Origin of the sequence: Micromonospora sp. NPDC049366 (genome assembly GCF_044466625.1) — a bacterium.
Taxonomy (GTDB): domain Bacteria; phylum Actinomycetota; class Actinomycetes; order Mycobacteriales; family Micromonosporaceae; genus Micromonospora.
This window is the reverse complement of record NZ_JBITMV010000002.1, coordinates 461,414-571,297: the sequence shown is the minus strand read 5'-3', so window position 1 is coordinate 571,297 and position 109,884 is coordinate 461,414. Positions and strand designations below refer to the sequence as shown.

Annotated in this window: 86 protein-coding genes and 1 pseudogene; 43 read left to right on the top strand and 44 right to left on the bottom strand. The window is 72.5% G+C overall.

What is annotated here, in order from left to right:
• The first annotated feature begins 125 nt into the window (after positions 1 to 125).
• Positions 126 to 5,843 (top strand): hypothetical protein, encoded by a 5,718-nt coding sequence (locus tag ACIBTV_RS05975; RefSeq protein ID WP_396702858.1) that lies wholly within the window; start codon positions 126 to 128, stop codon positions 5,841 to 5,843.
• A gap of 779 nt (positions 5,844 to 6,622) precedes the next feature.
• Here ACIBTV_RS05975 and ACIBTV_RS05970 read toward each other — a convergent pair.
• From ACIBTV_RS05970 to ACIBTV_RS05935, 8 genes and pseudogenes are all read right to left on the bottom strand, one after another.
• The gene (locus tag ACIBTV_RS05970) at positions 6,623 to 7,273 is read right to left on the bottom strand and encodes a phosphatase PAP2 family protein (RefSeq protein WP_396702856.1); all 651 of its coding nucleotides are present in this window, start codon (positions 7,271 to 7,273) and stop codon (positions 6,623 to 6,625) included.
• An 82-nt stretch (positions 7,274 to 7,355) separates the two neighbouring features.
• Positions 7,356 to 7,805, bottom strand: a complete 450-nt coding sequence (locus ACIBTV_RS05965; RefSeq protein WP_396702854.1) for a VOC family protein — start codon at positions 7,803 to 7,805, stop codon at positions 7,356 to 7,358.
• A 57-nt stretch (positions 7,806 to 7,862) separates the two neighbouring features.
• Positions 7,863 to 8,666 (bottom strand): SAM-dependent methyltransferase, encoded by an 804-nt coding sequence (locus tag ACIBTV_RS05960; RefSeq protein WP_396702887.1) that lies wholly within the window; start codon positions 8,664 to 8,666, stop codon positions 7,863 to 7,865.
• A 67-nt stretch (positions 8,667 to 8,733) separates the two neighbouring features.
• Positions 8,734 to 9,300 carry a flavin reductase family protein gene (locus ACIBTV_RS05955; RefSeq protein ID WP_396702852.1) on the bottom strand — a complete coding sequence of 189 codons (567 nt, stop codon included), beginning with the start codon at positions 9,298 to 9,300 and terminating at the stop codon, positions 8,734 to 8,736.
• A gap of 406 nt (positions 9,301 to 9,706) precedes the next feature.
• Positions 9,707 to 11,188, bottom strand: a complete 1,482-nt coding sequence (locus tag ACIBTV_RS05950; protein ID WP_396702850.1) for a hypothetical protein — start codon at positions 11,186 to 11,188, stop codon at positions 9,707 to 9,709.
• Positions 11,189 to 11,392: 204 nt separating this feature from the next.
• Positions 11,393 to 11,734 (bottom strand): MmcQ/YjbR family DNA-binding protein, encoded by a 342-nt coding sequence (locus ACIBTV_RS05945; protein WP_396702848.1) that lies wholly within the window; start codon positions 11,732 to 11,734, stop codon positions 11,393 to 11,395.
• Positions 11,735 to 11,784: 50 nt separating this feature from the next.
• Complete coding sequence (locus tag ACIBTV_RS05940) at positions 11,785 to 12,435, bottom strand: MFS transporter (protein ID WP_396702885.1); 651 nt, start codon at positions 12,433 to 12,435, stop codon at positions 11,785 to 11,787.
• A gap of 77 nt (positions 12,436 to 12,512) precedes the next feature.
• Positions 12,513 to 13,076, bottom strand: a pseudogene (locus tag ACIBTV_RS05935) (MFS transporter); the annotation flags it as partial.
• A gap of 83 nt (positions 13,077 to 13,159) precedes the next feature.
• Here ACIBTV_RS05935 and ACIBTV_RS05930 point away from each other — a divergent pair.
• Positions 13,160 to 13,750, top strand: coding sequence for a CGNR zinc finger domain-containing protein (locus ACIBTV_RS05930; protein WP_396702846.1), 591 nt, complete (start codon positions 13,160 to 13,162; stop codon positions 13,748 to 13,750).
• Between the two features lie 15 nt (positions 13,751 to 13,765).
• Here ACIBTV_RS05930 and ACIBTV_RS05925 read toward each other — a convergent pair whose 3' ends face one another.
• Genes ACIBTV_RS05925 through ACIBTV_RS05900 form a run of 6 tightly spaced genes read right to left on the bottom strand, consistent with a single transcriptional unit; the run spans position 13,766 to position 19,877 of the window.
• Positions 13,766 to 14,368, bottom strand: coding sequence for a gluconokinase (locus ACIBTV_RS05925; protein ID WP_396702844.1), 603 nt, complete (start codon positions 14,366 to 14,368; stop codon positions 13,766 to 13,768).
• On the bottom strand, positions 14,358 to 15,587 hold the full coding sequence (gene manD / locus ACIBTV_RS05920; RefSeq protein ID WP_396702842.1) for a D-mannonate dehydratase ManD: 1,230 nt from the start codon (positions 15,585 to 15,587) through the stop codon (positions 14,358 to 14,360). Before manD ends, ACIBTV_RS05925 begins: the two co-directional genes overlap by 11 nt.
• Positions 15,588 to 15,624: 37 nt before the next feature.
• A complete protein-coding gene (gene dgoD, locus ACIBTV_RS05915) occupies positions 15,625 to 16,773 on the bottom strand; it encodes a galactonate dehydratase (RefSeq protein WP_396702840.1) in 1,149 nt (382 codons plus the stop codon).
• Positions 16,774 to 16,782: 9 nt separating this feature from the next.
• Positions 16,783 to 17,598: a carbohydrate ABC transporter permease gene (locus ACIBTV_RS05910; RefSeq protein WP_396702838.1), complete on the bottom strand. Its 816-nt coding sequence runs from the start codon at positions 17,596 to 17,598 to the stop codon at positions 16,783 to 16,785.
• The gene (locus tag ACIBTV_RS05905) at positions 17,595 to 18,542 is read right to left on the bottom strand and encodes a carbohydrate ABC transporter permease (protein ID WP_396702836.1); all 948 of its coding nucleotides are present in this window, start codon (positions 18,540 to 18,542) and stop codon (positions 17,595 to 17,597) included. Before ACIBTV_RS05905 ends, ACIBTV_RS05910 begins: the two co-directional genes overlap by 4 nt.
• Positions 18,543 to 18,602: 60 nt before the next feature.
• Positions 18,603 to 19,877, bottom strand: a complete 1,275-nt coding sequence (locus ACIBTV_RS05900; protein ID WP_396702834.1) for an ABC transporter substrate-binding protein — start codon at positions 19,875 to 19,877, stop codon at positions 18,603 to 18,605.
• Positions 19,878 to 20,029: 152 nt separating this feature from the next.
• Between ACIBTV_RS05900 and ACIBTV_RS05895 the strand changes: the two genes are divergently transcribed.
• Positions 20,030 to 20,791 carry a FadR/GntR family transcriptional regulator gene (locus tag ACIBTV_RS05895; protein WP_396702832.1) on the top strand — a complete coding sequence of 254 codons (762 nt, stop codon included), beginning with the start codon at positions 20,030 to 20,032 and terminating at the stop codon, positions 20,789 to 20,791.
• Positions 20,792 to 20,801: 10 nt separating this feature from the next.
• Here ACIBTV_RS05895 and ACIBTV_RS05890 read toward each other — a convergent pair whose 3' ends face one another.
• Both ACIBTV_RS05890 and ACIBTV_RS05885 read right to left on the bottom strand, forming a co-directional pair.
• Positions 20,802 to 21,968, bottom strand: a complete 1,167-nt coding sequence (locus tag ACIBTV_RS05890; protein WP_396702830.1) for a CapA family protein — start codon at positions 21,966 to 21,968, stop codon at positions 20,802 to 20,804.
• Between the two features lie 67 nt (positions 21,969 to 22,035).
• Positions 22,036 to 24,219: a glycogen debranching N-terminal domain-containing protein gene (locus tag ACIBTV_RS05885; RefSeq protein ID WP_396702828.1), complete on the bottom strand. Its 2,184-nt coding sequence runs from the start codon at positions 24,217 to 24,219 to the stop codon at positions 22,036 to 22,038.
• A gap of 253 nt (positions 24,220 to 24,472) precedes the next feature.
• Here ACIBTV_RS05885 and ACIBTV_RS05880 point away from each other — a divergent pair, with 253 nt between their 5' ends.
• From ACIBTV_RS05880 to ACIBTV_RS05870, 3 genes are all read left to right on the top strand, one after another.
• Positions 24,473 to 26,425 (top strand): amino acid transporter, encoded by a 1,953-nt coding sequence (locus tag ACIBTV_RS05880; RefSeq protein ID WP_396702826.1) that lies wholly within the window; start codon positions 24,473 to 24,475, stop codon positions 26,423 to 26,425.
• 88 nt (positions 26,426 to 26,513) lie between these two features.
• Positions 26,514 to 28,106, top strand: a complete 1,593-nt coding sequence (locus tag ACIBTV_RS05875) for a GMC family oxidoreductase (protein WP_396702824.1) — start codon at positions 26,514 to 26,516, stop codon at positions 28,104 to 28,106.
• Positions 28,107 to 28,245: 139 nt separating this feature from the next.
• The gene (locus ACIBTV_RS05870) at positions 28,246 to 29,241 is read left to right on the top strand and encodes a hypothetical protein (RefSeq protein ID WP_396702822.1); all 996 of its coding nucleotides are present in this window, start codon (positions 28,246 to 28,248) and stop codon (positions 29,239 to 29,241) included.
• 89 nt (positions 29,242 to 29,330) lie between these two features.
• Here ACIBTV_RS05870 and ACIBTV_RS05865 read toward each other — a convergent pair whose 3' ends face one another.
• From ACIBTV_RS05865 to ACIBTV_RS05855, 3 genes are read right to left on the bottom strand one after another with little or no spacing between them, the layout of a single operon-like run.
• Positions 29,331 to 29,963 carry a lactate utilization protein C gene (locus tag ACIBTV_RS05865; protein ID WP_396702820.1) on the bottom strand — a complete coding sequence of 211 codons (633 nt, stop codon included), beginning with the start codon at positions 29,961 to 29,963 and terminating at the stop codon, positions 29,331 to 29,333.
• On the bottom strand, positions 29,948 to 31,378 hold the full coding sequence (locus ACIBTV_RS05860; protein WP_396702818.1) for a lactate utilization protein B: 1,431 nt from the start codon (positions 31,376 to 31,378) through the stop codon (positions 29,948 to 29,950). Before ACIBTV_RS05860 ends, ACIBTV_RS05865 begins: the two co-directional genes overlap by 16 nt.
• On the bottom strand, positions 31,375 to 32,148 hold the full coding sequence (locus ACIBTV_RS05855) for a (Fe-S)-binding protein (protein WP_396702883.1): 774 nt from the start codon (positions 32,146 to 32,148) through the stop codon (positions 31,375 to 31,377). Before ACIBTV_RS05855 ends, ACIBTV_RS05860 begins: the two co-directional genes overlap by 4 nt.
• Before the next feature lie 269 nt (positions 32,149 to 32,417).
• Between ACIBTV_RS05855 and ACIBTV_RS05850 the strand changes: the two genes are divergently transcribed.
• The 10 genes from ACIBTV_RS05850 (at position 32,418) to ACIBTV_RS05805 (ending at position 42,105) form a co-directional block, all read left to right on the top strand.
• Positions 32,418 to 33,266: a fumarylacetoacetate hydrolase family protein gene (locus tag ACIBTV_RS05850; protein WP_396702816.1), complete on the top strand. Its 849-nt coding sequence runs from the start codon at positions 32,418 to 32,420 to the stop codon at positions 33,264 to 33,266.
• A complete protein-coding gene (locus ACIBTV_RS05845) occupies positions 33,263 to 34,624 on the top strand; it encodes an L-fuconate dehydratase (protein WP_396702814.1) in 1,362 nt (453 codons plus the stop codon). The genes ACIBTV_RS05850 and ACIBTV_RS05845 overlap by 4 nt, the downstream gene beginning before the upstream one ends.
• Complete coding sequence (locus ACIBTV_RS05840; RefSeq protein WP_396702812.1) at positions 34,617 to 35,378, top strand: SDR family NAD(P)-dependent oxidoreductase; 762 nt, start codon at positions 34,617 to 34,619, stop codon at positions 35,376 to 35,378. Before ACIBTV_RS05845 ends, ACIBTV_RS05840 begins: the two co-directional genes overlap by 8 nt.
• 166 nt (positions 35,379 to 35,544) lie before the next feature.
• Entirely contained in the window at positions 35,545 to 36,591 is a 1,047-nt protein-coding gene (locus ACIBTV_RS05835) for a sugar ABC transporter substrate-binding protein (protein ID WP_396702810.1), read from the top strand.
• Entirely contained in the window at positions 36,591 to 38,123 is a 1,533-nt protein-coding gene (locus ACIBTV_RS05830) for a sugar ABC transporter ATP-binding protein (RefSeq protein WP_396702808.1), read from the top strand. The genes ACIBTV_RS05835 and ACIBTV_RS05830 overlap by 1 nt, the downstream gene beginning before the upstream one ends.
• On the top strand, positions 38,120 to 39,145 hold the full coding sequence (locus ACIBTV_RS05825) for an ABC transporter permease (RefSeq protein WP_396702806.1): 1,026 nt from the start codon (positions 38,120 to 38,122) through the stop codon (positions 39,143 to 39,145). Before ACIBTV_RS05830 ends, ACIBTV_RS05825 begins: the two co-directional genes overlap by 4 nt.
• A 64-nt stretch (positions 39,146 to 39,209) precedes the next feature.
• Positions 39,210 to 39,545 carry an L-rhamnose mutarotase gene (locus tag ACIBTV_RS05820; RefSeq protein ID WP_396702804.1) on the top strand — a complete coding sequence of 112 codons (336 nt, stop codon included), beginning with the start codon at positions 39,210 to 39,212 and terminating at the stop codon, positions 39,543 to 39,545.
• On the top strand, positions 39,542 to 40,543 hold the full coding sequence (locus ACIBTV_RS05815; protein WP_396702802.1) for an aldo/keto reductase: 1,002 nt from the start codon (positions 39,542 to 39,544) through the stop codon (positions 40,541 to 40,543). The genes ACIBTV_RS05820 and ACIBTV_RS05815 overlap by 4 nt, the downstream gene beginning before the upstream one ends.
• Entirely contained in the window at positions 40,540 to 41,391 is an 852-nt protein-coding gene (locus ACIBTV_RS05810; protein ID WP_396702800.1) for an amidohydrolase family protein, read from the top strand. Before ACIBTV_RS05815 ends, ACIBTV_RS05810 begins: the two co-directional genes overlap by 4 nt.
• A 42-nt stretch (positions 41,392 to 41,433) precedes the next feature.
• On the top strand, positions 41,434 to 42,105 hold the full coding sequence (locus tag ACIBTV_RS05805; RefSeq protein WP_396702799.1) for a FadR/GntR family transcriptional regulator: 672 nt from the start codon (positions 41,434 to 41,436) through the stop codon (positions 42,103 to 42,105).
• A 129-nt stretch (positions 42,106 to 42,234) separates the two neighbouring features.
• Here ACIBTV_RS05805 and ACIBTV_RS05800 read toward each other — a convergent pair whose 3' ends face one another.
• Complete coding sequence (locus tag ACIBTV_RS05800) at positions 42,235 to 43,734, bottom strand: phosphoesterase (RefSeq protein ID WP_396702797.1); 1,500 nt, start codon at positions 43,732 to 43,734, stop codon at positions 42,235 to 42,237.
• Positions 43,735 to 43,996: 262 nt separating this feature from the next.
• Here ACIBTV_RS05800 and ACIBTV_RS05795 point away from each other — a divergent pair, with 262 nt between their 5' ends.
• Both ACIBTV_RS05795 and ACIBTV_RS05790 read left to right on the top strand, forming a co-directional pair.
• Positions 43,997 to 44,458: a DUF5709 domain-containing protein gene (locus tag ACIBTV_RS05795; RefSeq protein WP_396702795.1), complete on the top strand. Its 462-nt coding sequence runs from the start codon at positions 43,997 to 43,999 to the stop codon at positions 44,456 to 44,458.
• Between the two features lie 105 nt (positions 44,459 to 44,563).
• Positions 44,564 to 45,184, top strand: coding sequence for a TetR/AcrR family transcriptional regulator (locus ACIBTV_RS05790; protein WP_396702793.1), 621 nt, complete (start codon positions 44,564 to 44,566; stop codon positions 45,182 to 45,184).
• 82 nt (positions 45,185 to 45,266) lie between these two features.
• Here the strand turns inward: ACIBTV_RS05790 and ACIBTV_RS05785 are convergent, their stop codons facing one another.
• From ACIBTV_RS05785 to ACIBTV_RS05775, 3 genes are all read right to left on the bottom strand, one after another.
• On the bottom strand, positions 45,267 to 46,868 hold the full coding sequence (locus ACIBTV_RS05785; protein ID WP_396702791.1) for a DHA2 family efflux MFS transporter permease subunit: 1,602 nt from the start codon (positions 46,866 to 46,868) through the stop codon (positions 45,267 to 45,269).
• 204 nt (positions 46,869 to 47,072) lie between these two features.
• Positions 47,073 to 47,225, bottom strand: coding sequence for a hypothetical protein (locus ACIBTV_RS05780; protein ID WP_396702789.1), 153 nt, complete (start codon positions 47,223 to 47,225; stop codon positions 47,073 to 47,075).
• A gap of 149 nt (positions 47,226 to 47,374) precedes the next feature.
• On the bottom strand, positions 47,375 to 47,749 hold the full coding sequence (locus ACIBTV_RS05775) for a VOC family protein (RefSeq protein WP_396702787.1): 375 nt from the start codon (positions 47,747 to 47,749) through the stop codon (positions 47,375 to 47,377).
• Positions 47,750 to 47,887: 138 nt separating this feature from the next.
• Here ACIBTV_RS05775 and ACIBTV_RS05770 point away from each other — a divergent pair, with 138 nt between their 5' ends.
• Positions 47,888 to 48,925 carry a glycosyltransferase family 2 protein gene (locus ACIBTV_RS05770; RefSeq protein ID WP_396702786.1) on the top strand — a complete coding sequence of 346 codons (1,038 nt, stop codon included), beginning with the start codon at positions 47,888 to 47,890 and terminating at the stop codon, positions 48,923 to 48,925.
• The gene (locus tag ACIBTV_RS05765; RefSeq protein WP_396702784.1) at positions 48,912 to 50,069 is read left to right on the top strand and encodes a glycosyltransferase; all 1,158 of its coding nucleotides are present in this window, start codon (positions 48,912 to 48,914) and stop codon (positions 50,067 to 50,069) included. The genes ACIBTV_RS05770 and ACIBTV_RS05765 overlap by 14 nt, the downstream gene beginning before the upstream one ends.
• A gap of 131 nt (positions 50,070 to 50,200) precedes the next feature.
• Here ACIBTV_RS05765 and ACIBTV_RS05760 read toward each other — a convergent pair whose 3' ends face one another.
• The gene (locus ACIBTV_RS05760; RefSeq protein ID WP_396702782.1) at positions 50,201 to 51,799 is read right to left on the bottom strand and encodes a hypothetical protein; all 1,599 of its coding nucleotides are present in this window, start codon (positions 51,797 to 51,799) and stop codon (positions 50,201 to 50,203) included.
• Positions 51,796 to 52,731, bottom strand: coding sequence for a hypothetical protein (locus tag ACIBTV_RS05755; protein WP_396702780.1), 936 nt, complete (start codon positions 52,729 to 52,731; stop codon positions 51,796 to 51,798). Before ACIBTV_RS05755 ends, ACIBTV_RS05760 begins: the two co-directional genes overlap by 4 nt.
• Positions 52,732 to 52,902: 171 nt before the next feature.
• Between ACIBTV_RS05755 and ACIBTV_RS05750 the strand changes: the two genes are divergently transcribed.
• The gene (locus ACIBTV_RS05750; protein ID WP_396702778.1) at positions 52,903 to 55,323 is read left to right on the top strand and encodes a DUF4132 domain-containing protein; all 2,421 of its coding nucleotides are present in this window, start codon (positions 52,903 to 52,905) and stop codon (positions 55,321 to 55,323) included.
• Positions 55,324 to 55,359: 36 nt separating this feature from the next.
• Here ACIBTV_RS05750 and ACIBTV_RS05745 read toward each other — a convergent pair whose 3' ends face one another.
• A complete protein-coding gene (locus tag ACIBTV_RS05745) occupies positions 55,360 to 56,181 on the bottom strand; it encodes a DUF3152 domain-containing protein (protein WP_396702776.1) in 822 nt (273 codons plus the stop codon).
• Between the two features lie 143 nt (positions 56,182 to 56,324).
• Here ACIBTV_RS05745 and ACIBTV_RS05740 point away from each other — a divergent pair, with 143 nt between their 5' ends.
• The 4 genes from ACIBTV_RS05740 (at position 56,325) to ACIBTV_RS05725 (ending at position 60,102) form a co-directional block, all read left to right on the top strand.
• Positions 56,325 to 56,819, top strand: a complete 495-nt coding sequence (locus ACIBTV_RS05740) for a SigE family RNA polymerase sigma factor (RefSeq protein ID WP_396702774.1) — start codon at positions 56,325 to 56,327, stop codon at positions 56,817 to 56,819.
• Positions 56,816 to 57,559 (top strand): hypothetical protein, encoded by a 744-nt coding sequence (locus ACIBTV_RS05735; protein ID WP_396702772.1) that lies wholly within the window; start codon positions 56,816 to 56,818, stop codon positions 57,557 to 57,559. Before ACIBTV_RS05740 ends, ACIBTV_RS05735 begins: the two co-directional genes overlap by 4 nt.
• Before the next feature lie 82 nt (positions 57,560 to 57,641).
• On the top strand, positions 57,642 to 59,066 hold the full coding sequence (locus ACIBTV_RS05730; protein WP_396702770.1) for an aldehyde dehydrogenase family protein: 1,425 nt from the start codon (positions 57,642 to 57,644) through the stop codon (positions 59,064 to 59,066).
• Between the two features lie 202 nt (positions 59,067 to 59,268).
• On the top strand, positions 59,269 to 60,102 hold the full coding sequence (locus ACIBTV_RS05725) for a helix-turn-helix transcriptional regulator (RefSeq protein WP_396702768.1): 834 nt from the start codon (positions 59,269 to 59,271) through the stop codon (positions 60,100 to 60,102).
• Between the two features lie 51 nt (positions 60,103 to 60,153).
• On the opposite strand, the gene ACIBTV_RS05720 is transcribed toward ACIBTV_RS05725, so the two are convergent.
• Positions 60,154 to 60,975, bottom strand: coding sequence for an alpha/beta fold hydrolase (locus ACIBTV_RS05720; RefSeq protein WP_396702766.1), 822 nt, complete (start codon positions 60,973 to 60,975; stop codon positions 60,154 to 60,156).
• A 9-nt stretch (positions 60,976 to 60,984) separates the two neighbouring features.
• Positions 60,985 to 61,842, bottom strand: a complete 858-nt coding sequence (locus ACIBTV_RS05715) for an AraC family transcriptional regulator (protein WP_396702764.1) — start codon at positions 61,840 to 61,842, stop codon at positions 60,985 to 60,987.
• A gap of 50 nt (positions 61,843 to 61,892) precedes the next feature.
• On the opposite strand from ACIBTV_RS05715, the gene ACIBTV_RS05710 reads away from it, so the two are divergent.
• From ACIBTV_RS05710 to ACIBTV_RS05690, 5 genes are all read left to right on the top strand, one after another.
• Entirely contained in the window at positions 61,893 to 62,315 is a 423-nt protein-coding gene (locus tag ACIBTV_RS05710; protein ID WP_396702762.1) for a DUF2000 family protein, read from the top strand.
• Positions 62,316 to 62,442: 127 nt separating this feature from the next.
• A complete protein-coding gene (locus ACIBTV_RS05705; protein ID WP_396702760.1) occupies positions 62,443 to 64,698 on the top strand; it encodes an esterase-like activity of phytase family protein in 2,256 nt (751 codons plus the stop codon).
• A 306-nt stretch (positions 64,699 to 65,004) separates the two neighbouring features.
• Positions 65,005 to 66,177, top strand: coding sequence for an alanine--tRNA ligase-related protein (locus ACIBTV_RS05700; protein WP_396702758.1), 1,173 nt, complete (start codon positions 65,005 to 65,007; stop codon positions 66,175 to 66,177).
• Between the two features lie 253 nt (positions 66,178 to 66,430).
• Complete coding sequence (locus tag ACIBTV_RS05695) at positions 66,431 to 68,041, top strand: ricin-type beta-trefoil lectin domain protein (protein WP_396702756.1); 1,611 nt, start codon at positions 66,431 to 66,433, stop codon at positions 68,039 to 68,041.
• A gap of 338 nt (positions 68,042 to 68,379) precedes the next feature.
• Positions 68,380 to 69,009 (top strand): class I SAM-dependent methyltransferase, encoded by a 630-nt coding sequence (locus ACIBTV_RS05690; protein WP_396702754.1) that lies wholly within the window; start codon positions 68,380 to 68,382, stop codon positions 69,007 to 69,009.
• A 99-nt stretch (positions 69,010 to 69,108) separates the two neighbouring features.
• On the opposite strand, the gene ACIBTV_RS05685 is transcribed toward ACIBTV_RS05690, so the two are convergent.
• A complete protein-coding gene (locus tag ACIBTV_RS05685) occupies positions 69,109 to 69,753 on the bottom strand; it encodes a M23 family metallopeptidase (protein ID WP_396702752.1) in 645 nt (214 codons plus the stop codon).
• 258 nt (positions 69,754 to 70,011) lie between these two features.
• Here ACIBTV_RS05685 and mmsA point away from each other — a divergent pair, with 258 nt between their 5' ends.
• The 5 genes from mmsA (at position 70,012) to ACIBTV_RS05660 (ending at position 76,601) form a co-directional block, all read left to right on the top strand.
• Complete coding sequence (gene mmsA / locus ACIBTV_RS05680) at positions 70,012 to 71,559, top strand: multiple monosaccharide ABC transporter ATP-binding protein (RefSeq protein WP_396702751.1); 1,548 nt, start codon at positions 70,012 to 70,014, stop codon at positions 71,557 to 71,559.
• Positions 71,556 to 72,857 carry a multiple monosaccharide ABC transporter permease gene (mmsB, locus tag ACIBTV_RS05675; RefSeq protein ID WP_396702749.1) on the top strand — a complete coding sequence of 434 codons (1,302 nt, stop codon included), beginning with the start codon at positions 71,556 to 71,558 and terminating at the stop codon, positions 72,855 to 72,857. The genes mmsA and mmsB overlap by 4 nt, the downstream gene beginning before the upstream one ends.
• A gap of 47 nt (positions 72,858 to 72,904) precedes the next feature.
• A complete protein-coding gene (locus ACIBTV_RS05670) occupies positions 72,905 to 74,005 on the top strand; it encodes a substrate-binding domain-containing protein (RefSeq protein WP_396702747.1) in 1,101 nt (366 codons plus the stop codon).
• Positions 74,006 to 74,181: 176 nt separating this feature from the next.
• Complete coding sequence (locus tag ACIBTV_RS05665) at positions 74,182 to 75,360, top strand: ROK family protein (RefSeq protein ID WP_396702882.1); 1,179 nt, start codon at positions 74,182 to 74,184, stop codon at positions 75,358 to 75,360.
• Positions 75,361 to 75,623: 263 nt separating this feature from the next.
• Positions 75,624 to 76,601 (top strand): LacI family DNA-binding transcriptional regulator, encoded by a 978-nt coding sequence (locus ACIBTV_RS05660; protein WP_396702880.1) that lies wholly within the window; start codon positions 75,624 to 75,626, stop codon positions 76,599 to 76,601.
• A gap of 7 nt (positions 76,602 to 76,608) precedes the next feature.
• On the opposite strand, the gene ACIBTV_RS05655 is transcribed toward ACIBTV_RS05660, so the two are convergent.
• The 3 genes from ACIBTV_RS05655 to ACIBTV_RS05645 form a co-directional block, all read right to left on the bottom strand.
• Positions 76,609 to 77,748: a YeiH family protein gene (locus ACIBTV_RS05655; protein WP_396702745.1), complete on the bottom strand. Its 1,140-nt coding sequence runs from the start codon at positions 77,746 to 77,748 to the stop codon at positions 76,609 to 76,611.
• Positions 77,745 to 78,311, bottom strand: a complete 567-nt coding sequence (locus ACIBTV_RS05650; protein ID WP_396702743.1) for a hypothetical protein — start codon at positions 78,309 to 78,311, stop codon at positions 77,745 to 77,747. The genes ACIBTV_RS05655 and ACIBTV_RS05650 overlap by 4 nt, the downstream gene beginning before the upstream one ends.
• Positions 78,312 to 78,411: 100 nt before the next feature.
• A complete protein-coding gene (locus ACIBTV_RS05645) occupies positions 78,412 to 79,326 on the bottom strand; it encodes a LysR family transcriptional regulator (protein ID WP_396702742.1) in 915 nt (304 codons plus the stop codon).
• Positions 79,327 to 79,498: 172 nt separating this feature from the next.
• On the opposite strand from ACIBTV_RS05645, the gene ACIBTV_RS05640 reads away from it, so the two are divergent.
• Together ACIBTV_RS05640 and ACIBTV_RS05635 are read left to right on the top strand one after the other, a co-directional pair.
• Positions 79,499 to 80,134 (top strand): hypothetical protein, encoded by a 636-nt coding sequence (locus ACIBTV_RS05640; RefSeq protein ID WP_396702740.1) that lies wholly within the window; start codon positions 79,499 to 79,501, stop codon positions 80,132 to 80,134.
• Positions 80,135 to 80,381: 247 nt separating this feature from the next.
• Positions 80,382 to 85,832, top strand: a complete 5,451-nt coding sequence (locus tag ACIBTV_RS05635) for a carboxyl transferase domain-containing protein (RefSeq protein ID WP_396702738.1) — start codon at positions 80,382 to 80,384, stop codon at positions 85,830 to 85,832.
• A gap of 100 nt (positions 85,833 to 85,932) precedes the next feature.
• Here the strand turns inward: ACIBTV_RS05635 and ACIBTV_RS05630 are convergent, their stop codons facing one another.
• The 6 genes from ACIBTV_RS05630 to ACIBTV_RS05605 all read right to left on the bottom strand — a co-directional run bounded on the left by ACIBTV_RS05630 (position 85,933) and on the right by ACIBTV_RS05605 (position 95,811).
• Entirely contained in the window at positions 85,933 to 86,529 is a 597-nt protein-coding gene (locus tag ACIBTV_RS05630; RefSeq protein ID WP_396702736.1) for a TlpA family protein disulfide reductase, read from the bottom strand.
• Positions 86,526 to 86,966: a hypothetical protein gene (locus ACIBTV_RS05625; RefSeq protein ID WP_396702734.1), complete on the bottom strand. Its 441-nt coding sequence runs from the start codon at positions 86,964 to 86,966 to the stop codon at positions 86,526 to 86,528. The genes ACIBTV_RS05630 and ACIBTV_RS05625 overlap by 4 nt, the downstream gene beginning before the upstream one ends.
• 69 nt (positions 86,967 to 87,035) lie before the next feature.
• A complete protein-coding gene (locus ACIBTV_RS05620) occupies positions 87,036 to 89,099 on the bottom strand; it encodes a M6 family metalloprotease domain-containing protein (RefSeq protein ID WP_396702732.1) in 2,064 nt (687 codons plus the stop codon).
• A 291-nt stretch (positions 89,100 to 89,390) separates the two neighbouring features.
• Positions 89,391 to 90,560 carry a glycoside hydrolase family 3 N-terminal domain-containing protein gene (locus ACIBTV_RS05615; RefSeq protein ID WP_396702730.1) on the bottom strand — a complete coding sequence of 390 codons (1,170 nt, stop codon included), beginning with the start codon at positions 90,558 to 90,560 and terminating at the stop codon, positions 89,391 to 89,393.
• Between the two features lie 167 nt (positions 90,561 to 90,727).
• Positions 90,728 to 94,078 (bottom strand): GH92 family glycosyl hydrolase, encoded by a 3,351-nt coding sequence (locus tag ACIBTV_RS05610; protein WP_396702728.1) that lies wholly within the window; start codon positions 94,076 to 94,078, stop codon positions 90,728 to 90,730.
• Positions 94,079 to 94,257: 179 nt separating this feature from the next.
• Positions 94,258 to 95,811: a flavin-containing monooxygenase gene (locus ACIBTV_RS05605; protein WP_396702726.1), complete on the bottom strand. Its 1,554-nt coding sequence runs from the start codon at positions 95,809 to 95,811 to the stop codon at positions 94,258 to 94,260.
• Positions 95,812 to 96,035: 224 nt separating this feature from the next.
• On the opposite strand from ACIBTV_RS05605, the gene ACIBTV_RS05600 reads away from it, so the two are divergent.
• On the top strand, positions 96,036 to 96,989 hold the full coding sequence (locus tag ACIBTV_RS05600; protein WP_396702724.1) for an AraC family transcriptional regulator: 954 nt from the start codon (positions 96,036 to 96,038) through the stop codon (positions 96,987 to 96,989).
• A 154-nt stretch (positions 96,990 to 97,143) separates the two neighbouring features.
• The gene (locus ACIBTV_RS05595; protein WP_396702722.1) at positions 97,144 to 98,346 is read left to right on the top strand and encodes a low temperature requirement protein A; all 1,203 of its coding nucleotides are present in this window, start codon (positions 97,144 to 97,146) and stop codon (positions 98,344 to 98,346) included.
• Between the two features lie 57 nt (positions 98,347 to 98,403).
• On the opposite strand, the gene ACIBTV_RS05590 is transcribed toward ACIBTV_RS05595, so the two are convergent.
• Positions 98,404 to 102,351 (bottom strand): ThuA domain-containing protein, encoded by a 3,948-nt coding sequence (locus tag ACIBTV_RS05590; RefSeq protein ID WP_396702720.1) that lies wholly within the window; start codon positions 102,349 to 102,351, stop codon positions 98,404 to 98,406.
• A 412-nt stretch (positions 102,352 to 102,763) separates the two neighbouring features.
• Here ACIBTV_RS05590 and ACIBTV_RS05585 point away from each other — a divergent pair, with 412 nt between their 5' ends.
• Positions 102,764 to 103,513, top strand: a complete 750-nt coding sequence (locus tag ACIBTV_RS05585; RefSeq protein WP_396702718.1) for a zf-HC2 domain-containing protein — start codon at positions 102,764 to 102,766, stop codon at positions 103,511 to 103,513.
• Between the two features lie 42 nt (positions 103,514 to 103,555).
• On the opposite strand, the gene ACIBTV_RS05580 is transcribed toward ACIBTV_RS05585, so the two are convergent.
• The 5 genes from ACIBTV_RS05580 to ACIBTV_RS05560 all read right to left on the bottom strand — a co-directional run bounded on the left by ACIBTV_RS05580 (position 103,556) and on the right by ACIBTV_RS05560 (position 107,298).
• Positions 103,556 to 105,553, bottom strand: a complete 1,998-nt coding sequence (locus tag ACIBTV_RS05580) for a copper resistance protein CopC (RefSeq protein ID WP_396702716.1) — start codon at positions 105,551 to 105,553, stop codon at positions 103,556 to 103,558.
• A 177-nt stretch (positions 105,554 to 105,730) separates the two neighbouring features.
• Positions 105,731 to 105,892, bottom strand: a complete 162-nt coding sequence (locus ACIBTV_RS05575; RefSeq protein WP_396702714.1) for a hypothetical protein — start codon at positions 105,890 to 105,892, stop codon at positions 105,731 to 105,733.
• Between the two features lie 71 nt (positions 105,893 to 105,963).
• Positions 105,964 to 106,170, bottom strand: a complete 207-nt coding sequence (locus tag ACIBTV_RS05570; protein WP_396702712.1) for a helix-turn-helix domain-containing protein — start codon at positions 106,168 to 106,170, stop codon at positions 105,964 to 105,966.
• Positions 106,170 to 106,649, bottom strand: coding sequence for a DUF2975 domain-containing protein (locus ACIBTV_RS05565; protein ID WP_396702710.1), 480 nt, complete (start codon positions 106,647 to 106,649; stop codon positions 106,170 to 106,172). The genes ACIBTV_RS05570 and ACIBTV_RS05565 overlap by 1 nt, the downstream gene beginning before the upstream one ends.
• Before the next feature lie 52 nt (positions 106,650 to 106,701).
• Entirely contained in the window at positions 106,702 to 107,298 is a 597-nt protein-coding gene (locus ACIBTV_RS05560) for a class I SAM-dependent methyltransferase (RefSeq protein WP_396702708.1), read from the bottom strand.
• A 315-nt stretch (positions 107,299 to 107,613) separates the two neighbouring features.
• Between ACIBTV_RS05560 and ACIBTV_RS05555 the strand changes: the two genes are divergently transcribed.
• From ACIBTV_RS05555 to ACIBTV_RS05545, 3 genes are all read left to right on the top strand, one after another.
• On the top strand, positions 107,614 to 108,234 hold the full coding sequence (locus ACIBTV_RS05555) for an RNA polymerase sigma factor (RefSeq protein WP_396702706.1): 621 nt from the start codon (positions 107,614 to 107,616) through the stop codon (positions 108,232 to 108,234).
• Positions 108,231 to 109,019, top strand: a complete 789-nt coding sequence (locus ACIBTV_RS05550; RefSeq protein ID WP_396702704.1) for a hypothetical protein — start codon at positions 108,231 to 108,233, stop codon at positions 109,017 to 109,019. Before ACIBTV_RS05555 ends, ACIBTV_RS05550 begins: the two co-directional genes overlap by 4 nt.
• A 113-nt stretch (positions 109,020 to 109,132) precedes the next feature.
• The gene (locus ACIBTV_RS05545) at positions 109,133 to 109,747 is read left to right on the top strand and encodes a hypothetical protein (RefSeq protein ID WP_396702702.1); all 615 of its coding nucleotides are present in this window, start codon (positions 109,133 to 109,135) and stop codon (positions 109,745 to 109,747) included.
• The last annotated feature ends 137 nt before the right edge of the window (positions 109,748 to 109,884 follow it).

Sequence of the window (109,884 nt, the reverse complement as noted above, 5' to 3'; positions counted from 1 at the left end):
CCCCGGGTGCGGTGGCGGACATGGTACGGACGCCGGGGTCGGTGCAGTCCTCCTCCCCGGGGTTGACGGTGCCGGCACGGGTGAACGCGCCACGGCGGTCGTCGGGGTTGTTGGACGCGTCAACGGTGCGGAAGGACGACGGCCGGATCTATCTGATTGATGGGGATGCTCCCGCAGATTCTCCGGGCCGGTTCGTCGATATCACGGATGCGGTCGATGACGCGCAGTCGCCGCCAGCGGTGCTGGCTGGTGGGCTGGCGCTGAATGGTGATGACGGTGGTCGGCTGAGGCAGTTCGAGATCCTCGATCGAATGGTGCGGTCACGGGTCGTTCAGGAAGGGCTCGACCGTGACGTTTTCGTGAGCGATTTGCGGCAGGTACAGGAGAATGCTGTCGATCCGCCGGTGGCAAAGGTCATCCGGTCCGGCGAGCGCATCCTCTCGATCGAGCGTCCCACCGGTCTGCGGAGCACTCCGTCCATCCGCGACGATCGTCCGCCGTTCTCGCAGCCCGGCGCGCCGGTCGTGTCTCCCGCTACCGCCGCCGGCTCCCAGCAAGCTCCGCGGAGCGGTGCTGGCGAGCAGACACGACGGGCGCAGGAACGGGCGCGGCTGCGGCCACTGCCGTATCCGTTGCCGAGCATGTCGCGGCAGGGTCCGGCAGTTGAGCATGGGGTGACTGAGCCACCACCGGGTGACATGGGCGTCGACGCTGCTGTCGGGTTCGCCGGCCCTGACAGCCGAACCCAGGTCAGCCCGGATACACCGTCGGCGAGCCGGGTCCGTGCGCTCGAACAGGATGCTGATGGCCGGTGGCGTGCGGACGGTCTGCCGTTGCGGGTAGAGGTGTTGGAAGGCAGCCGGTCGGGGTTGAGCCTGTTGTCGGCGGAGGAGCTGTCGTCGGTTCGCGATCGGCAGTTGATGCCGCCGGGGCGGGCGCCGGCGGTGTTGGTCCATGGTGCCGGGAACGTGGTGCACGCGTCGGTGGAGTTGCCGGATGGTGCGACCCGGACGGTGGCGTTGTCGGCGGCGCAGCTCGCTCAGGTGGTGCGGGGCAGTGTCGCGGACGACGGTCTGGTGGCGTTGGTGTCGTGTCGCGCCGGCGCGGTGAGAGGCAGTTTCGCGTCGAAGTTCTCGCGGGCGTATGGCGGCGACGTGTGTGCGCCGGCCACGGACGTGTGGGTCGGGACGAGCGGTGGGCTGGCCACCTCTGGTGGGCAGTCGTGGTTGCTCTTCGAACCAGACGGGAGCGACAGCGACGGCTGGGATCTGATCAACGACGAACACGACTTCGACGGCATCCGGTCGAACACGGTTCCTGCGTCCCCCGACGGGGTGCGGCTCAGCGGTGAGGGCTCCGCGCAGCAGTCAACCCGGACTACCGCCGGGAGCCCCTCCCAAACTGATGCGCTGACTGACAGCTCGGATGACGTCGCCTTGGAGTCCGGGTTGGATGCGAGGGAACCGATCGTGGTGCGGGGCGAGTCCCTCGCTGACGGGGACCATGAGCCTTCGAGCCAATTACCTCGTGAAACCACCGCCGCCCTCGCTGGCCCGGTGCGTCTTATCGCCGATGAGGCATGGGCGCGCTACCGGTCAGGGATGTCGCAGCGAGCGCTGACCGTCTTGCATCACGGGCAAGCCCGTCTCTCCCCCGGCGGGGTCTACGGTACGGATCTCGCTGTGGTGCTCCTGACGTGGATCGAGGAACACGTTCAGGGGCGAATTCGAGAGCTAGCGACTTCTTCTGGGGTCGCCAACGACGAAGACGCGCTTCGGTTGGCCGAGGACATAACGCACAGCCTATTGGCGCACACCACTGAGGTTGAACGCCAGGACCTGGCGGTCGGTTGGGTGGGATTGGGTTTCACTGATGCTGCCCGATCGAACGTTCTGGCCGGACCCGTCCCACAGCAGTCGAGTGGTCCTTTCGTTCCGATCGTCGTCCAGGTCGAAGCTGACTCTTCTGAGGGTCGTGAGCCTGCGATGAGGTTGTCCCGTGCCTCTGCGGATGACCTAGCCTCGCCGGTGCATTCACTCGCCCGCGAGGCATGGGCCCGGCACCAGGCCGAGGAGGAGCAGCCGACTCTGCGTCTTTCCTACCACTACTCCGCAGTCAGTAACGGACGCATCGATGGCGAAGAGATCGTTGAACCGCACCTGGCCGATTTCATTTATGCCTGGATTCGTGGGCAGGTCGAGGAGCAGCTCCGACAGCTATTGTCGTCCGACCAACCCGGCGTTGATGCAGCGCCTGCGTTGGCTGCTGCGGTGGCGAACGACTTGTTCGAGTTCTCCATGGTTCGTCCTGATTCCAGCGTGCCGGCAGGATCGGTGCGAGTTGAATTCGCCGAAGCGCTCATCGATGATGACGACCTAGGCTCGGTATCGTCCCACGGCGCGGATCTGCCGGTCGAGGCTGACGGACGGTCTGATGCGTCGGATGACGCCGGAGTGGCACAACCGGAACGTCCGACCGGTTCGGATATGGACCTTCTGTCGTATGCGACCACCGGAGTCTGGGTGGATACCGACGACCTCCTTGAGAGCGACGCGGGCGATGAGTGGACGTTGACGGGGCCTTCCGCGGATGACCTGTCCAGGTATGTGCCTTCAATTGCCCAGACAGCATGGGAGCGTCACCAGGCGGCCTTGCCGCAGCAGGTGTTGATTATCGTCTATGACGGGTCCGACGACGACTCAGTGGCTAGCAGTGAGTTTCAGGAGATCGAGTTCGCCGAGGCTCTTCGGCACTGGATCCGAGGCGCGGTACGCGATCAACTCTTGAAGCTGTTCTCGGCCAGCATGGAGCGAACCGAAGCCGAAAGTTTAGCTGATAAGATTTCCCGCAATTTGGCCAAGTCGGTCGGTATTGTTGACGATCATCGCGTTCCTAACGGGTTGCTCCGGCTGGCTTTCACGACACAATTTGTGGCCACCGAGGCCCTCGTGTGGTGGCCCAGATGGGGTTCGATGGCAGGCGCGACCGAGTTCGGTGACCCCGGCGAAGTGGTGCGCCATGAGGGTTATGGGGACAGCCCGACGCCTGTGGTGAGCGGGAAGACCCGGGTGGCTCATTCTGTGCGGCGAGTGGGAAGCCGGGTCTGGGTGGTACCGCCGCAGCGCGGGGGCGAACGGCAGCGGCGGTTCGTGGCTCCCGGCGACGTGCCCGACAACGTGGTGCTGGTCGGAGCTGTCGTGAACAACGATGCTTCGTTGTCGGTTTCTGACGAGGCCGGTCGATCATTGACTGTCAACGACCTCCTCGACCAGTTGGCGTCCGGTGACGGGTTCGAGATGGCAGGCGCAGGAGAGGGCGCGGACGGGACTAATCGACGGGTCCTCGTGCTGGTCTTGCAGGGCCTGGAAGGGATGGTAGATGCCTTCGCCGAAGCTCTGTTCACACAGATTCTCGAACGGCACGCTTGGGGAGAGCCGGGGCCGAGCGGGCTGGTCATCGGGTCGTACGAGGGCGCGGGTCTGCTCTGGTACGCCCAGTCTGAGGCTGGCCTTGGGGAGCCGTATTCGTCGCCGATCGAAGCAGTGAATGCGGCCACGCCGCTGCCACCTTTCGATCTTCCGGGACAGGTGCACCGGCGTCTGGCCGGCGAGAGCGTGAGAGTCGGAGATTCGACACTGGCCAGCCTGGTGCTGGCACGGTTGCCATGGGACTCGGTCCTGGACCCGGATGCCGTGCCGCAGTACGCACAGGTCGATTCCGGTGAAGTCGCGCCGACCGCGCTGGCTGAGATGACGCTGCGGGTGCCTCCAAATGTGCCGAGTGTGCTCGATGAGGTGCGGCGTACGTTGCGGGGCGGCCGAGTGCTGCCGGTGCTGCCGGCCGGTGCGGACAGGGTGGCGGTTCGGGTTGGCTCGGGCCTTGTCGCCCCGATCTATCGGCTCCCCGCTTCTGGTACCTATCCGTCCCGGGATGTGTTCGTCCTCCATCAGACGGGGGATGAGGCGCGGATCGGGGGACAACTCACCGCGGTTCCGATCTGGGTGAACCGGTTCGCCGACGGATTCGTCGCGGTGCGGATCCCGGACGCCCGGGCGCATGTGCGTGATCTGTCGTTCGCGCCGTCGCTCGCCGACCGGATCGTTCTCGAGCCGGGTGAGCTGAGCGCGGACGGCACACGAGTGCGGAACACGGCAATACGCGATCAGTGGGACGATAGTTGGCTCACCGCCGACGAGTACCGTCAGCGTTTGGTGACTGATCCAGCCGGGGCGCCGCCGATCGTGATCTTACTTGGGACGCTCGGTTCCTCGGAGTTTGCACGCGACGCCCTCTTCTCCGCTGAACTGGCCCAATATGCCATCGTGCTGGTGTGGAATGGGGATAAATGGCATTCGCTCCGAGGGCCTGGCGCCGGGGCGGACGAAGATACTTCCCTGCTTGATTTGGCCGGTTTGATCCGTCGGGCCGACTCTCAGGAACAGCGTCGGGTGCGGGCCGCGCTGCTGCGCCTCCTGACCGATGATGCGGTCAGTGATTCTGACGTGGCCATGGCTCGCCACATGTTCCGTGAAGGATCGTCGCCGGCATCAAGTTCGGTGACGGTGAGGTTGCCAGCCGAGGCGAGCGAGGTTGAGGAGTGGATTCGTCATCCCTCCGGAGTGAGGGTGGTCTCGAACCCTGCCGCGCCCGACCAAATTCTCCCAGTCGAGCGACTCACGGGCCCCTTCCTCGACATTCCCGCGACCTATGTCCGCATGGACGACCGCACGGGGCTATTCGTGGTTGCCACGGCGGCGTGGGCGGAGCAACGGCGCATGCCGCCGTCATACTCGGTCCTACCGCCGTCCAGCGCAGCCGATTCCGGGCACTCGCCGCTGCCGACGGCCGACGACGGGCTGGCTGCTCCTGAGACGCAGGAGGTGCCGTCGTTGTCGGAGGACGTCCGGCGGGTCCGGGGGACCCTGACGGCGCTGGGAGCGTCAGCCGCCGACGGTGGAGCTGCTGGCGCCAGCCTGTCGGAGACAGCACCGTCCGTGTCGGCCGATCTTGCTGGTTTGGCAGCCGGACTGGGCGGTTCCTGGCGACCGGCCGCTCTGGCGGATCTTGAATTCTTGAGTACCGGGGCCGTCACTGCGGTTCGGGTGGAATCATCGAACGGTGCGGAACGACTGTTCCTGGTGAATCGGCAGGACGACGGTCAGCTTTCCCTGATCAACGTGTACGTCCCCGCAGATTCGCCGGACCGACTCGTCGATATCACGGATGCGGTGGATAACGGTGCGGCGCTGCGGGCAGTACGGCGGGTAGAACTGATTGTCGATGAGCAGGGGCGCCTCGGCCAACTTGACGTCTCGGTCCCCGGTCGGGCGTGGGTTACTCGCTCCGGTCAAATTCCCACCGGATTCGTCCGGAACGAGTTCGCAAGGCAGTTGCCGGCCCGGTTGGCGACCCCTGCGGGTGTGGTTGCGTCCCAGGACCGGTTGGCGCATCTGGCGCAACTCGACAGAGCCATTGCCTGGTGGGAGGCCAGGCAGCCGCGGGATCGGCTTGACGGGCTGTTCACCGCGGTCGGTCATGTCGAGGCGCTGCTTGGCTTGGGTGCTCACGCTGGCGCGCCCACGCTCCTGGACGCGGACAGGATCGCCGACGTGCTGATCGGCGTCCACGAGGCGTCGGTTGCGGACGATTCGATCTGGACGGGACGGAGTCGGCTCCGCGTCGAGACGGCACTCCGGACGCTCGAAGGGTTGTGGCGGCGCCTGCACAACCTTCGACAGCCGGCACCGGAAATCGCGGAGCACATCCGCCGAGCGCAGCATTTCGCCCAGGGTCTGTCGTCCCAGTTGCGCTCCGTTCTTGCGCACAGGGGTAACCGGGAGTAGTTCACCGGGCGAGGGAACCCGGCGCCGGAGGGATCGTCGAACCCGCGGGAGATTACGCCGGCGGCGTCCTCGTCACCAACGTCTCCGATGACCTACCGGTCGGCCTCGCCGGTGTCGCTGGAGCACGCGCCAGCCTCATCGCCGGTCCCCGGCTGGGCTCAGGTGAGCGACCCACGGGCGCTGTGGGACACCCTGCGGCGACTCGGCCCCGGCGCGAGCGTGCTCCTCCTGGAAAGCCGCGGCGACGACACCGACGGTCACGCACGGGTATGGCACCACACCACAGAGGGCATACGCGGTGTCGACCCCCACCCGGACGGTCACCGCACTCATGAACTCGACAAGCCCGACCGTCACATCGGGGTGGTACAGACCTGGGCGATCGTCCTCGACCAGGAAGGCCAGGTGGTAGACCCCACCGACGAGCCCTGGGCAAAACCGACGGCGGCCACCGTCTCCGTGCAGCGGGCCGACCGGATTTCCCCATTCGCGTCGATGCTCCCGGCGACACCCGCAGGTAAGGAGATCGTCGACGCTGTGATGGCGACGGCGACGATGCATCCGCAATCGCGAAAGCCAGGGATCTACCGTATCCGTAAGGTTGTCGCCAACTATCTACGCCACAACCCGATACACCGAACCCAACTCGCGGAATCGCTCGCACGTGCGGAGCACCGTTCCGGATGTGGCTGCAGCAGCAGGCGCATCGGTTACGTCCTGGCCATGCCCCGTACCCAGCGGTCCCGAAGACTCCAACTCCACCAGGTACGGCTGGAGTACTACGCGACGGGCCGGCGGCCACGGTCCAGCAGTCGGGGCAGGGGCAGCGTCCGCCACGGCACCCGCATCAGCAGGCGCACGATCAGCAGACCGAGCAGGTATCCCCCGACGCTGTCGGTGATCCAGTGCCACCCGAGGTAGGTGGTTCCGATGAACACGAGCACGCCGGGCAGCCACATCAGGACGCGACGCGCGACCACGCCGAGGTACGGCGAGAGCAGCATCGCGAGCACGCCGTAGTAGACGATGCCGTTGCTCACGTGCCCGGAGGGGTAATACTCCTCCCACCCGTCACTGAACATCTCGACCGAGCCGTGGTGCGGGGCGCCCCGCGAGGTCCATCCCTTCAACCCGACGATCAGGATGGTGCTGATGATCGGCGCCAGCCCGGCCGGGATGATCGGACGGATCGTGCGGTGTCGCCAGGCCAGCCAGAACGACAGCGCCACGGTCACGGTCGTCAGGATGCCGCCCTGGCCGACATGGTCGAAGATCCACATCAGGATGTAGACCGGCCGGGGCCGGTGCTGGTCGCACCAGTCCCGCACCGCGATGTCCAGATCCAGCAGGGGCCGCCACCACACGAGCCCCGCGGTCAGCGCGACGAGCGCGGCCAGCAGCAGCCCGTCGAACCACCAGGACCCCGGCACCGGCCTGAGCGCGGGCACGCCGAGCGGGCGGGGCGGACGGTCGCGCAGATGCCGAGGCGACCTTCTCCCCGTTGCCATCGCCTCAACCGGCGGCGGTGCCGGAGGGGTCGGACAGGATCCCCGTGCCCTGACCGAGCTCGACCAGGTAACCGTCCGGGTCGCGCAGGTAGCACCGAATCTCGACGCCGTGGTCCTTCGGCTCGGTCAGGAACTCACCGCCCCGGGAGCGCCACAGCTCGTACACCGCCCGCACGTCGTTGACCCGGATGTTCATCGCCCCGCTGAGCGTGTCCGGGTCCGCCGGCGCCTGGGCGCGTACGGTCGGCTTGTCGTCGGTCGGGCCGCCCTCGTCGTTGATCACGATGTAGCTGTTGTGGAACCGCAGGATGGCGGGGTTGCGCTCCCGGATCACCGTCGCGTCCAGGACCCGCCGGTAGTACTCCCGGGAGCGGTCCACGTCGCGCACGATCAACAGATGGGTGAGCACCGCCCCGTTCTCGGGGCGGAAGTAGTCCGGCGCCTCGTCCGCCATACGCGCCTCCCGGGTCTCGTCCGGGCGGCGCGTACCCGTTCTCGGCGCCGGCACACCTCAGGGTTTACGCGCGAGACCGGCCCAGTAGTAGGCGGCGTGCGGGTCCTCCGGGGCGCCGTGCTCGGGCCGCCAGGCCATCACCGGGACGACACCCGGGTCGACCAGGTCCCAGCCCGCGAAGAACCGCTCCACCTCGGCGCGGGTGCGCGGCACCAGCGTCATCCGACCCTGGGTGGCCGCGGCCACGGCGGCGTTCATCTCGGCCGGGTTGAAGTCCGCCGTCGGGTGGGTGATCGCCAGGTAGCTGCCGGAGGGCAGGGCGTCCATCAGCGTACGCAGTTTGCCAGCCGGGTCGTCGGCGTCGCGCAGCAGCATGAGCACCGCGATGAGGGTGAGCGCCACCGGCCGGGTCAGGTCGAGCGTGTCGGTGAGGCGGGCGTCGACCAGGATCTTCTCCGGCTGACGGAGGTCGGCGTGGATGTACTCGCTGCGCCCCTCCGGCGTGCTGATCATCAGCGCCCGGGCGTGCGCGAGCACGATCGGGTCGTTGTCGACGTAGACCACCCGGGTCTCGGGGGCCACCGACTGGGCGACCTCGTGCAGGTTGGGGCGGGTGGGGATGCCGGTGCCGACGTCGATGAACTGCCGGATGCCCGCCTCGCCCACCAGATAGCGGGCGACCCGGTGGACGAACCGCCGGTTCTCCTTCGCCATCGTGCGGAGGGTGGGGATCGCCTCAATGAGCGCGCTGCCCATCGCGCGGTCGACGGCGAAGTTGTCCTTCCCGCCGAGCCACCAGTCGTAGACCCGCGCCGAGTGTGGGACGCTGGCGTCCACCCCGGACGGTGGCTTCTCCTCGATCTGCCTGTCGGTCTCACCCTGCGACACGATCGTCTCCCCTCGATCGGCGGCTGTCGACGTGCGCAGCCTAGAGGACGCGCCGCGATCCGGCCGCCCTCGGGGCCGCGGACGCGCGACGGGGGTCGAGGTCGGTCGTCGCGGCGAGGCCGGTGAAGGCGCCGCGGTGGTAGAGCAGCGGCGAGCCGACGTCGGCGTGCCGCAGCAGCTCCGGCTCCGCCAGGACGATGGCGTGGTCGCCCACCACCACCCGGTCGACCACCCGGCAGAGCATCCACGCCAGGGTGTCGTCGAGGATCGGCACGCCCTCGGGCCCCGGACGCCAGCGGGTGGGCGCGGCGAAGCGGTCGACGCCGCGGGTCGCGAACCTCCGGGCCAACTCCTCCTGATGGCCGGCGAGCAGGTGGACGCCCACGTGCCGGGCCCGGGACACCCCGGACCAACTCGACGAGGTGAGGTCCGAGCAGAACGAGACGATCGGCGGGGCGAGCGACACGCAGGTGAAGGAGGTCGCGGTGAAGCCCACCAGGGACGGTGCGGTGACGATGGTGACGGTGCTGGCCTGCTGCCGCAGCAACGTGCGCAGCGCGTCGCCGTCGGCGTCCACCAGGGGTGTGGGCGGGGTGGGAACGGACATCGGCGGGGACTCCTCCGTCTGACGCGGGGTCGGGTGCGCTGAGCGGCGTGGCCGGACGCCGACGGCGGGCCGCCGCCGAGGGGTCTGGCCGCCGGTGCCGACCCCGACGGGCCGCCGGGTCTCCGGCGGCGACGGTGCGGGTGGCGAGGCCCGTGTGCGCGGGGCCGATCGGGACGCGGCCGGATCAACAGGCGCAGCTGCACACCCGGAGGAAGTCCACGAAGCGGCGCCGGGTGAGAGGCACGCTTCGATTCACGCCCGTAGGGTAGCCGGCCACGGAACCCATGGTCACCCGCACCATGGCCGGCATCACATAGTTTTCCCACCTACTAAGAGGGGAATCCGTCCGGCGCCGCGAGGCGGGCCGTCCGACGCGACGGCGGAGGGCGCGCCTCGGAGTCGTCCGTCAGTCGGCGGAACCCTGCGGAGTGCCGCAGAGCTTGGTGCCCGGAGGGTCGATCTCCTCCTTGCCCCAGATCTTGTACGGCGGCGGCCCGAGGCGGTTCTCGGCGTTGATGGGTTTGACCTTGATCAGGCTCAGGAACTTGTTGATCACGTTGACCACCGGCTGGAGGATGCTGTAGCCCAGCCCGTAGCGTGCCCACACGCCGAGCCCGACACCCCGGCACTCCACGAAGTGCGACCCCAGCGTGCCGACCGCGCCCAGGGCGGACCCCATGGTGGTGCCGTACGCGGTCGACAGCTCGAAGTAGACGCCGGCCTTGAACACGAAGGCGTTGAACCCGACGTCGAACTTGACGCGGTGCTCGACGAGCAGACCCATCACGCCGACCGGCGCACCGTGCAGGGACTCGGTGATGCTCGACTTGCGCTTCACGTCCGTGCTCATGGTGGGGCCCCACACGCTGTTGCGGTAGCCGTAGCCGAGTTTCCCGGCGAGGGAGAACTCGCCGGACCCCTTCATGGACCCGAGCTTCGCGCCGAACGCGGTCGTCACCTTCAGCGTCTGGCCGATGGTGAGGGTGAGCGGCACGCCGAGCACGGTGCCGATCGGGAAGGCCGCCTCGACCGGGATCGGTAGGACGGCCCGGATGTTCTGCCCGTTCTGGATCGCGGTCTCGAAGGACATCCGGATGCCGAAGCCGCCGGTGATCTCCAGCTCGGCCCGCCGCAGCGTGCCGCCGCGGATGTCGAGGTGGAAGTCCGCTCTCGGGCTCTTGAAGGTGAGCGCCACCCGCCCGATCAGCCGGGTGCCGTCGCGGTCGTAGCGGTAGCTGACCTCGGCGCCGTCGCTGAAGCTGACCGCGGTGGAAAAGTTCGCGGCGACCGTCTGGACCTCCTGCGCCCGCGTCGGCGGCGGCTGCACCGGGCGGACGGGGGGCGCGGCCGGCGCCAGGCGTACGGGCGCACTCTTGCCGAACCGGCCCGTCGGCGACGGCGTGGCGGCCTCGGCCTCCTCGGTTTCGGCCCAGAGAGGTTCGCCGGCCTGATAGACGACCGGGTTGTCGAGCGTGATCCCCTTCTTCTCGAACGTGCCGTCGCGGATCACCTCGGTCAACGTGACCGGCCCGACCGTGACGAGCAGGTCGCCGCCGTCCCGGTCGAGGTGCAACACCCGGCCGACGCCGCGGCCCGTGACGAACATGACCTTGCCGACGGCCAGGTCGTCGGCGTGCTTGGCCTTGCCGTCGAGGCGCCAGGTGAGCCCGTCGGCGGTGACCGACCGGATCGAGCGGCCTCCCCCGCCCACCAGCACGACGTCGGGCTGGAACGTCACGTCCGGATGGGGCACCGGGGCCAAGCCGTACCGTAGCGCCGCCTCGCTGTAGGGGTCCTCGCTTCCGGTGTCGGCGGGTGACCCGCCCCGGCAGGCGCCCGTGGCGAGCAGCATCGCCACGATGAGGACGATCGACAGACACTTCCGCACCGGGGCTCCTCGTCAGGTCCGCGTGGTCACCAGTCGGGCCGGACGCGGGCGCGGCCCTCGCTCCTCGACCGGGACCTCGCGCCGGCCGGGTCGACGGCCGCGCCACGGCGGGTGACCGACGACAGGTCATGAAGTGACGCTACGGCGCGACCGTCGGCGGGTAATCGGGGGTTTCCCTACGTATTGGCGGCGAGGGGCGCCCGGTCAGCCGCCGAGCCGCTGTCGGGCGAGGAACTTCGGCACGACCATCCGCCACGCCTCGGTCACCAACTCGACCATGTGATCGTGGTCCAGCCGTGCCGTGTGGCAGCACACCCAGTGAAAGCGCAGGTCGGAGGGGCGGGGCAGGAAGAACAGGTCCGGCTCGGCGGCGATCAGCCCGTCGCGCTCCTCCTTCGGGTAGCCGAAGCCCATCGTCGCCTTGTCGCGGCTGAACGCCACGTAGACGATCGCCCCGACGCGGAACTTCACCCGGTCGCGGATCAGGTGCTCGCTGCTGCGGGGCAGCGTGCGGGCCAGGGTGCGGACGTCGGCGACGGTCACCATGCCCGGACGGTACCGGGCGGGGCCGACATCGACGTGCGCCCCGCCGTCGGTCATGGCGCGGTGAGAGCGCTCGACCTCGCTGCGGGGTCATGGGTGGTCTCGGCGTCCCGGAGGGCCTGGGTGGTGACGCGGGAGGCGAGCAGGAGCGCGGCGAGGACGAGCCCGACGGCCGCGGCGATGAAGGGGGCGCGGATCCCCAGGCCGCGTCCGAGCAACCCGCCCGCGAGGGCGCCGAGGGGGATGACACCCAGCACGACCAGGCGGTAGGCGGCGGTGACACGCCCGAGGAGTTCGTCGGGTACCGCCGCCTGACGCAGCGTGCTGACCACGATCTGGTTCAGCGAACTGGCGACGGCGGCGCAGAACATGCCGGCGAGGGCGAGGGGCGTGTGCTGCCCCAGGCCGAGGATGGCGTAGCTGGCGGCCGGGACGAGGGCGGCGAGCCAGGTGGTGGGGCCGCCGCCGATGCGGGGTACGACGTGTTCGGCGAGCAGTGAGCCGACGATCGCACCGGCGGCGGGTACGGCGACGAACAGGCCGTAGCGGGACATGGGCACCTGATAGGGGCCGGTGGCCAGCAGGACGAGCACCCCGCCGGTGACCGAGCCGAAGAAGTTGATGGCCGCCGAGATGAACGCCACTCGGCGCAGCAGGTGGTGACGCCAGAAGTGGACCCACCCGGAGCGGATGTCCTGGGTGATGGTCGTCGGGGTCGAGCGACGACGATGTGCTTCCTCGCCGGCGGGCGCAGCGCGGGCAGCAGCAGGGCTGCCAGGCCGGCGAGGGCGAACGCGGCGGCGCCCGTGTAGAAGGCCGCCGACGCCGCCAACGCGAACAGCGCCGCCCCGGCGGGCGGACCGACGAAGGTGTTGATGACGGACTGGGTCGCGAACAACCGGCCGTTGGCGCGCTCGAGCTGCTCGCGGGGCAGGAGACGGGGTGGGATGGCCAGGGCCGCGTTGTCGACCATCGTCTCGGCACAACCGGCCAGGAACACCGCGGCGTAGAGCAGGGCGACATGGCGCCACCCGTTGGTCAGGGCCAGGGCGAGCAGCGTGAACCCGGCCGCGCGCAGCCCGTTGCCGGCGGTGAGTATCCGACGTCGGTCGACTCGGTCGGCCAACACGCCGGCGGGGAGGGTGGCGAGCAGCCAGGGCAGAAACTGCACCACCGTCATGCCCGCCACCAGGAGCGGGTCACGGGTCAGCGTGGCGACGAGCAGCGGCGCCGCGGCCTGCAGCAGCCCGTCGGCCAGGTTCGAGAACGCCTGAGATGCCCACAGTGCGGTGAACGAACGGCGTGGGGCGACGGCAGGCACGATTGGACTCCTGTGGTTCCTCATGGGCGATTGGCCGATTGGGCATGAGCATGCCAGGATGATCACCTCACATGCAAGAATGCTTTCAACCATGAGAGGAGTCGTCGGTGCGGTTCGGTCACATCGCGGGTGATCGCATGCTCGACCTGGTGAACACCGTCGACTGGCGCCTCGGCGGCCACGAACGCACGGAGAACCTGAAGTCCTTCACCGACGTCGTCGACTGGTGCGTCGAGTCCGACCTGATCAGCGGGGACGAGGCCGCGCTCTTGCGGGACCTCGCCGGCCGGGACGTGGCCCGGGCCGAACGGGAGCGGCACCGGGTTGTTGAGGCGCGCGAGAGGGTCTACGCGACCCTGTTCGAGGACGACCCCGGGGCCGCCGCCGCCCTCGCGGGCATGTACCGCTCGGCGATCGCGGCGGCCGACCTGGTCCACACGGGCGACCGCTGGCACTGGCGAGACCGGGAAACCGACCTACGCATGCCCCGCGACCGCATCGTCCGCGGGCTCGTGGCGCTCACCCAGCGCCCTGACCTCGACCGCCTCCACCAGTGCGAGGACGCCAGGTGCGGCTGGGTCTATCTCGACACGTCGCCGCGGCGGAACCGCCGCTGGTGCGACACCAAGGACTGCGGCGATCGCAACCGCGCCCGCGCCTACTACGCCCGACAGAAGGCGAAGATCCACCAACCCTGATCCACGTCGCGGGGCCTACGACACGGGGACCGGACCAGCATTTCGCGGGCGGCGGCGCCAGCGCTTCCCCACCGGGCTGGCGGTCGGCAGGCCGAGACCGGCGACGGCGGCCGCGACGAGCTCCTCCGCCGTCGACGCGACGTCGAGCACCAGCACCGGCTCGTCCGGCTCCCCCGGCTCGAGCGTCGCCAGCTGTGATTCGAGCAGGCTCGCCGGCATGTAGTGCCCGACGCGACGGGCGAGCCGGTCCCGGATCACCTCCACCGACCCGTCGAGGTGCACGAAATCCACCCTCGGGGTCCCCTGGCGCAGCACGTCCCGGTAGGACCGTCGCAGGGCCGAGCACGCCAGCACCGTGCAGCGGCCCTCCCGGCCACGCGCGGCCATCCAGGTGGCGAGATCACGCAGCCACGGCCAGCGGGCGTCGTCGTCCAGGGGTACGCCGGAGCGCATCCGCGCCACGTTCTCGACCGGGTGGAAGTCGTCGGCCTCGGCGAACAGCAGCCCGGTCAGCTCGCCGATGCCACGGGCCACCGTGGTCTTGCCGGCCCCGGACACTCCCATCACCACGACGTGCCGGGTGCGGCCCACCCCGTCGGGGCGCCGCTCACCAGTCATGGACGGTGCCGTCCTTGAGGCGGTTGAACGGCAGGTACGCCGGCACGTACGGGAAACGGGCGGCCGCGTCGGCGTCGAGTTCCACGCCGAGGCCGGGCCGGTCCCCGGGGTGCAGGTAACCGTCGGTGAAGGTGAACGACTGCCGGAAGACCTCGTTGGTGAGCGCGCCGTGCGGCATGTACTCCTGGATGCCGAAGTTGTGGATGGCCAGGTCGAGGTGGAGGGCGGCGGCCATGCCGACCGGTGAGATGTCGGTGGGGCCGTGGATGCCGGACTTGATCTGGTACTGGGCGGCGAAGTCGAGCAGCTTGCGCATCGCGGTGATCCCGCCGGCGTGGGTGACGGCGGAGCGGACGTAGTCGATGAGCTGCTCGCGGATGAGGGTCTGATAGTCCCACACCGTGTTGAAGACCTCGCCGATGGCCAGCGGCGTGACGGTGTGCTGGCGTACCAGCCGCAGCGCCTCCTGGTTCTCCGCGGGCGTGCAGTCCTCCAGCCAGAACAGGTCGTACGGTTCGAGGTCCCTGCCGAGACGGGCGGCCTGGATCGGCGTCATCCGGTGGTGTCCGTCGTGCAGCAGCGGCAGCTCCGGGCCGAACTCGTTGCGGACGGCCTCGAACACCCCGGGCAGGTGGCGCAGGTAGGCGCGGGTGTCCCAGTCCTCCTCGGCGGGCAGCGGGATGCGCTGGGCGGGCTCGTAGTCGTAGCGCCGGCCGTCGACGCTGGGCTGGGCGGCGACCCCGTACACCGCGTTGATCCCGGGCACGGCGGTCTGCACGCGGATGGACCGGTAGCCGAGGTCGAGGTGTCGGCGGATCGAGTCGAACAGCTCCGGCAGGTCCCGGCCGGACGCGTGGCCGTACGCCATGACGCCGGTGCGGGACGCGCCGCCCAGCAGTTGGTACAGCGGCATCCCGGCGGCCTTGGCCTTGATGTCCCAGAGGGCCACGTCGACGGCGGCGATGGCGGCCATCGTCACCGGGCCGCGCCGCCAGTACGCCGAGCGGTACAGGAACTGCCAGGTGTCCTCGATGCGGTGCGGGTCGCGGCCGATGAGCAGGGGCGCGACGTGGTCGCGCAGGTACGACGCCACGGACAGTTCGCGTCCGTTGAGGGTGCCGTCACCGAGCCCGGTGAGGCCCTCGTCGGTGGTGATCTTCAGGGTGACGAAGTTGCGGTCCGGGCTGGTGACGACGACGTCCGCTGCGACGATCTTCATGGGGTGCCTTTCTCGATGGTGCGGGGGCGGTCGGGGGTCACCACTCGGCGTAGGAGCCGTCGGGGTGCCGCCACGTGGGGCTGCGCCAGGCATGGCCGCGGCGGTCGGCCGCGCGGACCGCCCGCTCGTCGATCTCGATGCCGAGACCCGGCGCGGTGAGGCGCGCGACATGCCCGTCGACGAAGGTCAGTGGCGTGCGGTCGAGGCAGTAGTCCAGCACCTCGGCACCGAGGTTGTAGTGGATGCCGATGCTCTGCTCCTGAATCAGGTGGTTCGGGGTGGCGAAGCCGACCTGGAGGCAGGCCGCGAGGGCCAGCGGGCCCAGCGGGCAGTGCGGGGCGAGCTGCACGTCGTAGACCTCGGCCAGCGTGGCGATCTTGCGTACCTCGGTGATGCCACCGGCGTGGGAGAGGTCCGGCTGGGCCACCGCGATGCCGGCCTGCAGGACGGGCAGGAACTCCTGCCGGCTGTAGAGCCGCTCCCCCGTGGCCACCGGCGTGGTGGTGGACCGGACGAACTCGCCGACGAGGTGGGAGTTCTCCGGCACCACCGGCTCCTCCAGGAACAGCGGCCGGTACGGTTCGAGCAGCGGCGCCACCCGGCGGGCGTTGGCGAGGCTGAACCGGCCGTGGAAGTCGACCGCGACGTCCCGGTGTTCGCCGAGCACGTCGCGGGCGGCGGCGACCCGGCGCACCACCGCGTCCAGCTCGGCGACCGAGGCGATCGGGCCCATCCTCCCGGACGCGTTCATCTTCACCGCGGTCAGCCCGGCGGCCACCTGCGCGGCGATGTGGTCGCGGACCTCGTCCGGCTCGTCGCCGCCGACCCAGCCGTAGACCCGGATCCGGTCCCGGACCGGCCCGCCCAGCAGTTGGTGCACCGGTGCCCCGTAGTGCTTGCCGGCGATGTCCCAGAGCGCCTGGTCCAGCCCGGACACCGCGCTGGCCAGGATCGGGCCGCCCCGGTAGAAGGCGCCCTTGGTCAGCACCTGCCAGTGGTCCTCGATGCGCAGCGCGTCCCGGCCGACGAGCAGTTCGGCGAGCTGCTCGACGGCGGTGCGGACGGTCTCCGAGCGCCCCTCGCAGGTGGCCTCGCCCCAGCCGACGACGCCGTCGGCGGTCTCGACCCGGACGAAGAGCCAGCGGGGGGCGACGAGGAAGGTCTCCACGCGGGTGATCGTCGTCATGCCGTCCCGTCAGCCCTTGGTCGCGCCGGCGGTGAGCCCGGAGACGACGTACTTCTGCACGAACAGCGCGATCAGCATGATCGGCAGGGTCACCACGGTGGCCGCCGCCATGAGGCCGCCCCAGTCGATGCTCGCGTAGCCGACGAAGTCGAAGATCGCCACGGGCAGGGTCTTGGTGTCGGCGCCGGAGAGCACGAGGGCGAACATGAAGTTGTTCCAGGAGAAGATGAAGGAGAGGATGCAGGCCGTCGCGACGCCCGGCACGGCCATGGGCAGGGTGATCCGGCGGAACGCGCCGATGTGGGTCAGGCCGTCGACCAGCGCGGCCTCCTCGAGTTCGAGGGGCATCCCGTCGAAGTAGCCCATCATGATGTAGACGACCAGCGGCAGCGACACGAACATGTGGCTGAGGATCAGCACGGTGAATCCGCCGACCATCCGCACGTTGGAGAACACGTAGTACCAGGGCACGAGCAGGGAGACGCCGGGGATGACCCGGGCCATGAGGACGACGAGCGCCGACTTGCGCATGTTGAACCGGCTCATCGAGTACGCGGCCGGCACCCCGAGGATCAGCGACAGCACGGTGGCCGCGAACGCGACCCAGAGGCTGTTGCCGATGAACTGCACGTAGTTGGCCTGCCGCAGGACGGTCACGTAGTTGTCCAGGGTGGGCGAGAACAGCAGCGCCTTGCCGGTGTCGTAGATGTCGACGTTGGTCTTGAACGACGCGGCGATCATCCACAGCAGCGGGGCGAGCAGCGCGACCACCACGACGGCGAGCGCCACCACCCGGAACACCCGGTACGGCGTACGGGGCCTCATCGCCGCGCCTCCTTCCGGCGGTACGTCAGGGCCCACATGGACCCGATGATGATGAGGAAGAAGAGGATGAGGACGGTCGACGAGACGCCGTATTCGTTGTAGTCGAAGCTCAGGCCGTACGCGTACACGTTGAGCGTCTCCACCTCGTGGAACGACCCGCCGCCGCGGCCCTTCGTCGCGTACAGGATGTCGAAGGTCTTCAGCGCGTCGATGCCGCGCAGCAGGATCGCGACGACCACGGTGGGCATCAGCAGCGGCAGGGTGACGTGCCAGAACCGCTGCCAGCTGCTGGCGCCGTCGATCCGCGCCGCCTCCTGCGGCTCGTCGGAGAGCGAGGTCAGGCCGGCGAGCAGGATCAGCACCACCATCGGGGTCCACTGCCAGATATCGATGAAGATCGTCGTCGGTAGCGCCGAGTGTTGACCGGCCAGCCACGGCTGCGGCCCGATGCCGATCCAGGCGAGGACCTGGTTGGCCAGGCCGATGTTCGGGTCGAAGATCAGCCGCCACATCATGCCGACGGCGACCGGGGTGGCGACCAGCGGCAGGAGGATGGCGACGCGGACCCATCGTTGGCCGCGGAACGGTCGCCACAGCAGCAGCGCGACGGCCATCCCCAGGACGACCTCGAACAGCAGGGCGACCCCGGTGAAGGCGACCGTCCGGCCGACCGCCGGCCAGAAGCGGTCGGTGTCGGAGAGCACGTCGAGGTAGTTGCGGGCGCCCACGAACTCCGACTCGGCTCGGACCGAGCCCTCGGCGTCGGTGAGGCTGAGGTACAGCGTCCAGGCCAGGGGCACGACGATCAGGGCGGCGACGAACACCATGGCGGGCGCGGCGAAGAGCCACTTGCGGTGGTGGTTGGCCCAGCGCGCCCAGGCGGGTGTCTCGGGCGTGGGGGCGACGCTCCGGGGCGCCGCCGTGGGGGTGGTGACGGTGGCCATCGGGTCTCCGGGGGTGGGCGGACGCCGGGTGGCGGGGAGCACCCGCCACCCGGACACGGCTTACCTGGTCTCGGCGTCCAGGAACTTCTGGAACGCCGCGTTGGCGGTCTCCGCCGCGGCGGCCGCGTCCTTGCCGGTGATCGCGTCGACGATCGGCTGGCCGACGATCTCCCGCGCCTCGGCCACCTTCACGACCAGCGGCCGGTCGTGGCCGACGCCGCTCTGGGTGCTGGCGGCGATCGCCTCGGCCAGGTCCTTCGGGTAGGTCGAGGTGCCGGCCGGGTCGGCCCAGACCGACGTCCGTGCGCCCGGCACGCCGGACTTCTGCTGCGCCAGGGTCTGCTGCTTGCCGGTCGCCCACTCGACGAACGTCCAGGCGTTGCTCTGGTTCTCGGAGTTGGCGTTGATGCCCAGCGCCCACGACGGGATGTTGTAGGGCTTGGAGCCGGCGGGTCCGGCCGGGAAGGGCGCGAACCCGACGGTCTCGGAGACCTTGGACTTGGTCGGGTCGGTGGCGTTCTTGTAGAGCGAGTTGGCCTCGGTGTAGAAGGCCGCCTTGCCCTGGGTGAAGATGGCCATCGCCTCGGGCCAGCTCATGTCGGTGCTGACGTTGGCCGGGCCGTGGTCCTTGATCAGGCCGCCGTAGAAGGCGTACGCCTGCTTGGCGGCGGCGCTGTTGACGGCGGCCTTGCCGCTCGCGTCGACGAAGTCGCCGCCGAAGCTGTAGAGGAAGCTGGAGAACTGGGTCACCGCCGGCGACTTGCCGGTGCGGGCCACGAAGCCGGCGACGCCGGGGGTGCTGGCCTGCACCGCGGCGGCCGCCGTCCGGAGCTCGTCGAGGGTCTTGGGCGGCGCGGTCAGCCCGGCCTTGGCCAGCAGGTCCTTGCGGTAGTACAGGACCTCCTGCTCGGTGATGATCGGCACGCCCATCGGCTTGCCCTCGTAGGTGGTGGCCTCCACCGGCCCGGCCTGGAAGTCGGCGAAGTCCCAGTCCGCGGCGGACTTCACCTTCTCCGACAGGTCGGCGAGGTACTTGTTGCGGGCGAAGAGCTTCCCCTCCTGGAGGGGGCGGTACATCATCACGTCGAGGTCGCTGGAGCCGGCGTTGAGCTTGACGTTGTACTGGTCGGAGAGCTGGTCCTCGCCGAGCTGGGTGATCTCGACCTTGAGGCCGCTCTGCTTCTCGAACTCCGGCAGGGCCGCCTTGATGTTCTCCGTCCAGACGTGGTTGGCCAGGGTGACCCGGACCGTGGTCGAGGCGCCGCTGTCCTCGCCGCCCCCGCCGCAGGCCGCGAGACCCATGGCGGCGACCACGGCCAGGGAAGTACCGATCATCGATCGACGTCGCACGTCGTCCCTCCTTCTGTCGTGGTCGCCGCCCACGGGGGAAGGGCGCCACCGGTGTTTACATCCGCTTAACGTCGGGATGTTAAGTACATAGATCTGCTTTATTCAAGACTTCGACGCCAACTGATACGATCCGTACCGTGGACCGGTCCTCCTCGGTGGTCGTTCCCGGCCAGGCCACTGTGGTCGAGACCGGGCTGCACGCACGCGTCCTCGACCACCTGGGCACCGCCATCTGCGGCGGGGAGTTCCCGGCGGGCACGGTGCTCAACATCGACGATCTCGTCGACCGCTACGCGGTGTCCCGATCGGTCGTCCGCGAGGTGCTGCGGGTCCTCGCCGCCATGGGGCTCATCGAGACCCGCCGCCGGGTCGGCGTCCTCATCCGGCAGGCGAACGTTTGGAACGTGTTCGACCCGCGGGTGATCCGGTGGCGGCTCGCCTCGTCCGCCCGGATGGCGCAGCTGCGGTCGATCACCGAGCTACGGACCGCCGTCGAGCCGCACGCGGCGTGGCTGGCCGCCGAGCGCGTCGGCCACGACGACGCGAGCGACCTCGTCGGTCTGGCCGCGAAGATGTGGGCGGCCGGCAAGGCCGGCGACGAGGCGCGCTTCCTGCACCTCGACATCGAGTTCCACCGGCGGGTGCTCCTCGCCTCCGGTAACGAGATGTTCGTCAAGCTGCAGGAGCTGGTGGCCGAGGTGCTGACCGGCCGCCACCACTACCACCTGATGCCGCACCACCCGCACGAGCAGGCCCTCCGGCTGCACGCCGACGTCGCCCAGGCGATCCAACGCCGCGACGGCGAGCGCGCCCGGGCCGCCATGGTACAGATCATGGAGCAGGCGTTCGACGAGATGAAGCAGCTCTGGGAGCGCTCCGGGGAGCCGGAGCGCCCGTGACGCTCTGGGCTCAGTGCGGCATGCGCAGCCCGGCGGCGAAGGCACCCCGCTGGTCGAGGTGACCGGCGATGCGCCGGATGATCGCGGCATACTGGGCCCGCCGCCAGGTGGGCAGCGCGGGGTCGACCGAGGCGGTGGTGAGGTCGACCACCCGGGCCAGCGGCCGATACTCCATCCAGGTCGGCAGCACCGTGACGTCGGTGACCCGCCAGCGGCCGTCGTCGGCGCGGGTGAAGGTGAACTGCGGGACGACCGCGTCCTGGGTCTTCTCCGGCGAGCCGTCGGCGAACCGGGTCGTGAGGTTGCCCATGCCGTACGCGACCCACTTGCCCGCCACCTTGTCGAACGGCTGCACCACGTGCACGTGGTGCCCGACGATCAGGTCGACGTCCGGTGAGGAGAGCAGCCGCTCGGCGACGTCGACCTGGTCGGCGTCCGGCTCGTGCTGGTACTCCGTGCCCCAGTGCAGCGACACGACGACGATCTCCGCGCCGGCCGCGCGGGCGCGCCGGGCCTCGGCCAGGATGGCGTCCGTGTCGATCATGTTTGCCGCCCACGGCCGCCCCGCCGGCAACGGGATGCCGTTGAAGCTCGACGTGTACGACAGGTGGCCGACCTTCACCCCCTTGACGTCCAGCACGCTGGGGCGGCGCGCCTCCGCGGCGTTGCGGGCCGTGCCGGTGTGCCGCAGGCCCACCCGGTCCAGGTTGTCCAGCGTCCGGGCGATGCCCTCGACCCCGGTGTCCAACGAGTGGTTGGACGCGGTGGAGCAGGTGTCGAAGCCCGCCCAGGCCGCGGCGTCGGCCAGTTCCGGCGGCACGCTGAAGTTCGGCCAGCCGGTGAAGGGGCCGTTCCGCTCGGCCAGCGGCGTCTCCATGTGACAGATCGCCAGGTCGGCGGCGCTCACCCGTGGGCGGACCGCCGCGAGGACCTGGGTGAAGTCGTGACCGGAGCGTCCCGCCCGGCGGGCGTCGGCGGCGGCCTGCTCGCTCAGCGCCGGGTGGACGAGCAGGTCACCGGCCGCCACCACGGTGAGCGTCTTCGGTGTCGCGGGGCTGCTCGCCGGGGCCGACGGCGTGGACGACGGCCGGATCGACTCCGGCTCGGGCTCCGACCCCTGACAGCCCGCCGTCAGTACGACGACTGCCAGCGCCACGGCAGCGGACAATCTCCTCATAACGGGACATGATGCCCGGACATCGGGCCGGCACGGCCGGAATGCCGAAAGTCCCCGACGCGACCCGTCAGGGCCCTCGGTGGCGTCGACCGGTGGCCGCGGCCCGGCGCGTGGGGCGACGGACAACGGCGATCCGGTCACCGGTCGCCCGAACCGTCGTCCGGCCGTCGCGACGGCGACGGACCGTCAGGTCGACGGTGCGATCACCGACCCGCACGCCCTCCAGCACCAGGTCGGGCAGCCAGTCGGGCAGGTGCGGGTCGACGAGGATCGTCCGCAGCGACGCGACGGGACGCAGCGCCAGCATCGCGTGGACCAGGGCGATCACCGCACTGGCCGACCACGCCTGCGGCGAGCACGAGTTCGGGTAGACGCCGGGGTGCGGGTGGTCGGCGTCGCGGGGCAGACCGCCGAGCGCCTCCGGGAGCCGGTGCTCCGCGAAGAGCGCCGCCGCCGCGAACATCCCCTCGGCCAGCCGGTGCAGGTGCTCCCAACAGCCGTAGCGGGCCAGGCCGAGGCCGATCGTGCCCGCCTCCACCGGCCAGACGCTGCCCCGGTGGTAGCTGAAGGGGTTGTACGCCGGATGCGCGGCGGACAACGTCCGCACCCCCCACCCGCTGAACATGTCGGGGGCCAGGAGCCGGTCGGCGACCGTCCGGGCGTGCCGCGGCGGCACGATCCCGGTGGCCAGCAGGTGGCCGTCGTTCGAGTTGACCGACCGCACCGGTCGCCCGTCCGGGCCCAGCGCCATCGCATAGCAGCCCAGCTCCGGCAGCCAGTACGCGTCGTGGAACCGCCGGGCCAGCCGGGCCGCGCGGGTGTGGAGCCGGGCGGCCACGCCCGGGTGACCGGTCGCGGCGAAGACCCCGGCCGCGTGCCGCAGGGCCGCGTACCAGTAACCCTGCAACTCGCTGGAGGCGATCGGGTTCGCCACCACCTGCCCGTGCTCGTCGACGATTGCGGTGTCCGAGTCCTTCCACCCCTGGTTCTTCAGGCCCACCCGGGAGCGCCGGTGATACTCCAGGAAGCCGTCGCCGTCGCGGTCGGCGTACCGGTCGAGCCAGGCGAGCACTCGACGGGCGGTCGGCAACAGGTCGCGCAGCAGGTCCCGGTCGCCGGTCCAGGCGTAGTACTGGCCGAGGAACACCAGGAAGTCCGGGCCGGTGGACCAGTCACCGTAGTAGGCGCGGAACGGGTCGACCCCGAGGATCGACAGCGGGCCCTGGCGGGCCTCGTGCAGCGGTTTACCCGGCTCCTCGTCGTGCCAGTCGTCGACGCGCCGGCCGACGTGTTCGGCGTTGAGCCGCAGGCTGTCGGCGAGCAGCGTCGGGCCGGCGAGCAACGCCTGCCAGGACGCGGTCATCGTGTCGCGGCCGAAGATCTCCTGGTAGAGAGGCAGGCCCGCCATCGGCGCCGCCGGGCCCGCCGGCTCGCCGAGCGGCAGCACGGCCAGGTCGTCCACGGCGCACCGCCACGCCGCCGTCACGTCGGCGTTGCTGCTGCGCAGCCGGGCGAACTCGTCGGCCAGCCCGACCCGGGCCGCCGCCGTACGGCCGTCGGCCCCCTCGGCCAGGGCGGCGGTGTCCCGGTCGGTGAAGGTGGGCGGTGGGGCCGGCAGCCGTTCCCCGTCGAAGACCGGTTCGACGAGAAGCTCCACCCGACCGCACCCGCCGGGTGTCAGGTGGAGGTCACACTCGAGCGCGCCGGCCGCGTACCGCACCGGCGCGTCGGTCACCACCCGGACGGCGACGGCGCGGTCCAGGTCGTCGCGCAGGTACGTGAAGCACAGCTCCCGCCGGTCGGCGTCCCAGTCGGTACCGACCTCGCCGCGCTGCACCCGGTGCCCCGTCTCCGCCTCGGTGGTGTCGGCGAAGTCCGCGGTGAGGCCGACCCTCAGGCGCAGGGTCAGCGGCGCGTCGGCGTAGCTGGTGACGGTGAACCGGGTGCGCAGCCCCGCGCCGACGAAGCGTTCAACGGTCAGGTACGCCGCGCGGGAGGGCAGCGACTCGCCGTCGCCGAGTTCGGCGTACGAGACCTGCGCGTGCCCCTGGACGGTCGCGGTGCTGAAGGGGACCGGCTCCCGCCCGTCGACGGTGAGCCGCTCGGCGCGCAGCACCCGCGTGTTGCGGGCGTAGAAGCCCTGCGGGTCGGCGCCGGCGATCCGGCCCCTGACGTCGGTGACCAGCGCGCTCCAGCCGCTGGCGAGGTAGAGCAGGTCGGGGCGGACCCGCACGCCGCGGACCGCAGGCATCAGCGGCGACACCGACGCGCCGGGACTACCGGGTGCCCGCCCGCTGCTGCGTACGCCCGCATCCGGCCCCCTCGACGCGGCCCGCTCCCTCGCCCGCCGCGCTGACACCCGGCGGACCTGACGGCCGCAGTTACCCGGCGGCCCGGCCGATACACGTCGGGGACGGGCACCGACGGCGCCGGTCGCGGGGCGCGGGCCGCCGGTTTCCGGAAATTCCAGGCGGCGACCGGTGGCCCGGACGCAGAGTGAGGAGGTGACCAGACGGCCCGCGGACCCTCGGGCGGCGCGGGGCCGGGGCCTACGGTCGTGGCTGCTGGAGGACCTGAACCCGGAGAACCAGGCCGGACCGGGAGCGAGCCCGAAGCTGCCGCACCGGCGGCCCTGGTGGCGGGTGATGTGCCTGACCGGCCTGGACTACTTCTCCACGCTCGGCTACCAACCCGGGATCGCCGCCCTCGCCGCCGGCGTGGTCGCGCCCGTGGCCACCGTCGTGCTGGTGGCCCTCACTCTCTTCGGCGCGCTGCCGGTCTACCGGCGGGTGGCCCGGGAGAGCCCGCACGGCCAGGGTTCGATCGCGATGTTGGAGCGGATCCTGCCGCGCTGGAGCGGGAAGCTGCTCGTCCTGGCGTTGCTCGGGTTCGCGGCCACCGACTTCATCATCACGATCACCCTGTCGGCCGCCGACGCGGCCGCGCACATGCTGGAGAACCCGTACCTGTCCGCGCCGCTGCACGGCCACCAGATCACCGTGACCCTGGTCCTGATCGGCACCCTCGGCGCGGTGTTCCTCAAGGGTTTCCGGGAGGCCATCGGGATCGCGGTGATCCTCGTCGGGGTCTACCTCACGCTCAACCTGGTCGTGATCCTGGTGGCCCTGGAGCGACTCCTGTCCCATCCGCACGTGGTCGCCGACTGGCGCACCCAGCTGTTCACCCAGCATCCCGACCCCATCGCCATCGCCGTGATCGCGTTGCTCGTCTTTCCCCGCCTCGCCCTGGGCCTGTCCGGCTTCGAGACCGGCGTCGCGGTGATGCCGTTGATCAAGGGGCGGCCCACCGACAGCGAGGACCGCCCCCTGGGGCGCATCCAGGGCGCCCGGCGGCTGCTGACCACGGCCGCGGTCATCATGAGCCTGTTCCTGATCACCAGCAGCATCACCACGACCCTGCTCATCCCCGCCGAGGAGTTCCGGCCCGGTGGCTCCGCGAACGGGCGGGCCCTGGCCTTCCTCGCCCACGCCCACCTGGGCGAGGTGTTCGGCAGCGTCTACGACATCAGCACGGTGCTGATCCTCTGGTTCGCCGGCGCGTCCGCCATGGCCGGGCTGCTCAACCTGATCCCCCGCTACCTGCCCCGCTACGGCATGGCGCCGGACTGGACCCGTGCCGTACGCCCGCTGGTGCTCGTCCTCACCGGCGTCTCGTTCCTCGTCACCATCGTCTTCCGGGCCAGCGTCGACGCGCAGGGCGGCGCGTACGCCACCGGCGTGCTGGTGCTGATCACCTCGGCCGCGCTCGCGGTCACCCTGGCCGCCCACCGGCAACGGCAACGGCTGCCCCGACTGATGTTCGGCGTGATCACCGTCGTGCTCGTCTACACCACGATCGACAACATCATCGAGCGGCCGGACGGCGTCAAGATCGCCTCCCTGTTCATCGTGGCGATCATCGGGACGTCCCTGCTGTCCCGGATCCTGCGCAGCACCGAGCTGCGGGTGACCGGCGTCCGTACCGACGAGGTCGCCGACCGGTTCCTGACGGAGGCCGCCGCCCGGGGCGACATCAACATCATCGCCAATGAGCCGCACGAACGCGACGACAAGGAATACCGGATCAAGGAGACCGAGGAGCGCGCGCACAACCGGATCCCGCGCACCGAGCCGGTGCTGTTCCTGGAGGTGACCGTGGCCGACCCGTCCGAGTTCGAGTCCCCCCTCACCGTCAGCGGCGAGGAGCGGTACGGCCACCGGATCCTGCGCGTACAGGGCACCAGCATCCCCAACGCCATCGCGGCGACCCTCCTGCACATCCGCGACGTCACCGGGCGACGGCCGCACGTCTACTTCGACTGGACCGAGAGCAGCCCCGTCGTCGCCCTGCTGCGCTACTTCCTCCTCGGCGAGGGCGAGGTGGCCCCGGTGACCCGGGAGGTGCTGCGCCACGCCGAGCCGGACCCGGGGCGGCGCCCCCGCGTGCACGTCGCCTGAGCCACCACACAGGACACCCCTTCCCGTACGGTGATCACGGGACTACCGTGGGCGTGGCGCTCGTGGCCAGCGGACGGGGGGTGTCCCGGTGGAGGAGTTCGACTACATCGTGGTCGGTGCCGGCTCGGCCGGATGCGTCCTGGCCAACCGGCTGACCGAGGACCCGGGCACCCGGGTGCTCCTGGTCGAGGCCGGCGGTTGGGACCGCAGCCCCTTCGTCCGGATCCCCAAGGGCTTCAGCCGCCTCATGGACGACCGGCGCACCGCCTGGCACTACCCGGCGGAGGTCGCGCCCGGGCAGCGGGAGACCTGGCAGCGTGGGCGCCTGGTCGGCGGCTCCAGCTCGATCAACGGCATGATCTACGCCCGCGGCGACCGGGTCGACTACGACGGCCTGGAACGGCTCGGCAACCCCGGCTGGGGTTGGGACACCATGCTGCCGATCTTCAAGCGGTTGGAGGACAACCCGCTCGGTGCCTCCGAGGTGCGCGGCGCGGGCGGGCCGCTGCGGCTGTCGACGGCCACCGGCACCGACGAGCTGTGCGAGGAGACGATCGCGGCCGGCGTCGAGCTGGGCTGGCGCCGCGCGGACGACCTCAACGCCGCCGACGACGAGCGCATCGGCTACGTCATGGCGACGATCCGCGACGGCCGCCGGTCCAGCGCCGCCGACGCCTTCCTGCACCCGGTGCGCGACCGGCCCAACCTGACCGTCGCGGTGAACACCGTGGTGCTGCGCGTGGTCGTCGAGGACGGCCGGGCCGTCGGGGTGCGCGCCCGCCGCGACGGGCGGACGGTCGACTACCGGGCGGCCGCCGAGGTCGTCCTCGCCGCCGGCGCCATCGCCACGCCGCAGCTGCTCCAGGTCTCCGGGATCGGCCCGGCCGACACCCTGCGCGAGGCCGGGGTGACGGTGCTGGTCGACCGACCCCGGGTGGGCACCGGCCTGCGCGAGCACCGGCCGATGGTGGCGCAGTTCCGGCTCGCCGCCCGGGGCGGCTACAACCCGCTGCTCAACAGCCCGCTCGGGCAGGGTCGCGCCGCGCTGCGCTACCTGTTCACCCGGCGGGGCCCACTCGCGCTGCCGGTACACGACGTCGGGGCGTTCTTCCGATCCGGTCCCGACGTCGACCACCCGGACGCGCAGCTGCTGATGGCGCCGTTCTCGGCCGCGCCCCGCCGGGAGGGCCAGGCGTTGGAGCTGGAGCGTGAGCCGGGTCTGATGGGCCTGGTCACGGTCACCCGACCCGACAGCGAGGGCAGCCTCGCCATCACGTCGGCCGACCCGGGGACACCTCCTCGGATCGTCGCCAACTACTTCGGCACCGACCACGACCGTCGCCGCGCGGTCGCCGCGTTCCGGAGGATGCGGGAGCTGTTCGCCACCGGGCCCATCGCCAAACGGATCGCCGTGGAGACCCTCCCCGGGCCCGCGGTGCAGGACGACGAGGACATCGTCCGGGCCGCGGTGGAGCACGGCTACTGCGGCTACCACGCCGTGGGCACCTGCGCGATGGGCCCCGACGACGAGTCGGTGGTCGACCCGCAGCTGCGCGTCCGGGGCGTGGACGGCCTGCGGATCGCCGACGCCTCCGTGCTGCCGGTGCTGGTCTCGGGCTACCTCAACGCGCCGGTGATGGCGCTCGCCTGGCGCGCCGCCGACCTGATCCGCGGGGCCTGAGCGCGCGGCTGTCGCCGGTCGGACAGCCGCGCCGACGTTGGGCCGATGTACACCCTCCACCGGCACCGCCAGCATGGACGAAGAGGCTGGTCGATGCGCCGCTCTCCGGCGGTGCCATGATTCCACGAGGGAGCCCTCCATGCGTCCGACATCCACGACGAGACGGTTGCACCGCCTGCTGCTCGTACCCGTCCTCATCCTCGGCACCACCGCGCTCGCCCCGGCGACGGCCGGCGTCGCGTCGCCCGGCGACGCTTCGACGACGGCGGCGGCAGCGCCCGCGATGGCGGCCGGCTGGACGCCGGTCCCCGGTCAGGCCCAGGCCCGGTCCCGCCCCGGCACCGCCGTCTACGGCGGCGATCTGTGGGTCTTCGCCCGCGGCCCCGCCGGCACCGTGCGGACGAACCGGTACACGCTGCTGACCGACCAGTGGTCCGGCTGGTCCACCGTGCCCGGCTCGGCCGGAGCGACGTCCGCGCCGGTCGCCGCGGTGCACGGCGGTGACCTGCGGCTCTTCGTGCGGGGCAGCGGCGGCACGATCCGGTTCGCCCGCTACAGCCTGGCCACCGGCGAGTGGTCCGGCTGGTCCGCGATAGCCGGTTCGGCCGGTGCGGCCGCCGCGCCGGCGCTGTCGGTCTACGGCGGCGACCTGTGGGTGTTCGCCCGCACCTCCGCCGGCAAGCTGCGGGCCAACCGGTACACGCTGCTGACCGACCAGTGGTCCGGCTGGTCCACCGTGCCCGGCTCGGCCGGAGCGACGTCCGCGCCCGCGACCGCCGTCTACGGCGGTGACCTGTGGCTCTTCGTCCGGGGCGCGCAGGGCGCCGTCCGGACCGCCCGCTACACCCTGGTCGACGACCAGTGGTCGGGCTGGTCCGCGGTGCCGGGCCAGGCCGGCGCCACCTCCGCACCCGCGACCGCCGTCCACGGCGGCGACCTGCACGTGATCGTGCGCGGCTCGGGTGGCAACCTCCGCGCCGGCCGCTACACGTTGACCACCGGTGAGTGGTCGGCCTGGTCGGAGGTGGCTGCCGGACCGGGCGTGTCGGCTCCGGCCACCGCCACCTACGGCGGGGTGCTGCGGCTGTTCGTCCGCGGCGGGCAGGGGCGCGTCTTCCAGTACCCGCTCGGCTGACGGGCCGCCCGCGTGGCGCTCGGACCCGTGGTCGCGGCTCCCCCACCGTCGGGAGCGCGGCCGCGGGTCCGTGCGCGGAGCAGGGGCGGTCAGGGTCGGGGCGGCGCCGGCACGACGACCACGTGCAGGTTGCGGGGGCCGTGCACGCCCTCGACGCGGTCGAGTTCGATGTCGCTGGTGGCCGACGGGCCGCTGATCCAGGTCAGCGGGCGGCGGGGGTCGAGGCGGGCGATCGCGTCCGGGACGGCGGCCACGACCTGATCGGCGCGCAGCACGCAGACGTGCACGTCGGGCAGGAGGGTGATGACCCGGCGGCCCTGGTCGGGAGAGGCGTCGAGGATGATGGTGCCGGTCTCGGCGACGGCGACGGCCGCGCCGGTGACCACGCCGTCGAGCGCCGCGAGCCGCTCGGGGTCCAGCCCGTCGTCGGTGACCGCGTCGACGGTGTCGGGCAGCCACCGCGTGGGCAGCCCCGGGGGCACGACGATCCGCCGGCCGCCGAGGACCCGGTCCACCACCCGCGCGACCTCGGCGTCGACGCAGCGGTGCACGGTGGCGCGGTAGTCGACGAGTCGGTCGACGAGCAGGTCGATGTCGGCGGCGAGGGAGCCGGCGGGCCGATAGTCGCGGGGCGGCTCGGCGGGGCCGGCCGGGGCGGCGCCGCGGGCGGCGCGGAGGCGGGCGAGGACGATCTCGCGGGACGGGTTCACCGGTTGGCCCACCAGTCGCGGAAGGTCTCGGGGGGCGGTGTGGGCAGGTCACGACCCAGGGTCCAGCCCGACAGCGGCGGGGGCAGACCCCGACCGCGCCGGCCCGCGAACCGGGTCAGCCGCGCCGCGCGCTGCGCGGCCGCGTACAGGACGGGGTGGTCCATGGTGTACGCGGCGGCGGCCATGACGGTCGCCTCGGCCCTCGGGTGGGGCGCCTGGGCGCGCAGGTGAACCAGGAGTTCCGGAATGTTGATCTTCACCGGGCAGGCGTCGTAGCAAGCGCCGCAGAGCGACGACGCGTACGGCAGCGAGGCGTTGTCGGCCACGCCGGTGAGCTGCGGCGACAGCACCGCGCCGATCGGCCCCGGATACACCGACCCGTACGCGTGCCCGCCGGCGCGCTCGTAGACGGGGCAGACGTTGAGGCAGGCCGAGCAGCGGATGCAGTGCAACGCCTGCCGCCCCACCTCGTCGGCGAGCACCGCGCTGCGCCCGTTGTCCAGCAGCACCAGGTGGACGTTCTGCGGCCCGTCACCCGGGGTGACGCCCGTCCACATCGAGGTGTAGGGGTTCATCCGCTCCCCCGTCGAGGCGCGGGGCAGCAGTTGCAGGAACACCTCCAGGTCACGCCAGGTCGGCACCACCTTCTCCACACCCATCACGGTGATCAGTGTCTCGGGCAGGGTGAGGCACATCCGCCCGTTGCCCTCCGACTCCACGACCGCGAGGGTGCCGGTCTCGGCGACGGCGACGTTCGCGCCGGACACGGCGACGGGGGTGGTCAGGAACGTCTGCCGCAGATAGCGACGCGCCGCGGCGGCCAGGGCCGCGGGCTCGTCGGTCAGCCCGGGGTCCACACCGGGCATGGCCCGCAGGAAGATCTCCCGGATCTCCGCCCGGTTGCGGTGGATCGCGGGCACCAGGATGTGGCTGGGCCGGTCCTCGCCCAACTGCACGATCAGCTCGGCCAGATCGGTCTCCACGGCGGTGATCCCGGCGGCCGCCAGGGCCTCGTTGAGGCCGATCTCCTGGGTCGCCATCGACTTGACCTTGATCACCCGGTCGCTGCCGGTCGCGGCGACCAGCTCGGTCACGATGCGGTTGGCCTCCACCGCGTCGGCGGCCCAGTGCACGGTGCCGCCGGCCGCGACGACCGCCGCTTCCAACTGCTCCAGCAGCTCCGGCAGGCGGGCCATCACATCCGCCTTGATCGCCGACCCCGCCGCCCGCAGCCGCTCCCAGTCGGGCAACTCGGCGATGACCGCCCCCGACTTGCCCCGGATCGTGGTGGTCGCGTGGCGAAGGTTGCGGCGCAGTTGCGGGTCGGCGAGGCCGCGCCGGGCGGCGGCCGGGAACGGCTCGTCGCCGCGCAGGTGGCCGACGCCGGGGGGCGCGGTCGCCGGCATGCCGAGGAAGGTCCGGGTCATGACCGCACCACCGGGCGCCGATTCGCGTACACGGTCTCGCTGCTCTCCGTCGCGGCCAGGATCTCGGCGAGGTGGACCGTGCGTACGCCGGCGCGCAGCCGGCTCAGCCCACCGCCGATGTGCATGAGGCAGGACGAGTCACCGGCGGCACACACGTCGGCGCCGGTGGCGAGCACGTGCCGGAGCTTGTCGGCCAGCATCGCCGTCGACGTGTCCGCGTTCTTCACCGCGAAGGTGCCACCGAACCCGCAGCACTGCTCCGCCTGCGGCAACTCCACCAGGTCCAGGCCCCGGACCGCCCGCAGCAGCCGCAGGGGCCGCTCCCCCACCCGCAGCATGCGCAGGGAGTGACAGGTCGGGTGGAACGTGACCCGGTGCGGATAGTAGGCGCCGACGTCGGTCACCCCCAGCACGTCGACCAGGAACTCCGACAACTCGAACGTCCGTCGCGCCACCTCGTCCGCCTGCGCGGCCAGCCGCTCGTCGCCGGCCCGGCGGGCCACCGTCGCGTGCTGGTGACGCACCGAGCCCACGCAGGAGCCCGACGGCGCCACCACCACGTCGTAGGGCGCGAACGTCCGCACGTGCCGGCGGACCAGCGGCAGCGCCTGCGCCGGATAGCCCGTGTTCACGTGCATCTGCCCGCAGCAGGTCTGCGCCTCGGGAAACACCACCGTGTGGCCCAGCCGCTCCAGCAGCCGCACCGTCGCCACGGCCGCGGTGGGAAACATCGTGTCGGCCAGGCACGTCACGAACAGCGCGACCCGCATGGTCACCCGCCCATCCGATGTTCGACGGCCGCCAGGCACGCCTCCGATGTTTGCGCCTGAGGTTACAAAGGACGTTCCCGAGAAACAAGACTTCGCCCGACCGGCTCGCCGCGGACACCCCCGGGCACCCGCCTGAGCAGCCACGCCGTCGCCGGGGCGTCGGCGGCTCGACCGCCCGACGCGGATCGCGGCCTTGTGGACCGCCAGACGCCCTGATAGACATCGGATGTATTGCTGATGCGTTGCGAGACGGCGACTGGGGGCGACAGGTGAGACTGTTGCGGGTGGGCGCACCGGGGCAGGAGGCCCCGGCGCTGCTGGACGACGGTGGGCGGCTACGCGACCTCCGCGGGGTCGCCGACGACATCGACGGCGCGTTCCTGGCCGCCGACGGCCTGGCCCGGCTGGCCACGGCCACGGTGGACGACCTGCCGGTGCTCGACCGCACCGACCTGCGGGTCGGCCCACCCCTGCGCCCCGGCAAGGTCGTCTGCATCGGCCTGAACTACCGGGACCACGCCGCCGAGACGGGTGCGCCGCTGCCCGCCGAGCCGGTGGTCTTCCTGAAGGCACCCGACACGGTCGTCGGCCCCGACGACACCGTGCTGGTGCCCCGCGGCAGCACCAAGACCGACTGGGAGGTCGAGCTCGCCGTCGTCATCGGACGTCCCGCGCGCTACCTGACCAGCGCCGAGGAGGCGTTGGCGTGCGTCGCCGGCTACGCGGTGGCCAACGACGTGTCGGAGCGGGAGTTCCAGTTGGAACGCGGTGGGCAGTGGGACAAGGGCAAGTCCTGCGAGACCTTCAACCCGCTCGGGCCGTGGCTGGTCACCGCCGACGAGATCCCGGACCCGCAGAATCTCGGGCTGCGGCTGTGGGTCAACGGCGAGCTGCGGCAGGACGGCTCGACGAAGGACATGGTCTTCCCGGTGGCCGAGATCATCCGCTACCTGAGCTGGTTCATGGTGCTGCACCCGGGCGACGTCATCAACACCGGCACCCCGGCCGGGGTCGCCCTCGGCCAACCGGACCCGAAGCCGTACCTGACCGCCGGCGACGTCATCGAGCTGGAGATCGACGGCCTCGGTCGGCAACGCCAGGTGGTGGGGCAGGCATGATCTTCACCGCCCTCGACATCGCCGACCTCCGCTTCCCGACCTCGCTCTCCCTCGACGGCTCCGACGCGATGAACCCCGACCCGGACTACTCGGCCGCGTACGTGGTGATCCGCACCGACGGCGCGGACGGCCACGAGGGGCACGGCTTCGCCTTCACCATCGGCCGCGGCAACGACGTGCAGGCCGCGGCGATCGCGTCGCTGCGCCCGTACGTGGTGGGCCGGCCCGTGGCCGCGGTCCTCGCCGACCTCGGCGGCCTCTGGCGCGACCTCGTCCACGACTCGCAGCTGCGGTGGCTCGGCCCGGAGAAGGGCGTCATGCACATGGCGATCGCCGCGGTCGTCAACGCGCTGTGGGACCTGCGCGCCAAGCGCGAAGGGCTGCCCCTGTGGCAGCTGCTGAGCCGGCTGAGCCCGGAGGAGCTGGTCGACCTGGTCGACTTCCGCTACCTCAGCGACGCGTTGACCCGCGAGGAGGCCCTGGCCATCCTCCGCGCCGCGCAACCCGGGCGTGCCGCGCGCGAGGAGCACCTGCTGCGGGAGGGCTTCCCCGCCTACACGACCTCCCCCGGCTGGCTCGGCTACGACGACGACAAACTGCGCCGGCTCTGCAAGGAGGCGGTCGCCGACGGCTTCGGCCAGATCAAGCTGAAGGTCGGCGCCGACCTTGCCGACGACGTACGGCGGATGACCATCGCCCGGCAGATCTGCGGGCCGGACTTCCGCATCGCCGTCGACGCCAACCAGCGCTGGGACGTGCCGACCGCCATCACCTGGATGCGGGAGCTGGCGACCTTCGACCCGTACTGGGTGGAGGAGCCGACCAGCCCGGACGACGTGGTCGGTCACGCGACGATCGCCCGGGAGCTGGCGCCGATCCGCGTCGCCACCGGTGAGCACATCGCCAACCGGGTGGTGTTCAAGCAGCTGCTTCAGCTCGGCGCGGTCTCGTACGTCCAGATCGACGCGACCCGGGTCGGCGGGGTCAACGAGAACCTCGCCATCCTGCTGCTGGCGGCGAAGTTCGGCGTCCCGGTCTGCCCGCACGCCGGCGGGGTGGGCCTGTGCGAGCTGGTCCAGCACCTGTCGATGGTCGACTACGTGGCGGTCGCCGGTGACCTCAACGACCGGGTCATCGAGTACGTGGACCACCTGCACGAGCACTTCGTCGACCCCGTGGTCATCCGCCGGGGCCGCTACATCGCGCCGACCGCGCCCGGCTTCAGCGCGACGATCCACCCGCGGACGCTGACCGAGTACGCGTACCCGGACGGCCCGGTGTGGTCCGGCACGGCATCGAGCGGGGTCGCCCGCCGGCCGCGGCCGCGGCGGGCGGAGGAGGAGACCAACCATGGCTGAGTTCAGCGGCCTGGCGGCGGTGGTGACCGGCGGGGCGTCGGGCATCGGCCTGGCGACCGCGACCCTGCTCGCCGGCCGTGGCGCACGGGTGGCCTGCCTGGACCTGCACCCGGAGGGGATTCCCGAGCCCCTGCTCGGCCTGGCCGCCGACGTCACCGACGACGCCGCCGTCCGCGCGGCCGTCGCCGCGGCGGCGGAGGCGTTGGGCGGCATCGACGTCCTGGTCAACAACGCGGGTGTCGGGGCGGCGGGCACGGTGGAGGCCAACTCGGACGAGGAGTGGCACCGGGTGTTCGACGTCAACGTGGTCGGCCTCGTCCGGGTCACCCGGGCCGCGCTCCCCCACCTGCGCGCGTCGGCCCACGCCGCGATCGTCAACACCTGCTCGGTGGCGGCGACCGCCGGCCTGCCGCAACGCGCGCTGTACAGCGCGAGCAAGGGCGCCGTGCAGGCGCTCACCCGGGCGATGGCCGCCGACCACCTGAGCGAGGGCGTCCGGGTCAACTGCGTGAACCCCGGCACGGCGGACACCCCCTGGGTGCGGCGGCTGCTCGACGCCGCCGACGATCCGGCGGCGGAGCTGGCCGCGCTGCGGGCCCGCCAGCCCGCCGGGCGGCTGGTGACCGCCGACGAGGTGGCCGCCGCGATCGCGTACCTGGCGAGCCCCCTGGCCGGCGCGACGACCGGGAGCGTGCTGGCCGTCGACGGGGGGATGCAGGGCCTGCGGCTGCGTCCGTCCCCGCCGCCCGCCTGAACATCCGATGTACGTCGGCATCCTGATCTGACCTGTCCCGCGAAATCCCGCAGAAGGGTCTTGCGAGCGTCGATATCGGCTGATAGACATCCGATGTATTAACAGCGTGTTTCCCGCATGCCTCCGCGACGCGTTCACCGCATCCACACCGGACTGGAGGACCACCGTGAGACATTCCGTCAGGACGCCGATCGGGATCGCGCTCGCCGCGATCCTCGCCCTCGGCACCGCCGGCTGCGGCGAGTCGTCGAACGGCGCCGGTGGGAAGGCCGGGTCGGGTCCGCAGATCGGCATCGACCTGCCCCGCGCCGACACCGACTTCTGGAATTCCTACGCCAAGTACGTCCCCCAGTTCGCCGACGAGTACGACATCAACCTGATGTCCCCCACCAGCTCGCAGAACGACGTCGCCAAGCTCGTCGCCAACGTCCAGGCGATGACCAGCCAGGGCGCCAAGGCGATCGTGATGGCGCCCCAGGACACCGGCGCGATCGCCTCCACCCTGGACACCCTGGAGAACCGCAAGATCCCGGTGGTCTCGGTCGACACCCGCCCCGACAAGGGCAAGGTCTTCATGGTCGTCCGCGCGGACAACCGGGCCTACGGGCAGAAGGCCTGCGAGTTCCTGGGCGAGAAGCTCGGCGGCACCGGCAAGGTGATCGAGTTCCAGGGTTCGCTCTCCTCCATCAACGGCCGGGACCGGTCGGAGGCCTTCGCGGAGTGCATGCGGGCGAAGTTCCCCGGCATCACCATCTTCGAGGAGCCGACCGACTGGGAGGGGCCCAAGGCCGCGGCGGCGCTGCAGACCCGCCTGGCCCAGCACCCCGACATCAGGGGGATCTACATGCAGGCCGGTGGCGCATTCCTTGCGCCGACACTGCAGGTGCTGCGGTCGAAGAACCTGCTGGTCCCGCCGACGGACCCGAAGCACATCTTCGTCGTCTCCAACGACGGCATCCCGCAGGAGTTCGAGGCGATCCGCAAGGGCGAGATCGACGCCACCGTCTCCCAGCCGGCCGACCTCTACGCCAAGTGGGCGCTCTACTACGCGAAGGCGGCCGTCGAGGGCAAGACCTTCCAGCCCGGGCCGACCGACCACGACAGCACCATCATCGACGTCGGCAACGGGCTGGAGGACCAGCTCGCGGCCCCGCTGGTGACCAAGGAGAACGTCGACGATCCGGCGCTCTGGGGAAACCAGATCGGCAAGTGATGACCGGTCGCGATGAGGGCACGGGCGCCGCGGTCGGGGTCGCCCCCGCCGCGGAGGCCCGCGGTGTCTCCAAACGGTACGGCGCGACCGTCGCGCTGGACTCCGCCGGCCTCGTCGTGCGGGCCGGCGAGACCCACGCGCTGGTCGGGCGCAACGGCGCCGGCAAGTCCACCCTGGTGTCGATCCTGACCGGCCTGCAACGACCGGACAGCGGCGAGATCAGCTTCGACGGCGCGCCGGCGCCCGCGCCGGCCGACCGGGACGCCTGGCGGCAACGCGTCGCCTGCGTCTATCAGAAGTCCACCATCATCCCCGCGCTCACGGTCGCGGAGAACCTCTTCCTCAACCGGCAGGCCGGCCGCGGCCCGATCGACTGGCGCGGGCTGCGGCGGCGCGCCGCCGACCTGCTGGGCGGATACGGCGTGGAGGTCGATCCGGCCGCGCCGGCCGGCTCGCTCACCGTCGAGCAGCGCCAGCTCGTCGAGATCGCGCGGGCGCTCTCGTTCGGCGCCCGGTTCATCATCCTCGACGAGCCGACCGCGCAGCTCGACGCCGCCGCGATCGACCGACTCTTCGGCCGGATGCGGGAGCTGCGGGCCGCCGGGGTCACCTTCCTGTTCATCTCGCACCACCTCCAGGAGGTCTACGAGGTGTGTCAGGCGGTGACCGTGCTGCGCGACGCCCGACACATCCTCACCCAGCCGGTCACGGCGATCTCCCGCGACGAACTGGTCGCCGCGATGACCGGCGACACCGGCCCGGCGCTCACCACCGGAACCGACCGGCCACCGGTCCCGCGGACCGCCCCGGTGGTGCTCGACGTGGCCGACCTGCGGCTCGCCGGTCACTACGAGGACGTCGACCTGACCGTACGGGCCGGCGAACTGGTCGGCGTGATCGGTTCGGCCAGCAGCGGGAAGGTGGCGCTCGCCGAGACGGTCGCCGGGCTGCGCCGGGCCGACGCCGGCACGGTGACGATCGCCGGCGGCGCCCCGAAGCCGGGCAGCGTGCCCGCCGCGCTCGCCGCCGGGCTCGGCTACCTACCGCAGGACCGGCACCGGGAAGGACTCGTGCCGCTGCTGTCGGTGGCCGAGAACGCCACCCTGCCGATCGCCGACCGGCTCGGCCCCGCCGGGATCGTCGCGCCCGCCCGGCAGCGCGCCGCCGCCGAACGCATGATCCGGACGTACGACATCAAGACCGACGGACCGCACCAGCCGGTCAGCGGCCTCTCCGGCGGCAACGCCCAGAAGGTCGTCCTGGCCCGGGCCCTGGCCAACGAACCCCGGGTGCTCGTGCTGGTGAACCCCACCGCCGGGGTGGACGTCCGCTCCAAGGCGTCGCTGCTCGACGCCGTCGCCGGGGCCGCGGCCGGGGGCACCGGCGTGCTGATCGTCTCCGACGAGCTCGACGACCTGCGCTCGTGCGACCGGGTGCTGGTGATGTTCCACGGTCGGACCGTCCGGGAGGTGCCCCGAGGTTGGACGGACGCCGAACTGGTGGCCGCAGTGGAGGGAGTGGAGCAGCCGTGACCGGCACCCAGACGATCGTCAAGCCCCCGGCACCGCGCGGCGACCGGCCCCGCGCCGGACGGCTCCCCCTGGCCCGCCTGCGGGACCTCGCGTTGGTCCCCGCCATCCTGCTGCTCGTCGTGGTGGGCGCGATCATCGACCCGGTGTTCCTCAGCGCCGCCAACATCACCAACGTGCTGCAGCAACAGACCGAACTGGCGCTGCTCGTGCTCGCCGAGGCGATCATCCTCATCGCCGGCAAGTTCGACCTGTCGTTGGAGTCGACCATCGGGCTGGCGCCGGCGCTGGCCGTCGCACTGGTCATCCCGGCGGCCAGCAACGGGCTGGGCACCGAGCTGCCGGCCAGCCTGGCCATCGTCCTCTGCCTGCTCACCGGTCTGGTGGTCGGCGCGTTCAACGGCCTGCTGATCCTGCGGTTCAAGCTGTCCGCGTTCATCGTGACCCTGGGCATGCTGATCGTGCTGCGGGGCCTGCAGATCGGGATCACCGGCGGGCAGAACCTGTTCGACATCCCGCCCTCGGTGCTCTACCTGGGCAGCGCGGTCTGGCTCGGCGTGCCCGCGTCGATCTGGATCAGCGGCACCCTGTTCCTGGTGGGCGTCGTCGCGCTCGGCTTCTTCCGGCACGGGCGGGCCGTCTACGCCATCGGCGGCAACACCGACGCGGCCCGCGCCGCCGGCATCCGCACCGACCGCGTGGTCTGGGTCGTCCTGATGATCGGTGGCCTGCTGGCGGCGTTGGCGGGCCTGCTGATGACCGGCCGGCTCGGCTCGGTCGCCGCCGCGCAGGGCGACGGCATGATCTTCACGGTCTTCGCCGCCGCGGTGATCGGCGGGATCAGCCTCGACGGTGGCAAGGGGACGCTCTTCGGCGCCCTCTGCGGCGTCATCGTCCTCGGTCTGATCAACAACATCCTGACCCTCGCCGGGGTCTCCGCCCAGTGGATCCAGGCGATCTACGGCGGCATCATCCTGGTCGCCCTGATCCTGGCCCGCCTCACCTCCGGCAAGGCCCAGGACTAGATGGTCACCGCCGGCGCCGGGCAGCTCCCGGCGCCCGGGTCGGTGCCGGAGAGGAGCTCCGCCCATGCCGCGGATCGCCCTGCACACCCGGCTGAAGCCGGGCAGCGAACGCGAGTACGACGAGGTCCACGCCAGCATCCCCGCGGAGCTGGCGGCGGCGTTGCGCGCCGCCGGGGTGCACGACTGGACGATCTGGCGCGACGGCCGGGACCTGTTCCACCTGGTGGAGGTCGAGGACTACCAGCGGATGCGGCACGAGCTGCGCGACCACCCGGTGAACGTGGCCTGGCAGGCCCGGATGGCGGCGCTGCTCGACGTGCCGGACGACTACTCGGGCACGGACTCCGGGCTGTCCCTGGTCTGGGCCCTGTCCGCGGAGCGGGACGGGGCCGCGGCGTGACCCGCGTGGGACGGTCGGCGGTGACCGTGAGTGGGCTCGGTCTCGGCTGCGCCCAGCTCGGCAACCTCTACACGTCGATCGGTGACGCCGACGCCGCCGCCACCGTGGCGGCCGCCTGGGACTGCGGCATCCGCTACTTCGACACGGCACCGCACTACGGTCTCGGGCTGTCCGAGCGTCGCCTCGGTGACGCGCTGCGCGGCCTGCCCCGCGCGGCGTACACGGTCAGCACGAAGGTCGGCCGGCTGCTCGTACCCGACCCGGGCGGCGCCGACCGTCGCGACCCGGAGGGCTTCGACGTGGCGGCCGACCACCGGCGGGTGTGGGACTTCACCGCCGACGGCGTGCGTCGCTCGCTGGACGCGAGCCTGGCGCGGCTCGGCCTCGACCGGATCGACATCGTGCTGATCCACGACCCGGAGGACCACCAGGAAGCGGCGCTGACGCAGGCCTACCCGGCGCTGCACGAGCTGCGGGCGCAGGGCGTGGTCGGCGCGATCGGGGTCGGGTCGAAGGACTGGCGGGTGCTGCACCGCTTCGTCGCCGGCACCGACGTCGACGCGGTGATGGTGGCCGGCCGCTACACCCTGCTGGAGCAGCCCGCTCTCGACACGCTGCTCCCCGAGTGCGCGCGCCGGGACGCCTCGGTGTTCAACGTCGGCGTGTTCAACAGCGGCCTGCTCGCCGTGTCCCGCCCCCACACCGGCCTGCCCTACGAGTACGGCGACGTGCCGCCCGCGGTGCTCGACCGGGCCTGGGCGATCGCCGACGTCTGCGCCCGGCACGGCACCACGCTGCCGGCCGCGGCGCTCGCCTTCGCCGCCGCGCATCCGGCGGTCGCAGCGGTCGTCGTGGGTGCCCACGGCCCCGAACAGGTGCGACGCAACACCGCGCTGGCGGCGGCGGAGCCGCCGGAGGCCGGATTCTGGTCGGAGCTGATCGCCGAGGGCCTGCTGCGCCCCGACGCGCCGCTGCCCACCCCGGTCGGTGCCGCATGATCGTCGACGCGCACCACCACCTGTGGCGGATCGAGGACGGCTACCGGTGGCTCGACGCTCCGGAGCTCACCCCGATCCGGCGTTCGTTCGGCCCCGACGACCTGCGGCGGGAGCTGTCGGCCGCCGGGGTGACCCGCACCGTCCTGGTGGAGGGGGGCCGCTGCGACACCGCCGAGGCGGCCGTGCTGCTCGCGTACGCGCGGTCCTCGGCGGAGATCGCCGGGGTGGTCGCCTGGGTCGACCCCGCCGATCCCGCGCTCGCCGATACCATCGCCGGCTACCGCCGGTCGCCCGGCGGGGACCTCCTGGTCGGCGTTCGGCCGCAGCTGCAGGCCGAGACGGACCCGGACTATCTGGACCGCGAGCCGGTCCGGCGTGGTCTGCGCACCGTCGCCGAGGCCGGGCTGGTTTTCGACGCGGTGGTCCGGGCCGACCAGCTGCCGGCCCTCGCCCGGGCCGCCCGCGACGTCCCCGAGCTGCGGTTCGTCCTCGACCACCTGGGCAAGCCCCGGATCCGGGACGGGGCGTCGGGGCTGGCCGAGTGGGCCGCGCCGATCGCCGCGCTCGCCGCGTCGCCGAACGTCACCGCCAAGCTGTCCGGGCTGGTCACCGAGGCGGACTGGGCCGGGTGGCGGGTGGCCGACCTGAAACCGTTCGTGGCCGAGGCGGTCGAGCGGTTCGGACCGCAACGGCTGATGTTCGGGTCCGACTGGCCGGTGTGCCGGCTCGCCGCCGACTACCAGCGGGTGCTGTCGGCGCTGGACGAGGCGCTGCCGCCACTGTCGGCCGCCGAGCGGGCGGCCGTGTTCGGCGACACCGCCGTACGCGCCTACCGGCTGCGGTGGTGAAGGGCCTCATACTCTGCGGTACGGAACAGGGTGGAGGAGAACGTGGCAGTCACGGACGAGGCGATCGACAAGATCAAGCAGATGATCGTCGCCGGCGAGTTGCGCCCGGGTGACCGCCTGCCGCGCGAGCCCGACCTGGCCGAACGGCTCGGCCTGTCCCGCAACTCGCTGCGGGAGGCGGTCAAGGCGCTGTCGCTGATCCGGGTCCTGGACGTGCGGCAGGGCGACGGGACGTACGTGACGAGCCTGGACCCGGCGCTGCTGCTCGACGCCCTGAGCTTCGTCGTCGACTTCCACCGCGACGACACCGTGCTGGAGTTCCTGGAGGTCCGGCGGATCCTCGAACCCGCCGCGACCGCGCTCGCCGCGCAGCGGGCCTCCGCGGCGGACGTCCACGCGCTGCGTGCCGTCCTGGACCGGCTGGGCGACGACCCGACCGTCGACGAGTTGGTCGCGAACGACCTGGAGTTCCATCGGCTCATCGCGGTCTGCGCGGGGAACAACGTGCTCACGTCGCTGCTCGACAGCCTCTCCGGCCCGACCACCCGCGCCCGGATCTGGCGAGGTCTCACCCAGGAGGGCGCGGTCGCCAAGACCCGCGAACAGCACGCGGCGATCCTGGAGGCGGTCGCCTCCGGGCAGGCCGAGCTGGCCCGGTCGTGGGCGACGGTGCACGTCGCCGGCGTGGAGCAGTGGCTGCACCGGGCGCTGTGACCACTCGGGCCGTCGGTGCCGCCGATACCGGGCGCGCGGCGGCCACCCACCCGGCCGCGCCCACCCGGGGCGGCCGCCCACCCGGGTGACGCCGGTCGGGCGCCGGTGCCCGGGTGGGCGACCCCGTGCTCAGCGGACGTGCACGAAGACCGGGTTCGAGTAGAACCAGAGGTCGTCCCACGGGCTCTCCAGCCCGTCGGCGAGCGGCTCCATCTCGTCGGTGCTGGTGCCGCGCACCCGGGCGTACAGGTCCGTCTCCACACCGCGCAGCGTGTGCCGGATGACGTACTCGGCACCCTGCCGACGCCAGTCGCGGGGGCCGAACCGGGCCACCACCTTGGTGGTGGGGTTGGTGTCGGCGTCCAGGTTGGCGCTCGGGCCGGTGATCTGGCCGACGATCAGGTCGACCCGGCGCACCTCCGGACGGTCGCCGTGGGCGTTGACGCCGTCCAGCGGCCGGAACCGGATCTCGATCTCGACGTCGCTGCGGTTGCGGCGGGTCAGCGTGATCGTCTCGCCGGTCGCGGCGGTGCGGCCCTGGCTCTTCGCCGTCAGGTCGAGGCTCGTGATCAGGTCGCCGGTGGTGACGAAGATCCGGCCGTTGCGCAGGCCGTCCATGATGTCGGCGTAGTCCTGCCGCGCGTGCACGTAGGTCTTGCTGTACTCGCCCGGCCAGAAGTCCGAGCCACCCCGGGTCCAGTGCACGTGCGAGTCGGAGGTCGCGGTGATCCACCAGCGCCGGCCCTCGCCGAGCAGCGAGTCCCACAGGCCACCGACCCGGGCGGTCATCTGGTCGAAGCCACCGTGGGTCGGGTAGTTGCCGTAGCCGCCGCGCTTGCCGCCGTTGAGCGGGCCGGCCTGGTGGCCGGGCGCGCCCTCGAAGCCGACGTAGACCTCCGGCGCGACGTTGTGCCCGTTGCGGAACTCACGCGGGGTGTCCTGTCCGTACACGCCGAGGCCGGGTGCCGACCGGGAGGCGTGGTGCGCGATCACCAGCGGCTGGTGCGGCATGCCCCGGGCGACCTTCAGGAACTCGATCATCTTCCCCTCGGTGTCCCGGCTCGGGTCCGTGGGGAAGGCGTCGTACTTGGCGAACCGGCTCTCCAGCTCGAAGAGCATCTTCGCCTCGTCGTTGTGCCGCGGGATCATCAGCGTGTGGTGGTCCAGGGCCGGAGCGTCGAACTCCATGCCCCAGAACTGCAGCACCTCGGGGACCAGCTTCCGCGACAGCAGCAGGTCCGGGTACGCCTGCTCCAGGTTGACCTTGGAGTGGGTCGGCCCGCCGTGGTCGGTGCACATGGCCCAGGTCAGGCCGAAGTTCTTGGCCATGATGGCGTTGGTGACGATCGGGTAGACCGCGTCGGCGCCCTTGTGGAACTTCGGCGGGTTGACCGAGGTGTCGAACTCACCGCTGTACTCCGAGTGCACGTGGTGGTCGCCCGCCCGCCACGACCGCTTGCCCGAGTCGCCGGGCTTGGCGGGGCCCCGCTCGTCCTCCTCGGCGTACGCCGCGGTCGCGCCGACCAGCGGGCTCGCGGCGGCCAGCGTCGCGCCGACGCCCGCGTACTTGACCAGCTGCCGTCGGGAGAGCTGCGACCGCTCGGTGTTCTCCAGATCCTTCTCCGGCACGATGACGCACTCCTCGCTCACATGGTTGCCTGTCTCAACCAGACAGCCTTCGCAGCGTGGTTGAACCGGGCCTGTACGGGACACGCGCGGCGAATGAACAGCGGCGCGATCTCCGCTGACGGCGGTGACTCCGCTCACCCGGAGCGACCGCGCCGGCGCGCTGCGGTGAGCCGACGATCGTCACACCGTCCGGCGTTACGGCTTCGGCGTCGCGGGTCCTACGCTGGGCCGAGCGCCGCAGCACGACGGAGGGGAGACCGCGATGAGCCAGACGGACAGCACCGACCGCGTCGAGGAGTGGAACGTGGCCGAGGACGACGGCGTCCTGGACGCCTCGGACACCCTCGACGACGACCGCGTCGGCGACCCCCTCGATACCGGCATCATCGCCGAGGACCACTGGTCGGGCGCGAACCGGTACGGCACCACGCCGGCCGAGGAACGGGCGGGCGAGTCCCTCGACCAGCTGCTGGCCCAGGAGGAGCCGGACATCGACCCGTACGCCGAGGGCGGCGACGACGAGGACGAGCTGACCCGGCGGGGCTACGAGCGCGAGACACGCGCGGGCCGGCTGGTCGCGTACGACGAGGGTCTGGGCGAGGACACCGAGGCCGAGTCGGTGGCGTGGGACGCCGGGATCGACGCCGGCGCCGCCAGCGCCGAGGAGGCGGCGATCCACCTGGTCGACGACCCGGACGGCCCCGGCGACGGCCCGCTGCGCTGAGCGTCGCGCCCGGTGGGCCCGCCGGTTCTCACGCCTCGCGACGCGGACCGTGGGCCACGACGGCCGCTACGATTGGACCCAGCGGTCCATAAGAGGGGCGGTGGCATGGCGACGACGTTCACCCGCAAGGGCAGCACGACCCGGCAGCGGATCATCGAGGGCGCGGCCGCCGAGATCCGGGAGCGGGGCATCGCCGCGTTCCGGCTCGACGACGTGCTGGCCCGCACCCGGACCAGCAAGAGCCAGCTCTTCCACTACTTCCCCGCCGGCAAGGAGGAGCTGCTGCTCGCGGTGGCCCAGCTCGAGGCCGACCGGGTGCTGAGCGACCAGCAGCCGATGCTCGGCGATCTCGGCTCCTGGCCGGCCTGGCAGGCGTGGCGCGACCAGGTCGTCGCCCGCTACCTCGCCCAGGGCCAGGAGTGCCCGCTGCAGACGCTGTTCTCACAGATCGGCGGCCGTACGCCCGGCGCCCGGGCGGTGGTGACCGAGCTGATGCGGCAGTGGCAGTCGGAGATCACCGCCGGGATCCGGCGGATGCAGGACGCCGGCGAGATGAGGACCGACGTGGACGCCGACCGGGCTGGCGCGGCCCTGCTCGCCGGCATCCAGGGCGGTGTGGTGGTGATGCTCTCGACGGGGGACATCGGCCATCTGGAGGCGGCCCTGGACGTCGGCATCGACAACCTCCGCGTCGACGCCGGGACGGGCCGTCCCGGCGGACGCTGATCCCCGGCCCGAACGTCCCCGGATGCGCGCCGGCCCCCGCCGGGCACGCGCGACGGCGTGCCCGGCGGGGCCGGCGCGGTGCTCAGTGGATGACGACCGGCGTCTTGAGCTCATCGCCCGGCGTCCCGTCGAGCAGGTGCGACGGCTCCCGCCGGCGCGGCAGGAACGCGGCGGGGATGAACGTGAGCGCCACGAGCGCGAACGCCACCCAGAACGTGTTGGCGAACGCGTGGGCCGCGAAGTCGAGACCCCGCTCGATCAGCGACGGCTCGACCGGCATCTGCTGGGTCAGCTCTGGCCGCTGCTGGCTGGCGATGGCCAGGCCAGCCTCGGTGACCGGCTCGCCGCTCGGGTCGGTCACGCCCGGGATCACCCGCGAGCCGTTCAGCTCGTTGGTGAGGATCACCGACATGACGGCCGCGCCGACCGAGCCGCCGATCTGCTGGAGGATGTTGACCAGCGTGGAACCGCGGGCGACCTCCTGGGCGTGCAGCGTCTTCAACGCCGACGTCATGATCGGCATCATCGTGCCGCCCATGCCGAGGCCCATGACGAACAGCGACCCGCAGAGCAGCAGGTACGGGGTGTTGGCGTCGAGCTGGGTGAACGTGAAGAACCCGAGGACGATCAGCCCCAGCGCGAACGGGACGGTGCGGCCGACGGGCACCTTGTCGGCGAGGGTGCCGGCGATCGGCATCGTGATCATCGCGCCGATGCCCTGCGGGGCCATCAGCAGGCCCGCCGCGAGCGTCGACTCGCCGCGCACCTGCAGGAAGTAGCTCGGGAAGAGCAGGCCGGCGCCCATGAACGCGATGATGAACACGAACAGGGTGACCGACGCGACGGTGAGGTTGCGGTTGGCGAACAGCCGCAGGTCGAGCAGCGGGTGCCGCGAGCGGAACGAGTAGAGGACGAACGCGACCAGCAGCGCGGCGCCGACCAGCATCGGACCCCAGACCTCGGGGTCGCCGAACGTCCCGGCCTCGGGCAGCGACGAGACGCCGTAGAGGAACAGCGCGAGGCCCGGCGAGAGCATCAGCATGCCGAGGAAGTCGAACGACTCGGACGGCTCCGGGTCGTCCTTCGGCAGGGCCAGCTGCGCGTAGATGAGCGCGATCACGCCGATCGGCAGGTTGATCAGGAAGATCCAGTGCCAGCTCGCGATGTCGATCAGCCACCCGCCGAGGATCGGGCCGCCGATCGGGCCGAGCAGCATGGGAATGCCGAGGACGGCCATCAGCCGACCGATGCGGTGCGGCCCGGCCGCCCGGGTCATGATCGTCATGCCGATCGGCATGAGCATGCCGCCGCCGAGGCCCTGCACGACACGGTAGGTGATCAGCTGACCGATCGTGTCGGCGGTGGCGCACAGCCCGGACCCGATGGTGAACAGGGCCAGCGCCACCATGTAGAGACGCTTCGTGCCGAACCGGTCGGCAGCCCACCCGCTGATCGGGATCACCGTCGCCAGGGCGAGGGTGTACGCGGTCATCGTCCACGCGACCCGGGCGTAGGACGCGTCGAACTCGTTCTGGAACTTGGGCAGCGCGACGCTGACCACCGTCACGTCGAGGATCGACATGATCGCACCGAGCACGACGACGCCTGCCACCTTGAGAACCGCGGCGTCGAGCTTGTCCGATGTCGCGACCGGTTGCGGTGTCGCGACAGGTTGCTGTGTCACAAGATCTCCTGAAGTCGGCTTGCCGGCGGACGCGAGCGGCGGTGGCGTGACGGCGCCGGGCGAGGGACGAGCGCGGCTGCGGAGGGGCGACGCTCGCAGGGCAGCGTAATCGCCGCCGGCGACACTCCGCCCCGGATTAACGCCGCGTCGGGGTCCGGCGAGACGTTCGTCACGGTCACCGCGCGGGTGCCGGCCGCCCTCGGCTCAGGTGGTGAGCACCGGCACCGACACCGACGCGGTCAGCGCCCAGTCGTGACCGATGTCGGCGGCCGTGCGCAGCAGCTTCGGCAGGTGCGCGTCGAGCAGGGTCTGCACGGACGTCTCGGCCGCGGGCACGGTGACGTTGATGGCCGCCACGACCCAACAGCTGGTGCCGTTCGGGTCGGTCGCGGACGCCTGGTCGCGGCAGGCCGAGGGGACGGCCGGCGGGCGGGTCGTCCTGCTCCTCTGACAGTCGGTCGCGCTCGTGGCCACGACGAGGTGGACGCGAGCGCGACCACCGCCCGTCAGGTGAACAGGCAGAACGGGTGCCCGTCGGGGTCGAGGTGCACCCGCACGTCGTCCTGGGGCTGGAAGTCCGCCAGGACCGCACCCGCGGCCACCGCGTGCGCCGACGCCGCGTCCAGGTCGTCGACCTCGATGTCGAGGTGGACCATCATCTGCGGGTCGCCCGGGCCGGCCGGCCACACCGGCCGGACGTACGCGGCCTCCCGCTGGATGGCCAGCCCGGTGCCGCCGCCGGGTGGGCGGAGCACGATCCAGTCCTCCTCGTCCTCCTCCCGGGACCAACCCAGCAGCCGTTGGTAGAACGCGGCGAGGTCCCGGGGCGCGGGCGAGTCGAGCACGGTGGTGGACAGGGTCAGCCGAGGTGTCTGCGTCATGCCGCTCCCCTACCCCGCAGGTTGCCTCTTCACCCAGGAGGGTTGGCCTGGGCGCCCGATTCCATTCACCGTGCCGAGAGGTGGGAAACCTAGCGTCACCTGCGGACGTTTCGTCTCCGGCCGAATGAGCAGGTGAGCATGTCCTCGACACTCGAGGTCAGCGTCGTCATCCCGACCTTCGACCGCCCCGAGCTGGTCACCCGGGCCGTCCGCAGCGCCCTCGCCCAGACGGTGACCGACATCGAGGTCATCGTCGTCGTGGACGGGCCGGACGGAGCGACCCGGGCGGCGCTGGCGGCGATCGGCGACCCTCGGGTGCGCCCGCTGGAGCTGCCCACGAAGGGTGGCGCGCCGAACGCCCGCAACCAGGGCGTCCAGGCGGCCCGCGCGCCGTGGACCGCCCTGCTGGACGACGACGACGAGTGGCTGCCCGAGAAGTTGGCCGTGCAGTTGGCGCGGGCCCGCGCGGCGACCGCCCGGACGCCGGTCGTCGCGAGCCGGCTGATCAACAAGACCCCGCGGGCGCAGTTCGTCATGCCCCGCCGGCTCCCCGCGGAGGGCGAGCCGATCTGCGAGTACCTCACCGTCCGGCGAGGCCTGTTCCACGGCGACGGGTTCATCCAGACCTCGACGATCCTGGCGCCGACGGAGCTGCTGCGCCGCGTACCGTTCACGGTCGGGCTGCGTCGCCAGCAGGAGCTCGACTGGACGCTGCGGGCACTGGCCCACGACGACGTCGCCCTGGTCTACGCGACCGAGCCGCTGGTGCTCTGGCACCAGGACGAGGACCGGCCGCGGATCAGCCTGAACTCGCCGTGGGAGGCGCAGCTGGAGTGGCTGCGGGGCATCCGGCCGCTGCTCACCCCCCGGGCGTACGCCGCGATCGTCACCAGCATCATCAGCTCGATGGCGGCGCCGACCCGCAGTGTCCGGGTCTTCCGGATGCTCCTCGCCGACGCGCGCCGGCACGGCCACCCCAGCGCCGTCGACTACCTGACGTTCCTCCAGATCTGGCTGATCCCCCCGCAGGTGCGGCACGTCCTGCGCGACCGGATCCTGGGCCGCCGCCGCCCGGCCGCCGCGCCGACGCCCCAGGCCGGGCAGGTCCCGCCGGTCGCCTCCGGTGTGGACGCCGCCGCACCGGCCGTGAACCGGTCCACCGATGTCCACGCCTAGGGTCGTCGTCTGGCGGAGCCTGCTGCTGCCGGCCTCCGAGACGTTCATCCGCAACCAGGGCGAGGCGCTGCCGTCGTGGCGGCCGGTGTACCTCGGCGCCCGCAAGGTCGCCTCGCCGATCGCCGCCGACAGCGACGTCGTCGCCTTCCCGCAGACGCCGGCCGGCAGCCGCGGCTGGCGACTGCTGCGGCTGACCGGCGGCTCGCTGCGGCTGCGCCGACTGCTGATCCGGCTGCGGCCGACCCTCGTGCACGCCCACTTCGGCGGCGACGGCTGGCTGATCAGCCGCACCGCCCAGCAGGTGGGCGTACCGCTGGTCATCACCCTGCACGGCTTGGACGTGACGCGGCAGGCGGCCGCGCCGGGGCCGCGCGGCGTCCGCCACCGGCGGAACCTGCGGGTCGCGTTCGAACGCGCCGCCCTGATCATCGCCGTCTCCGGTTTCATCCGGGACCGCGCGGTGGAGTTGGGCGCCGACCCGGCCAAGGTACGCGTGCACCACACCGGCGTGCCGATGCCGCCGCAGCCGCCGGCGGCGCCGAAGACCTGGGACGTCGTCTTCGTCGGCCGGTTCGTGGACAAGAAGGGCGCCGACGACCTCGTCGAGGCGCTCGGCCTGCTGCCCGACCTGCGGCCGCGGGCCCTCTTCGTCGGTAGCGGGCCGCTGGAGGACGCGACCCGGGAGCGGGCGGCGCGGCTGGGCGTGGACGCCACGTTCCTGGGCGCGCAGCCTCCCGAGGAGGTCATGCGGCAGCTGGCGGCGTCGCGGATCCTCGCCGCGCCGTCCAGGACGGCGGCCGACGGGGACAGCGAGGGGTTGCCCACCACCATCCTGGAGGCCGCGAGCCTCGGCGTGCCGGCGGTCGCCACCCGGCACAGCGGGATCCCGGAGGCGGTCCGGCACGGGGAGACGGGCCTGCTCAGCGCGGAACGCGACCGGGTCGCGCTCGCGGAGAACATCCGACAGCTCCTCACCGACGAACCGCGACGCGAGCAGTTCGGCCGGGCGGCGCGGCGGCACGCCGAGACGGCCTTCGACCTCCAGCGACAGACCCGGCTGCTGGAGGAGCTGTACGAGGAGGTCGTGGCCGCGTCAGCCGCGCCGCACCGCGACGGCGACCCGGCGGTGCACGCGCCGGCCTGAGCGCGGCTGCGCGCGCCGGCCGGGCCCGGTCGCGGCCGGGACCGGGACCGGTCGGGGGGCCGGGCCGGTCGCGGCCGAGTCGGTCCGGGCCGGTCCGGGCCGGCCGGTCGCGGCCGACCCGGGGCGGGTGGTCAGTCGCGCGGCAGGACGCGCCGTACGGCGGCGCCGGCGGTACGACGGGCGCGCCGGGCCCCGGCCAGGACGAGCCTGCCCGCCCGGGCCGTGGGCGTTCCGGAGAGCAGGGCGACGATCTCGCGCGCGCGGCGCAGCTCGCCCTCGCGGGCGGCGAGCGTCCGCTCGTACCACTCCTCCCGCTCACGTGCCTCGCCCAGCTCGCGGGCCAGCCGGTCGCGGGTCGCCAGCAGCTCCCGGTAGGACGGCGTGTCCGCCCGGGTGGACGCGTCGTCGGTCGGCGGGACCGGCTCGAACGCCGAGCCCGCCAGGGCCGCCAGCGTCAGCGCCAGCTCCACGGGGTCGGCGGGCGACGGCCACAGGTGCGCCAGGCCGGCGTCGATCAACCGGACGGCCAGGTGCCGCAGCGCGCTCCCCGGCGGGAGCGCGGGCACCAGCGGCGCCAACCCGCCGCCGAGCGTCGCCACGACCTGGTCGGCCGGTACGCCCGCGTGGCGGCTGGCCTGCCAGCGGTGGAGCAGCTCCCGCACGGTCGGCAGGTCGTGCCGCAGGGCGGCGCCGATCAGCAGGTCCTCGAGCGTGCGGCCGGTCGGCACCGGGGTGGTCGTACCGTCCGGGCGGCGAACCAGCGGGCGGCCGGCCGGACGGTCGACGAGGTCGAAGTGGTCGTCGCCGAGCGCGACCAGCCCGACGGGCCGACCGGCACCGCCCCCCGGGCCGCTCGGTGCCGCCCCGGCACGGCGTGCCGACCCGGCCGCGTCGTCGCCGGCGCGATCCGACCCGCCCCACCCGAGGGTGGCCCGCTCGGCGCGCAGGATCCAGGCCGGGGCCAGCTCGGTCGCCGCGCCGTGGCGCACCGCGGTGGCCGCCAGCCGTCCCGGGTCGGTCAGCGCCTCGGGCCACCCGGCACAGGCCCGGCCGAGCGTCGCCTGGAGGAAGCCGACCGCCTCCGGGTCGGCCAGCAGGCCGGGCGAGAGCAGGACGGTGGGGGCGAGCGGGGTCGGCCACACCGTGTGGGCGTCGGTCACGTGCAGGCCGGCGTCGGTCAGCCGCGCCCGAAGTCGGGCCAGACCGGCGGGTCGGCCCGAGTCGTACTCGCCGACGGTCGCCCACTGCGAGTCGGTGACCGCCGCGGGCGCCGCCACCAGCCGGTGCAGGCCCAGATGGTTCTCCACGGCGAGGAGCAGTGCGCCACCCGGCCGTAGGGCGGCGACCAGCAGGGTCAGCGTCTCGTCCCAGGTCAGGTCCGCGCCCTCCGTCGAGCGCAGCCGCTCCAGCCCGTCGAGGGCGAGCACCGTGTCGTACGCGGGTTCGGTGGCCAGCCGTTCCGGGCCGCCGCAGAGCACGACCGCGCCGGGTCGCCCCGCCAACCGGGCGGCGAGCGCCTCCGCGTCGGCGAGGCCCCGGACCAGCACGGTCAGGTCGTCCGTCGGCACCGTGTCGAGCAACGCCGGGTCGAGCGGCCCGACCACGAGGGTACGGCCGGCCGCGCCGGCCAGCAGCGGCGTCAACACCCGACCGTGGACCGGGCCCGGCCCGTGCCGGCCGTCCAGATCCGACCAGAGCGGCATCTCCCCACCGGTCAGTCGCAGATTCACCGGGTCTCCTCGGTCGGTTCGGCAGCGGCGGGACGAGCCGGCGGGCCGGCAGCACGGCCGGCGGCGGGGTCGACGGCGGGGTGGTCGAGCGAGCCGGGGGCCGTGGGGGCCGGCGGGTCGGGCCAGCGGAACAGCCGGCGCAGCGCGGCCGGGGGGAGCAGCCGGTCGGCGCCCAGCTCCGCCACGGCGATCTCCCGGGCCGCCGCCGGGTCGACCCGCGGGCCGTGCAGTCGCGGCCACTGGCGGCGGATCCGCGGCTGCCCGCCCCACACGGGCACCTCCCCCGCCAGCTGCATCGGGTCGCCGTACACGGCGGGTTCGCACCCGGCGAGGACGCCGTAGAAGACGGCGGTGCAGAGCCGGTTCGAGGCGACCCGGCGATGCCGACGCAGCTCGGCCAACTGCCGGCGCAGGAAGTCCGGGTCCAGGCTCTCCCACCGGCCGCCCCGGTAGCCGTGGCAGATCACCCGGAAGCCGGCCCGCTCGTACCGCTCGCGCACCCGGCGGGACCGGTGCTCCTGCCAGTACAGGCAGACCGTGACGGGGCCGGGCTCGGTCGCCCGGATCTCCGCGATCAGCCGGTCGTGGTCGCCCTCCACGTGCTGGCTCTCGAAGCCGTGGAACGGATACCAGATCGTGCCCTCCCGGGGCCGCTCCGGCTCCGGTTCCGGCTCCATCGTCAGCAGGTACGCCCACGGCGCGCCGATCGCGTACGCCTGACGCCGGCCCAGCGACCAGGCCCGGTGCCGGGTCCGCTCGGACCAGACGAACAGCGGCACGCCGGGCACGAACTCGTGGTCGGGGGCCATGCCGTCGCCGATGTTCCAGCCGTGCTGGAGGTAACCGTGGATGCGCTGGGGTGACCGGTCGTCCAGCCCGCAGTAGCGGGCCAGCACGTGCGAGTGGCCGTAGTAGTGGTTGGCGTGATGCACGGCCGTCTTTCGGTCCCGGGAGCTGGCGCGAGCCGCAGCGTAACGACCCCGCGTGAATGTCGGGCCACGCGCACATGGCCACCGGGAGACGCGGCCGGCCCCGGACGACGCACGTTTTTCGTCGGGGGGCGCTGTCACGATGCCGTCCACATCGATCGAGCGAGGAGCGACGTGGGCGACTGGACGGACCTGCTACCCGAACTGACCGAGGCCGACCGGCGGCAGGTCGAGGCCGGCCTCGACGAGGCCGACGCCCGGATCCGGGCCGCGCTGGGACAGCCGGGCCCCGGCTACTTCTGGTTCCCGTCGACCCGAACGGCGCAGTGGCGGGCGGTCGCGGCGTGGCCGGCCGGGGACCGCCGCCTCGCCGCGCTGGCGATGCACCGGACGGCCGCGACCGCCTCAATACCCGCCGCCCTGAACGACGTCGTCCGCGGCCTCGCCACCGGGGACGTGCCGTGGACGCGGGCGGATCTCCTGTGGTGCCTGCGGCTGGCCGGCTCCGGCTACGACAACGGGGCGCACCTGGAGCTGCCGGCCGCCGTCGCGGCGCGCCTGACCCCCGCCGAGCTGACCGACCTGCTGCCGGCCCTCGGCGCGCTCCGCGACGACGTCGCGGACGACTACTTCATTCCGGCCGAGGTTCGGCGGCGGGTCGTCCGGCTGGTCTCCGAGGCGATCGACCGCGCCCGCGGCGGCGGCCTGCCCTCCTGGCTGCTGCACGGCGGGGACGGCTTCGGGCCCCTGGCCCGCGCCACGGTGGGTGCCGGCCTCGACGCGGCCGGGGACCTGCTGGCCCACTGCGCCTCGCTGGAGAAGCCGACGCCGACGGCGACATGGCTGCGGCAGCTCGACGCCCACCTCGCGGCCACGCCCGGCGGCCCGGCGACCGTCCGCCGGCTCCTCGACCTCTTCGCCGAGCACGGTCGGGGTGTGCACGACGACACCGACCGCCTGCTGCGGGGCCTGCTGTGGGCGGCGTCCCGGGACGAGGGCGACGCGGCCACGGAGGTACTGGCCCGGGCCGTGTCCACGGCCGCGGCGGCTCCCCGCCACGCGCGCGGCTTTCCGCACGCCCAGCGGGCCGCGATCGCCGGGGTGGGCCTGTTGGCCGGGCGGGCCGGTGAGGCGCCGGCGCGGACCCTGGCGAGGCTGGCCGTGACGGTGCGGAACAGGGCGGTACGCAGCCGGGTCGACGCGGCGCTGGCGAGCCTCGGGGCGCTGCGCGGCTGGTCGCTCAGCGAGGTGGCGGAGCTCGCCGTGGACGACCACGGGCTCGACCGGGACGGCTGCCTGCGGGTGCCGGTCGGCTCCTACGAGGCGACGGTCGAGGTCGTGGGCGAGAAGGCGCGGTTGACCTTCGCCCGGCGGGGCACCGCGCTCCGGGCAGTCCCGGCCGCCGTCCGGGACGACCACGCCGACGAGCTGGCCGGGTTGCGGGACGTCGTGAAGCGCCTCAACGCGACCCTCGCGTCGGAGCGGCAGCGTGTGGAGGCGCTGCTGTCCGAGGAGCGCACCTGGGCGTACGCGGACTGGGTGGCCCGCTTCCTCGACCACCCGGTCACCGGCACCTACGGGCGGCGGCTGCTCTGGGAGACCAGCGGCGACGGCCGGCGCTGGTCGGCCGGGCTGCCCCGGCGCGACGCCGACGAATGGGTGCTCGCCGGACGCGACGGGCGGCCCGTGCGCGGCGACCGGGTCCGGCTCTGGCACCCGGTCACCGCCGCCGTCGACGAGGTGCTGGCGTGGCGCGGGCACGTGCTGGACACCGGGTTGACGCAGCCGTTCAAGCAGGCCTTCCGCGAGATCTACGTGCTGACGCCGGCCGAGGAGGCGACGGCTTCCTACTCCAACCGGTTCGCGGCGCACATCCTGCGCTACCGGCAGGCCAACGCCCTCATGCGGGTGCGGGGCTGGGAGGCCGGCTATCTGGGCACCTGGGACGGTGGCTACGACAGCGAGGCCACCAAGCTGCTCGGCGGCGGCGCGTGGCGGGCGTCGTTCCACCACGCGCTCGTCGAGGCCGACGACGCGGGTCACTACGAGGTCCGCTACTGCACGACCGACCAGGTGCGCTTCGCCCGGCGCGACGGCGCCACCTGGCGGGCCGTGCCCGTCGCCGAGGTGCCGCCGCTGGTCTTCACCGAGGCGATGCGCGACGTGGACCTTTTCGTCGGGGTCACGTCGATCGCCACCGACCCGGAGTGGGCCGACCGTGGCGAGGACCGGTTCCACGCCTACTGGCGCCGGGCGGCGGTGGCCGAGCTGGCGCCGTCGGCGCAGGTCCGCCGGGACGCGCTGGCCCGGCTGCTGCCCCGGATGGCGATCGCCGACCGGGTCGAGCTGGCCGACCGTTTCCTGCGGGTGCGAGGGTCGATCCGGACCTACCGGATCCACCTCGGGTCGGGCAACATCCTGATGGAGCCGAACGACGCCTACCTGTGCATCGTCCCGGCGCGCGCCCGGGGCGGCCGGATCCACCTGCCCTTCGACGACGACCCGGTGCTGTCGGTGATCCTGTCCAAGGCGATCATGCTCGCCGCCGATGACACGATCACCGACCCCACCGTGCTCCGCCAACTCACCGCCTGACCGACCGGTCGACCGGTCCGCGATCCGGCGGGCCGGTCAGCCCGCTCGTCCCCCCTCCCGGGGCGGCAGCGGGTCGTCGTACGCCCCGGACGGTCCCCGGTAGAACTCGCCGTCGAGGTAGGGCAACGGGTTGGGAGTGCAGCCGTGCAGGCCCAGCGTCTGCTGCTGCATCACCGGGGCGGGGCGGCCCCGCCCCGGGCACCGCTCGTGTCCCATGCCCAGCCGGTGCCCCACCTCGTGGTTGACCATGTATCGGCGGTAGACGGCGAGACTCGCGCCGTAGCCGGGCACGCCCTTCACCCAGCGCGCCACGTTGAGCACCACCCGGTCGCCGTTGCGGCACGACGTGTAGCCGTCCGGCACGTCCTGGCAGAGCTGGTCGCGGGTGCCGGGGGTGGCCAGGTAGAGGGTGAAGTCGGCCGGCTGGTCCGGTCCGACCCGGCGCAGTTGCCGCGAGCCGTCCGCGGTCCACCCCTGCGGCTCGGTGAGGGTGCGGGTGACCTCGGCGGCGAAGCTCGGCACGGAGAGGCCGTGGATGTCCCGCTCCACAGCCACCCGGTAACGCCACAGCCGGCCCGAGCCGGCCCGGCCCGCTGCCTCACCGGCGGCGTACGTCCACCGGTTGCCGCCGTCGGCGGGGTAGGTCACCGGGGCGGACCCCAGCTGGGCCGCGGCGGCGGGCGTGGCGTCGGGCTGAGCGGCGCTCGCCGGAGGCCCGGCGACGGCCGGATCGCCGTCGGCGGCCGGATTGCCGACCGCCGGTCCCGCGCACCCGCTCAGCAGTGCGGTGAGCAACAGAACCGCCAGCGGCAGCGGCCGGATCCCGTGCGCCCGGGCCCGCGTAGTGTTCGGTGCCATGTGTCTCCCCTCGCCACGCCCCGCCGTCCGGTGGCGCGCAGGGGAAAGGACGCGGGGGCGGGCCAAAAGGTTGATCTTCTGTGGGCTCAACCATTCCGACCGCTCATCCGTCCTGTTACACGTGAGGTGTGAAAGGCGCGACCATGGGGCGCGGTGACGACGAGTTCGTCGAGTTCGCGCGGGCCGCGTCCGGTCGTCTCGTGCACGCCGCCTTCCTGATGACCGGCAACCACCACCAGGCCGAGGACGCGGCGCAGACCGCGCTGGTCCGCACCTACGCGGCCTGGTCGCGGGTCCGGCACGACGACGCCTACGGGTACGCCCGCACGGTGCTGGTCAACCACCTCGTCGACGGTTGGCGTCGCCCGATCCGCGAATATCCCAGCGACGACCTGCCCGAGCAGCGGCGACCCGACGTCGCCGACGAGGTCGCGACCCGACGTTGGCTGCTCCACATCCTCGGCACGCTCAGCCCTCGGGAGCGCGCCATCGTCGTGCTGCGCTACTACTTCGACCTTCCGGAGGCGCAGGTGGCCCGCGAACTCGACGTCTCGGTGGGGACGGTCAAGAGCACCAGCTCCCGGGCCCTGGAGAAGCTGCGCGCCGGCGCGCCCGCCACGGAGAGGGTGCGGCGATGAACGAGGCGGAGCAGTTGCGGCGGGCGCTGCGGGCGGCCGAGCGGGCCGACCCGCCCGTGCTGGACCTCGACGCGATCATGCGGGACGGTCGACGGCTGCGCCGCCGCCGGCACCTCGTGTCGGGCGGGGCCGCCGCGCTGTCGGTGGCGGCGCTGGTCGGCGTCGTCGCGGTGGGCGTACGGGCCACGGCCCCGGCACCGTCCGTACGCCCGGCCCCGGCCGCCAGCGCGTCCCCGACGACCCCCACCGCCATGTCGCCGACGCCGGCCGCGAGCCGCTCGGAGCCGGAGCGGCAGCCGGTCGGCGAGGTCGTCGGGACGGGGATCCGGGGCCCCGACGGCGACGAGCGGGTGTTGTACTTCGTCCCGGTCGACCTGCCCCGCACGCCCGGGGTGAAGATCGCGCTGGTCGCCGGCCGGCGCGCTCCCGACGGATCGATCACCTCGGACTACCTGATCAACGATGTCGAGGGGTCGGACCGTCGGCCCGGCTTCCACCAGATCGGCTACGACCAGTCGCCCCAGACCCCGAGGCCGACTCCCATGCCCGGGTTCGGGTACTTCGTGGGGCCCGCCGACCGGATCGTCGGCACCGTCGACGGCCGTGAGATCCCCGCCCGGCTGGCCCTCTGGAGCCGGGACACCAGGGTGGTGGTCTTCTGGTTCGACCCGAAGGCGCTGCCGCCGGGCGTGGAGCTCGACGGGATCGTCGCCCGGGACGCGAAGGGCCGCCGCCTCTGACGAAGTGGGCAAAGCCGGGGACGGCCAGGTCCCGGATACGTTGCGCCTGGATGGGGTCCGGCGTCGGTGCCACGGTCGGTTCATGACCACTTCACCTCTCACCGCGGCCGGTCACTGGATCGGTGGCGAGACCGTCGCCGGCTCCGCCGGCACCCTTCCCGTCGTCAACCCCGCGACCGGTGACCTCGTCGCCGAGACGCCGGCCGGCACCGCCGCCGACGTCGACCGCGCCGTCGCCGCCGCGCGGGCCGCCTTCCCGTCCTGGTCGGCGACCACCCCCGCGCACCGGGCCGCCGTGCTGCGCCGCGTCGGCGCGGGCCTCGCCGCCCGTACGGAGGAGATCGCGTCGGCGATCACCGCCGAGATGGGGGCGCCGGTCGGGCTGGCCCGGACCGCCCAGGTCGCCTTCCCGGCGGCGGTGATCGACTCGTTCGTGGGGCTCGCCGACACGTTCCCGTGGACCGAGGAGATCGGCAACTCGCTCCTCGTCCGGGAGCCGATCGGCGTGGTCGCCGCGATCACCCCGTGGAACTTCCCGCTCCAGCAGATCGTCGCCAAGCTGGCCCCGGCGCTGCTCGCCGGCAACACGATGGTCTTCAAGCCGTCCGAGGTGGCCCCGCTGACCGCGCGGATCCTGGCCGAGGTCACCGCCGAGGCGGGCCTGCCGGCGGGTGTGTTCAACGTCGTGTACGGCACCGGTGCGGTCGTCGGCGAGGCCATCTCCGCCCATCCCGACATCGACATGATCTCGTTCACCGGGTCGACCCGGGCCGGGCGGCGCATCGCCGCGGTGGCCGCGGAGACGGTCAAGCGGGTGGCGCTCGAGCTCGGCGGCAAGGGCGCGAACGTCATCCTCGACGACGCCGACCTGCCGCAGGCGGTCACCAGGGGCGTGGCGATGGCGTTCACCAACGGCGGCCAGGTGTGCGGGGCGTGGCCCCGGATGCTGGTGCCGGCGGCCCGGCAGGACGAGGTCGTCGCGCTCGCGGTCGAGGCGGCGCGGCAGTACACGGTGGGGGACCCGACCGACGAGGCCACCCGGATCGGCCCGATGGCCTACGAGGCGCACCGGGAGAAGGTGTCCGGCTACATCGAGCGGGGCGTCGCCGACGGCGCCCGGCTGGTCTTCGGCGGCGCGGCCCGGCCCGCCGGGCTGGAGCGGGGCGCCTACGTCCAGCCGACGATCTTCGCCGACGTCGACCCCCGGTCGGCGATCGCCCAGGAGGAGATCTTCGGTCCGGTCCTGACGATCATCCCGTACGCGGACGAGGACGAGGCGGTCGCCATCGCCAACGGCACGGCGTACGGACTCACCAGCGCCGTGTTCGGCGAGCCGAAGCACGCCCTCACGGTGGCCCGGCGGCTGCGGGCCGGGCAGGTGGACGTCAACGGCGGCCAGTGGAACGCGCTCGCCCCGTTCGGCGGCTACAAGCAGTCCGGCAACGGCCGCGAGTTCGGCCGCTTCGGGCTGGAGGAGTTCCTGGAGGTCAAGTCCATCCAGCGGTGAGGGCGGCGGATCGGCCCCGGCCCGCGCGTCGGGCCGGGGCCGACCCCCGGCGGCCGAGGCGGCGCGCGCTGATCCACGGACCGGTCGGCCCTGGCTCCGCCCCGCCGGCCGAGGGAGCCTTGACCAGCCGGAACAGCCGGCGCGTACGACCTGTTGGCACCTGGTGGGCAGACCCGCCCGACGGGGTGGAAGGAGGAGGATCATGGACCGCGCCCGCCTCGCCGGTTTCCTGCGTGCCCGGCGGGAGGCTCTTCAGCCGGAGGACGTGGGGCTGCCCCGGGGCCCGCGCCGCCGCACCGGCGGGCTGCGCCGCGAGGAGGTCGCCGCGCTCAGCGGCATGTCCGCCGACTACTACAGCCGCATCGAGCAGCGGCGCGGCCCGCACCCGTCCGAGCAGATGCTCGCCGCCCTGGCCCGCGGCCTGCGGCTGTCACTGGCCGAGCGGGACCACCTGTTCCAGCTCGGCGGGTTTCCCGTACCGCGCCACGCGGTGCGCGCCGACCATGTCAACCCGGGCCTGATGCGGATCCTCGACCGGCTGCACGACACCCCGGCACAGGTGGTGAACCACCTCGGCGAGACCCTGGCGCAGACGGCGCCGGCGGTCGCCCTGCTGGGCGACGAGACCCGGCACGCCGGGTTGGCCCGCAGCGCGCACTACCGCTGGTTCACCGACCCGCGGGCGCGCGCGGCGGTGCCGGCGGAGGACCACGCGACCCGCAGCCGGCTCATGGCGGCGCACCTGCACGCGGCGTACACCCGTGACGGCCGAGGTTCGCGGGCCGCCGTGATCGTGGACGCCCTGCTGGCGGCGAGCACCGAGTTCGCCGAGCTGTGGCGGGAGCATCCGATCCAGAGCACCTACTGCCCACCGGAGCGGCTGCGACATCCGCAGGTGGGTGCGCTGGAGCTGCACTGCCAGGTTCTGATGGACCCGGACCAGTCGCAGACGCTGATGGTCTTCACCGCCGTGCCGGGCACGGAGAGCGACGAGAAGCTGCGCCTGCTCGCGGTCATCGGTGGCCAACGCGTCTGAGCAGCGAGGTCGAGTGGATCATCCGCGAGATGGGGCGGCGGCACCGGCCGGTCAGCTCCGCAGGAACGCCAGCAGATCCTTGTTGACCTGGTCCTGCATGGTGGCCGTGAGGCCGTGCGGGGCGCCCGGGTAGTAGATCTCCTGCGCGTCGGCGACCAGTTGAGCGGTCTTGTGAGCGGAGTCCTTGACCGGAACGACCTGGTCGTCCTCGCCGTGCAGGACGAGCGTCGGGATGTCGAACTTCGCCAGGTCGTCCCGGAAGTCCGTCTCCGAGAACGCCTTGATGCTCAGGTACGAGTTCCACAGGCCGGCCTGCATGCTCCAGAGCCAGAACTGGTCGAGGATGCCCTTCGACACCGTGGCGCCCGGCCGGTTGGCGCCGAAGAACATCTGCGCGAAGTCCTGGTAGAACTGCGAGCGGTCGGCGACGAGCTGGGCCCGCAGGTCGTCGAAGACACTGATCGGCAGCCCTTCCGGGTTGTCCGGCGTCTGCACCATGATCGGGGGCACGGCCGAGATCAGCACCGCCTTGGCCACCCGGCCCGTGCCGTGACGGCCGATGTAGCGGGCCACCTCACCGCCGCCGGTGGAGTGCCCGACCAGCGTCGCGTCCCGCAGGTCGAGCGCCTCGATGACGGCGGCCAGGTCGTCGGCGTAGCCGTCCATGTCGTTCCCGGTGCCGGCCTGGCTCGACCGGCCGTGCCCGCGCCGGTCGTGGGCGACCACCCGGAAACCGTTCTGCGCGAGGAAGAGCATCTGCCCGTCCCAGGCGTCGGCGTTCAGCGGCCATCCGTGGGAGAAGGTGACGACCGGCCCCTCGCCCCAGTCCTTGTAGTAGATGTCGGTGCCGTCTGAGGTGGTGAGGTAGCTCATGCCCGGATGCTATGGGCGGTCGGGGAGCTGCCGGGGCGCATCCCGGAAATGCCGCTCGCGTCCGCCGCCCGGGCCGGTGTAGCGGGCCGGGCTGACGCCGAGGTGCCGCCGGAAGTGGCGGTTCAGGTGTGACTGGTCGAAGAAGCCGGCCGCGGTGGCGACCTCGGCGGGACGCTGTCCGGCGAGGAGCAGCCGCCGGGCGAGCGCGATCCGGCGGCCGGTCAGGTACGCGTGCGGCGGCAGCCCGTGCACGCGGGTGAACGTCCGGACCAGGTGGGTCGGGTGCGCGTGCAGCAGCGCGGCCGCCTCGTCGAGGGTGACGCCTTCGACGGTCCGCGCGTCGAGCAGCTCGCGCAGCCGCACGGCGAGCCCGGGCGCGGGTGGGGCGGGGCCGGGCGGGGCGGCCCGGCGCAGGTGCCACCCGAGCCGGTCCAGGATGAGGGCGAGCCGGCTGTCCGCCTCGAACTCGTCCCCGGGCCGGGCGAGCACGGCGTGCAGCTGGTCGATCCGGTGCCGCAGCGGCGGGTCGGGCAGGCTCGGCCGGTCCACCGCGTGGCCGACCAACTCGACGCCGAGCACGGACGTGTCGAGATAGAGGACGCGTTTGCGGAAGCCGTGCGGGGTGGCGGCACGGCCGTCGTGCGGCACGTGCGGGGGCAGCAGCGTGACGGACGTCCGCAGCGCGCCGTGGTGCTGCCGGTCGAGGTCGTAGCGGACCGCGCCGTCGTCGACGAGGAGCAGGGTCCACACGTCGTGGGTGTGCGGCGGGTAGGCGTGGTCCACGAAGTGGGCGTGGAACACCTCGGCGACCCCGGCCACGCCCGGTCGCCACGCGCTGACGTGCGGATCCGTCGGCCCGGTGGCCACGCTAAGAACGTACAAGACCGCTGGCCGCCGGGGCGGGCAGGGTGTACGGCATGACCGAACCGATCCGTTTTCCCACGAAGATCGCCGTCCTGCTCCGGGACGACCTGGCCGGCTGGCAGCGGCTGAACGTCACCGCCTTCCTGGTCAGCGGCGTCGCGTCCGCCGTACCGGAGCTGATGGGCGAGGAGTACCGCGACGCGGACGGCACCCGGTACCTGCCGATGTTCCGCCAGCCGGTCCTGGTCTTCGCGGGCGACCGGTCCACCCTGGCCGGCGCGCACACGCGTGCGCTGGACCGGGGCCTACCCATGTCGATCTTCACGCAGGAGCTGTTCGCCACCGGCAACGACCGGGACAACCGCGCGGCCGTGCGGGCGGTCGGGCGCGACAAGCTCGACCTGGTCGGGTTGGCCGTGCACGGCCCGCGTACGGCGGTGGACAAGGTCCTCAAGGGCGCCCGCATGCATCCGTGAGCCGCCCGGTCCGGGGCATCGTGCACGGGGTGTTCACGCCACGTTCCGTCCGGGGTTCCACTGTGGCGGGCGGCGGGCGTTTGCATCGGGCCGGCGGCGACCGCCGCCGACAGATGCTGGAGGCATTGTGGGTACGACTTCGATTCGAGTACGGGCGCTCGCGCCCGCGGTGGCGGCGATCTCGCTGCTCGCCGCGGCGCCGGCGCTCGGCGCACCGGCGCACCCGACCCCCGGGCGACCGGTGGAGGCGAGCTGCGCGCCGGACGCGTGGATGCTCGGCTTCTCCGACGCCCTCGACAAGGCCGCCTTCCGCGGCACCCAGGTCGCCGGGCTGTCCGCGCTGACGTTCGCCCGCCCCTCCCGGGCGCTCGCCCTGGTGGACAACATCGGCACCACTCCCGCCCGCGTGTACGAGCTGGGCCTGGGCACCGGCCGGCGCGGCGTCGACGTGGACGTCCGCGACGTCACCGTGCTCAGCCGGCCGGACGGCACGCCGTACACGGGTGCGGACTTCGACGGCGAGGGCCTGGTCGCCGAGGACGGCGGGGCGACCGTCCTGGCCAGCTCGGAACGGGAGCCGTCCATCCGCCGGTTCCGGCTCTCCGACGGTCGGGAGGTCGCGTCGCTGCCGGTGCCGGCCCGGTTCCAGGTCACGCCGGCCGGCGAGGCGGCCGTCAACCAGACCTTCGAGGCGCTGGCGACCACCCCGGACCACCGGACGCTCTACGCCGGCATGGAGGGTCCGCTCGCCGCGGACGGCCGCGACGCCGAGGGCCGCGGCCTGCAGCGGATCCTGCGGTACGAGGGCCGGGAGGGCCGGGCCTACACCCCCGCCGCGCAGTACGCGTACCGCACCGACCCCAACCTGGGTCTGGTCGAGCTGATCGCGCTCGGCGACGACCAGCTGCTCGCCCTGGAGCGCGGCTTCACCAGCGGCGTGGGCAACACCGTGCGCGTCTACCGGGTCTCCGCGACCGGCGCCCCGGACGTCTCCGACGTGCCGTCCCTGTCGACCGTCGCGGACCCGCGTACGTGGCTCGGCAAGGAGCTGCTGGTCGACGTCGCCGACTGCCCGCCGTCGGGCGCGACGAGCAAGCAGCCGCAGCCCAACCCGCTGCTGGACAACATCGAGGGCGCGGCGCTCGGTCGGGAGCTGCCCGGCGGCCGTCGCGAGCTGTACCTGATCTCGGACGACAACGGCAGCGCCACCCAGACCACCCGGGTGTACGCGCTGTCGGTGAAGCTGCGGCCCGAGGTGACCCTGAAGAGCCGGGCGCTGCTGTCGGCGACGGCGTACCAGCCGGGCCCGGTGTCCGGCACGCAGCTCTCCCCCACCCCGGTCAACGGGGTCACGCCGCCGTTCCCCGGCCAGCCCGTTCCCGGCTTCTCCGCGGTGATCCCGGCCCGGGCCGGTGACCGCTCCGGCGAGCGCCTGCTCGCGATGCCGGACAACGGTTTCGGCGCGAAGAACAACTCGGCGGACTTCCTGCTGCGGGCGTACGAGATCGAGCCGAGGTACGGCAACCACACCGTGCAGGTCCACGGGCACATCAGCTTCCGGGACCCCGACCACAAGGTGCCCTTCCCGATCGTCAACGGGAACACCCGCGAGCGGCTGCTGACCGGCGCGGACTTCGACATCGAGTCACTGGCCCGGGACGCCCGGGGCGACCTGTGGATCGGTGACGAGTTCGGGCCGTACCTGATCCGCACGGACCGGACCGGCAGGGTGCTCCAGGCGCCGATCCCGCTGCCCGACGGGACGAAGTCGCCGCAGTCACCGGACCTCGCGCCGGGTGAGAACCCGACGCTGCGCGCCAGCAACGGCTTCGAGGCGATGGCGACCGCCACGGACGGCTGGACGCTCTACCCGATCCTCGAGGGCGCCCAGGTCAACGACCCCGACCAGCGGCGGCGGGTGGTCTACGAGTTCGACGTCCGCGCCAACCGCTACACCGGCCGCACCTGGTCGTTCCGGGTCGACGACCCGTCCCTGCTGGTCGGCGACGCGGCGGTGCTCGACGGCCGGCGGCTGCTGCTGATCGAGCGGGACAACGGCATGGGCCGGCAGTCGCTGGTCAAGCGCCTGGTCGTGACCGACCTGGACGAGGTCGGTGCGGACGGCTACCTGGTCCGGCGTACGGCGGTCGACCTGATGCACATCGCCGACCCGAAGGGCGTCTCCACCCCGGCCCGCCCCGGTGAGTACGGCGTCGGCCCGCTGTTCTCGTTCCCGCTGCAGTCGGTCGAGTCGGTGCTGCCGCTCATCGGTGACCGGGTCCTCGTCGCCAACGACAACAACTTCCCCGGCAACGACGGCCGGATCGCGGGCCGTCCGGACGACACCGAGCTGATCGTCATCGACGTACCCGGCCTGCGGTAACCCGTCCTGACCGCTCGACGGACGGCCCTCGGCGCGCGGCGCCGGGGGCCGTTCCGCCGCGCCGGGCACGGGTGCGTCAACCCGGTGGGCGACGCCGGCGCGGCGAGGTACAGTGCAGGGCATGAGGATCACCAGGCGTCTCTTCGCCGCGGCCGCGCGAGCTACCCGCTCGACGGTCGCCGCCGCCTGACCTCCTTTTCTCCCGCCGGCGACCGGTCACGGTCCGCCGGCGCCGTTCGTCCTCTTCGCACCGTCCCGCGCCTCGCGGACCTTTCCGGTCGACCACTGACCCGAAAGGCCCACACCATGACACCCGAGCAGATCACCGGGACCTTCATCGACTTCTACCGGGAGCGGGGGCACCTGCTCCTGCCGGAGAGTTCGCTGGTGCGGCCACCGGACGATCCGGTGTTGTTCACGACGTCCGGGATGCACCCGCTGACCCCGTACCTGGAGGGTCGGCCGCACCCGCTCGGTCGCCGCCTGGTCAACGTCCAGCGCTGCCTGCGCACCACCGACCTGGACGAGGTCGGCGACCCCACCCACCTGACCGTCTTTCAGATGCTCGGGTCGTGGTCGTTGGGCGACTACCCCGGCCCGCGCAGCCTGCGCTGGGGCTACGAGCTGCTCCGTGACGGTTTCGGCGTCGAACGGGACCGGCTGCACGCGACCGTGTTCGGCGGTGACGGGCCGGTCGGGCCGGACACCGGCTCGCTGGAGACCTGGGGCGAGCTCGGTGTGCCGGTGGAGCTGACCGGCCAGGAGAACTGGTGGTCTAACGGCCCGACCGGGCCGTGCGGCCCCGACTCGGAGATCTTCGTCTGGACCGGCGACACCCCACCCACCGGCACGCCCACGACCGACGGTCGGTGGATGGAGGTGTGGAACCACGTGCAGATGCGCTACCACCGCGACGGCGACGGCCGCCTGGAGCCACTGCGGCAGCACAACGTCGACACCGGGATGGGCCTGGAGCGCATGGAGATGGTCCTGCGCGGCGGCCGGTCGGTCTTCGAGGGCGAGGGCTTCCGCCCGTGGGTCCGGTCGGTGACCGGCCTCTGGCAGCCGGACGAGGAGACGCTGCGTCGGGTCTGCGACCACCTGCGGTCCAGCGTCGTGATGATCGGCGACGGCGTGCGCCCGTCGAACACGGGCCGGGGTTACGTGCTGCGCCGGCTGGTGCGGCGGGTGCTCACCCTGCTGTGGCGGGACGACCCGTCGCGCAGCCTCTCCGACCTGCCCGGCGAGCCGTTCCGGCACACCCTGGACGGGTTCCGGCTGGGCACCGGGGTCGGCGATCCGCGGGACGTGCTGCTCGACGAGGAGCGGCGGTTCCGTGGGCTGCTGCGGCGCGGGCGACCCGTCGTCTCCCGGTACCGGTCGCGGGGTCCGCTGACCGACGTGGACTACCGCTACCTGCACGACACGTACGGCCTGCCGCGGGAGCTCGTGGACGGGTTGCTGACCGAGGCGGCGTGACGGCACGCCACGTCGATGCCCCCGACCTCGTTGTCCGCGGTGCGGGCAGCCGTCCACGCCGTTCAGCGGTCGGCAGGGTCGGACGCCCCCGGGAGGGCGTCGTAGCGGGCGAGGTCGCCGCTGGGGGTGGGCAGGACGCGGCGGGCGGTCGACCATCCTGTCCGTCGCGGGAGCACCAAAACATTGATACCCGTCCACCCCTCTGTAACAATTAACAGACTTTACAGTCGGAAGCGGTGGAAAGGACCATGACATGGCGCGACGAACGGCCGCGACCCTTCCCCGCCGACCCCGCACCCGCCTGGCCGCCGCCCTCGCGGCGGCGATCGTCGCCGTGCCGGTCGGCCTCATCGTCGGTGTCCAGTCCGCGTCCGCGGCGGCCGTGGGCGCCATCACCGGGTACGGCGGCAAGTGCGTCGACGTGGCCGCCGCGAACCCCGCCAACGGCACGACCGTGCAGCTCTACACCTGCAACGGGAGCGCGGCGCAACAGTGGACGGTCGCCGACGACGGCACGATCCGCGCGCTCGGCAAGTGCCTCGACGTGGCCGCGGCGAGCACCGCCAACGGCGCCCGGGTGCAGATCTACGACTGCAACGGCACGGCGGCGCAGCAGTGGTCGGCCGGCGGCGGGCGGTTGGTTAACCCCAACTCGGGCAAGTGCCTCGACGCGACCGGGCCCAGCTCCGCCGACGGCACCCCGTTGCAGATCTGGACCTGCACCGGCGCCGCCAACCAGAGCTGGACGCTACCCACCGGGGGTGGCACCCCTCCCCCGTCCGCCGGCTTCACCCACCCCGGCGTGCTCGTCAGCCGCGGACAGCTCGACTTCGTCCGCGGCCGGGTCCAGGCCGGCGCGCAGCCCTGGACGTCGGCGTACAACCAGATGATGGGCAGCCGGTACGCCTCGCTGTCCCGGACCCCGGCACCGCGCGCGCTCGTCGAGTGCGGGTCGTACTCCAACCCGAACAACGGCTGCACCGACGAGCGTGAGGACGCGATCGCCGCGTACACCGACGCGCTCGCCTGGTACGTCACCGGGGACGCCCGGTACGCCCAGAAGTCCATCCAGATCATGGACGCCTGGTCGGCGACGATCACCGCGCACACCGGCAGCAACGCGCCGCTGCAGACCGGCTGGGCCGGCTCCGTCTGGCCACGGGCCGCCGAGATCATCAAGCACGCGTACGGGAACTGGCCGAACGCCAACCGGTTCGCCACCATGCTGCGCACCGTCTACCTGCCGATGGTCCGCAACGGTTCGAACAGCAACGGCAACTGGGAACTCACCATGATGGAGGCCGCCGTCGGCATCGCCGTGTTCCTCGACGACCGGACCGCCTACGACGCGGCGGTCGCCCGCTTCCTCAACCGGACCCGCGCGTTCGTCTACCTGCCCAGCGACGGCGCCCTGCCCTACACGGTCCCCGGCAGCGGCCTGGACACCAGCGGCGAGATCATCAACTACTGGCACGGTCAGTCCACCTTCGTCGCCGGGCTCGCGCAGGAGACCTGCCGCGACTTCACCCACACCGGGTACGGCATCTCGGCCATCTCGCATGTCGCCGAGACCTCGCGGATCCAGGGCCAGGACCTGTACCCGCAGGTCGGCGAGCGGCTGCGGCACGCCCTCGGCCTCCACTCGCGCTATCAGCTCGGCGAGCCGGCACCCTCCTGGCTCTGCGGCGGCAGCCTCACCCGCGGCCTCGGGCCGATCACCGAGGTCGGCTACAACGCGCTGGCCAACCGGCTGGGCAACGCGATGACCAACACGCAGACCCTCACGGTGCAGCAGCGACCCGCCGGCACCAACAACCTCTTCGTCGCCTGGGAGACCCTGACCCACGGCGAGAACCCGAACTGACCGTCCGTTCCCGCGACGCGACGGGGCCGCCGCCCCTGGACCCCGCCGATCATGCAGTTGTGGTGCCCCACAAAAACACCGTTCCGACATCAATCAGGCACCATAACTGCATGATCGACCGAAGGAATGCGGCGATCTTGCGGTTTTCGTCCTGATGCAAGCCGCATAACGAGTGCCGAAAGTGCAGGATCGCACCTGCTGGCGTGATGCCGGCGGCGGCATGCGGGGGCTCGCGTGCGGTTGCGGAGTGGGTCGAGAATCGGGCGGGAGAGTTTGTCGATGCGGGTGACGGCAGCGGGTTGAGGTCCGATGGGGCCCCGACGGGCGGAGGTGGCGGGGTGTCCGGATCGGATCGTCAGGGGCGGTTGCGGCGGTACTGGGACCGGCACGCCGACTCGTACGACCGGCAGATGGCCTTCGCCGAGCGGCGTCTCTTCCGCGACACCCGGGCGTGGGTCGGCGGCCGGGCATCCGGCGACGTCCTGGAGGTGGCCGTCGGGACGGGGCTCAACCTGCCGCACTACCCGGCGGGAGTACGGCTGACCGGGGTGGAGTGGAGCCCGCGGATGCTGGCCGTCGCCCGGCGGCGGGCCCCGGAGATCGGTCGCGACGTCGACCTGCGGCTGGGCGACGCCCAGGCGCTCGATCTGCCGGACGTGTCGTTCGACACGGTGGTCTGCACGTTCTCGCTCTGCGCGATCCCCGACGAGCGGCGGGCGCTGGCCGAGATGCGCCGGGTGCTGCGACCCGGCGGCCTGCTCCTGCTGGCCGACCACGTGCCGTCCACGGCGTGGCCGGTGCGCGTCGCGCAGCGGCTCGCCGAGCTGGTCAGCGTGCCGGTGGGCGGTGAGCACTTCCTCCGCCGGCCGGCGGCGCTGGTCCGGGACTGGGGCTGGAAGGTCGACGCGCACGACCGGTTCGCGCTCGGCATCGTCGAGCGTCTCGCCGCCCGCAAACCGTCGGCCTGACCCGCCGTCCACCCGTGCCGCCCGCCCGGGCCGGCGGGCGCCGGACGGGTCGTCGGCGGCGGGCTGTGGCGACCGTCACCGCCGGCTCGGCCCCGCCGGTCAGCCGCCGGCGCAGTTGTTGCTGGTACGCCGCACGGTGTACTCCCGGTCGTCGGTGGTGATGCCCGACGGCTCGCCGTCGAAGTGGGTCTCGACCTTCTCCCAGCCCCGACGCTGCTCGTAGTGCAGGTGGGGGGCGCCGGAGTTGCCGGTGCTGCCCAGCTTCCCGATCTGCTCGCCCTGGGCGACCTCCTGCCCGACGCGCACCAGGGGCGGTTCGAGCAGGTGGAGGTACTGGGTCTCCCACCGGCCGCCGTGGTCGATCTTCACCCAGTATCCGCCGCCCCGCCCGCGCGGACCATCCGGGTCCTGCGGCGTGCGGCCGCCCAGCGAGCCGTTGATGCCGGCCACGGTGACGGTGCCGGCGTACGAGGCGAGGACGGGACGGCCCCACGCCTCACCCTCAGCCGGGAAGAGGTCGACGTCGTAGTCGTCGTGGCCGGGGTACGTGCCGAGCTGCCAGGTCTCCCCGCAGGCGACGGGGAGCTGGAAGAGCGGACGCGGCCCCGGGGGTCGCAGCAGCGGCACGACCACGATCGCGACGGCGACGAGGGCGCCGAGCGCGCCCAGCGCAAGAGCGATCCGGAGGATACGACGAGTGGGGCGATCATTGGAGAGGGGGCGGGTCGAACGGCTGGTGGTCACCGGAATAAGAATGTCAGGGCCTGGCAAGACAACGTTGTCCCGTCGCGAGCGAAAGGGTAAAAACCGGGCGCGAATGGCCTCAATGGGCACATATCGCAGCGGGCAACGTCTATATTGCCGGGTTGTTACGGAAATGTTGGCTTCCTCACTTGCGGATGAACTTCTCCGCGCAATACGTTGCCGTACACAACAAAACGGTGCAGGACCCATCCCCTCCCGGAGGCATCCCATGACGTTGGCAGCAAGGTGGCGCCAACGATGAACGCCGCGCCCACACTCCTCGAGATGCGCGCCATCACCAAGGAGTTCCCCGGAGTCAAGGCTCTCTCCGACGTCAACCTGCAGGTGCGCGCCGGCGAGATCCACGCGATCGTCGGCGAGAACGGTGCCGGCAAGTCGACGCTGATGAAGGTGCTGAGCGGGGTCTACCCGTACGGCAGCTACGACGGCGAGATCGTCTACCAGGGCGAGGTCTCCCGCTTCGCGGACATCCGCGCGAGCGAGCGGGCCGGGATCGTGATCATCCACCAGGAGCTCGCCCTCATCCCGCACATGTCGATCACCGAGAACATCTTCCTCGGGAACGAGCCGCGCAAGGCCGGCGCGATCGACTGGAAGGCGGCGAACCGCCAGGCCATCGAGCTGATGGCCCGGGTGGGTCTGCGCGAGGACCCGGACACCCTGATCAAGGACATCGGTGTCGGCAAGCAGCAGCTGGTGGAGATCGCCAAGGCGTTCGCCAAGGACGTCAAGCTGCTCATCCTCGACGAGCCGACCGCCGCGCTGAACGAGGACGACTCGCAGCACCTGCTGGACCTGCTGCGCGGCTTCCGCGAGCGGGGCATCACCTCGATCATCATCTCGCACAAGCTGAACGAGGTCGAGGCGATCTCCGACCGGATCACGATCATCCGTGACGGCCGGACCATCGAGACGCTGGACGTCAAGGGCGACGGCGTCGACGAGGACCGGATCGTCCGGGGCATGGTCGGCCGTGAGCTGCACAGCCGGTTCCCCGACCACACGCCCAAGATCGGCGATGTGTTCTTCGAGGTCCGCGACTGGACCGTCCGGCACCCCATCTCCGCCGAGCGGCTGGTCGCCAAGCACTCGAACTTCGTCGTACGCCGGGGCGAGATCGTCGGCTTCGCCGGCCTCATGGGCGCCGGTCGCACCGAGTTGGCCATGAGCGTCTTCGGCCGCTCCTACGGCGTCTACGAGTCGGGCACGATCGTCAAGGACGGCAAGGAGATCGTCCTCAAGACGGTCCCGGACGCCATCGCCCACGGCCTCGCGTACGTCAGCGAGGACCGCAAGGCGATCGGCCTGAACCTGCTCGACGACATCAAGACGTCGACGGTCGCCGCCAAGCTCTCCAAGATCACGCGACACGGTGTCCTCGACGAGGTCGAGGAGTACCGGGCCGCGGAGGAATACCGCAAGAACCTGCGCATCAAGGCTCCGACGGTCGACGAGGGCGTCAACAAGCTCTCCGGCGGCAACCAGCAGAAGGTCGTCCTGGCGAAGTGGATGTTCACCGACCCGGACCTGCTGATCCTGGACGAGCCCACCCGTGGCATCGACGTGGGTGCGAAGTACGAGATCTACGGGATCATCCAGCGGCTCGCCGACCAGGGGAAGGGCGTCATCGTCATCTCCTCGGAGCTGCCCGAGCTGATCGGGCTCTGCGACCGCATCTACACGGTGTCGGAAGGCACCATCACCGGTGAAGTCGCCCGGCAGGACGCCGACCCGGAGAACCTCATGAAGCTGATGACCTCTACGAAGAAGATGCAGACACGATGAGCCGACTGAAGGAACTCCAGAAGAACCTCTTCGGAGGAACCACGTCCAACGCCCGTCAGTTCGGGATGATCTTCACGCTGGTCGCGATCGTCGTCCTGTTCCAGATCCTGACGGACGGCCTGACCCTGCGATCGGACAACCTGATCGCCCTCTTCCAGCAGAACTCGTACATCCTGATCCTGGCCATCGGCATGCTGATGGTGATCGTCGCCGGGCACATCGACCTGTCGGTCGGCTCGATCGCGGCCTTCGCGGGCATCCTGGTGGCCAAGTCCATGGCCGAGTGGAACCTGCCCTGGCCGGTCGCCATCCTCTTCGGCCTCGCCATCGGTGCGATCATCGGCGCCTGGCAGGGCTTCTGGGTGGCCTACATCGGGGTACCCGCGTTCATCGTGACGCTGGCCGGCATGCTGCTCTTCCGCGGCGGCAACCAGTTCATCGGTAACGCGAACACCATCCCGGTGCCGGAGGGCTTCCGGCAGATCGGTGCCGGCTTCCTGCCCGAGACCGGCCCGAACACCGGCTACAACAATTTGACCCTGCTGCTCGGCCTCGCGGCCGCCGTCGCGGTGGTCTGGCGGGAGCTCCAGGCCCGCAAGACCCGGCGGGACATGAACGCCGAGCCGATCCCGATGTGGATCTCCATCGTGCGGATGGTGGTCATGGTCGGTGCGCTGGCCTTCGTCGCGCTGCGCTTCGCCAGCGGCCGCGTGGGCACGAGCTTCCCGATCTCCGGCATCATCCTCGTGGCGCTGGTCCTGGCCTACTCCTTCTACACCCGCAACACCGCGGGTGGCCGGCACATCTACGCGGTCGGCGGCAACTCCCGCGCCGCGGAGCTGTCCGGTGTGAAGCTCAAGCGGGTCAACTTCATGGTCATGATGAACATGTCGATCCTGGCCGCGCTCGCGGGCATGATCTTCGTGGCCCGCTCGGCGGCTTCCGGCCCCCAGGACGGCAACGGCTGGGAGCTCGACGCGATCGCCGCCGTCTTCATCGGTGGCGCGGCCGTCTCCGGCGGCATCGGCACCATCAGCGGCTCGATCGTCGGCGGTCTGGTCATGGCCGTCCTCAACAACGGTCTGCAGCTGATGGGTGTCGGCACCGACCGTGTCCAGATCATCAAGGGCCTGGTCCTGCTGCTGGCCGTCGCCCTCGACGTCTACAACAAGAAGCAGGGACGCTTCTCGATCATCGGGAGCATCACCCGCTCGTTCCGTCGGGACGACACCCCGGCCGCACCACCAAAGACGTCCGACGCGGACCGCGAGCCCGCCAAGGCACCCGTGGCCGGCTGACGCCGACCACTCTCCCCATCACCATCCGAGAAAGGCACGCACCTCTCATGCGCAAGATCATCGGCAAGGCGGTGGCCGTCGGCGCCATCGCGGCGCTTGCCCTCACCGCCTGCGGCTCCGGCCGCGACGAGGGCACCAGCGGCTCGGGCTCCGAGGCCAAGGGCTTCGCGGCCAACTCTCTGATCGGTGTGGCCCTGCCGGCCAAGACCTCGGAGAACTGGGTCCTCGCGGGCGACCTGTTCAGCAACGGCCTGAAGGAGGCCGGCTTCCAGGCTGACGTGCAGTACGCCGGCGCGTCGACCACGGTCGCCGACCAGCAGGCCCAGATCACCGCCATGGTCACCAAGGGCGCCAAGGTCATCGTCATCGGCGCGACCGACGCCGCGCAGCTGTCGACCCAGGTCGCCGCGGCCCACCAGGCCGGCGCGAAGGTCATCGCGTACGACCGGCTGATCGTCAACACGCCGGACGTCGACTACTACGTCGCCTTCGACAACTTCAAGGTCGGCCAGCTCCAGGGCCAGGCCCTGCTGGACGGCATGAAGGCCAAGAAGCCGAACGGCCCGTACAACATCGAGCTCTTCTCCGGCTCGCCGGACGACAACAACTCGAAGGTCTTCTTCGACGGCGCGATGGACGTGCTGAAGCCGGAGATCGACAAGGGCAACGTCGTGGTCGCGTCGGGCCAGACCGACATCAAGCAGACCGCCATCCAGGGCTGGAAGGCCGAGGGTGCGCAGGCCCGCATGGACCAGCTGCTGACCTCGACCTACGGCAACAAGGAGCTGGACGGCGTCCTCTCCCCGAACGACACCCTCGCCCGGGCGATCATCACCTCGGTCAAGGGCGCCGGCAAGCCGGTCCCGGTCGTCAGCGGCCAGGACTCGGAGGTCGAGTCGGTCAAGTCCATCATGGCCGGCGAGCAGTACATGACCATCAACAAGGACACCCGCAACCTGGTCAAGCAGACCATCGACATGGTCAAGGCCCTCCAGGCCGGTAACGCCCCGCAGGTCAACGACACCAAGACCTACAACAACGGTTCCAAGGTCGTCGACACCTACCTGCTCCCGCCGGTCGCCGTCACCAAGGCCAACGCGGCCGAGGCGTACGCCAACGACCCGAAGCTCGCGCCGCTCACCAAGTAAGCAGCGGGAGCAGTCAGCACGGCGTCGGGTCCCGGAGAAATCCGGGACCCTTCGTCGTCTGGCAGGCGCCATCCCTCATCAGCACAACAGCAGACGAAAGGAGGCCGAGAATGGTGCTGCAACCCGCCCTGTCCGGCCTCCCCCGTGGCCGCCCGGCCACGGAGTCCCTCACCACCGTGGCTCCCGGCGCGAGCCAGGAGGAGATCCGCCGACAGAACCTCGGCGCGCTCCTGCGGCACGTCCACGTGCACGGCCCGACCACGCGAGCCCAACTGACCAGCCGTCTCGGCCTGAACCGCAGCACCATCGGCGCGCTCGCCGGCGATCTCGTCACCGCCGGCCTCGTCACCGAGGAGGTGGCCCCGAGCGTCACCCGCCGCGCCGGCCGCCCGTCCCTCGTGGTGAGTCCCCGTTCCGACGGGGTCTACGCCCGGGCCCTGAGCATCGAGGCGGGGAAGCTGCGGGCCGCCCGCATCGGCCTCGGCGGCCGGATCCTCGACCTGCGCGAGACCGTACGTCCCGCCGGGATGTCCGCCGTCGACGCCGTCGGCGCCCTGGCCGACCTCGTCCGCGACATGGAATGCGCCGTCACGGCGGACGCGGTCTGCGTGGGCGGCGCCGTCGCCGTGGCCGACACGGCGCGCGACAGCGACGGACGGATCCGCTTCGGTGGGCCCGACGAGGCGCTGCGCGCCGCGCTGGCGGCGGAGATCGCGGTCGGGCTCCCCTTCCTGGCCGGCGACCTCGCCGACATCGCCGGCCTCGCCGAGCACATCCGCGGCGCGGCTGCCGGCAGCGGCAACCTCATCTACCTGCACGGCGACCTCGGGGTCAGCGCCGGGCTCATCATCGACGGCCGGCTCGTCGTCGGCCACCAGGGGCACGGCGGCCAGGTCGGCCACATGGTCGTCAACCCGAACGGACGGCCCTGCTGGTGCGGGTCGCGCGGCTGCTGGGAGACCGAGATCGGCGAGGCCGCGCTGCTACGGCACGCCGGCCGGGATCCCGACGCCGCGGGTGGGGTCGCGGAGGTCCTGCACGCCGCTGCCCAGGGCGAGCCGGCGGCGACCGAGGCCGTCCGCCGGGTCGCCGAGTGGCTCGGCTTCGGCGTGGCCAACCTGGTCAACATCATCAACCCGGACACCGTCGTGCTCGGCGGGTCGCTCGGCGAGATCTACGCGGCCGCGTCGGACACCGTCCGCCACCGCCTCGGTGAGGTGGCGCTGCCCACGTCGTGGCCCCAGGTGCAGTTGCGTACGGCGGCGCTCGGTTGCGACGCGGCCCTCATCGGCGCCGCGGAGCTGGCCTTCGAGCGGCTGCTCGCCGACCCGCTGAACGTCGGCAGCGCCGCCTGACCCGGCGCGCGGCCCGCCGCGGCGGTCGACGGTGCCGCCCGGAAGGCGTCCCGCCGCGACGGACGACCCGCCCGCGGCCACCGTCCGGTGGCCGCGGGCGAGCGCCGGCTCAGCGTCCGGTCGAGTTGTACGCCCGCGCCGGCCGCGGGGTGTCCGGCCCGTGACGGCCGGCGGAGACGGTATGAACGAACGGTGGCGATAGACGCGAGCGGCGGTAAGGTGCTCGCGTGACCACCGACGCCAGCCGTACGAGGCGACCGACCATGGTGGACGTCGCCGCCCTGGCCGGGGTGAGCCTGAAGACCGTCTCCCGGGTCGTCAACCAGGCACCCCACGTGCAGCCGGAGCTGGCCCAACGGGTGCTGGCCGCCGCCGCCGAGCTGGGCTTCCGTCGCAACCATCTGGCGAGCTCACTACGCTCCGGCCAGACCACCGCCACGATCGGCCTGCTCATCGAGGAGATCGCCAACCCGTTCTACGCGGCCATCGCGGGCGCGGCGGCGGAGGTCGCCCGGCTGCACCGCACGATGCTGATCATCGCCAGCTCCGAGGAGGATCCGTCCCGCGAGCAGGAGCTGCTCAGCGACCTGTGCGCGCGCCGCGTCGACGGGCTGCTCGTGGTCCCGGCCGGCGACGACCACTCGTTCCTGCACGCCGAGGTGGAGCTCGGGACCCCGGTGGTGTTCCTCGACCGGCCCGCCGGAGGTCTGCCGGCCGACACGGTGCTGCTGGACAACCGGGGCGGCGCCCGCGACGGGGTCGCCCGCCTGGTCGAGCAGGGGCACCGCCGGGTCGCCGTGCTCTTCGATTCGACCCGCGTCTACACCATGCGGGAGCGCCTGGCCGGTGCGCGCGAGGCGCTGGCGGCGGCCGGTGTGCCGGCCGACGACCGGTTGGTCCGGGACGGCGTCCGGGACCCGGCGACCGCGGCCCGGGTGGTCGGCGAACTGCTCGACGGCGACGACCCACCCACCGCCTTCTTCTGCCTCAACAACCGCATCACCCTCGGTGCGGTGGAGCAGCTCCACCGGCGCGGCGGCGACGCCGCCCTGCTCGGCTTCGACGACTTCGACGTGGCCCGGCTGCTGCCGTACCCGCTCACCGTGATCGCGTACGACACGCACCGGCTGGCGCGCACCGCCGCCGAGCTGCTGTTCCGCCGGATCGCGGGTGACCGGTCGGCGCCGCGCACCCTGCTGGTCCCCACCGAGCTGGCCGAGCGGGGCGTGCCCCGGGCCTGAAGCCGGGTCAGGCCGTCAGTAACACACCCGCGTACGACACCCCGGCGACGACCACCCACGCGCTCAGGCCCAGCGCGGCGGCTCGTCCACCGGTGCGCACCAGACCGGGCAGGTGCACGGCGCTGCCGAGCGCGAACAGCGCGGCGGTCAGCAGGATCTCCTGCCCCAGGCCCGCCCCGGCGAGCACCGTCTCGGGCAGCCAGCCGGTGCTGCGCAGGCCGATCATGACGAGGAAGCCGACGACGAACAGCGGGACGACAGCGGGCAGGCGGCCGGCCGTCTCGGCGCCGTCCGCGTCCGGGCGGCTCTGCCGGGCCCGGCGCCGCAGGCCGAGCGCCACGACGGCCACCAGTGGGGCCAGCAGCGCCACCCGCATCAACTTCACCAGGACCGCGTCACCGAGCGCCGCCGACCCGGCGGTCTGCGCGGTGGCGACGACCTGCCCCACGTCGTGCACGCTCGCCCCCACCCAGCGGCCGAACTGCACGTCGTCGAGGCCCAGGGGCTGTTGCAGCAGCGGGAGGACGGCGATGGCCAGCGTGCCGCAGAGGGTCACCAGCGCCACCGAGGCGGCGGCGTCCTCCTCGTCGCTGCGGGTCGCCGCGCTGACCGCGCCGATGGCCGAGGCGCCGCAGATCGCGTAGCCGGCGGCGATCAGCAGCGGTTGGTCGCCGCGCAGGCCGATCCGGCGGCCGAGCCACCAGGTGCCGCCGAACGTCGCGGCCACCACCGCGAGCACCATCAGCATGCTCGGCCACCCGAGCTCCCGCACGTCCTGGACGCTGAGCTTGAGCCCGAGCAGCACGATGCCGACCCGCATGAGTCGCTTGGCCGCCACGCTCAGCCCGGGTCGGGCCACCCCGCGGACACGCTCCCGGAGGCCGGGAAGGTGGGCGGCGGCGATACCCAGCACGATCGCCGCGGTCAGCGCCGGCACGGCGGGCACCACCAGGTGGACCGCCCAGGCGAGGGCGGCTCCGACGACCGCGAAGAGCAGGCCGGGCAGGAGACGCCGCGAGGCGTCCGAGGACCGCGAGCCGACCCGGCGGCCGGCCGGGCCCGCGGGGACGTGGACGGTGTCGGCCGGGGACTCCTGCGGGTGGCCGGGGCCGATCAGCGCGGTGCCGGAACCGGACGCGACGGTCACGACTCGTCGGTCCGCAGGTCGTACACCCGGCGGACGCTCGATCCGAGGCGGGAGATGTCCGCTCCGTAGATGTGCAGGGACACCGCCTTGCCGGTCCCGCCGTTCCAGACCCGGTGGATGTCGCCGGGCGGTGCGAAGCCGCAGACGTCGCCCGGACCGTTGACGACGTCCTCGGTGGCGACGAGCCGGGCCACGGCACCGTCGGAGACGAGGCGGAAGCGCCGCTCGTGCTCCTCGCCCTGGTGCACCCCAGTGACGCACCAGGCGACGTGGTCGTGGATGGCGGTCTGCTGCCCGGGCAGCCACACGAGCGCCACGATCGAGAAGCTGCCGTCGCGCTCGGCGTGCAGCAGGTGCTGGCGGTACCGGTCCGGGTCGCCCTCGTACTGCTCATCGGTGAGCAGGTCGGACGCGCCCAGGTGCGGGGCGAGCTGCTCACCGACCAGGTAGGCGGTCAGGTCGGGCGGAAGGCCCCGGTCGACCGCGGCCCGGACGTCCGTCACGAGCCGCGCGAGGCGGGAGGTGGTGGCGGGGGCGACGCGGACGGCGGCCGGAGTGGTCATGACCCCAGCCTGACCGCTCCCGACCCATCACGTCCAACAACAGTTTCTTGGCGAAACCATAGGGATTCTTATGGGTTGATGGCGTCCCGACCGGCGACGGTCACTCCGGGACGTCCTCGCCCCGGCGGCCGGCCACCGTCGCGAGGGCGTCCAGCACCTGGGCGGTGGCCGGGACGCGCAGGTGCTCGCGCAGGACATACGCCGACACCTGACGCCGCGAGGCCGGCAGGAGCGGCCGACCACGCACCTTGTCCCGCCGCAGGAAGGAGAGCGTGAGCCCGGGCATCATCGCCACCCCGAGACCCTGCGCGACGAGCGACTGGACCGCGAGGTTGTCGTCGGTGGTGAACACGATGTCGGGGGTGAACCCGAGCTGTTCGCACTCGTGCAGGAAGTTGGTGCGGCAACGCAGGCACCCGGCGATCCAGCGCTCCTCGGCGAGGTCGGCCAGCTCGACCGCGCGACGCCGGGCCATCGGGTGCCCGACGGGCAGCAGCACCGTGAGCTGGTCCTCCAGCAGCGGCACCTCCACCAGCTCGTCCGGCACCTCCTCCCGCAGGCCGGGATAGGTGAAGGCGAGCGTCAGGTCCGCCTCCCCCTGCACCACCCGCCGCAGCGAGTCGGGCGGCTCGTCCTCCAGCAACTCCACCCGGATCCCCGGGTGCTCGACGGCCAGCAGCGCCATCGCCTCGGGCACCAGCGTCGCGTTGGCGCTGGGGAACGCGCACACCCGCACCCGACCGGTACGCAGCCGCGCGATCGCCGCCATCTGCTCCCGCGCGACCGACATGCTGCCGAGGATGGTCTCCGTGTGGCGGGCCAGCGTCTCCCCCGCCTCGGTCAGCCGCAGCCGCCGGCCGACCCGGGTGAACAGCGGAGTGCCGACCTCGCGCTCCAGCGCCTTCATCTGCTGCGTGATCGCGGGCTGGGTGTAGCCGAGCGCCTGCGCAGCCGCGGAGTACGACTGGGACCGGACCACCTCGTGGAAGGTCCGGATATGGCGCGAATCGAACACCACCGGATCATAGGCTCGCCCGGAGGGGCATCGGCCACCTGCACGCGGTGAGGTGCGGCTCACGCAGCGGAGGCGACGACCCGTCGCGGCGGGCGCACACCCTCCTCTCGGCGGCTCCGCCCGGCCACTCACCCGACCGATCCGGTCGCACGGGCTGCCTATGATCCGGCGCATGGCGTTGCTGCACCGGGCGGAACTGCGCCCCACCAAACTCGAACTCCTGGCCGCCTGGCTGCCGGGCCGCCCCTGGCACCCGACGGATGCGGACGTCGGCGGGGGCCTCGACCGGGTCGCCGCGTACCGCTTCGACGACCCGGCGGGCGAGGTCGGGATCGAGACCATCCTCGTCCGGGCCGGCACCGGCCCGGTCCTGCAGGTCCCGCTGACCTACCGGGGTGCGCCGCTGGCCGGCGCCGAGCAGTGGCTCGTCGGCACCTGTGAACACTCCGTGCTGGGCCGCCGCTGGGTCTACGACGGCACCGGCGACCCGGTCTACGCGGCGGCTCTGGCCGGCGCGATCCTCGGCGGCGGCGGTCAGGCCCAGGAGTACTTCGAGGAGAACGGCCGGCGTGAGCACCGGGCGCCGAGCATGGCGATCGCCACGGACGGCCGCCAGCTCGACGTGCCGGAGATCCGCGTGGTCGACCGCGTCGAGGACGGCGACCCGACCCGGATCGTGGCCGGCCCGGTCGAGTTGACCGTGGTCCGTCGGGTCGGTGCCCACGCCGCCCTGCCGGGGCACCGGCTCACCGGGGCGTGGGACGGGCAGGCCGTCGCCGTGCCGCTGGCGTACGCTACGGCCCGCTGACGCGGGTCACCGTCGGCGAGCGGGCGCACGCGCCTAGCCCGCCGGCGGGGGCCGACCGGTGACCCGGATCACGGCGGACACGCTGTCGTCGCCGGGCGTTGGTCGGGTGTCCACAACTTTCGGCCGCCTCAGGTGGCGGGTCCGACGGTTTCGTTACCGACCGGTAGCGGCGAAGGTTGTTGACGGGGACCCCTGCCCTCAGGGAGTCCCCGTTTCGCTGTGAAGGAACCATTGGGAGGCTTGCTCGGTGTTCAGCCGCATCGCCATCGTCAACCGCGGAGAGGCCGCCATGCGGCTGATCCATGCCGTCCGCGAGCTCAACGCCGAGACCGGGTCCGCGCCGATCGAGACGGTCGCGCTCTACACCGAGGCCGAGCGCACCGCCACCTTCGTACGGGAGGCGGACGACAGCTACTGCCTGGGGCCGGCGTCGGCGCGCCCGTACCTCGACCACGCCGTGCTGGAACGCGCGCTGATCGAGACGCGGGCGGACGCCGCGTGGGTCGGCTGGGGGTTCGTCGCGGAGGACCCGGCCTTCGCCGAGCTCTGCGAGAAGATCGGCGTCACCTTCATCGGTCCGAGCGCCGAAGCGATGCGTACGCTCGGTGACAAGATCGGCGCGAAGCTGATCGCCGAGGAGGTCGGGGTCCCGGTCGCGCCGTGGAGCCGGGGCGCGGTGGAGAGCCTCGACGCGGCCAAGCGCGCGGCGGCCGGCATCGGCTACCCCCTGATGCTCAAGGCGACCGCCGGTGGTGGCGGACGGGGCATCCGGGTGGTCCGCAGCGACGAGGAGCTGACCGACGCCTACGAGCGCACCAGCCTGGAGGCCGAGCGCGCGTTCGGCAGCGGCGTCGTGTTCCTGGAGCGCCTGGTCACCGGCGCGCGGCACGTCGAGGTGCAGGTCATCGCCGACGGTCAGGGCAGCGCGTGGGCGCTGGGGGTGCGGGACTGCTCGGTGCAGCGCCGCAACCAGAAGGTCATCGAGGAGTCCGCCTCCCCCGTGCTCGCCCCCGAGCAGGTCCGGGAGCTCAAGTCGTCGGCCGAGCGGCTCGCGCTGGCGGTGAACTACTGCGGCGCGGGCACCGTCGAGTTCCTGTACCACCCGGGCGAGAAGCTCTTCGCCTTCCTGGAGGTCAACACCCGGCTGCAGGTGGAGCACCCGATCACCGAGGCCACCACGGACTTCGACCTGGTCAAGGCTCAGCTCCACGTGGCCGCCGGCGGCCGGCTCGGCGACCTGGTGCCGCGCGAGGCCGGTCACGCCGTCGAGGCGCGCCTCAACGCCGAGGACCCCGACCGGGACTTCGCGCCGGCGCCGGGGCGGATCGTGCGGCTGGCCCTGCCGGCCGGCCCGGGGATCCGGGTCGACACCGGCGTCAGCGAGGGTGACGTGATCCCCGCCGACTTCGACTCGATGATCGCCAAGATCATCGCGTACGGCCGCACCCGCGACGAGGCGCTCGGGCGGCTGCGCCGCGCGGTCGCCGAGACCACCGTCATCATCGAGGGCGGCGCGACCAACAAGAGCTTCCTGCTCGACCTGCTCGACCAGCCCGAGGTGATCGACGCCAGCGCCGACACCGGGTGGATCGACCGGGTCCGCGCGCAGGGCCGCCTGGTGTCCTGCCGGCACTCCGGCATCGCGCTGGCCGCGGCCGCGATCGAGGCGTACGAGGACGAGGCGCTCGTCGAGCGGCAGCGGCTGCTGTCGACCGCGCACGGCGGTCGTCCCCAGGTGCAGCACGAGAGCAACCGGCCGATCGACCTGAAGCTGCGCGGTGCGAGCTACCGGGTGATCGTCGCGCAGACCGCGCCGCACCGGTTCCGGGTCTGCATCGGCACGGCGCCGGCCGTGGACGTGGAGCTGGACCGGTTCGACGAGCACACCGGCCGGATCGTGGTCAACGGCCGACGGCACCGGCTGGTGACCGACACGCACGGGCCGATCCACCTGGTCGAGGTGGACGGCGTCACGCACCGGGTCAGCCACGACGAGGGTGGCGTGCTGCGCTCCCCCGCCCCCGCGCTGGTCGTCGCCACCCCGCTGGAGGCCGGTGACGAGGTGGAGGCCGGCGCGCCCGTGCTCGTCCTGGAGAGCATGAAGATGGAGACCGTGCTTCGCGCGCCGTTCCGCGCGAAGCTGAAGGAACGTCTGGTCTCCGTCGGCAGCCAGGTGGAGACCGGCGCGCCGCTGCTGCGCCTGGAGCCGGTCGGTGAGCAGAGCGCGGGCGAGGCGGCCCAGACCGAGGCCGTCGACCTCGACCTGCCGCCGGAGCCGACCGGCCTGTCCGCCGAGGCCCGCGTCGCGCGCGGCATCGCCGACCTGCGCAGCCTGCTGCTCGGCTACGACCGCGACCCGCACGACGAGCGTCGGGCCCTCTCCGGTTACCTGGCCGCCCGGGCGGAGCTCGGCCACCGTCCGCTGGAGGAGGAGGTCGGGCTGCTGCAGGTCTTCGCGGACCTGTCCGAGCTCACCCGCAACCGGCCGGCCGGTGAGGAGACCAGGGCCGACAACCGGGTGCACAGCCCGCGCGAGTACTTCCACACGTACCTGCAGAGCCTCGACGTCGAGCGCGCCGGCCTGTCGGACACCTTCCGCGCCCGGCTCGCCCGGGTGCTCGCCCACTACGGCGTGGAGGACTTCGAGCGCACGCCGGCGCTGGAGGAGGCGGTCTTCCGCATCTTCCTCGCGCAGCAGCGGGCGTCGGCCGACGTCTCGGTGATCGTCACGTTCCTGCAGCGGTGGCTGACCGAGCCGCTGCCGCACGACGGTCTGCGCGAGCTGGTCGGCCAGGCGCTGGAGCACCTGATCTTCGCCACCCAGCTCCGGTTCCCGGTCGTCGGCGACCTGGCCCGCAGCATCGTGTTCCGCTGGGCCGCCCAGCCGATGCTGCGCCGCAAGCGCGCCGAGGTGTACGCCGACGTCCGTGGCCACCTGCGTCACCTCGACGAGCACCCCGACGCGCCGGACCGCGCCGAGCGGATCGCCAAGATGGTCGCGTCGCCGGAGCCGCTGGTCCGGCTGCTCGGTCAGCGCATCGGCAAGCCGGGCGCCGACCACGGGCCCATGCTCGAGGTGCTCAGCCGCCGCTACTACGGCAACCGGGGCGCCAGCGACGCGCAAACCGTCGACGTCGCCGGCCAGTCGTTCTTCACCGCCGGGTACGACCGCGACGGCGAGCGCTTCCGGCTGGTCGCGGCCGCCGCCGACGTCACCGACCTGCCGGCGACGCTGGAGCGGGTCGCCCAGCTGGCCGGGCCGGACACCGTCGCCGACGTGTACCTGACCTGGGCCGACCAGCCCGACGTGGACACCATGGCCGCGACTCTGCGGGACGTCCTCGACCGCGCGGGGCTGCTGGACGTCCTCCAGCGGGTGACGATGTCGGTGGCCGGGGTGACCGGCACCGCGATGCACCACCACTTCACCTACCGCCCCGGGCAGGGCGAGGACCGGGTCATCCGCGGGCTGCACCCGCTGATCGCCCAGCGCCTTCAGCTGCCGCGGCTGCGTCACTTCGACCTGACCCGGCTGCCCTCCGCCGACGAGGAGGTCTACGTCTTCCACTGCGTCAACCCGGACAACCCGGCCGACGAGCGGTTGGCGGCCATGGCGCAGGTCCGCGACCTGACGCCGCTGCGCGACACCGACGGGCGGATCCTCGCCCTGCCGGCCGCCGAGGGCGCGCTGGACGCCTGCCTCGACGCGATCCGGAAGGTGCAGGCGCAGCGGCCGGCGAAGAAGCGGTTCGATACCAACCGGATCACCATCTACGCGTGGCCGCCGAGCGAGCTGACCGTGGAGGAGCTGAACGCGGTGGCGCAGCGGGTCCTGCCGAGGACGGCGGGCGCCGGCCTGGAGGAGGTCCTCTTCCTCGGCCGCCAGCGCGACGCGGTCACCGGTGAGCTCACCGACATCGCGGTGAAGATCTCCTACGAGACCGGTATGCGGGTGTCGGTGACCCAGCCGACGGCCGAGCCGGTGCAGCCGCTCGACGACTACCGGCAGAAGGTGCTGGCCGCGCGGCGGCGGGGCACGACGTACCCGTACGAGCTGACCGACATGCTGGCCGGTCAGGGCGGCACGTTCACCGAGTACGACCTCGACGAGGCCGGCGAGCTGACCCCGGTGCGGCGGCCGAAGGGGCAGAACCGGGCCGGCATCGTCGTCGGGTTGGTGAGCACGCCGACCGAGCGGTACCCCGAGGGCGTCACCCGGGTGGCGTTGTTCGGCGACCCGACCAAGGCGTTGGGCGCGCTGGCCGAGCCGGAGTGCGCGCGGGTGATCGCCGCCCTCGACCTGGCCGAGCGGATGGGCGTGCCGGTGGACTGGTTCGCGCTGTCCGCCGGTGCCCGGATCGCGATGACCTCCGGCACCGAGAACATGGACTGGGTGGCGGCCGCGCTCAAGCGGATCGTGGAGTTCACCCAGGCCGGCCGTGAGATCAACATCGTGGTCGCCGGGATCACCGTGGGCGCGCAGCCGTACTGGAACGCCGAGGCCACGATGCTCATGCACACCAAGGGCATCCTGGTGATGACCCCGGAGTCGGCGATGGTGCTGACCGGGAAGCAGTCGCTGGACTTCTCCGGCGGGGTGTCCGCCGAGGACAACTTCGGCATCGGCGGCTACGACCGGGTGATGGGTCCCAACGGGCAGGCCCAGTACTGGGCACCGGACCTGCGGGGCGCGCGCGACGTGCTGATGGCGCACTACGACCACACGTACGTTCTGCCCGGTGAGGCCGGTCCGCGTCGCGCGGTCACGGCCGACCCGGTCGACCGGGACATCTCCGACTACCCGCACACCGTGCCGGACAGCGACTTCGCCACCGTCGGGGAGATCTTCTCCCGGGAGCGCAACCCCGACCGGAAGAAGCCGTTCGACATCCGTACGGTGATGCGGGCCCTCGCCGACCAGGACCACGCGGTCCTGGAGCGGTGGGCGGGCATGGCCGACGCCGAGACCGTGGTCGTGCAGGACGTGCACCTCGGCGGCATCCCGGTGTGCCTGCTCGGCGTCGAGTCCCGGTCGGTGCCCCGGCGCGGCTTCCCGCCCACCGACGGCCCGGACACCTACACGGCCGGCACGCTGTTCCCGCGCTCGTCGAAGAAGGCCGCGCGGGCGATCAACGCGGCCAGCGGGAACCGGCCGCTGGTGGTGCTGGCGAACCTGTCCGGGTTCGACGGTTCGCCGGAGTCGATGCGGCAGCTGCAGCTGGAGTACGGCGCGGAGATCGGCCGGGCGATCGTGAACTTCGAGGGCCCGATCGTGTTCTGCGTGATCTCGCGGTACCACGGCGGCGCGTTCGTGGTGTTCTCCAAGGCGCTCAACCCGAACATGACGGTGCTGGCCGTGGAGGGGTCGTTCGCGTCCGTCCTCGGTGGAGCGCCGGCGGCGGCCGTGGTGTTCGCCGGTGACGTCAACGCGCGTACGGCGAAGGACCCGCGGGTGGCGGAGCTTCAGGCGCGGGTCGCGGCGGCCGGCGACGGCGAGCGGGCCGCGCTGGTCACCCAGCTGATGGACGTCCGGGCCACGGTCCGGGCCGAGAAGCTGGGCGAGGTGGCCGCCGAGTTCGACGGCGTGCACAGCATCCAGCGGGCCGTCGAGGTGGGCTCGGTGGACGCCATCGTGCGGCCGGAGAAGCTGCGTCCGCAGATCATCGCAGCCGTCGAGCGGGGCCTGTCCCGCACCTGACGCCGTCGGTGGGCCACCCCGCCCTACCGGTTCCGACTGAGGCCGGTGTCACCCCGATCCGCTCGGGGTGACACCGGCCTTTCGCCGTGGTCGGGCCCGGTCACCCCGCCAGCACGAGCTCACGCAGCCGGCGGTCGAGTTCGGTGGCGTCCACCCCGCCCGGCCAGCCCCGCAGCAGCGCGCCGCCCTTGGCGACGACCACCACGGCCGGGGGTTCGCGGACGGCGTACGACCGCCAGATCGCACCGTCCCCGTCGACCACGACGGGATGCTCCACCCGGTGCTCCCGCAGGTACGTCTGCAGGTCCTCCGCCGTGTCCTCGGTGTTCACCCCGACGAAGACGACCCGGTCCCGGTAGGTGCGGGCCAGCTCGCTCAGCGCGTCCTGCCGCTGCGCGCAGAGCGCGCACCACGAGGTGAAGAAGGTCAGCACGACGGGCCGGGTGGCCCACAGATCCGCGAGGGCGACGGGGCTGCCGTCGGTGAGGGTGCCGGTGACGGCCGGCGCGCCGGGTGCCCCGGTGGGGGCCGGCCGCAGGGCGAGCCCGGCGGGTGCCGGGCCGGGCAGCGCGGCGGCGCCGCCGGCGAGCGGTCGGGGGTCCGCGGGGGCGTCGCCGCCGCTGCACGCGGTCGCGGTGAGCACGCCGAGCAGCGCCAGGACGGCGGCCCCGCGGCGTACCCGGCGGCGGGCGGTCATGACGGCACCACCGCGACGAGCGCGGGGCCCTCGGTGTCGTTCGGGGTGAGGGCGATCGGCGGGTGGCCGTCGACCACCAGCCGGTACGCGTCCCGGTCGGCCACCGTGACCGGCACAGCGAACTCGCAGTACGTGGGCACCCGCTCGACCTCCAGGTCCTCCTCGAACGTCGGCACGGACCGCCCCGCCGGCAGCGCCCCCTGGGCGAGGGTCCGGCCGGCGGCGTCGATCACCTGGAACGGTGACCGGTTGTGCAGGTGCGTGTAGGGGCCGGTGCCGGCGCACTCCACGCCGACCGGCCGAATGTTGATGTCCCGCACGAGGACCCGCACGGTGGTCGCCGCGCGGGCCTCCTCGGCGTCGTCGGGGTCACCGCACGCGGTCAGCGCAGCGGTGAGCAGCGACGGCAGCGTCAGCACCGCCAGCAGGCGCCGCATCTGTCCTCCCAGGTGGTCGAAGGCCCGGGGCGGTGGGCGGGACCCACCGCCCCGGGCCGGGGCGGAACCTCAGCCGAGCAGCGCGCGGGGCCGCTCGACCCGGCACTGCGCCGTGACGGTCTTGCTGGGGTCGCTCTCGGAGGTGGCGGTGAGCGTCACCTGGGTGGTGGCGCTCGCCGTGCGACTCGCGCCCACCGACACGTCGACCGTGGTCGTGCCGCCGAACCGGGCCGTGGCCAGCTCGTTGGGCAGCTCGACCCGCCAGCCCGTGCCGCCGACGCTGGCGGAGAGGCGGTACACGTCGGAGGTCAGGTACGCCGAGGCGTCCTCCGGGTGCCCCTGCTCGCCGGCCACGTACCGACCCTGGTTGGTCAGGTCGAACGTGCAGGTCGCGCCCTTACCGGTCGGCTTGCCCCGGGTGACGAGCTTGCCCTTGGACAGCGCCACACCGTGCGCGCTGGGACCGGCGCCGTCGAGCGAGCGGACCGCGACCGTGTACGACAGCACGCCCTGACTGTCCCGGCGGAGGTTCAGCACGTAGAAGTGCAGCCGGTTGGCCTCGTCCACGTACTCGTACTCACTGCCGGAGTTGGCGCCCGCGTGGAACAGCGCGTCGGACAGCTGCCGGTAGTCCCCCATGGTGATCTTCTGCGGGGTGCCGTTCGGCTGGTAGAAGTCCACCATGTCGATGTCCTGCGGGTTGGCGTCGACGACCCAGGCGAACGGTGCGCTGTCGGCGTTCTTCGTCTTGCTGATCAGCACGCCGTTGTCCGGGGTGAACGAGTCCGCGCCCATCCGGTCGACGACCTCGAGCGTGTAGTTGTTGTAGCGGCCGCCGTCGCAGAGCGGGTCGGTGGTCACGTTGCAGGCCGGCGCGCGGTCGGCGTCCATGGCGATGTTGATGCCGGTCAGGCCATCCGGTCCGGCGTCGACCGCGCGGGCGGTGACGTCGGCGACGACCATCCCGGACGTGGCGAGCGCCTCCCGCGACAGCCGCAGGACGTGCTCCTCGCCGAGCAGCCCGATCTTCATCTTGTCCCGCAGCACGTGCAGCGATCCCATCGAACCGCCGTTGACCGGCGGGATCTGCCAGCGGGTGTGCGGCCCGCCCGGGCCGTTGAAGGAGCCGCGCGACATCATGCTCCAGATGCCGGTGTACGCGCGCCGCAGCGGTGTGCCGTACGGGTTGTTGTAGTTGTCGCCGATGCTCAGCAGATGGCTCAGCTCATGGGCGTAGACGCCCATGCCGGAGCTCTCCGCCTGCGTCGACGAGCCACCACCGGCGTTCGGCCAGATCGTGGCGGCGGCCTTCCAGGACGTCCACTCGACGTACCGGGTCCGGGCGTAGTTGGGCAGGGCCGGGTCCGGTGGCCCCCACGCGTCCGGGACGTCCTCCTTGGTCTGGAACATCATCTGGCCGAACTCCTGCCAGGTGGACGACTCGTCCTGGCCGGCGGAGAGGATGAAGACCAGTTCGAAGCTGTCGGCGACCTCTTCACCGACGGCCGCCCGCCAGGCGCCCAGGCCGTCGGTGCGGATGTTCTTCGCGCACGTCTCGCCGGCCGGGCAGGCGCCGGGGTTGAAGCCGTTGTCGATGCCGTACTGGTAGGACTTCGCCGGCATCTCGTACGGCCCGAAGCCGGTGAGGTCAACGCCGTAGCGCCCGTTGGAGTCCTGCATCCAGTACTCGTGCAGGGTGTGCCCGCGGTTGAGCTGCCCCGGCTTGTTGAGGAAGTCCTGGTAGAACTGCGCGACCTCGCCCCGCGGCACGTTCGAGGCGGTCGCCTGCGGGTTGCCGAAGACCGTCGAGCCCGGCGGCTGGGTGACGACGAAGGGCTGGTCCGGATAGTCGAGCGTGACCAGCGCGATCTTGAAGTTGCGGACCGATCCGCGCACGGTCGGGTCGGCCCAGTTCTTGCCGGGCACCGGGACGTAGTCGTCCCAGGTCATGGTGTCCGGGTTCTGCCAGTCCTGCGGGTCGAGCACCTGGAACGGGGCGGGCCCGTCCGGTGGATGGGGGTGGCCCGGTGCGGCGGTGGCCGGCCCGGCCGAGGCGGAGGTGACCAGGACGGTCACGACCGCGGCGGCCAGCACCGAGCGCCACGCCGCGCGCCTGGTGGTCAGAGGGTGCATCGAGTCACCTCTCAGGTTGGGGAGGCTCTGAGGGGGACGACCGGGGTCGGCAGCGCTCGCCGCCCCCATGATCGCCTGTCGATGAATCTAGGAGCCGGCCCGCGTCGCGGTCACCGTGCATCTGTCGGCAGGTGGACGGGCGCCGCGTCCGACACCTGTAGGACGCACGGCGCTACGCCGGTCGCGGACCCCGCGGCCGTACGCGCGAGGGCCTGCTCCGCCGCGCGGCGGAGCAGGCCCACAGGTGGATGACGCCGCCGCAGCGGCGGGGATCAGCGACCGCCCCGGCGGTCAGCGCTTGGGGCGGAGGGTGTCGACCCGGGCGACGGCCTGGTCGATGCGTGCCTGGCTCAGCTTGCCGCTGCGGACCAGCCCGGTCACCACGTCCAGCGTCCGGTCGACGACGTCCGGCTCGTAGACCTGCTGGTTGGCGAAGACGAGCAGGTCGACGCCGGCCTGCAGCGCCAGGTGCACGGCCTCGGCGGAGCCAAAGCGGCGCGTGATCGCGACCGCCTGCATGTCGTCGCTGACCACCGGGCCCTGAAAGCCGAGCTCGCCGCGGAGCAGATCCGTGATGACCTTCGGTGACAGCGACGCGGGCCGGTTCGGATCCAGCTGTTTGTTGAGCACGTGCGCCGCCAGCACCGAGTCCGCCAGGCCGGCCCGGATCAGTCGCCGGAACGGCTCCAGCTCGACGGGCCGCCAGGTGGAGGTGACGTCGACGACCTCGAAGTCGGTGTTGCCCGCGGCGCTTCCGATGCCCGGGAAGTGCTTGATGGAGGTTTTGACGCCGGCGGCCCGGTGGGCGTGGATCTCCTCGGTGGCGTTGCTGACCACGACGTCCGGCTGTGCGGAGAAGCTGCGGTCGAGTGCGCCGATCGCCCGGCTCCGCGGGTCGATGTTCAGGTCGACGACGGGTGCGTAGTTGAGGGTGACCCCGACCCGGGTGAGGCTCTCGACCAGCCCTCGGGCCCACTCGCGGGTCGCCGGTGGCGAGTTCTCGGCGCCGATCTCGGCCTCCGACCGGGTGGCGGGGAAACCGTTGCTCGGGTTGAGCCGCGCCGTCCGTCCGCCCTCCTGGTCGATCGAGACGATCAGTGGGCCCGGCGCGGCGTTCTTGAGGTCCCGGACCAGCGCGGTGACCTGTTGGGGGGAGCGGATGTTGCGTGCGGCGTCGGTCTCCAGGTCGCGGTCGAAGAGGATCACCCCGCCGAGACCCCCGCGGACGGCCCGGACGATCCAGTCGTCGCGGGTGACCCGGTCGCCGCGGAAGCCCACCACGAGCAGGCTCGCGACCTTCCGCCGGAGCGCGGCCGCGTCCGGCGTGCCGCTGCCCGCTCCGCTCGTCGGGCGCGCGGTGGGCATGGTGGAGCGCGTTGCCTGGCACGCGGTGAGCGCGGCCAGGGCGGCCGAGCCGGCCCCGGTGAGCAGCAGCCGACGAGGCAGGCGCACTCTGTCCACGCCTGAACGCTACGGGCAGCGAGAGGCTCGGGGGTGCGCGAACGCGAACGCCTCACCCCTTCGGTGGCGGTGGGTCCAGGCTCTCCCGCCCCGTCCAGACGGAAGGGCCTGCTCCGCCGCGCGGCGGAGCAGGCCCTTCCGTCGGCGCGGTGGCCGACCAGTGGCCGTCAGGCCGTCGCCACCCCGAAGAGGTGGATGACGCCGTTGCCCTGGGTGGCGGCCGGCAGCGTCAGGCTGGCGAGCCGCTTGCCCGGCTGCAGGTCGATGGGCGCGGTCGCGAAGACGTACGTCGCCACCGGGTCGATCCCGTAGCCCATCTGGTCGCGGTAGGCGGTGTGCACCGCCGTCACGTTGCCGAACGACGGCTGGTCGAATCCGCCGCCCAACGTCCAGTCGCTGAAGCCGATCACCGCCTGCTGGGTGGTGCCGTCGGTGTACGTCAGCGTCACCGTGCCGCTCGCGGTGCCGAACGCGGCGCTGCCCAGCAGGCTCAGCCTGGTGTCACCCTCGGCCGCCTGGACGCTGAGCACCTGACCGCCACCGCCGACCAGGATGTTGTCCGCGTCACCGGGCGCCGCGTTCGGCCAGGTGAAGTCGAACCCGTTGACCGAGACCGTGGAGCCCGGCGTCACTCCGACGGCTTCGAGCGCCTTGGCGGAGTAGCTCCACCCGGCGGTGTCGAAGTTGGCCTGCGGGTTGGTGTCGTCGGCCGAGATGCCGTTGTTGTTCGCGTTCCACAGCACACTGTCCTTGACGGCGACCGTCACCGGCAGCGTGACCGTGGGCAGGGCCGCGCCGGAGGTGGTGGTGGCGGTCACCGTCACGGTGTACGCACCGGGCTTGACGTCGGCCGCCGCCGAGATGGTGAGCTCCTTGCCGCCCGACCCGTCGCCGGTCAGTGGGTACTCACCCTGGGCGGGGGTGACGGTCAGCCCGGCCGGCGCGCTGACCTTCCAGCGCACCGTGGCGGGGGTGTCGGTGAGCGCCTGGACCTGGTACGTCACACCCGAGGTGTGGCCCGGCTCCACCTTCAGCACCTGCGGGCTCGCACCGGTCAGGTACGGCTGCCGCCCGTCGCCGTAGGAGGGTGGGGCGTCGGCGGGCGCGCTGCCCCACGACGTGTTCGGCTTGTCGCCGAGCACGAAGTCGACGGTGCCGCCCTTGGTGACGAGGGTGTCGGGGACCCAGCTCCGGGTCGACTTCTTGCCGTTCACCTTGACCGACTGGATGTACGTGTTGCGGGCCGAGGCGTCCGGAGCGTTGACCGTGATCTTACGGCCGTGGCCGGCCTCGATCACCGCGCGCGGGAAGAGCGGCGCGGAGAGCACCAGGTCGGCGCGGCTCGGGTTCTGCGGGTACATGCCCAGCGCGGAGAAGACGTACCACGAGGACATGGTGCCGGCGTCGTCGTTGCCCGGGATGCCGCCGGGGGTGTTGCTCCAGAGCTGGTCCATCACCGCGCGGACCGTCTCCTGCGTCTTGTGGGGCACGCCGAGGTAGTTGTAGAGGTACGGCGCGTTCATGTCCGGTTCGTTGGTGGGGTCGTACCGGGTGTGGTCGCGGGCCGAGAAGTCGAAGGTGCCGTCCGAGGTGCGGAAGAAGGCGTCGAGCCGCTTCTCCGCCGCCTTGTTGCCGCCCATCGCGCGGGCCAGACCGGCCACGTCGGAGTAGACCATCCAGGTGTAGCGGGCGCTGCTGCCCTCGACGAACCCGCTCTCGGTGGCCGGGGTGAAGGTGCGGTCCGCCCACGTGCCGTCGGACTTGCGGGAGCGCATGTAGCCGCCCTGCGCGGTAGCGGTCACGTCGAAGACGTTGCTCCAGTTGCCCGACCGCTGGAGGAAGGTCCGCTGGTTCGCCCGGTCGCCCACCTGCCCGGCGAGCTCGGCGAGGGCGAAGTCGGCGACCGCGTCCTCCAGCGTCTCGGCCGCGCCGCCCCAGCAGGAGCAGCCGTCGGCCGGGACGTAGCCCAGCTTCAGGTACTTGTCGAGGGCGGGACGCTGACCGACGCACGCCACGTTGCAGCCGGCGCTGTCGGAGTCGTTCGCGGTCGGCACGGTCGCGGCGGTGATCAGCGAACGAAGGGCGCCCTTGACGTCGAAGTCCCGCCCGCCGAAGGCGTAGATGCCGGCGAGCGCCGGGGCCGACGGGTCACCGGACATGACGCTCGTCTTGCCGTGCTGCAGCAGCCAGCGGTCCCATTCACCGCCACGCTGGTTGGCGTAGTTGAACAGGGACTGCGCGTAGTCGCTGCCCGCCTTCGGGTTGATCAGCGTCATCAGCTGCACCTGGGCGCGGTACTGGTCCCAGCCGGAGAAGGTGCCGTACTGGGCCTGCTGGCCCTTGGCCAACCGGTGGGCCTCGCCGTCGGCGCCGACGTAGCGGCCGTCCACGTCATTGGTGAGCGTGGGCTCCAGCATGGAGTGGTAGAGCGCGGTGTAGAAGGTGCTGAGCTGGTCGGTGGTGCCGCCAGCAACCTTGATCTTGCCGAGCTCGCGCCGCCATTCCGCCGTGGCCTCCGACCGGACGGCGTCGAAGGTCTTGTTCTGCGGGTTCTCCGCCCGCAGGTTCGCTTCGGCGTTCTCCAGGCTGACGTAGGAGATGGCCACCTTGACGCCGACCTTGCTGGTGCCCTGCGCGAAGGTGACGTAGCCGCCGGAGCCCTTGCCCGGCACCGGGTTGCCGTTGTCGAGGCCGGTGCCGCCCGAAGCGGTCGCGGCGCCCGGCGTCACGGTGCCGTCCTGCCAGGTGCCGAAGCCGGCGAAGGGCTGGTCGAAGTGCGCGGTGAAGTGCAGCGTGTAGAGGGACTTGCGGTTGTTCGGGCTGTGCGGGCCGCAGAAGTTGCCGGCGGTGACCGAACCGGTGACGGTCCGGTTCGCGGCGTCCACCCGAACGGTGGCGTCGGTGCTGCCGGTCTCGGAGTTGGCGGTGCGGAAGAGCATGCTGGCGGGCTTGTCGGCCGGGAAGCCGAACCGGCCCGAGCCGGTGCGGGCGGTGCTGGTCAGCTCCGCCGACGCGCCGCTGTCGAGGGCCACCCGGTAGTACCCGGCGCGGGCCGTCTCGTTGTCGTGGGAGAAACCGCTCGCGTACGTCGCGTCGGCGATGTCGACGGTCGGCGAGGTGGCGACCTCACCCACGTACGGCATGATCGGGATGTCGCCGGCGCCTCCGTTGCAGCCGACGCCGTTGAGGTGGGTGAGGCTGAACCCGCGGATCCGGGTCGCGCCGTACTCGTAGCCACCGGGCGCGGGGGTCGAGACCTGGTTGCCCCGGGTGGTCTGCGGGCTCCAGGCCAGCATGCCGAAGGGGCGCACCGCCCCGGGGTAGGTGTTGCCCAGGTTCGTGGAGCCGATCAGCGGATTGACGTACGCGGCCGGGTCGGTGACCAGCCGCGGGGCGGGGGCGGCCGACGCGGGTGAACCCGCGGCCACCGCCGCGAGCGCGGCCACGGCGGTGGCCGCGATGCCGGCGAGGCTTCGGCGTCTTGCGCTGTGCGCCAGGCGCGCCGTTCGTTCTGACAAGGAATTTGCCCTTCGGTTGACGGACCGGGTGCGGAGGAGCCCGACGGCGAGAACCGCCGGGCTTCCTTCAGGACGGACCCGCACTCGGCTATGACAACGTTGTCTCAACGACCAGAAGGGATGCTCGTCCCTTGCCGAAGGCATGTCAAGATCGCGCGGAGCGCGACTTGCCGCTCCGCTCAGGATGATCGGCCGGCCGGCGCGTCGTCGGCCGGGACCGTCGTCGCCGCCGCGCCCCGGCCGGCCGCCGACGCCGCGGTGCGCCGAATCATGCGGGGCGTCACCCGCCGGTAGGCGGCCGGATCCACCGGCAGCAGCCACTGCCGAGCCCGGGTCAGCGGGCCGACGTTGAGCCCGAGTTCGTCGAGCACCTCGTCGATGTTGTGCATCGAGAACGGAATGATGTTGGTGCCACGGGCGTGGTGCCCGGCGGTCCGCTCCTGCATCCAGGCCAGCCGCGCACACACCTGCTCCCGCATCTGCACGGCGGGCGGCAGGTCGACCCCTCCCCGCAGGTACGCGGCGATCCACACCGCCGCCATCTCCGCGCTCAACGGGCTGAAGAACGAGGAGTTGTAGCCGGCGAACGTCAGGTGCGGGACGTCGATCGGCAGGATCTGCCGATGCAGCAGGAAGTTACCCGACCCGTCCTGCAGCCGGGCGTGCAGCGCCGGGTCGAGAAAGGGCACGTGCTGCCGGAAGCCGGTGCCGCAGATCACCAGGTCGGCCGGGAGCACCGTACCGTCGCGCAGGCGCGCCGCCGGTCGTCCACCGTCGACCAGAAGCTCCTCGACGACGGTGTCGCGGTGCACGGCGATCCGCCCCGCCGCGACCCGATCGGAGAAGCCCTCCGTGGCGAGGCTGACGGTGCTGCGGGCGATGTCCGAGAAGGTCCCGTGCGGCACGAGTCCGAGCTCGCGCAGCTTGAGCTGCCTGGTGGCGGCAGCACCGACGCTGCGCAGCATCGCCTGCCGTACGCGGTCACCGGGGCCGTGCAGGAACCGCTCGACACCCCGCAGGGTGACGTACCGGAACAGCCCCTCGCCCATGCGCGTGAGCAGCAGGTACTTGTAGTTGACCGGGCCGAGCTTGCGCGGCATCTTCCAGAGCAGCTCGCGGGCGACGAGGTGGGTCCGCGCGGCGACGTCGCTGACCGGCACCGCCACGTCGCAGGACGACTTGCCGTGCCCCACGACGACGACGTGCCGGTCCCGGACCGTCGCCAGGTCGTGCAGCTCACCGGTGGCCAGGACCCGTCCGCCCGCGGCGACGAACCCGTCCCGGCCCGGGAAGGCCGGGATGTTCGGCTCGGAGAAGATGCCGTTCGCGACGGTGAGGTGGTCGTACCGTTCCCAGGTCGGCGGCTCGTCGCTCCCGGCCGGCCGGGACCCGATCCGCCACGCCGTCTCGCCGTCCACGAGCTCGGCGCAGACGACCTCGGTGGCGAGGCGCAGCGTCGGGCCGAGCCCGAACGTCTCCACGTAGCTCTCCAGGTACCGCTGGACCTGCTCACCGCTCAACCACTGCGGATAGTGCCGGGGCATGCGCAGGTCGGAGAGGTGGTAGGTGCCCTTGTCGTTCTGGGTCAGCAGGCCGGGGTACCGCCGGGTACGGCTCCACACACCTCCGACGTCGGGGGCCTTCTCGTAGACGGTCACGTCGAAGCCGCTCTGCCGCAGCACCTTGGCCGCGCTGAGTCCACCGAATCCGGCGCCGACGACCGCGATCCTCATGACGACCTCCAGGCAGGTGACGACTGACGCGACCGCGGCGCTCCCGCGGCCGTGTCCGTACGGTAGGGGCACCTCGACGGCGCCGCTATCCGTCGCACGCGGGCCCTGTCCGGCGTACGCGGACGGCAGGGTCTGTCGGATCCACGGCTCGACGGGCGGGCGGGCCCCGCGTGCGACCTACCCTCGGGGCAGCGCTGCGGCTCGGGAGGTGCCGGGTGGACTCCGTGACGCTCAGGACGACCGACATCGAGCGCGCCCGCACCGAGGTGGGGCGCGTCTTCTGCCCTCACCGGCTCACCCCCCAACCGGGCGTGCGCGACATCCGCCTGCGGATGACCTCGCACCGCCTGGCCGGCGTGGGCGTCGTCGACCTCGACTACGAGCGGGCGGTACGGATCGAGCCCGACGCGCTGGAGACCTTCTACCTCGTGCAGATCCCCCTGCGGGGCGGCGCACTCGTGCGACACGCTGGGCAGACGGTGACCTCCACCCCGGAGACCGCCTCGGTCCTCTCCCCCTTCGACCCCTCCGACATGCACTGGGCGGCGGGTTCACCGCACCGGATCTTCTACGCCGACCGACAGGCCGTGGACCGGGAGCTCGCCCGGCTGCTGGGCCGGCCCGTGGACGGTCCGCTCCGCTTCGACGCGGGCATGGCCATGCGCACCCCGGCAGCGCTGGCGTGGGCACGGGGGCTCGACTTCCTCGCCACGGAGCTCGCCCAGCCGGCGGGCGCCTCCTTCGTCAGCCATCCCCTGGTGGCCGGCCGTCTGGCGGAGGCTCTCGTCGGCACGCTGCTGCTGACCCACCGGCACACCTTCACGGATCTGCTCGCCGTGCCGGTGTCGCATCCGTCCCCGGGGCGCCTGGTCCGGCGGGCCTGCACGCTGATCCGGGACCACCACGCCGAACAGTTGACGGTGGGCGACATCGCGGAGGCGCTGCAGGTGAGCGTCCGGACACTGCAGGACTGCTTCCGCCGGGAGCTGGGGAGCACCCCGACGGCCTTCCTGCGCGGGTGCCGGCTCGACGCGGTGCACCGGGCGCTGCGCGCGGCCGGGCCCGGCGCCTCCGTCACGGCCGTCGCCCTCGCACACGGCTTCGCCCACCTCGGCCGATTCGCCGCCGACTACCGGGCCCGTTTCGGGGAGTCGCCGTCGGCCACCCTACGGCGCTGAATGGCGCGCGAGGTGACGTAGGGACGCCCGTCCCTCGCGAGCTCGTCCGTGCCCCGACGCCACCCCCGGGGTTGCTCGTTAGCTGAGTAGATCACCGAGACGGAGTGCGCGTGACCATTCGACGACGTCGGGACGCACCGCGAGAGACGGCGCAGTGAGGCACCGCGACAGCGGACGGTTGGTACGCGGTGAGACCAGCTCCGAGCGGGCAACCTTCCTGGAGCTCTTCCTCGATCTGGTCTTCGTCTTCGCGCTGACCCGGATCTCGGCGCGGCTGATCACGGACTTCACCGACGACGAGCGGCACATCCTCGCGGACCTGGGTCAGTCCCTCCTGCTCTTCCTCGCCCTCTGGGCCGTCTGGTCGCTGACGGTCTGGTCGACCAGTTGGCTCGACCCGGAGGCACCGGTCGTGCAGAGCATCGTGGTCATCACGGTGGTCGGCGCCATGGTGATGGCCGTGGCGGTGCCCGAGGGTTTCGGTGACCGGGCTCCGCTGTTCGCCCTCACCTACGTGGCCCTCCAGATCGGCCGGGTGGTGTATTTCGACGTCGTGGCTCGTGGTCGGCCGGATCCGCGGGAATCCGTCCGGGTCCTGTTCTGGCGGGGCCTGAGCGCACCCCTCTGGGTCGTCGGGGGCTTCGTCGACGACCCGGCGATCCGCGGGGTGCTCTGGAGCGCTGGCGTGCTGATCGACTACGCCGGGCCGCTCCTCGGCTGGCCGACGCCGTGGCTCGGGGCCAGACGGCTCGTCGGTCACCTGCTGGCGGCCGAGCACCTGGCCGAGCGGTACCAGCAGTTCCTCCTCATCGCGCTCGGCGAGGCGATCTTCGTCACCGGGCTCTCCTTCAGCGGCAGCGACTTCCAGGCCCGGCAGACGGCCGGGTTCGCGCTGGCACTGGCGAGCACCGTCCTGCTCTGGCGGATCTACTTCCACCGGGCGGGCCGGATGGTGGCCGCGGCGATCAGCCGGTCGCGGGACGCCGCCTGGCTCGCCACGGACATGGCGTTCAGCCACCTGATCATGGTCGCCGGCATCGTCCTGAGCGGCGTCGGCTTCGAACTGTTCATCACCGAGCCCGTCGTGGACCTCCCGACGCCCTGGCTCGTCGCGCTCCTGGGTGGCCCGGCGCTGTTCCTCACCGGACGATCCGTCCTCGAATACCTGGTCTTCGGCCGGGTCTCCCGATCTCGGGTGGGCGGCCTGCTGGCCCTCGGCCTGTTGACACCGGTGGCACTCCACCTTCCGCCGCTCGCGGTCGGCGCAGCAACCGCAGCGGTGCTGCTCGCCGTCGCCGCCGCGGACACCAGGCGCGCGCACGGTCGACCGGCGGAGACACCCGCGCCGCCGGTCTAGCCGGTGCCGGCGTGGCCGGCACGGAGGGCCCGTGCCGGCCACGTCATCGGTGGTGGTTCAGCTTCCGTACGCCTCCAACTCCCAGAGCGAGTGACCCCACCCGGTGCCCCGTGCGGTGGCGTAGATCCGCAGGTAGCGGCCGTTGGCGCCGAGGGCGGTGTGCTCGTCCACGCCACCGTCCGCGCCGGTCACCGTCCTGACGTCAGCCCAGGTGGTGCCGTCGTTCGACGTCTGGATGACGTACGCGCTGCTGTACGCCGCCTCCCAGCTCAGCTTCACCCGGCCGATCGCGGTGGGGCTGCCGAGGTCGACCCGGATCCACTGGGGGTCGGAGAACGCGCTCGACCACCGGGTGGTGAGGCTGCCGTCGACCGCCTGGGCACCGGACATGCCGGCCCCCTCGTCGCTGGAGGTCAGCGTCGGCTTGTTCAGCAGCAGGTTCCCGCCGGGCGGGCCGGTCGGGCCGCCGGTGCCGCCGTAGACCTCGAACTCGAACAGCGAGTAGCCCCACGGGGTGCCCCGGGTGGTGCCGAGCAGTCGGACGTAGCGGCCGGAGCCGGTGAGCCCGGTCAGCTCGTCGACGCCACCGTCACCGCCGGTCACCGTCCGGACCGTGGTGAAGGTGGTCCCGTCGGTCGAGGTCTGGAGCTGGTATCCGCTGCCGTACGCGGCCTCCCAGGTCAGCTTGACCCGGCTGAGGTTGTAGGTGGCGCCGAGGTCGACGTCGATCCACTGCGGGTCGCTGAACGCGCTGCTCCAGCGCGTGCCGGCGACGCCGTCGAACGCGTTGGCCGCCACGAACGCGCCCTCCACGCTGGACGCCCGGGCCGGCTTGCCCCGCGCGAGGTTGGTGCCCGGCTCCGGTTCCGGGTCGGGATCGGGGTCCGGGTCCCCGCCGGGACTGCTGGAGAGCGTGAACTCGTCGAGGTCGAAGTACGGCCCGGTGCCCTTGAACACGAGGTAGAGCGTCCGAGTGCCGGTCAGCGCGGTGACCGGGCCGGTGACGGTGGCGAAGGTCGCGTACCCGCCGGTGGGCGTGACGGTCGCCTGGCCCACCAGCGGGCCGGTGGGCGAGTCCACCCGCAGTTCGAGGGTGCCCCCGCCGCCGGCCGGCGCGCCGACGCGGGCGCTGAACGACTGGACGCCGGTCAGGTTGTACGGCTGGAACGAGATCCAGTCGTTGTTGTCGACGTACCCGATCGCGGCGCCGCCGTGCGCGCTGCCCGGGGTGACGACCTGGATGCCCGAGGAGTCACCGAAGTGCTCGGCCTGGCGGACCCGGGGTTGCAGGACGGCCTGGGTGTGCGTGGTCAACGGCGGCTGGCCACCGCCGCCCAGGTCGGTGTACTCCGCGTCGATGATGCCGAAGATGTTCGCCGCGGTGTCGTGCTCGCCGTCGGCCGAGGTCTGGATGACCCCGGAGCAGCCCTGCACGCTGCCGAGCTGGTGGCCGTGCGAGTCGTGGCCGAGGACGTAGTTCACCTTGACCCGGGCGCAGTTGATCGCACCGTCCTGCGCGTCGGTGACGGTGACGGTGAACGGCACGGCGTCCCCGAAGCTGAACGTCCGCCCGTTCAGGGGCGTGTTGACGGTGACCACGGGTGCGCTGTTGCCGACGGTGACGACCACGCTGGCGGTGGCCGTCTTGCCGGTGCTGTCGCGGACGGTCAGCGTCGGGCTGCGGGTGCCGTTGGTGGTGTACGTGAAGGTGGGGTTGGCCGCGGTCGAGTCGGTGGTGCCGTTGTTGTCGAAGTCCCAGGCGTAGGTGAACGGGTCGCCGTCCGGGTCGAGCGTGCCGGCCGAGGAGAAGGCGACGGTCAGCGGCGCGACGCCGCTGGTCGGGTTGGCCGAGACGACGGCGCGGGGGGCGCGGCCCTCGCGGGCGTACTCGATGCGGTAGAGCGCGGAGTTGGCGTCGCCGTTGAACCAGCCGGTGCCGTAGTCGAGGACGTAGAGCGCGCCGTCGGGGCCGAACTCCATGTCCATGACCTGGGTGCCGGTCCACGGGAACGGATTGATCTTGAAGGGTTGCCCGGCCGCGTCGAGCTTGATGTTCTTGATCCAGCGGCGGCCGAACTCACCCGCGAAGTAGGTCCCGTCGTAGTACTGCGGGAACGCCACGTCGGAGGTGTTGTTCGGGTCGTACCGGTAGACCGGGCCGCCCATCGGGGACAGGCCGCCACCGGTGAACTCCGGCGGCGATCCGGAGCCGCCGTACGGCAGCCACGCCGGCACGGCCGGCGGGAGCTGGGTGATGCCGGTGTTGTTGGGCGAGTTGTTGACTGGCCCGTTGGCGCAGTCGAACTTCGGCCCGGACGGGCCGGACGGGAAGGTGTAGTCGTTGTAGGCGTCGTTGCGGGCGGTGCAGTACGGCCAGCCGTAGAAGCCGGGCTGGGTGATGCGGGCGAACTCCACGTTGCCCGCCGGTCCCCGGTTCGGGTCGGCGGTGCCCGCGTCCGGGCCGTAGTCGCCGAGGTAGACGATGCCGGTGGCCTTGTCCACGCTCATCCGGAACGGGTTACGGAAGCCCATGGCGTAGATCTCGGGACGCGTCCGGGCGGTGCCGGGGGCGAACATGTTGCCCGCCGGGATGGTGTAGCCGCCGGCCGCGCTCGGCTTGATCCGCAGCACCTTGCCGCGCAGGTCGTTGCTGTTCGCCGAGGTGCGCTGAGCGTCGAACGCCGGGTTGCGGCCGGCCCGCTCGTCGATCGGGGTGAACCCGCCGGAGTCGAACGGGTTGGTGTCGTCGCCGGTCGAGAGGTAGAGGTTGCCGGCCGCGTCGAAGTCCATGTCACCGCCGACGTGGCAACACATGCCCCGGCTGGTCGGCACGTTGAGGATCAGCGTCTCGCTGGCCAGGTTGATGGTGTTGTCGGCGTTCACGGTGAACCGGGACAGCCGGTTCACGCCCTCCCAGACAGCGAAGTCGGCCGGGGTCCCGGTGGCCGGCGCGCCGCCACCCGGGGTGCTCAGCGGCGGCGCGTAGAAGACGTACACCCAGCGGTTGGTCGCGAAGTCGGGGTCGACCTTGATGCCCTGCAGGCCCTCCTCGTCCCCGGTGTAGACCGGCAGGGTGGCGGCGATCCTGGTGTTGCCGGCGGCGTCGGTGTGCCGGATCACGCCGTTGCGGGAGGTGTGCAGCACGCCCCGGTCGGGCAGCACGGTGAGGCTCATCGGCTCACCGGTCTCGGCCGCACCCTTGGCCAGCTCGACCTGCTGGAAGTTGCTGGTCACGGTGGGTCCGCAGTCGGCGTCGACGTCACCGGCGGCGGTCCGGATGCCGCCCAGCAGGTGCTGGCGGAAGCTCGCCTCGCCGTACGACGCGTCGGTGTGGCCGAGGCCGGTGTACCAGGCCCGGCCGCCGGAGTAGTCGTGGCACCAGGAGATCGGGTGGTCGGCGCCCATCCCCCCGCCGCTGTAGGTGCTCTCGTCGAGGGTGGCCAGCACGTGGACGGCGCCGCGCGGGTTGGCGCGGTAGTTGTACCACTCGTCGTACCGGGTCCACCGTTGCGGCAGGGTTGCCGTGGACGGGTGCACCTGGTCGGCCACCTTGACGGTGGCGTTCTGCTCGACCGGGTGCGAGGCGAAGTACGCGCCCACCAGACCGCCGTACCAGGGCCAGTCGTATTCGGTGTCGGCGGCGGCGTGCACGCCGACGTAGCCGCCGCCGCCCTGGATGTAGCGCTCGAACGCGGCCTGCTGGGTGGCGTTCAGGACGTCGCCGGTGGTGGAGAGCCAGATCACCGCGGCGAAGCGGTCCAGGTTGGCGTCGGTGAACTGGGCCGAGTCCTCGGTGGTCTCGACGGTGAATCCGTTGGCGGCGCCGAGCTGCTGGATGGCGGTGATGCCCTGGGCGATGGAGCCGTGCCGGAATCCGGCGGTCTTGCTGAACACCAGGACGGTGAACGGCGCGGCGCTGGCCGCGGGTGGCAGGGCGACGATGCCGCCCAGCACGAGGATCGCGCTCAGCGTCGCGCCGAGCCACGATCGCAGGGATCTGCGCACGGTGGGTCCTTTCGCGGGTGGGGACGGCGTGCGCCGATCACGCCTGGTGGTGGGTACGCGTGGTGCCGACGGTGCGGCTCGCCGGGCGCGCCGTCGCCCGCCGCGAGCGTCATACAGGTAAATGCATCGTTGCCGCCGCGTCACGAGCGCGTCAAGCACTTCACCGCCATCCGAGAGAGCGTTATCTCCGCAGGTCAGGGACGACTCACCGGGGCCTGATCCAATTACGGTTTTCACTGTCCGGATCCGCCCGCCGCCCGGCCGCGGCACCCCCGACGGCGGCCACCCGGATAGCGCTTTGTCCGGTTTCGGCTCCCCGGCGGGGTCGACACCCAACCGGCGGCACCGTGACCTGGGCGACCGCCCGGTGTGTCCCGGGAACCGGGACGCCCTGTCAGGCGACTATCGGTACATGGGGTGTGAGCAGTGGCGTGAGATCTTGTCGGCACAACTGGACGGGGAGGCGACCGCCGCCGAACAGGTCGGTGTCGAGGCGCATCTCGACGGGTGCGCGGGCTGCCGCGACTGGCTCGACCGGGCCGCGCGGGTGACCCGCCGGTCCCGGCTGAGCGTCCTCGGTCCGGCACCGGACCTGGCCCCGGCGATCCTCGCCGCGCTGCCGACGCCCGCGCCCGCCCGACGCTCCCGGGCTCGGATCGTGCTGACGTTGCGTACGCTGCTCGGGCTGATCGGCGCCCTGCAGCTGGTGCTGGGCCTGGCCCAGGTCGGGCGGAGCCCGGGCGCCGCGCACACCCACACCGGCGTGCTGGCCTCCGGGCACCTGTGGCACGAGTCGGCGGCGTGGAACATCGCCGTCGGCGCCGGGTTCCTGTTCGTCGCGGCCCGGCGCACCCCGCCGACCGGTCTGGTGCCCATGTTGAGCGCGTTCGTCGGCATGTTGGCGCTGCTGTCGGTCAACGACCTGCTCCTCGGCCGGGTCGACCTGACCCGCCTGGTCAGCCACGGCTTCCTGCTCGGCGGCTACCTGGTCGTCGTCGCGCTGTCGCGCCGCAGCCTGTGGCCGGACGACCCGCGCGCCGGCGACCGCGGCGACCGTACCGGCTGGCGGCTGCGGGTCGACGAGGAGCCCGAGCCCGCCCCGGCGCTGCGCCTCGCCCCACACCCCGGCACCGCCCACATCGGGGACCGTCAGGCCGCCTGAGCACGACCGGGTCACCGCTGGGCGGTGACCCGGTCACGCCCCTCAGGCCAGGTTGATCGTGTACTCCGCCGTGTACACCGTCCCGTCGACCTGGAAGTCGAAGAACGCCCGGTAGCGGCCCGGGCTCGGCGCGGTCAGCCAGAACGTGACCGCCCCGTCCACCAGCTCCGCCTCGGGGTGGACGTGCACGTACCCGAGGTCACCCTCGCGCACCACGACCAGGTGCCCGTACGCCCCGAGGTAACGCTGCAAGCTGACCGGGGCGCCGGACCGGGCCACCCGGAAGACCATCGGCGTGGTGACCCCCACCGTCGGCGTGCCCTCCATCGACACGGTGAACGGCCCGGCCGTCGCCTGGGGCTGCGGGGGCGGCAGGACGGTCGGGGTGTGCGCGCCCGGCACCACGTGGTCGACGCCCAGCACGAGGGGCAGCTGGGTGCCCTCGGCCGTGGTGACCGAGAAGTCGGCGTAGATCCGGTAGCCGCCGGGACGGGCCAGCGTCAGCGGGACGCTCCAGGTGCCGTCGGCCGCCATCGTCGGGTGCAGGTGCTGGTATCCGCCCAGGTCCCGGCCCACCACGACCAGGTGCAGCGGCTTGTCGTGCACGACCGCGAACCGGGTCGCCGGCTGCCGGTCGGCCCCGATGACGCGGAACCGGTAGTCCACCGTCGCGCCCGCGGGCTGCGTCCGCTCCAAGGGTTGCAGGGTGTAGCCGCCGGCGCTGACCGCCGTCCCCGTCGCCGGTCCCGCGGCGGCGTCGCCCGGGTGGGTGTGCGCCCCGGTGCCCGGAGCGTGCTGGTGCCCGTCCCCCGCCGACACGGCCTGGCCCGGAGCCCCGCCGGCGGGCGCCGTGGGCGCGCCGGCCGCGGTGGTCGTGCCGGCCGCACCGAGGCGGCCGAGCCCGAAGCCGGCCAGCAGGGCGACCACCAGCCCACCGACGAGCAGCGCGATGCGCGTGTTGGTCAGCCGGGTGGCACCGCCCGGGGAGTGGTCGTCCGCCCCCGTGGGCGGGCCGCCGGTCGCGTCGGCCGGTTCGGGGTCCGCCGTGGCGACGCCGCGCGCCGACACCCGGGCCGGAGCCGCCGACGGCACGGCAGCGGTGGTGACCGTCGTACCGCCGCTGCGGGCGGCCGGCACGACGGCCGGCCGCCCCTTGCCGCCGGAGCCCGACGGCGCCCCCTTGCGGCCGCCCCCGGCGCGGCCGGCCGCGCCGGACCCGCCACCGGACCGGGAACCGGCGGCCCGCCCCGAGGACGGCCTCGCCGGGCGGGCGCGGTTGGCGGTGCGGCCGGCGGAGGCCGGGCGACGCCGCCAGAGCAGCAGACCGGCGACCACCACGGCCGTCACGGTCACCCAGCCGACCCACATCAGCCAGCCGGCGCCGCCCTCGTCGCCCGGGTCCGGCGCGGCGGCGTCCGGTGCGGCGGCAGCCGTCGGGGCCGCCGGCGCGGCAGGCGCGGTCGACGAGCCGCCGGAGTCGTGCCCGGACGTCCCGTGCCCCTCCGCCGCGGCCAGCAGGGTCGGGTCGGGCTGGTTGGTGGGAGGCTGCCAGCCGTGCGGGGCCGCCGTCGCCCGGCCGGTGTAGCGGAAGGTCAGGGTGCCCCGCACCGGGTCGCCGTCCGAGGCCATCGAGAGGTAGCTCACCGAGTAACGGCCGGGCGCCGGCAGGTGGGCGATCACCACCACCGCCGGAAACCCGGTCGTGTACTCCCGCGGCTCGAACGTGCCGTCGACCAGGAAGTACTCGCGTACCGGCTTGTCCAACGGTCGGGGTTCGCCCTGGCTCCAGCCGTTGTCGACCCGGCCGCCACCCGGCCCGGTGATCGCGAAGTACGCGTTGGGCGCGACCTTCTCGGTGAAGTAGAGGCGCACCTCGGTCAGCGGACCGTCCACCGTGGCGCCCTCCGCCGGCGTGGACATCGCCAGCGTGCCGTGTGCCGCGGCGGGCGGGGCGGACATCAGGACCCCGACCGCCGCGGCGAGGACGAGCGCGAGCAGGCCGGCGACGGCGCGGGGAACGGCTGAGCGGAGACGACGCATCAGCACATGTTCACGATCGTCCGGCTTCAATCAAGAGCCGACCAACTTTTTCCGCACATGGCAAAAGTTCTGGTCGGGATCGTGCGATGTCCACGCTCGATCGTCTGAAACTTCTCTGCCGCGTCCGCACCACTCGGGACCTGGAAGCGACGGCGCGTTCACGCGGGCAGCGGGACGTCACCAGTCACGGACGAGGCGGACGCCGACCACGATCGCGCCGAGGAGAAGCAGCACCCCCAGCAGCTGGAGGCCGGGCGAGTCGTCGGCCTCCCCGTGCGCGATGCCGGCGACGCCGAGGGCGACCCCGAGCAGGGCGCCGAGGGCAAGAACGTACCTCATGGGATCTCCCTTCCCCGCCGGTCATCCGGCGGGCGGGTCGGTCGTCGTCGCGCCGATCGGCACGGCGCGGGTCACTCCTCGACGTACTCCAGGAGATCGCCGGGTTGGCAGTCGAGCACCCGGCACATGGCCTCCAGGGTGCTGAAGCGAACGGCCTTGGCCCGCCCGTTCTTCAGGACGGCGACGTTGGCGGGCGTCAGCCCCACGCGCTCGGCGAACTCGCCGACGCTCATCTTCCGTTTCGCCAGCTGGACGTCGATGCGGACGACGATCGGCATCAGATCACCGCCTCCATGTCGGTGCGCAGCACGGTGGCCTGCCGCAGCAGCGCGCGCAGAACCACCAGCAGGAGCCCGACCACGGCGACGCCCACCAGCAGAAGGAAGAGCAGGAGCGGCAGGCCGGGGTCGTCGGCGTTGAAGCCGACGTAGAGGAAGACGCCCAGCAGCACCGTCCACCCGGCGCCGACGGCCCACACGATCGCGTCGACCCAACCCAGGGAGGCCGGGCTGAAGATGCGGTCGTCCTTCACGAGGGTGAGCAGTTTCCAGGTGCAGACGATGACCACCTGCACGCAGAGCACCAGGAAGACCGCGACGGCCGTCGCCGGCCACCGGAGGTAGGCGAGGTCCGGGGACTCCTTCGCCATGTGGGCGAACTGGCCCGGCAGGGAGAGGGTCTGGAACACGACCAGGATCCCGAACAGCAGCACGAGGAAGACTCGGAGAGCGGCAACCGCTCGGCGCTCTGTGACCATGTATCGAGTTTCGCTTGCTACCTATCGAGAGTCAATAGGAATCGCGCGACGGTCAGTCGACCGTCGCACCGACCACGCAGGTGAACAGCCGACCCCGTACGCCGGCCGCGACCGACGCGGCCGTCTCGAAGCCCTGGGCGCGGAGCAGGCGTTCGGTCGACCGCAGGTTCGCCGTGGCGTGCGCCGCCGTGGGCCGTTCGCCGAACACGTAGAGCCGGCCGCCGGGGACCAGAAGCTCGCGCATGCGGTCGATCTGCTCCGCCGCCGCCCCCACCCAGAAGAGGTTGACGTTCACGGCGAAGATCTTGGTGAAGGAGCGGGTGGGCAGGTCCACGGACTCGAAGCCGGCCTGCCGGATCTCGGCCCGGCCCGACTCGACGTGGCTCGCGTTACGTTCGGCGGCGAGCCGCACCATCGTCGCCGAACGGTCGATCGCGACGATCCGCCCGGTGGTGAGCCGTCGGGCGACCAGGGAGACGGCCACTCCCCGACCGCAGCCGATCTCGAGCACCCGGTCGTCCGGTGCCACGGCCATGGTCTCGACCGCCCACCGCTGCCGCTGGGTGACGGCGGCCGTCTGCGCGGCGCCCTCCGGCGGCGGCCCGGCGCCGTCCGTGCTCGTGGGCCGGGGTGACGACGTGCGGGTCATCGGCTCACCCGCGGGGTCGGGCCGGTAGTCACCAGCCGGCACTTCTCGGCATGGTCGGGCCCGCGCCGAGGCTCGTCGCCGAGGCCTGGGCGTCCCCGGCGGGGGTCCCCGTGAACCGGCCGCGGGTAGAGTACGTCGCGCCGCACCCACCCACCCCGTGACGGACCGGGCCGCCGCGCCCACCGGGCGCCGTAATCCCCTCGCTGACCGGCGAAGATTCGCACCCGTCGACTATGGCGCGGACGAGGGGCCGGCGAAGGCCCGGGGTGGCCCGGATCACGGGAACCAGCCCGCCCGAGCGGACAGAGAAAGGTCATGGAGTCGAGTCTGCGCGCTCGGGTGCGGGCGGGGGATCCCGCCGCGTTCGCCGAGCTCTTCGACCGGTACGCGCGGTCGGTGTACAACCACGCGTTCCGGTTGACCGCCGACTGGGCCACGGCCGAGGACGTCATGGCGGCCACCTACCTGCAGGCCTGGCGCTCCCGCGAGCGGGTGAGCCAGGACGGCGGCTCGCTGCGGCCGTGGCTGCTGGGGATCGCCACCAACGAGGCCCGCAACCACGTCCGCAGCAACCGCCGCTACCGGGCCGTCGCCGAGGCGCTGCTGGCGCGGGACGCCGTCCTGCCCGATCACGCCGACGAGGTGGCCGGCCGGCTGGACGACGGTCACCGGATCGCCGCCGCGATCGAGGCGCTGAGCCGGCTGCGCCGCCCCGAGCGGGAGGTGCTGACGCTGTGCCTGTGGGAGGGCCTGGACTACGAGTCGGCCGCCCGGGCACTGGGCGTCCCGGTCGGCACGGTCCGGTCCCGGCTGTCGCGGGCGCGGGCGCGGCTGCGTCAACTGGTGGACGGCACCACACGCACACCCCGGAACCCGACCCCCACCGCCCCCGTGCGGGACGGCGGGGTCGCACTGGCGAGGGAGGCCAACCGATGACGGCGCGGCGGCCACTGGACGCGTCCGAGCGGGCGGAGTTGGAGACGCTCGCACCGCACCCCGGCGACCGGGACCTGCCGGCCGGGCGGCACGAGCTGCACCGCGACCGACTGCTGGCGAGCATCGCTCGGGAGACGCGGGCCGGCGCACGAGCGTCCGCGCCCGTTGCGCGCCGCGCGCTGCCGCGGCCCGCCCTGGCCGTCGCGGCGCTGGTGCTGGTCGTGGCCGGGCTGGGCGTCGGCCTCGCCGCCACCACGCCCGGCGGCACACCTTCGGCGCTCCCGTCGGCCGCTTCCCCCGCCGCGACGACGAGCGCGCCGACCGCGGCACCCGGTCCGGGGCCCGCCGCGAAGGTCCGGGCGTACGGCACGGTGTGGCAGCTCACCGACGACGCCGACCTGATCGTCCGAGGCCACGTCGTGTCGGTGAGCGGCGCCGGTGCGGACCGCCGGGCCCGCTACCGGATCGACGAGGTGCTCTACGGCGCGGCGCCGGTCGCCGTCGGCGGCCAGATCACGCTGGTGGCGGCGGAGGCGCCCGGCACGTCCCACCTCGACACCGGCCAGCCGACCGTGCTCTACCTGGCCCTGCGCGAGCCGCAGCCGCCCGCGTACGCCCCGCTCGGCGGGGACTTCGGGATCTTCGACCTCACCGGGGAGACGGTGCGCAGCCGGACGCCGGAGCGGTCGGTGTCCGGCCTGCGCGGCGAGGACGCCACCGGGCAGGGACGAGCGTTCGTCACCACGCTGACCGAGCTGCGCCGGCTCGCGGCCGAACGTCGTTGAGCCACGAAAAAATGTGGGAACTCGACGCCGGTGGCGCACAGACAGAGGACGTACGCAGTGCCACGTCCCGGGCGAGACGGCCCGGGGCGGCACCGAGACGCAAGGAGCGTTCCATGCCAGTCGTCCTCCCCCACCGCGCCCGGCCGCTGCTGGCCGCCGCCGCCGTGCTCGCCGCGGCGGCGCTGTCCGCGTGCGCCGGCGCCGACGAGGCTCCGCCGGCCGCCGCGCCGACCGCGAGCAGCAGCACGGCGGTGGCCGACGCCACGTCCTCGCAGCCTCCGATCAAGGGCAAGCTGCGCGGGTACACGACGGTCCAGGAGCTCACCGAGGCCGCGGAGCTGGTGGTCCGTGGTGAGGTCGAGGCCGCCGGCTTCCGGGTGGACGAGGTGCTGCGGGCCGCGTCCGGGTCCTCGGTGACGGCCGGGTCGCGGATCACCCTGGCCGGCCTCGACCGGCGTACGGCCGACATGGCTCAGATGTCGACGCTCGACGCGGGTCAGGTCGTGGTGCTCTACCTGGCCCAGGACTCGGCGACGGCGTCGTTCCGGACGCTCAGCGGGGACTTCGGGGTGTTCGACGTCGAGGGGGCGGGCGAGGGCGCCACCGTGTCGACCCGCTCGCGGACCATGGCCGTCACCGGGCTGCGCGCCGAGGACCCGGCCACCGCCGGCCAGGGCTTCCGCACCACCCTGGGCGAGCTGCGCGCCGTCGCCGCCCAGGTCAAGTAGCACGACCGCGGCGGGGGGGGGGCCCCCGCGGGGGGCCCCCCCCCCCCCCGGCCGGGCGGGGGGGGGGGGGGGGGGGGGCGGCCCCGCGGCCGGCCGGGGGGCGCCCGGGGGGGGGGAGGCCGCGGCAACACCGGCCC

Excerpts from the sequence above, each read along its gene's own strand:
- ACIBTV_RS05795 (WP_396702795.1), top strand. The coding sequence starts at position 43,997 with ATGAGCCAGACGGACAGCACCGACCGCGTCGAGGAGTGGAACGTGGCC.
- ACIBTV_RS05630 (WP_396702736.1), bottom strand. The coding sequence starts at position 86,529 with ATGACCGCCCGCCGCCGGGTACGCCGCGGGGCCGCCGTCCTGGCGCTG.
- ACIBTV_RS05740 (WP_396702774.1), top strand. The coding sequence starts at position 56,325 with ATGGGGCGCGGTGACGACGAGTTCGTCGAGTTCGCGCGGGCCGCGTCC.
- mmsB (WP_396702749.1), top strand. The coding sequence starts at position 71,556 with ATGAGCCGACTGAAGGAACTCCAGAAGAACCTCTTCGGAGGAACCACG.
- ACIBTV_RS05570 (WP_396702712.1), bottom strand. The coding sequence starts at position 106,170 with ATGCCGATCGTCGTCCGCATCGACGTCCAGCTGGCGAAACGGAAGATG.
- ACIBTV_RS05770 (WP_396702786.1), top strand. The coding sequence starts at position 47,888 with ATGTCCTCGACACTCGAGGTCAGCGTCGTCATCCCGACCTTCGACCGC.
- ACIBTV_RS05860 (WP_396702818.1), bottom strand. The coding sequence starts at position 31,378 with ATGACCCGGACCTTCCTCGGCATGCCGGCGACCGCGCCCCCCGGCGTC.
- ACIBTV_RS05565 (WP_396702710.1), bottom strand. The coding sequence starts at position 106,649 with ATGGTCACAGAGCGCCGAGCGGTTGCCGCTCTCCGAGTCTTCCTCGTG.
- ACIBTV_RS05845 (WP_396702814.1), top strand. The coding sequence starts at position 33,263 with ATGATCTTCACCGCCCTCGACATCGCCGACCTCCGCTTCCCGACCTCG.
- ACIBTV_RS05550 (WP_396702704.1), top strand. The coding sequence starts at position 108,231 with ATGACGGCGCGGCGGCCACTGGACGCGTCCGAGCGGGCGGAGTTGGAG.
- ACIBTV_RS05790 (WP_396702793.1), top strand. The coding sequence starts at position 44,564 with ATGGCGACGACGTTCACCCGCAAGGGCAGCACGACCCGGCAGCGGATC.
- ACIBTV_RS05820 (WP_396702804.1), top strand. The coding sequence starts at position 39,210 with ATGCCGCGGATCGCCCTGCACACCCGGCTGAAGCCGGGCAGCGAACGC.
- ACIBTV_RS05695 (WP_396702756.1), top strand. The coding sequence starts at position 66,431 with ATGGCGCGACGAACGGCCGCGACCCTTCCCCGCCGACCCCGCACCCGC.
- ACIBTV_RS05870 (WP_396702822.1), top strand. The coding sequence starts at position 28,246 with ATGCGTCCGACATCCACGACGAGACGGTTGCACCGCCTGCTGCTCGTA.
- ACIBTV_RS05855 (WP_396702883.1), bottom strand. The coding sequence starts at position 32,148 with ATGCGGGTCGCGCTGTTCGTGACGTGCCTGGCCGACACGATGTTTCCC.
- ACIBTV_RS05720 (WP_396702766.1), bottom strand. The coding sequence starts at position 60,975 with ATGAGCTACCTCACCACCTCAGACGGCACCGACATCTACTACAAGGAC.
- ACIBTV_RS05545 (WP_396702702.1), top strand. The coding sequence starts at position 109,133 with ATGCCAGTCGTCCTCCCCCACCGCGCCCGGCCGCTGCTGGCCGCCGCC.
- ACIBTV_RS05605 (WP_396702726.1), bottom strand. The coding sequence starts at position 95,811 with ATGAGGATCGCGGTCGTCGGCGCCGGATTCGGTGGACTCAGCGCGGCC.
- ACIBTV_RS05945 (WP_396702848.1), bottom strand. The coding sequence starts at position 11,734 with ATGGTGACCGTCGCCGACGTCCGCACCCTGGCCCGCACGCTGCCCCGC.
- ACIBTV_RS05965 (WP_396702854.1), bottom strand. The coding sequence starts at position 7,805 with ATGGCGGACGAGGCGCCGGACTACTTCCGCCCCGAGAACGGGGCGGTG.
- ACIBTV_RS05555 (WP_396702706.1), top strand. The coding sequence starts at position 107,614 with ATGGAGTCGAGTCTGCGCGCTCGGGTGCGGGCGGGGGATCCCGCCGCG.
- manD (WP_396702842.1), bottom strand. The coding sequence starts at position 15,587 with ATGAAGATCGTCGCAGCGGACGTCGTCGTCACCAGCCCGGACCGCAAC.
- ACIBTV_RS05900 (WP_396702834.1), bottom strand. The coding sequence starts at position 19,877 with ATGATCGGTACTTCCCTGGCCGTGGTCGCCGCCATGGGTCTCGCGGCC.
- ACIBTV_RS05585 (WP_396702718.1), top strand. The coding sequence starts at position 102,764 with ATGGGGTGTGAGCAGTGGCGTGAGATCTTGTCGGCACAACTGGACGGG.
- ACIBTV_RS05810 (WP_396702800.1), top strand. The coding sequence starts at position 40,540 with ATGATCGTCGACGCGCACCACCACCTGTGGCGGATCGAGGACGGCTAC.
- ACIBTV_RS05580 (WP_396702716.1), bottom strand. The coding sequence starts at position 105,553 with ATGCGTCGTCTCCGCTCAGCCGTTCCCCGCGCCGTCGCCGGCCTGCTC.
- ACIBTV_RS05840 (WP_396702812.1), top strand. The coding sequence starts at position 34,617 with ATGGCTGAGTTCAGCGGCCTGGCGGCGGTGGTGACCGGCGGGGCGTCG.
- ACIBTV_RS05775 (WP_396702787.1), bottom strand. The coding sequence starts at position 47,749 with ATGACGCAGACACCTCGGCTGACCCTGTCCACCACCGTGCTCGACTCG.
- ACIBTV_RS05910 (WP_396702838.1), bottom strand. The coding sequence starts at position 17,598 with ATGAGGCCCCGTACGCCGTACCGGGTGTTCCGGGTGGTGGCGCTCGCC.
- ACIBTV_RS05700 (WP_396702758.1), top strand. The coding sequence starts at position 65,005 with ATGACACCCGAGCAGATCACCGGGACCTTCATCGACTTCTACCGGGAG.
- ACIBTV_RS05725 (WP_396702768.1), top strand. The coding sequence starts at position 59,269 with ATGGACCGCGCCCGCCTCGCCGGTTTCCTGCGTGCCCGGCGGGAGGCT.
- ACIBTV_RS05735 (WP_396702772.1), top strand. The coding sequence starts at position 56,816 with ATGAACGAGGCGGAGCAGTTGCGGCGGGCGCTGCGGGCGGCCGAGCGG.
- ACIBTV_RS05575 (WP_396702714.1), bottom strand. The coding sequence starts at position 105,892 with ATGAGGTACGTTCTTGCCCTCGGCGCCCTGCTCGGGGTCGCCCTCGGC.
- ACIBTV_RS05660 (WP_396702880.1), top strand. The coding sequence starts at position 75,624 with ATGGTGGACGTCGCCGCCCTGGCCGGGGTGAGCCTGAAGACCGTCTCC.
- ACIBTV_RS05890 (WP_396702830.1), bottom strand. The coding sequence starts at position 21,968 with ATGAGGAGATTGTCCGCTGCCGTGGCGCTGGCAGTCGTCGTACTGACG.
- ACIBTV_RS05765 (WP_396702784.1), top strand. The coding sequence starts at position 48,912 with ATGTCCACGCCTAGGGTCGTCGTCTGGCGGAGCCTGCTGCTGCCGGCC.
- ACIBTV_RS05885 (WP_396702828.1), bottom strand. The coding sequence starts at position 24,219 with ATGCCTGCGGTCCGCGGCGTGCGGGTCCGCCCCGACCTGCTCTACCTC.
- ACIBTV_RS05905 (WP_396702836.1), bottom strand. The coding sequence starts at position 18,542 with ATGGCCACCGTCACCACCCCCACGGCGGCGCCCCGGAGCGTCGCCCCC.
- ACIBTV_RS05730 (WP_396702770.1), top strand. The coding sequence starts at position 57,642 with ATGACCACTTCACCTCTCACCGCGGCCGGTCACTGGATCGGTGGCGAG.
- ACIBTV_RS05650 (WP_396702743.1), bottom strand. The coding sequence starts at position 78,311 with ATGACCACTCCGGCCGCCGTCCGCGTCGCCCCCGCCACCACCTCCCGC.
- dgoD (WP_396702840.1), bottom strand. The coding sequence starts at position 16,773 with ATGACGACGATCACCCGCGTGGAGACCTTCCTCGTCGCCCCCCGCTGG.
- ACIBTV_RS05560 (WP_396702708.1), bottom strand. The coding sequence starts at position 107,298 with ATGACCCGCACGTCGTCACCCCGGCCCACGAGCACGGACGGCGCCGGG.
- ACIBTV_RS05640 (WP_396702740.1), top strand. The coding sequence starts at position 79,499 with ATGGCGTTGCTGCACCGGGCGGAACTGCGCCCCACCAAACTCGAACTC.
- mmsA (WP_396702751.1), top strand. The coding sequence starts at position 70,012 with ATGAACGCCGCGCCCACACTCCTCGAGATGCGCGCCATCACCAAGGAG.
- ACIBTV_RS05710 (WP_396702762.1), top strand. The coding sequence starts at position 61,893 with ATGACCGAACCGATCCGTTTTCCCACGAAGATCGCCGTCCTGCTCCGG.
- ACIBTV_RS05955 (WP_396702852.1), bottom strand. The coding sequence starts at position 9,300 with ATGTCCGTTCCCACCCCGCCCACACCCCTGGTGGACGCCGACGGCGAC.
- ACIBTV_RS05670 (WP_396702747.1), top strand. The coding sequence starts at position 72,905 with ATGCGCAAGATCATCGGCAAGGCGGTGGCCGTCGGCGCCATCGCGGCG.
- ACIBTV_RS05830 (WP_396702808.1), top strand. The coding sequence starts at position 36,591 with ATGACCGGTCGCGATGAGGGCACGGGCGCCGCGGTCGGGGTCGCCCCC.
- ACIBTV_RS05625 (WP_396702734.1), bottom strand. The coding sequence starts at position 86,966 with ATGCGGCGCCTGCTGGCGGTGCTGACGCTGCCGTCGCTGCTCACCGCT.
- ACIBTV_RS05620 (WP_396702732.1), bottom strand. The coding sequence starts at position 89,099 with ATGCACCCTCTGACCACCAGGCGCGCGGCGTGGCGCTCGGTGCTGGCC.
- ACIBTV_RS05925 (WP_396702844.1), bottom strand. The coding sequence starts at position 14,368 with ATGACTGGTGAGCGGCGCCCCGACGGGGTGGGCCGCACCCGGCACGTC.
- ACIBTV_RS05745 (WP_396702776.1), bottom strand. The coding sequence starts at position 56,181 with ATGGCACCGAACACTACGCGGGCCCGGGCGCACGGGATCCGGCCGCTG.